The 115,343-nt window shown below is 61.7% G+C and carries 95 protein-coding genes, 4 tRNA genes and 1 pseudogene (1 of these 100 only partly in view); 70 read left to right on the forward strand and 30 right to left on the reverse strand.

The window, feature by feature from the left end; translation table 11 throughout:
- From ACPJXG_RS00200 to tatC, 30 genes are all read left to right on the forward strand, one after another.
- A protein-coding gene (locus ACPJXG_RS00200; RefSeq protein WP_425253054.1) for a DEAD/DEAH box helicase crosses the window boundary here: on the forward strand, positions 1-2,081 show its 3' portion. 1,024 nt of this gene lie to the left of the window's left edge; only the last 2,081 of its 3,105 coding nucleotides appear in the window; the start codon falls outside the window, past its left edge; its stop codon occupies positions 2,079-2,081.
- A gap of 49 nt (positions 2,082-2,130) precedes the next feature.
- The gene (locus ACPJXG_RS00205; protein ID WP_425253055.1) at positions 2,131-3,258 is read left to right on the forward strand and encodes a PAS domain-containing sensor histidine kinase; all 1,128 of its coding nucleotides are present in this window, start codon (positions 2,131-2,133) and stop codon (positions 3,256-3,258) included.
- Between the two features lie 139 nt (positions 3,259-3,397).
- Entirely contained in the window at positions 3,398-4,078 is a 681-nt protein-coding gene (locus tag ACPJXG_RS00210; RefSeq protein ID WP_034753797.1) for a response regulator transcription factor, read from the forward strand.
- A 154-nt stretch (positions 4,079-4,232) separates the two neighbouring features.
- Positions 4,233-4,940, forward strand: coding sequence for a transposase (locus tag ACPJXG_RS00215; RefSeq protein ID WP_425253056.1), 708 nt, complete (start codon positions 4,233-4,235; stop codon positions 4,938-4,940).
- A gap of 194 nt (positions 4,941-5,134) precedes the next feature.
- Entirely contained in the window at positions 5,135-9,835 is a 4,701-nt protein-coding gene (locus ACPJXG_RS00220; RefSeq protein ID WP_425253057.1) for a glutamate synthase-related protein, read from the forward strand.
- Positions 9,836-9,904: 69 nt separating this feature from the next.
- Entirely contained in the window at positions 9,905-11,368 is a 1,464-nt protein-coding gene (locus ACPJXG_RS00225; protein ID WP_070257787.1) for a glutamate synthase subunit beta, read from the forward strand.
- 261 nt (positions 11,369-11,629) lie between these two features.
- Positions 11,630-12,439, forward strand: a complete 810-nt coding sequence (locus tag ACPJXG_RS00230) for an ABC transporter ATP-binding protein (protein ID WP_034781028.1) — start codon at positions 11,630-11,632, stop codon at positions 12,437-12,439.
- Complete coding sequence (mlaE, locus tag ACPJXG_RS00235; protein ID WP_035823119.1) at positions 12,436-13,218, forward strand: lipid asymmetry maintenance ABC transporter permease subunit MlaE; 783 nt, start codon at positions 12,436-12,438, stop codon at positions 13,216-13,218. The genes ACPJXG_RS00230 and mlaE overlap by 4 nt, the downstream gene beginning before the upstream one ends.
- A gap of 80 nt (positions 13,219-13,298) precedes the next feature.
- On the forward strand, positions 13,299-13,769 hold the full coding sequence (gene mlaD / locus ACPJXG_RS00240; RefSeq protein ID WP_034753810.1) for an outer membrane lipid asymmetry maintenance protein MlaD: 471 nt from the start codon (positions 13,299-13,301) through the stop codon (positions 13,767-13,769).
- The gene (locus ACPJXG_RS00245) at positions 13,766-14,647 is read left to right on the forward strand and encodes an MlaA family lipoprotein (RefSeq protein ID WP_425253058.1); all 882 of its coding nucleotides are present in this window, start codon (positions 13,766-13,768) and stop codon (positions 14,645-14,647) included. The genes mlaD and ACPJXG_RS00245 overlap by 4 nt, the downstream gene beginning before the upstream one ends.
- A 72-nt stretch (positions 14,648-14,719) precedes the next feature.
- Positions 14,720-15,355, forward strand: coding sequence for an MlaC/ttg2D family ABC transporter substrate-binding protein (locus ACPJXG_RS00250; protein ID WP_100874913.1), 636 nt, complete (start codon positions 14,720-14,722; stop codon positions 15,353-15,355).
- Between the two features lie 52 nt (positions 15,356-15,407).
- Positions 15,408-15,755, forward strand: coding sequence for an STAS domain-containing protein (locus ACPJXG_RS00255; protein WP_034753819.1), 348 nt, complete (start codon positions 15,408-15,410; stop codon positions 15,753-15,755).
- A 211-nt stretch (positions 15,756-15,966) separates the two neighbouring features.
- Positions 15,967-16,884, forward strand: coding sequence for an ABC transporter ATP-binding protein (locus ACPJXG_RS00260; RefSeq protein ID WP_071074992.1), 918 nt, complete (start codon positions 15,967-15,969; stop codon positions 16,882-16,884).
- On the forward strand, positions 16,881-17,642 hold the full coding sequence (locus ACPJXG_RS00265) for an ABC transporter permease (RefSeq protein ID WP_034753822.1): 762 nt from the start codon (positions 16,881-16,883) through the stop codon (positions 17,640-17,642). Before ACPJXG_RS00260 ends, ACPJXG_RS00265 begins: the two co-directional genes overlap by 4 nt.
- 70 nt (positions 17,643-17,712) lie before the next feature.
- Entirely contained in the window at positions 17,713-17,949 is a 237-nt protein-coding gene (locus ACPJXG_RS00270; protein ID WP_034753824.1) for a BolA family protein, read from the forward strand.
- Between the two features lie 4 nt (positions 17,950-17,953).
- Positions 17,954-19,204 carry a UDP-N-acetylglucosamine 1-carboxyvinyltransferase gene (gene murA, locus ACPJXG_RS00275; RefSeq protein ID WP_425253059.1) on the forward strand — a complete coding sequence of 417 codons (1,251 nt, stop codon included), beginning with the start codon at positions 17,954-17,956 and terminating at the stop codon, positions 19,202-19,204.
- 12 nt (positions 19,205-19,216) lie between these two features.
- Positions 19,217-19,897 (forward strand): ATP phosphoribosyltransferase, encoded by a 681-nt coding sequence (hisG, locus tag ACPJXG_RS00280; protein ID WP_425253060.1) that lies wholly within the window; start codon positions 19,217-19,219, stop codon positions 19,895-19,897.
- A gap of 26 nt (positions 19,898-19,923) precedes the next feature.
- The gene (hisD, locus tag ACPJXG_RS00285) at positions 19,924-21,249 is read left to right on the forward strand and encodes a histidinol dehydrogenase (protein WP_425253061.1); all 1,326 of its coding nucleotides are present in this window, start codon (positions 19,924-19,926) and stop codon (positions 21,247-21,249) included.
- Complete coding sequence (locus tag ACPJXG_RS00290; RefSeq protein WP_035823102.1) at positions 21,246-22,187, forward strand: DNA-methyltransferase; 942 nt, start codon at positions 21,246-21,248, stop codon at positions 22,185-22,187. Before hisD ends, ACPJXG_RS00290 begins: the two co-directional genes overlap by 4 nt.
- Positions 22,188-22,209: 22 nt before the next feature.
- Positions 22,210-23,304 (forward strand): histidinol-phosphate transaminase, encoded by a 1,095-nt coding sequence (gene hisC, locus ACPJXG_RS00295; RefSeq protein ID WP_425253062.1) that lies wholly within the window; start codon positions 22,210-22,212, stop codon positions 23,302-23,304.
- Positions 23,305-23,323: 19 nt separating this feature from the next.
- On the forward strand, positions 23,324-23,914 hold the full coding sequence (gene hisB / locus ACPJXG_RS00300; protein WP_010402123.1) for an imidazoleglycerol-phosphate dehydratase HisB: 591 nt from the start codon (positions 23,324-23,326) through the stop codon (positions 23,912-23,914).
- A gap of 38 nt (positions 23,915-23,952) precedes the next feature.
- Complete coding sequence (hisH, locus tag ACPJXG_RS00305) at positions 23,953-24,591, forward strand: imidazole glycerol phosphate synthase subunit HisH (RefSeq protein WP_080753288.1); 639 nt, start codon at positions 23,953-23,955, stop codon at positions 24,589-24,591.
- A gap of 55 nt (positions 24,592-24,646) precedes the next feature.
- Entirely contained in the window at positions 24,647-25,420 is a 774-nt protein-coding gene (hisA, locus tag ACPJXG_RS00310) for a 1-(5-phosphoribosyl)-5-[(5-phosphoribosylamino)methylideneamino]imidazole-4-carboxamide isomerase (protein WP_035823099.1), read from the forward strand.
- 60 nt (positions 25,421-25,480) lie between these two features.
- The gene (gene hisF / locus ACPJXG_RS00315) at positions 25,481-26,242 is read left to right on the forward strand and encodes an imidazole glycerol phosphate synthase subunit HisF (RefSeq protein ID WP_099403735.1); all 762 of its coding nucleotides are present in this window, start codon (positions 25,481-25,483) and stop codon (positions 26,240-26,242) included.
- A 34-nt stretch (positions 26,243-26,276) separates the two neighbouring features.
- Positions 26,277-26,714: a phosphoribosyl-AMP cyclohydrolase gene (gene hisI, locus ACPJXG_RS00320; RefSeq protein WP_034753847.1), complete on the forward strand. Its 438-nt coding sequence runs from the start codon at positions 26,277-26,279 to the stop codon at positions 26,712-26,714.
- The gene (locus ACPJXG_RS00325; protein ID WP_034753849.1) at positions 26,711-27,082 is read left to right on the forward strand and encodes a phosphoribosyl-ATP diphosphatase; all 372 of its coding nucleotides are present in this window, start codon (positions 26,711-26,713) and stop codon (positions 27,080-27,082) included. Before hisI ends, ACPJXG_RS00325 begins: the two co-directional genes overlap by 4 nt.
- 15 nt (positions 27,083-27,097) lie before the next feature.
- Entirely contained in the window at positions 27,098-27,469 is a 372-nt protein-coding gene (locus ACPJXG_RS00330) for a histidine triad nucleotide-binding protein (RefSeq protein WP_035823096.1), read from the forward strand.
- Positions 27,470-27,549: 80 nt separating this feature from the next.
- The gene (tatA, locus tag ACPJXG_RS00335; protein WP_099403736.1) at positions 27,550-27,786 is read left to right on the forward strand and encodes a Sec-independent protein translocase subunit TatA; all 237 of its coding nucleotides are present in this window, start codon (positions 27,550-27,552) and stop codon (positions 27,784-27,786) included.
- Positions 27,787-27,834: 48 nt separating this feature from the next.
- A complete protein-coding gene (gene tatB, locus ACPJXG_RS00340) occupies positions 27,835-28,368 on the forward strand; it encodes a Sec-independent protein translocase protein TatB (protein ID WP_099403737.1) in 534 nt (177 codons plus the stop codon).
- Entirely contained in the window at positions 28,365-29,120 is a 756-nt protein-coding gene (gene tatC, locus ACPJXG_RS00345) for a twin-arginine translocase subunit TatC (RefSeq protein ID WP_035823092.1), read from the forward strand. Before tatB ends, tatC begins: the two co-directional genes overlap by 4 nt.
- Positions 29,121-29,204: 84 nt before the next feature.
- Here tatC and ACPJXG_RS00350 read toward each other — a convergent pair whose 3' ends face one another.
- The 5 genes from ACPJXG_RS00350 to ACPJXG_RS00370 form a co-directional block, all read right to left on the reverse strand.
- Positions 29,205-29,585 carry a hypothetical protein gene (locus ACPJXG_RS00350; protein ID WP_070257795.1) on the reverse strand — a complete coding sequence of 127 codons (381 nt, stop codon included), beginning with the start codon at positions 29,583-29,585 and terminating at the stop codon, positions 29,205-29,207.
- A gap of 172 nt (positions 29,586-29,757) precedes the next feature.
- Positions 29,758-31,617, reverse strand: coding sequence for a DUF885 domain-containing protein (locus ACPJXG_RS00355; protein ID WP_035828437.1), 1,860 nt, complete (start codon positions 31,615-31,617; stop codon positions 29,758-29,760).
- Positions 31,618-31,787: 170 nt separating this feature from the next.
- Entirely contained in the window at positions 31,788-32,276 is a 489-nt protein-coding gene (locus ACPJXG_RS00360; protein ID WP_425253063.1) for a hypothetical protein, read from the reverse strand.
- Between the two features lie 55 nt (positions 32,277-32,331).
- Positions 32,332-36,513, reverse strand: a complete 4,182-nt coding sequence (locus tag ACPJXG_RS00365) for an SNF2-related protein (RefSeq protein ID WP_425253064.1) — start codon at positions 36,511-36,513, stop codon at positions 32,332-32,334.
- Positions 36,510-38,453: a prolyl oligopeptidase family serine peptidase gene (locus ACPJXG_RS00370; protein WP_425253065.1), complete on the reverse strand. Its 1,944-nt coding sequence runs from the start codon at positions 38,451-38,453 to the stop codon at positions 36,510-36,512. Before ACPJXG_RS00370 ends, ACPJXG_RS00365 begins: the two co-directional genes overlap by 4 nt.
- 200 nt (positions 38,454-38,653) lie before the next feature.
- On the opposite strand from ACPJXG_RS00370, the gene hemE reads away from it, so the two are divergent.
- Together hemE and ACPJXG_RS00380 are read left to right on the forward strand one after the other, a co-directional pair.
- Positions 38,654-39,739 carry a uroporphyrinogen decarboxylase gene (gene hemE, locus ACPJXG_RS00375; RefSeq protein WP_035823084.1) on the forward strand — a complete coding sequence of 362 codons (1,086 nt, stop codon included), beginning with the start codon at positions 38,654-38,656 and terminating at the stop codon, positions 39,737-39,739.
- Between the two features lie 841 nt (positions 39,740-40,580).
- Positions 40,581-42,632, forward strand: a complete 2,052-nt coding sequence (locus ACPJXG_RS00380; RefSeq protein ID WP_035823080.1) for a primosomal protein N' — start codon at positions 40,581-40,583, stop codon at positions 42,630-42,632.
- Here the strand turns inward: ACPJXG_RS00380 and ACPJXG_RS00385 are convergent, their stop codons facing one another.
- Entirely contained in the window at positions 42,633-43,523 is an 891-nt protein-coding gene (locus ACPJXG_RS00385; RefSeq protein ID WP_425253066.1) for an ArgP/LysG family DNA-binding transcriptional regulator, read from the reverse strand. It lies immediately after the preceding gene.
- A 129-nt stretch (positions 43,524-43,652) separates the two neighbouring features.
- Between ACPJXG_RS00385 and ACPJXG_RS00390 the strand changes: the two genes are divergently transcribed.
- Together ACPJXG_RS00390 and ACPJXG_RS00395 are read left to right on the forward strand one after the other, a co-directional pair.
- Positions 43,653-45,101: a dihydrolipoyl dehydrogenase gene (locus ACPJXG_RS00390; RefSeq protein WP_425253067.1), complete on the forward strand. Its 1,449-nt coding sequence runs from the start codon at positions 43,653-43,655 to the stop codon at positions 45,099-45,101.
- Between the two features lie 166 nt (positions 45,102-45,267).
- Positions 45,268-46,389 carry an HD-GYP domain-containing protein gene (locus ACPJXG_RS00395; protein WP_425253068.1) on the forward strand — a complete coding sequence of 374 codons (1,122 nt, stop codon included), beginning with the start codon at positions 45,268-45,270 and terminating at the stop codon, positions 46,387-46,389.
- 1 nt (position 46,390) lies between these two features.
- Here the strand turns inward: ACPJXG_RS00395 and ACPJXG_RS00400 are convergent, their stop codons facing one another.
- Complete coding sequence (locus tag ACPJXG_RS00400; protein WP_425253069.1) at positions 46,391-46,876, reverse strand: SRPBCC family protein; 486 nt, start codon at positions 46,874-46,876, stop codon at positions 46,391-46,393.
- Positions 46,877-47,085: 209 nt separating this feature from the next.
- Between ACPJXG_RS00400 and ACPJXG_RS00405 the strand changes: the two genes are divergently transcribed.
- The gene (locus ACPJXG_RS00405) at positions 47,086-49,146 is read left to right on the forward strand and encodes a UvrD-helicase domain-containing protein (RefSeq protein WP_051959209.1); all 2,061 of its coding nucleotides are present in this window, start codon (positions 47,086-47,088) and stop codon (positions 49,144-49,146) included.
- Positions 49,147-49,153: 7 nt separating this feature from the next.
- On the opposite strand, the gene ACPJXG_RS00410 is transcribed toward ACPJXG_RS00405, so the two are convergent.
- A complete protein-coding gene (locus ACPJXG_RS00410) occupies positions 49,154-49,510 on the reverse strand; it encodes an addiction module antidote protein (RefSeq protein WP_425253070.1) in 357 nt (118 codons plus the stop codon).
- Positions 49,507-49,884: a type II toxin-antitoxin system RelE/ParE family toxin gene (locus ACPJXG_RS00415; protein WP_425253071.1), complete on the reverse strand. Its 378-nt coding sequence runs from the start codon at positions 49,882-49,884 to the stop codon at positions 49,507-49,509. Before ACPJXG_RS00415 ends, ACPJXG_RS00410 begins: the two co-directional genes overlap by 4 nt.
- A gap of 160 nt (positions 49,885-50,044) precedes the next feature.
- Between ACPJXG_RS00415 and ACPJXG_RS00420 the strand changes: the two genes are divergently transcribed.
- The 22 genes and pseudogenes from ACPJXG_RS00420 to ahpF all read left to right on the forward strand — a co-directional run bounded on the left by ACPJXG_RS00420 (position 50,045) and on the right by ahpF (position 75,568).
- Positions 50,045-50,263: a SlyX family protein gene (locus tag ACPJXG_RS00420; protein WP_034753936.1), complete on the forward strand. Its 219-nt coding sequence runs from the start codon at positions 50,045-50,047 to the stop codon at positions 50,261-50,263.
- Between the two features lie 154 nt (positions 50,264-50,417).
- Positions 50,418-52,553 carry a M3 family metallopeptidase gene (locus ACPJXG_RS00425; protein ID WP_425253072.1) on the forward strand — a complete coding sequence of 712 codons (2,136 nt, stop codon included), beginning with the start codon at positions 50,418-50,420 and terminating at the stop codon, positions 52,551-52,553.
- 226 nt (positions 52,554-52,779) lie between these two features.
- Positions 52,780-54,933, forward strand: coding sequence for a M3 family metallopeptidase (locus ACPJXG_RS00430; RefSeq protein WP_425253073.1), 2,154 nt, complete (start codon positions 52,780-52,782; stop codon positions 54,931-54,933).
- A 113-nt stretch (positions 54,934-55,046) separates the two neighbouring features.
- Entirely contained in the window at positions 55,047-55,259 is a 213-nt protein-coding gene (locus ACPJXG_RS00435; RefSeq protein WP_034753881.1) for a VF530 family DNA-binding protein, read from the forward strand.
- Between the two features lie 11 nt (positions 55,260-55,270).
- Positions 55,271-55,549, forward strand: coding sequence for a DUF4404 family protein (locus tag ACPJXG_RS00440; protein ID WP_035823070.1), 279 nt, complete (start codon positions 55,271-55,273; stop codon positions 55,547-55,549).
- A gap of 237 nt (positions 55,550-55,786) precedes the next feature.
- Positions 55,787-58,048: a YgiQ family radical SAM protein gene (locus ACPJXG_RS00445; protein WP_035828431.1), complete on the forward strand. Its 2,262-nt coding sequence runs from the start codon at positions 55,787-55,789 to the stop codon at positions 58,046-58,048.
- A 281-nt stretch (positions 58,049-58,329) separates the two neighbouring features.
- Positions 58,330-58,437 (forward strand): annotated as a pseudogene (locus tag ACPJXG_RS00450) (zinc-ribbon domain-containing protein); the annotation flags it as partial.
- 351 nt (positions 58,438-58,788) lie between these two features.
- Positions 58,789-59,349: a hypothetical protein gene (locus tag ACPJXG_RS00455; protein WP_255206203.1), complete on the forward strand. Its 561-nt coding sequence runs from the start codon at positions 58,789-58,791 to the stop codon at positions 59,347-59,349.
- A 47-nt stretch (positions 59,350-59,396) separates the two neighbouring features.
- Positions 59,397-60,122: a hypothetical protein gene (locus tag ACPJXG_RS00460; protein WP_152598803.1), complete on the forward strand. Its 726-nt coding sequence runs from the start codon at positions 59,397-59,399 to the stop codon at positions 60,120-60,122.
- A gap of 65 nt (positions 60,123-60,187) precedes the next feature.
- Positions 60,188-61,312, forward strand: coding sequence for a hypothetical protein (locus ACPJXG_RS00465; protein ID WP_425253074.1), 1,125 nt, complete (start codon positions 60,188-60,190; stop codon positions 61,310-61,312).
- A gap of 8 nt (positions 61,313-61,320) precedes the next feature.
- Positions 61,321-62,421, forward strand: coding sequence for a zinc ribbon domain-containing protein (locus ACPJXG_RS00470; RefSeq protein WP_425253075.1), 1,101 nt, complete (start codon positions 61,321-61,323; stop codon positions 62,419-62,421).
- Between the two features lie 159 nt (positions 62,422-62,580).
- Positions 62,581-63,462, forward strand: coding sequence for an EamA family transporter (locus tag ACPJXG_RS00475; RefSeq protein WP_425253076.1), 882 nt, complete (start codon positions 62,581-62,583; stop codon positions 63,460-63,462).
- Between the two features lie 207 nt (positions 63,463-63,669).
- Complete coding sequence (locus tag ACPJXG_RS00480) at positions 63,670-64,629, forward strand: sugar ABC transporter substrate-binding protein (protein ID WP_100874882.1); 960 nt, start codon at positions 63,670-63,672, stop codon at positions 64,627-64,629.
- Between the two features lie 79 nt (positions 64,630-64,708).
- A complete protein-coding gene (locus ACPJXG_RS00485; protein ID WP_176388833.1) occupies positions 64,709-66,262 on the forward strand; it encodes a sugar ABC transporter ATP-binding protein in 1,554 nt (517 codons plus the stop codon).
- An 18-nt stretch (positions 66,263-66,280) separates the two neighbouring features.
- Positions 66,281-67,252: an ABC transporter permease gene (locus tag ACPJXG_RS00490; RefSeq protein ID WP_035823046.1), complete on the forward strand. Its 972-nt coding sequence runs from the start codon at positions 66,281-66,283 to the stop codon at positions 67,250-67,252.
- A gap of 9 nt (positions 67,253-67,261) precedes the next feature.
- Positions 67,262-68,317, forward strand: coding sequence for a LacI family DNA-binding transcriptional regulator (locus ACPJXG_RS00495; RefSeq protein WP_035823044.1), 1,056 nt, complete (start codon positions 67,262-67,264; stop codon positions 68,315-68,317).
- Positions 68,314-69,222 carry a ribokinase gene (rbsK, locus tag ACPJXG_RS00500; protein WP_425253077.1) on the forward strand — a complete coding sequence of 303 codons (909 nt, stop codon included), beginning with the start codon at positions 68,314-68,316 and terminating at the stop codon, positions 69,220-69,222. Before ACPJXG_RS00495 ends, rbsK begins: the two co-directional genes overlap by 4 nt.
- A 4-nt stretch (positions 69,223-69,226) precedes the next feature.
- Complete coding sequence (gene rbsD, locus ACPJXG_RS00505) at positions 69,227-69,619, forward strand: D-ribose pyranase (RefSeq protein ID WP_402719743.1); 393 nt, start codon at positions 69,227-69,229, stop codon at positions 69,617-69,619.
- Between the two features lie 134 nt (positions 69,620-69,753).
- Positions 69,754-72,555: an EAL domain-containing protein gene (locus tag ACPJXG_RS00510; protein WP_425253078.1), complete on the forward strand. Its 2,802-nt coding sequence runs from the start codon at positions 69,754-69,756 to the stop codon at positions 72,553-72,555.
- Positions 72,556-72,724: 169 nt separating this feature from the next.
- Positions 72,725-73,123 (forward strand): DUF3597 domain-containing protein, encoded by a 399-nt coding sequence (locus ACPJXG_RS00515; protein ID WP_035823037.1) that lies wholly within the window; start codon positions 72,725-72,727, stop codon positions 73,121-73,123.
- A gap of 187 nt (positions 73,124-73,310) precedes the next feature.
- A complete protein-coding gene (gene ahpC / locus ACPJXG_RS00520; protein ID WP_034753905.1) occupies positions 73,311-73,874 on the forward strand; it encodes an alkyl hydroperoxide reductase subunit C in 564 nt (187 codons plus the stop codon).
- Positions 73,875-73,972: 98 nt separating this feature from the next.
- Entirely contained in the window at positions 73,973-75,568 is a 1,596-nt protein-coding gene (gene ahpF, locus ACPJXG_RS00525; protein WP_035823034.1) for an alkyl hydroperoxide reductase subunit F, read from the forward strand.
- A 69-nt stretch (positions 75,569-75,637) separates the two neighbouring features.
- Here the strand turns inward: ahpF and ACPJXG_RS00530 are convergent, their stop codons facing one another.
- The 9 genes from ACPJXG_RS00530 to ACPJXG_RS00570 all read right to left on the reverse strand — a co-directional run bounded on the left by ACPJXG_RS00530 (position 75,638) and on the right by ACPJXG_RS00570 (position 80,830).
- Positions 75,638-75,976, reverse strand: a complete 339-nt coding sequence (locus ACPJXG_RS00530; protein WP_425253079.1) for a CzcE family metal-binding protein — start codon at positions 75,974-75,976, stop codon at positions 75,638-75,640.
- Between the two features lie 135 nt (positions 75,977-76,111).
- Positions 76,112-76,738 carry an ABC transporter ATP-binding protein gene (locus ACPJXG_RS00535; RefSeq protein ID WP_425253080.1) on the reverse strand — a complete coding sequence of 209 codons (627 nt, stop codon included), beginning with the start codon at positions 76,736-76,738 and terminating at the stop codon, positions 76,112-76,114.
- The gene (locus ACPJXG_RS00540) at positions 76,729-77,592 is read right to left on the reverse strand and encodes a hypothetical protein (protein ID WP_425253081.1); all 864 of its coding nucleotides are present in this window, start codon (positions 77,590-77,592) and stop codon (positions 76,729-76,731) included. The genes ACPJXG_RS00535 and ACPJXG_RS00540 overlap by 10 nt, the downstream gene beginning before the upstream one ends.
- A complete protein-coding gene (locus ACPJXG_RS00545) occupies positions 77,478-77,834 on the reverse strand; it encodes a hypothetical protein (RefSeq protein ID WP_425253082.1) in 357 nt (118 codons plus the stop codon). Before ACPJXG_RS00545 ends, ACPJXG_RS00540 begins: the two co-directional genes overlap by 115 nt.
- 101 nt (positions 77,835-77,935) lie before the next feature.
- Positions 77,936-78,012, reverse strand: a tRNA-Asp gene (locus tag ACPJXG_RS00550).
- A gap of 57 nt (positions 78,013-78,069) precedes the next feature.
- Positions 78,070-78,145: transfer RNA gene (locus ACPJXG_RS00555), tRNA-Val, on the reverse strand.
- 216 nt (positions 78,146-78,361) lie between these two features.
- Positions 78,362-78,438, reverse strand: a tRNA-Asp gene (locus ACPJXG_RS00560).
- A 54-nt stretch (positions 78,439-78,492) separates the two neighbouring features.
- Positions 78,493-78,568: transfer RNA gene (locus ACPJXG_RS00565), tRNA-Val, on the reverse strand.
- A 99-nt stretch (positions 78,569-78,667) separates the two neighbouring features.
- Positions 78,668-80,830: a S9 family peptidase gene (locus tag ACPJXG_RS00570; RefSeq protein ID WP_425253083.1), complete on the reverse strand. Its 2,163-nt coding sequence runs from the start codon at positions 80,828-80,830 to the stop codon at positions 78,668-78,670.
- 185 nt (positions 80,831-81,015) lie between these two features.
- Between ACPJXG_RS00570 and dinB the strand changes: the two genes are divergently transcribed.
- Positions 81,016-82,170: a DNA polymerase IV gene (gene dinB, locus ACPJXG_RS00575; protein WP_425253084.1), complete on the forward strand. Its 1,155-nt coding sequence runs from the start codon at positions 81,016-81,018 to the stop codon at positions 82,168-82,170.
- 117 nt (positions 82,171-82,287) lie between these two features.
- Positions 82,288-83,184: a recombination-associated protein RdgC gene (locus ACPJXG_RS00580; RefSeq protein ID WP_035823026.1), complete on the forward strand. Its 897-nt coding sequence runs from the start codon at positions 82,288-82,290 to the stop codon at positions 83,182-83,184.
- A gap of 141 nt (positions 83,185-83,325) precedes the next feature.
- Here ACPJXG_RS00580 and ACPJXG_RS00585 read toward each other — a convergent pair whose 3' ends face one another.
- Positions 83,326-85,971 (reverse strand): TonB-dependent receptor, encoded by a 2,646-nt coding sequence (locus tag ACPJXG_RS00585; RefSeq protein WP_425253085.1) that lies wholly within the window; start codon positions 85,969-85,971, stop codon positions 83,326-83,328.
- Between the two features lie 608 nt (positions 85,972-86,579).
- A complete protein-coding gene (locus ACPJXG_RS00590) occupies positions 86,580-87,065 on the reverse strand; it encodes an asparaginase domain-containing protein (protein WP_034781194.1) in 486 nt (161 codons plus the stop codon).
- A gap of 161 nt (positions 87,066-87,226) precedes the next feature.
- On the opposite strand from ACPJXG_RS00590, the gene ACPJXG_RS00595 reads away from it, so the two are divergent.
- On the forward strand, positions 87,227-88,000 hold the full coding sequence (locus tag ACPJXG_RS00595) for a hypothetical protein (protein ID WP_035823019.1): 774 nt from the start codon (positions 87,227-87,229) through the stop codon (positions 87,998-88,000).
- On the opposite strand, the gene ACPJXG_RS00600 is transcribed toward ACPJXG_RS00595, so the two are convergent.
- Positions 87,988-89,001 (reverse strand): D-2-hydroxyacid dehydrogenase family protein, encoded by a 1,014-nt coding sequence (locus ACPJXG_RS00600; protein WP_425253086.1) that lies wholly within the window; start codon positions 88,999-89,001, stop codon positions 87,988-87,990. The genes ACPJXG_RS00595 and ACPJXG_RS00600 overlap by 13 nt on opposite strands.
- Before the next feature lie 328 nt (positions 89,002-89,329).
- Here ACPJXG_RS00600 and ACPJXG_RS00605 point away from each other — a divergent pair, with 328 nt between their 5' ends.
- Positions 89,330-91,201, forward strand: a complete 1,872-nt coding sequence (locus ACPJXG_RS00605; protein ID WP_035823014.1) for a phosphoenolpyruvate carboxykinase (GTP) — start codon at positions 89,330-89,332, stop codon at positions 91,199-91,201.
- 194 nt (positions 91,202-91,395) lie between these two features.
- On the opposite strand, the gene uvrA is transcribed toward ACPJXG_RS00605, so the two are convergent.
- Positions 91,396-94,245: an excinuclease ABC subunit UvrA gene (gene uvrA / locus ACPJXG_RS00610; protein ID WP_402719732.1), complete on the reverse strand. Its 2,850-nt coding sequence runs from the start codon at positions 94,243-94,245 to the stop codon at positions 91,396-91,398.
- A gap of 381 nt (positions 94,246-94,626) precedes the next feature.
- On the opposite strand from uvrA, the gene ssb reads away from it, so the two are divergent.
- From ssb to ACPJXG_RS00645, 7 genes are all read left to right on the forward strand, one after another.
- The gene (ssb, locus tag ACPJXG_RS00615) at positions 94,627-95,136 is read left to right on the forward strand and encodes a single-stranded DNA-binding protein (protein ID WP_034781209.1); all 510 of its coding nucleotides are present in this window, start codon (positions 94,627-94,629) and stop codon (positions 95,134-95,136) included.
- Positions 95,137-96,159: 1,023 nt separating this feature from the next.
- Positions 96,160-96,585, forward strand: a complete 426-nt coding sequence (locus tag ACPJXG_RS00620) for a hypothetical protein (RefSeq protein WP_425253087.1) — start codon at positions 96,160-96,162, stop codon at positions 96,583-96,585.
- Between the two features lie 354 nt (positions 96,586-96,939).
- Entirely contained in the window at positions 96,940-97,164 is a 225-nt protein-coding gene (locus ACPJXG_RS00625) for a hypothetical protein (RefSeq protein ID WP_035823006.1), read from the forward strand.
- A 177-nt stretch (positions 97,165-97,341) separates the two neighbouring features.
- Positions 97,342-98,421 (forward strand): hypothetical protein, encoded by a 1,080-nt coding sequence (locus tag ACPJXG_RS00630; protein WP_425253088.1) that lies wholly within the window; start codon positions 97,342-97,344, stop codon positions 98,419-98,421.
- 108 nt (positions 98,422-98,529) lie between these two features.
- Complete coding sequence (locus tag ACPJXG_RS00635) at positions 98,530-99,615, forward strand: DUF455 family protein (protein WP_425253089.1); 1,086 nt, start codon at positions 98,530-98,532, stop codon at positions 99,613-99,615.
- Positions 99,612-100,370 carry a nucleotidyltransferase family protein gene (locus tag ACPJXG_RS00640; RefSeq protein WP_278317295.1) on the forward strand — a complete coding sequence of 253 codons (759 nt, stop codon included), beginning with the start codon at positions 99,612-99,614 and terminating at the stop codon, positions 100,368-100,370. Before ACPJXG_RS00635 ends, ACPJXG_RS00640 begins: the two co-directional genes overlap by 4 nt.
- On the forward strand, positions 100,345-101,613 hold the full coding sequence (locus ACPJXG_RS00645; protein ID WP_425253090.1) for an MFS transporter: 1,269 nt from the start codon (positions 100,345-100,347) through the stop codon (positions 101,611-101,613). The genes ACPJXG_RS00640 and ACPJXG_RS00645 overlap by 26 nt, the downstream gene beginning before the upstream one ends.
- Positions 101,614-101,619: 6 nt before the next feature.
- Here ACPJXG_RS00645 and ACPJXG_RS00650 read toward each other — a convergent pair whose 3' ends face one another.
- From ACPJXG_RS00650 to ACPJXG_RS00660, 3 genes are all read right to left on the reverse strand, one after another.
- Positions 101,620-102,048, reverse strand: coding sequence for a hypothetical protein (locus tag ACPJXG_RS00650; RefSeq protein ID WP_425253091.1), 429 nt, complete (start codon positions 102,046-102,048; stop codon positions 101,620-101,622).
- Positions 102,049-102,182: 134 nt separating this feature from the next.
- Entirely contained in the window at positions 102,183-105,764 is a 3,582-nt protein-coding gene (locus ACPJXG_RS00655) for an ABC transporter permease/M1 family aminopeptidase (RefSeq protein ID WP_425253092.1), read from the reverse strand.
- A gap of 10 nt (positions 105,765-105,774) precedes the next feature.
- Positions 105,775-106,692, reverse strand: a complete 918-nt coding sequence (locus tag ACPJXG_RS00660; RefSeq protein ID WP_176389422.1) for an ABC transporter ATP-binding protein — start codon at positions 106,690-106,692, stop codon at positions 105,775-105,777.
- 258 nt (positions 106,693-106,950) lie between these two features.
- On the opposite strand from ACPJXG_RS00660, the gene ACPJXG_RS00665 reads away from it, so the two are divergent.
- The gene (locus ACPJXG_RS00665; RefSeq protein WP_425253093.1) at positions 106,951-107,460 is read left to right on the forward strand and encodes a GNAT family N-acetyltransferase; all 510 of its coding nucleotides are present in this window, start codon (positions 106,951-106,953) and stop codon (positions 107,458-107,460) included.
- A gap of 6 nt (positions 107,461-107,466) precedes the next feature.
- Here the strand turns inward: ACPJXG_RS00665 and ACPJXG_RS00670 are convergent, their stop codons facing one another.
- Positions 107,467-108,315 carry a MipA/OmpV family protein gene (locus tag ACPJXG_RS00670; protein ID WP_051959192.1) on the reverse strand — a complete coding sequence of 283 codons (849 nt, stop codon included), beginning with the start codon at positions 108,313-108,315 and terminating at the stop codon, positions 107,467-107,469.
- 225 nt (positions 108,316-108,540) lie between these two features.
- Between ACPJXG_RS00670 and ACPJXG_RS00675 the strand changes: the two genes are divergently transcribed.
- Positions 108,541-109,278: a metallophosphoesterase family protein gene (locus tag ACPJXG_RS00675; RefSeq protein ID WP_425253094.1), complete on the forward strand. Its 738-nt coding sequence runs from the start codon at positions 108,541-108,543 to the stop codon at positions 109,276-109,278.
- On the opposite strand, the gene ACPJXG_RS00680 is transcribed toward ACPJXG_RS00675, so the two are convergent.
- From ACPJXG_RS00680 to ACPJXG_RS00695, 4 genes are all read right to left on the reverse strand, one after another.
- The gene (locus ACPJXG_RS00680) at positions 109,279-110,622 is read right to left on the reverse strand and encodes a sigma-54-dependent transcriptional regulator (protein ID WP_035822995.1); all 1,344 of its coding nucleotides are present in this window, start codon (positions 110,620-110,622) and stop codon (positions 109,279-109,281) included.
- Positions 110,615-112,522, reverse strand: a complete 1,908-nt coding sequence (locus ACPJXG_RS00685; protein WP_035822993.1) for a sensor histidine kinase — start codon at positions 112,520-112,522, stop codon at positions 110,615-110,617. The genes ACPJXG_RS00680 and ACPJXG_RS00685 overlap by 8 nt, the downstream gene beginning before the upstream one ends.
- A gap of 120 nt (positions 112,523-112,642) precedes the next feature.
- On the reverse strand, positions 112,643-113,635 hold the full coding sequence (locus ACPJXG_RS00690; protein ID WP_051959190.1) for a porin: 993 nt from the start codon (positions 113,633-113,635) through the stop codon (positions 112,643-112,645).
- 108 nt (positions 113,636-113,743) lie between these two features.
- Positions 113,744-115,057 carry a dicarboxylate/amino acid:cation symporter gene (locus tag ACPJXG_RS00695; protein ID WP_035822991.1) on the reverse strand — a complete coding sequence of 438 codons (1,314 nt, stop codon included), beginning with the start codon at positions 115,055-115,057 and terminating at the stop codon, positions 113,744-113,746.
- Positions 115,058-115,343 lie beyond the last annotated feature (286 nt).

Raw genomic sequence — 115,343 nt, forward strand, 5'->3', positions numbered from 1 at the left:
TCCAGAGAAACACGGTCGACGAAGCGCGCGCGCTGGCCACCCTGGCCGAGCTGCAGTTCAAGAAGCCGGGTTCGGCTCCCTTGAGCGGCTTGAAGGGCGCCTTGCAACTGCCGTCCCAGGCGGAATGGCTGCGTTTTGCCGAATCCGGCATCGACGCCTTGCGAAAGCAGGGCTGGATCGTGGAAAAAACGGCCAAGTACCGCTACGACGTGAGCGACGTGGGCGACTGGTACGCGGACATCGACGACCAGGATCCGGACAGCGGCAACGCCTGGTTCGAGCTGGAACTGGGCATCGTCGTCAATCACGAAAGAGTGCCGCTGCTGCCCGTGCTGGTGCAGCTGATCCGCAACGCGCCCAACGATTTCAACCCGAAAGTCATCGACGCGCATGCCGATGATGACCAGATGCTGGCAACCTTGCCGGATGGCACGCGCGTGGCGCTGCCGTGGGGCAGAGTGCGCCCCATCCTGAACACGCTGGGTGAACTGTATTTCAGCGACAAGATCAAACATGCGGTGCGCATGTCGACCCTGGACGCGGCGCGCCTGGAAGAGCTGGCGCGCGGCCTGGAGATGCAGTGGACGGGCGGCGAGCAGTTGCGCGCCATGGGCCGCAAGCTGAGCCAGTTCGGTTCCGTGCAAAAAGTGGCGGCCCCAGCCGGCCTGCAGGCCACCTTGCGCGATTACCAGGCCGATGGCCTGGCGTGGATGCAATTCCTGCGCGACCATGACCTGGCGGGCATCCTGGCCGATGACATGGGCTTAGGTAAAACCGTGCAAACGCTGGCGCATATCCTGGTGGAAAAGGAAGCGGGCCGTTTGACGCATCCGGCGCTGGTGATCGCACCGACGAGCCTGATGGGTAACTGGCAGGACGAGGCGGCCAAGTTCGCACCTTCCCTGAAAGTGCTGCTGCTGCAAGGCAAGGACCGCGCCCAGCAATTCGACCAGATCGACCAATGCGACCTGGTGCTGACGACGTACGCCCTGTTGCCGCGCGACGAAGAAACCTTGCGCGAGCACGATTTCCACCTGGTCATCCTCGACGAATCGCATTACATCAAGAATACGCGCAGCAAGGCGGCGCAAAGCGCGGGCCTGCTGCGCGCGCGCCACCGCCTGTGTTTGTCCGGCACGCCGCTGGAAAACCACCTGGGCGAGCTGTGGTCGCAATTCCACTTCCTGCTGCCGGGCTTGCTCGGCGACGAGAAGACCTTCAATACGCAATTCCGCCATCCGATCGAGCGCCAGGATGACCCGCTGCGCCGCATGCTGCTGAACCGCCGCATCAAGCCCTTCCTGCTGCGCCGCACGAAGGACAATGTGGCCAAAGAGCTCCCGCCGAAAACGGAAATGGTGCGCAAGGTGGAATTGACGGGGCCGCAGCGCGACCTGTATGAAACCGTGCGTCTTGCGATGGATCAGAAAGTGCGCGAAGAAATCGACAAGAAGGGCGTGGCGCGCAGCCAGATCGTCATCCTCGAAGCGCTGCTGAAATTGCGCCAGGTCTGTTGCGATCCCCGCCTGGTGAAATCCTTGCCGGCGAAGAAGCAGTCGGCCGGTTCGGCCAAGCTGCTCGACCTGATGCAGATGGTGGAAGACTTGCTCGACGAAGGGCGCAAGATTCTTGTCTTCTCGCAATTTACCAGCATGCTGGAATTGATCGAGGAAGAACTCGAGTCGCGCGACATTCCCTACGCCTTGCTGACGGGCGAGACCAAGGACCGGGGCGCGCAAGTGGCGGCTTTCCAGCAGGGTGCCGTGCCGATTTTCCTGATCAGCCTGAAAGCGGGCGGCGTGGGCTTGAACCTGACGGCGGCCGACACGGTCATCCACTACGACCCGTGGTGGAATCCGGCGGCGGAAAACCAGGCCACGGACCGTGCTTGGCGCATCGGCCAGGACAAGCCCGTGTTCGTCTACAAGCTGATCGCGAAAGGCACCCTGGAAGAAAAAATCCAGCTGCTGCAGCAAAAGAAATCGGAACTGGCGCAATCGATCCTGGCCGAAGGCGAGTCGCAGAAGATGGCCCTCACGCAGGAAGACTTGCAGCAGATTTTCGCCCCGCTGGAAGATTAACGCCGCCGCACGCTTATACTTGGCGATTCTTTCCTGCCAGGTATAACGCATGCTGCCCTTCCTCCTTCTGCTGCTTGCCGGCGTCATCCTCATGGCGCTGCGTTTCGTCCAGTTGCGCCGCGCCCTGCTGCGCGCGCGGGCGGGCGAAGCGCAGTTCCGCCTGCTGGCCGAACATGGGCGCGACGCGGCCTTCCTGCTCGACGCCACTACCCTCGAATTGCTCTACATCAGCCCCGCCGCGCAGCGCCTGACGGGCCATGACCTGGCCGTCTTGCAGAGCCACGCGGCGCGCCTGGCGCAAGACGTGCCGGCCCGCCTGCAGCGCTGGCGTGATGGCGATACCAGCCGCTTGACCTTGCTCCGCGAAGTGGAATTGCCGCACGCCGACGGCCGCTTGCTGGCGCTGGAAATCAGCTCGACCATCGTGCCTGCGGCGGTCGGGCGGGGCGTGACCTTGGCGGGCACGGTGCGCGACGTCAGCGCCATCGAGGCGCAGGAAGCGGAACGGGAAAAGGAGCAGAAGCGCTTCGCCTCGATGCTGTCGCATGAATTTCGCACGCCGCTGGCCACCATCGACGGCGCCATCCAGCGCCTCGTCTCGACTTCCACGCAAGCGGACGAGGCCACGCGCAAGCGCTATGTGAAAATCCAGACGGCCGTCGACCGTTTGTTGTCCATGATCGACGACTACCTGTCACCTGAACGCATGGCGGCCATCGGCCGCGAGCGGGCCGCCGACGGCATCGCGCCGCTGGCCTTGCTGCAGCAGGCGGCCGCCACCGTGCCGGCCAGCCACACGGTGCAGCTGGAACTCGACGAAGACTTGCCGGCCAGGCTGCGCTGCGACGTGCCCGGCATGGCCCTGTGCCTGAAAATTCTGCTCGACAACGCCGTCAAGTTCAGCCCGCCGGGCAGCGCCATCGCCTTGTCGGCCAGGCTGGTGCCCGAGGGCGGCGTGGCGCTGTGCGTGCGCGATGCGGGGCCCGGCTTGCGGGAAGAAGAACTGGCGCAGCTGTTCGACAAAAGTTTCCGTGGAATCGATGCCACGTATCCCGGTGCGGGCCTGGGCCTGTACATGGCGCGCGCCGTGGTGGAGGTGCATGGCGGGAGTTTGCAGGGGCATAATCTGCCCGAAGGAGGGGCGCTTTTCCGGATTTGGCTGCCGCTTCCTGTCTAGACAAGGAAAAGCCTTGCTTCCGCTGAAGGCAACCGTGATAATTCCTTGACGTAAACCTATTGTGCCGTCCATGATGGTGTAGAAGTGCATGGCATGATTTTGCCCTCGGTGTGCTCACTAACGGAAGAATGGCGTTGCAATGACGAAAATACTGATCGTCGAAGACAATCTCGACTACGCCGAAGACATGGCGGAGTTCCTCGTAGAGCTCGAACACGAAGTCCATATCACCAGCTCTGCTGGCGGCATGTGGACGGCGTTGAGTCATGGCAATGTCGGCGTGGTCGTACTGGACCTGGGCTTGCCTGATGAAGACGGTTTCAACGTCATCCCCCGCATGCGCCAGCTGTATCCGCAAATCGGCGTGCTGGTGCTGACGGGGCGTGTCGCTTTCGACAGCCGCATCCTGGGCTTGCGTCTGGGCGCCGACCACTATCTGACCAAGCCGATCAAATTCCCCGAACTGGCTGCCCACATCGAGGCGCTCGACCGCCGCGTCGGTCCGCAAGATCCCGTACCCGAGCCGGGCAAGTGGACCTTGAAAGTAAGCGCTCGCCAACTTGAGCTGATGGGCGCCGTGATCGCCCTGACGGAGAAGGAATTCAACTTCCTGCACCTGCTCACCATCAACACCCGCCCCGTGCCGCGCGACGTCATCGTGGCCGGCATGGGCGGCGAAGATCCCGATGCGGGCCGCCGAGTCGACATGCTCGTGTACCGCTTGCGCAAGAAAGCCAAGACGGGCCTGGGCCAGGACTTGCCGCTGCGCAGCGCGTATGGCGAGGGCTACAGCCTGTCGGCCAGTTTCAACCTGTCCTGATAGTCCCTATTGCGCCGTCCGCAAGTGGTCGGCGCGATAAAAGGGACAGAGTCAACCGCTTTTTCCAGCATTTTAAATAAAACAGGGTCAGAGTCGTGTTACTCGCGCATACTGTGTAGAATCAAGGCCTTAGCCTATTTTACTGACGCTTGCCATGGCCCGTTTGCCCCGCCTCATCATTCCAGCACTGCCCCATTACGTGATCCAGCGCGGCAGCAACCGCCAGAGCGTGTTCCAGGACGCCGCCGACTACGCGCAGTTTTTATCCTGGCTGAAAACGGGCGCGAAAATGTTCAAGGTGGCCATCCACGCCTATGTTTTATTGCCTGATCAGCTACATTTACTGGCCACGCCCAGCGATGCGACGGGCCTGGGCCAGCTGATGCAGTGGCTGGGGCGCTATTACGTGCCGTATTTCAACCAGAAATACGGCCGGGAAGGGGCATTGTGGCAGGGACGCTACAAAACGTCCGTCATCGATCCCGACAATTTCTTCCTCACTTGCTGCCGCTACCTGGAATGCGTGCCCGTGCAAACGGGCCTGGCGGCTCAGGCGCTCGACCATGCTTGGTCCAGCTATGCCCACCATGCGGGCGTGCGACCCGATCCCGTCATCACCGACCACGCGCTGTACTGGGCGCTGGGCAACACGCCGTTCGACCGCGAGGCGGCGTACCTGCGCCTGTTCGAGCAAGGCCTGGGCAGCAGCCAGGTGAAGGTCGTGGAGCAGGCTGTGCTGAAGGGCTGGCCGCTCGGTTCCGACGCTTTCAAGCAGGCGCTGGAGCAGAAAATGCAGCGGCAAGTGCTGCCTGCCAAGCGCGGCCGTCCCCGAAAAATCGTGGCGGCAGCGGACGCTGCTTGAAAATCATTCGCATTGAAAACAAAAAATGGTTCCTTTCTTATCTTTTATTGAAATCGCTGTGACTATGTCCCTATTAAATTTTTAGAGCGACGGAATCGAATTTAATTCGACTCCGACCCTAATTGTTCTGGTTGAGTTTTTTGTTGCGTTGCACTACTCTAGTTTTTCGATAGTCATATGCAGCGGAGAAGCCCATGAAAGCGCAAGGCCTGTACGACCCAGCCAATGAACACGATGCCTGCGGCGTCGGTTTCGTCGCCCATATCAAGGGCAACAAGACCCATTCGATCGTCGAACAGGGTTTGCTGATACTGAAAAACCTCGATCACCGGGGCGCCGTGGGCGCCGATGCGCTGATGGGCGATGGCGCCGGCATCCTGATCCAGATTCCTGACCAGTACTACCGCGAAGAAATGGCCAAGCAGGGCGTGGAATTGCCGCCGCCTGGCGAATACGGCGTGGGCATGGTCTTCCTGCCGAAGGAACACGCATCGCGCATCGCTTGCGAACAGGAAATCGAACGCGCCGTGCGCATCGAAGGACAAGTCGTGCTGGGCTGGCGCAACGTGCCCATCGATACGGACATGCCGATGTCGCCCACCGTGCGCGCCAAAGAGCCCGTCATCCGCCAGATCTTCATCGGCCGCGGTCCGGACATCATGGTCACCGACGCGCTCGAGCGCAAACTGTATGTGATCCGCAAATCGTCGGGCCACGCCATCCAGGCCTTGAAACTGCTGCACGGCAAGGAATTCTTCGTGCCGTCGATGTCGGCGCGCACCATCGTCTACAAAGGCTTGCTGCTGGCCGACCAGGTCGGCGTGTACTACAAGGACTTGCAGGATGCGCGCTGCATCTCGGCCCTGGCCCTCGTGCACCAGCGTTTCTCGACGAATACTTTCCCGGAGTGGCCGCTGGCCCACCCGTACCGTTTGATCGCGCACAATGGCGAGATCAACACCGTCAAAGGCAACTTCAACTGGATGCGCGCGCGCGAAGGCGTGATGAAGTCGGCCGTGCTGGGCGACGACCTGCAAAAACTGTTCCCATTGATTTATGAAGGTCAGTCCGACACGGCGTGCTTCGACAATGCGCTCGAGCTGCTGTTGATGGCCGGTTATCCGATCGCCCAGGCGATGATGATGATGATTCCGGAAGCGTGGGAAAATCACACGACGATGGACGACAACCGCCGCGCCTTCTATGAATACCACGCGGCCATGATGGAACCGTGGGATGGCCCCGCCGCCATGGCGTTTACGGATGGTCGCCACATCGGCGGCACCCTGGACCGCAACGGCTTGCGTCCCGCGCGCTACATCGTCACGGACGACGACCTGGTGGTGATGGCGTCGGAATCGGGCGTGCTGCCGATCCCCGAGTCGAAAATCATCCAGAAATGGCGCTTGCAGCCTGGCAAGATGTTCCTGATCGACCTGGAAGCGGGCCGCATCATCGACGACCAGGAACTGAAAAACACCTACGCCAACGCCAAGCCGTATAAAGCGTGGATCAACTCGGTGCGCATCAAGCTCGACGAGATCAAGCTGGCCGAAGGACAAGCCAAGCTGGACCGCGCCCAGGGCGAAAAAGAGCAGCCATCGTTGCTGGACCGCCAGCAGGCGTTCGGCTACACGCAGGAAGACTTGAAATTCCTCATGGCGCCAATGGCCGTGGCCGGCGAAGAAGCGACAGGTTCGATGGGCAATGACTCGCCGCTGGCCGTCATGTCGAACAAATTGAAGCCGCTGTATAACTACTTCAAGCAACTGTTCGCGCAAGTGACGAACCCGCCGATCGACCCGATCCGCGAAGCGATGGTGATGTCGCTCGTGTCCTTCATCGGCCCGAAACCGAACTTGCTCGATACCAACAACGTCAATCCGCCGATGCGCCTGGAAGTGGCGCAGCCCGTGCTGGGCTTTGATGACATGGCCCGTTTGCGCAACATCAGCGCCCACACGGGCGGCAAGTTCAAGTCCTACGAACTGGACATCTGCTACCCGCTGGCCTGGGGCAAGGAAGGCGTGGAAGCCTGCCTGGCCTCGCTGTGCGCGGAAGCCGTCGATGCCGTGAAATCCGGCCACAACATCCTGATCGTCTCGGACCGCGCCATTTGCGCGGATCAGGTGGCGATCCCTGCGCTGCTGGCCACCTCGACCGTGCACCAGCACCTGGTGAGCAAGGGCTTGCGCGCCTCCACCGGCCTCGTCGTGGAAACGGGCTCGGCCCGCGAAACCCACCACTTCGCCTTGCTCGCTGGCTACGGCGCGGAAGCCGTCCACCCGTACCTGGCCATGGAAACCCTGGCCGAGATGGCGCACGGCTTGCCGGGCGATTTGTCGGCCGAGAAAGCCATTTATAACTACACCAAGGCGGTGGGTAAAGGCTTGATGAAGGTCATGTCGAAGATGGGCATTTCGACCTACATGTCGTACTGCGGCGCGCAAATCTTCGAAGCCATCGGCCTGAACAAGTCGCTGGTCGACAAATACTTCAAGGGCACGGCCTCGAACGTGGAAGGCATCGGCGTGTTTGAAGTGGCGGAAGAAGCGCTGCGCCTGCACGCGCTGGCTTTCGGCAACGATCCTGTATTGGCCGACAAGCTCGACGCGGGTGGCGAATACGCGTTCCGCGTGCGCGGCGAAGACCACATGTGGACGCCGGACGCGATTGCCAAGCTGCAGCATTCCACGCGCAGCAACAATTTCTCCAGCTATAAAGAGTACGCGCAAATCATCAACGACCAGAGCCGTCGCCACCTGACCCTGCGCGGCCTGTTCGAGTTCAAGCTCGACCCGACCAAGGCCATCCCGCTCGATGAAGTGGAACCGGCCAAGGAAATCGTCAAGCGCTTCGCCACGGGCGCCATGTCGCTCGGCTCGATCAGCACGGAAGCGCACGCGACCCTGGCCGTGGCCATGAACCGTATCGGCGGCAAGTCGAATACGGGCGAGGGCGGCGAAGATCCGAACCGCTACACGCAGGAATTGAAGGGCATCCCGATCCGCCAGGGCGACACCATGGCGTCCGTCGTGGGCGCCGAGCAGATCGTCGTCGACATTCCGTTGCAGGAAGGCGATTCCATGCGTTCGCGCATCAAGCAGGTGGCGTCGGGACGTTTCGGCGTCACGGCCGCCTACCTGAACTCGGCCGACCAGATCCAGATCAAGATGGCGCAGGGCGCGAAACCGGGTGAAGGCGGCCAGTTGCCGGGCCATAAGGTGTCCGAATACATCGCCAGCCTGCGCTTCTCCGTGCCGGGCGTGGGCCTGATTTCGCCGCCGCCGCATCACGATATCTATTCCATCGAAGACCTGGCGCAGCTGATCCATGACTTGAAGAACGCCAATCCGCGCGCCTCGATTTCCGTGAAGCTGGTATCGGAAGTGGGCATCGGCACGGTCGCTGCCGGCGTCACCAAGGCGAAAGCCGACCATGTCGTCGTTGCCGGCCATGACGGCGGCACGGGCGCCTCGCCATTGTCGTCAGTGAAGCATGCGGGCACGCCGTGGGAGCTGGGTCTGGCCGAAACGCAACAAACCCTGGTGCTCAACGGCTTGCGCAGCCGTATCCGCGTGCAGGCCGATGGCCAGATGAAGACGGGCCGCGACGTGGTCATCGCCGCCTTGCTGGGCGCCGACGAAATCGGTTTCGCCACGGCGCCGCTGGTGGTCGAAGGCTGCATCATGATGCGCAAATGCCATTTGAATACGTGTCCAGTGGGTGTGGCCACGCAAGATCCGGTGCTGCGCGCCAAGTTCTCGGGCAAACCCGAGTATGTCGTCAATTACTTCTTCTTCGTTGCCGAAGAAGCCCGTCAATTGATGGCGCAGCTGGGCATCCGCACGTATGACGAATTGATCGGCCGCGTCGACTTGCTCGACAAATCGAAGGCGATTTCGCACTGGAAGGCGCAGGGCCTGGACTTCTCGGCCATCTTCTACAAGCCGGAAACGCCAGATGGCCAAGCCTGCCGCCACGTGGAATTCCAGGATCATGCGCTGGAAAAGGCGCTCGATCACAAGCTGATCGCGCAAGCGCGCGCGGCGCTGGAAAAGGGCGAGCGCGTTTCCTTCATCTCGCCGGTGCGCAACCTGAACCGCACGGTGGGCACCATGCTGTCCGGCGAGGTGGCGAAGAAATACGGTCACGCCGGCTTGCCGGATGACACCATCCACATCCAGCTGCAAGGCACGGCGGGCCAGTCGGCCTGCGCCTTCCTGGCGCACGGCATCACCATCGACCTGGTGGGTGAAGGCAACGATTACGTCGGTAAAGGCCTGTCGGGCGGGCGCATCATCGTGCGGCCCAATACCGAGTTCCGCGGCTGGGCGGTGGACAACATCATCATCGGCAATACGGTGCTGTACGGCGCCATCGCCGGCGAAGCCTTCTTCAATGGCGTGGCCGGTGAACGCTTTGCCGTGCGCAACTCGGGCGCCACCACGGTGGTCGAGGGCCTGGGCGACCATGGCTGCGAATACATGACGGGCGGCACGGTGGTGGTGCTGGGCAACACGGGACGCAACTTCGCGGCCGGCATGTCGGGCGGCATCGCCTATGTGTATGACCCTGCCGGCGACTTTGCCAGCAAGTGCAACACGGCCATGGTCAGCCTGGACAAGGTCGTGTCCGCAGCGGAACAGCATCTCGACCGCGATGCTTGGCATACGCAGCACCGCGAAGGCGTGCCGGAAGCGGACGAGGTCATCCTCAAGCGCCTGATCGAGCGTCACTTCAAGCACACGGGCAGCACCCGCGCCCGCGTCCTGCTGGACGACTGGGCCGCGGCGCGCGGCAAGTTCGTGAAAGTCTTCCCGAACGAATACAAGCGCGCGCTGATTGAAATGGCAGCTGACGCCGCCATGGAAGTGCAAGCCGTCGCCGCCTGAGCCAGCCGAGATGAATGTGAAGGGAGCGGCCGCGCCGCTCCCGCCAGCTAAAAATACAAAGGAACTATCGTGGGTAAAATTACCGGCTTCATGGAATTCAAGCGCCAGGACGAACACTATCTGGAGCCTGCCGCGCGCCTGAAGAACTACAAGGAATTCGTGCTGCACCTGTCGGACGCGCAAGCAACCGTGCAGGGCGCGCGCTGCATGGATTGCGGCATTCCCTTCTGTACCACGGGTTGCCCCGTGAATAACATCATTCCTGACTGGAATGACCTGGTGTACCGCGGCGCTTACCGCGAAGCGCTCGACATCTTGCATTCCACCAATAACTTCCCGGAATTTACGGGCCGCATCTGCCCGGCGCCGTGCGAATCGGCCTGCACCCTGGGCATCCACGAAGATCCGGTCGGCATCAAGTCGATCGAACATAAAATCATCGACATGGGCTGGGAACACGGCTGGGTCACGCCGCAGCCGGCGGGATTTAGCACCGGCAAGAAAGTGGCCATCGTCGGTTCCGGTCCTGCCGGCCTGGCCGCGGCGCAGCAGCTGGCGCGCGCCGGCCACGCCGTCACCGTGTTTGAAAAGAGCGACCGGGTCGGTGGCTTGTTGCGTTACGGCATCCCCGACTTCAAGATGGAAAAGTCGCACATCGACCTGCGCGTGAAACAGATGGAAGCCGAAGGCGTCGTGTTCCGCACCAGCGTGCTGGTCGGCAAGGACTTCCCTGCCCACGTGAACAACTGGGCCAAGGAAACCATTTTCCCCGAAGACCTGGAAAAGGAATTCGACGCCGTCATCATGGCCGGCGGCGCCGAGCAGCCGCGCGACCTGCCCGTGCCGGGCCGCGAACTGAAAGGCGTGCATTTCGCCATGGATTTCCTGCCGCTGCAAAACAAGGTCAACGCGGGCGACAAGCTCAAGGACCAGATCAAGGCCACGGGCAAGCATGTGGTGGTGATCGGCGGCGGCGACACGGGTTCCGACTGCGTCGGTACCTCGAACCGCCATGGCGCCGCCTCGGTGGCCCAGTTCGAACTGATGCCGCAGCCGCCGGAACAGGAAAACAAGCCGCTGGTGTGGCCGTACTGGCCGACCAAGCTGCGCACCTCGTCCTCGCACGAGGAAGGCTGCGAGCGCGACTGGGCCGTGGCCACCAAGCGTTTCGAAGGCAAGGGCGGCAAGGTGGAAAAGCTGATCGCCTGCAGAGTCGAGTGGAAAGACGGCAAGATGAGCGAAGTGCCGAACTCGGAATTCGAGATGAAGGCGGACCTGGTCTTCCTGGCCATGGGTTTTGTTTCACCAGTGCAACAAGTGCTGGAAGCGTTCGGCGTCGATACGGATGCGCGCGGCAATGTCAAGGCGACAACGGATGGCGCCGGTTGCTACCAGACCTCGGTGGCCAAAGTGTTTGCGGCAGGCGACATGCGCCGTGGCCAGTCGCTGGTGGTCTGGGCCATCCGCGAAGGGCGCCAGTGCGCGCGCGCCGTCGATGAGTTCCTGATGGGCGCATCCTTGCTGCCACGTTAAAAAAAACGAGCAATTGTCCGTTTTTTGCCAGGGCCACGGCGCGGATCGCGACGTGGCCTTTGTTATTTTTACTTGCCAAGTCAACAGCTGTGAATGTCATCGGACAGGGACGCGATGTGGCGGCCGAATTTCCACTACAATATCTGACTTTCGATTCATTAGTGTTGTATTCTTCCCCTTTGCGGGCCTGTCCCAAGGGGTGTCTCAGCAGAGGTTGGCGTTTCTGCACTACAATACGCCATTAAAATAGTGAGCTTCGTCGTGCCAAATCTTGTTGAGATCCGTGATTTACACTTTGCCTATGGAGAACGTTCGATTTTATCGGGCCTTCAAATGGATTTCCCACGTGGAAAAGTTGTGGCCGTCATGGGTGGCTCCGGCAGTGGCAAGACGACCGTACTGCGCCTGATCGGCGGGCAACTGCGCCCCAGTTCCGGTTCCGTGAATGTCGACGGCCAGATCGTGCATACCTTGGGAACCGACGAGCTATACCAGCTGCGCCGCAAGATGGGCATGCTGTTCCAGCACGGCGCCCTGTTTACGGACTTGACGGCGTTCGAGAACGTGGCGTTTCCCCTGCGCGAACACACGGATCTGAATGAAGAGCTGATCCGCACCCTGGTGCTGATGAAGCTGCACGCCGTGGGACTGCGCAATGCGGCGCAATTGAAGCCGGCCGAGATCTCGGGCGGCATGGGCCGCCGCGTCGCGCTGGCACGCGCCATCGCGCTCGACCCCGAACTGATCATGTATGACGAGCCGTTCGCCGGCCTGGACCCGATTTCCATGGGCGTGACGGCCAATTTGATCCGCAATTTGAACGATGCGCTGGGCTCCACGTCTATCCTGGTATCGCACGATGTGAAGGAGTGTTTCGCCATCGCTGATTACGTCTATTTTCTGTCATCGGGCAAGATCGTGGCGCACGGCACGCCGGCCGAGATGGCCGTGTCGACGCATCCCTACGTCAAGCAGTTCGTCAATGCCGAGGCCGATGGCCCCGTTCCGTTCCACTATCCGGGCAAGTCGCTGGCCGACGACCTGGGTCTGCAGACGGGGGGCGGCCGATGATCGCGCGTTTCCTGGCGGCGATCGGAGCGTGGTTGCGTCGTTCGGTACAAGACCTCGGCTTTGCCGTGCGCTCGTTTTTTATCATCATCGCCTCGTCGGGCGGCCTGTGGCGCCGTCCGCGCCTGGTGATTGAGCAACTGTTTTTTATCGGTAACCGCTCGCTGGTGATTACCGCCGTTTCCGGCCTGTTCGTCGGCATGGTGCTGGGTTTGCAAGGCTATTACACCTTGACCACGTACGGCGCCGAGCAGTCGCTGGGCTTGCTGGTGGCGCTGTCCCTGACGCGCGAACTGGGCCCCGTCGTGACGGCGCTGCTGTTCGCCGGCCGCGCCGGCACCTCGCTGACGGCGGAAATCGGCCTGATGAAGGCGGGCGAGCAGTTGTCGGCCATGGAAATGATGGCCGTCAATCCGATCCAGCGCGTGCTGGCGCCCCGTTTCTGGGCTGGCGTGATCGCCATGCCGATCCTGGGCGCCATCTTCACGGCCGTCGGCATCGTTGGCAGCTACCTGGTCGGCGTGGTGCTGATCGGCGTCGATGAAGGCTCGTTCTGGTCGCAGATGCAAGGCGGCGTGGATGTCTGGAAAGAAGTGGGCAATGGCACCATCAAGAGCCTGGTGTTTGGCATCGCGGTGACCTTCATCGCGCTGTTCCAGGGGTATCAGGCACAGCCGACGCCGGAAGACGTCTCCGGCGCCACCACGCGCACGGTGGTCATTTCGTCGTTGATGGTGTGGTGGCTCGATTTCATGATGACGGCTTTGATGTTTAGCAAGTAATTGCCGATAGGCGACAAAATTATCGGCCTGGGCAGTGTTCTGCGCAGGTGGCGGCAAGTAAAAATTATTTAGGATTGTTTATGCAACGTAAATCTTTGGATGTCTGGGTCGGCTTGTTCGTCTTGCTCGGTGTGGCGGCATTGATGTTTCTGGCGCTCAAGGCCGGCAATATGAGCTCGCTGTCTTTCAGCAAGACGTATACCATTAGTGCCAAGTTCGACAATATTGGCGGCCTCAAGCCGCAGGCGCCCGTCAAGGGTGCTGGCGTGGTGGTGGGCCGGGTCTCGGAAATCGTCTTTGACGACAAGACTTACCAGGCGCTGGTGAAACTCGACATCGAAGATGGCTACAAATTTCCGAAAGACAGCTCGGCCAAGATTTTGACGGCCGGTTTGCTGGGTGAGCAATATATCGGCCTGGAAGCAGGCGGCGATTTGGCAAACCTGGCAGAGGGCGACAAGATCGCCCGTACTCAATCGGCCACAGTGCTGGAAGACCTGATCAATCAGTTCATCTACAGCAAGGCAGCGGAAGGAAAGGACAGCAAATGAGCGAGTCGACCAAACAATCCCAAGGCAGCCTGGCGCGTATCGGCCTGGCCCTGGCCATCGCCGCCAGCGTGAGCGCTTGCGCCACCGGCACCAATCCGCGCGACCCGCTGGAAGGGTACAACCGCGCCATGTTCAAGTTCAACGACACCGTCGACCAGGTGGCCCTGAAACCGGTCGCCACAGCCTACAAGAAGGTGACGCCTTCGTTCGTGCAAACGGGTGTGGGCAACTTCTTCGGCAATTTGTCCGATGTGTGGAGCGCCATGAACAACTTGCTGCAAGGCAAGGGCGAAGCGGGCTTGCAAGACGTCGTGCGCGTCAGCATGAACTCGACTTTCGGCATCTTCGGCCTGATCGACATCGCCTCGCAGGCGGGCATTCCGAAGCATAACGAAGACTTTGGCCAGACCCTGGGCTGGTATGGTGTGCAGTCTGGTCCGTACGTGATGCTGCCGCTGCTGGGCCCATCGACCGTGCGCGACACGGCGGCCCTGCCGCTCGATATCGCGGGCGACCCATGGCGCTACAAGGATCCGGTCAATGTGCGCAATATCGGCACGGTGACGCGCGTGGTCGACAAGCGTGCCGCGCTGCTCGACGCGACCAATTTGATGGAAGCGGCCGCGCTGGACCGTTATGAATTCATCCGCGACGGCTTCCTGCAGGCGCGCGAAAGCAAGGTGTTCGATGGCGATACGGACCGCCGCGACCGCAAAGTGCCAAAAAACGACAGCAGCGACTACGAGCCCGAGTACGAGCCAAAACCGCAGCCTGCCAATGACGCGCCTGCAGCCACGGCCGCCGCGGCGGTGGCGCCAGCGGACCTCGTAACATCTGGTAGCAATACCGTGGCCGCCGAGGCCAGGCTCCAGGAGTAAACTCCGGTACAGAAACACCACGGCTGCGATCAACGCCAGCCGGTGCATAGCAACACCATGAAAGGTAGAACCATGAAATTGATGAAACAATTGCTGGCGATGGCGACCATCGCCTTTGCCACCGCCGCCCAGGCTGCCCCCGCGACGGAAGCGCCGGACGTATTGGTCAAACGCATCAGCCAGGACGTGATCGACACGGCCAAGGCCGACAAGGCGATCCAGGCGGGCGATATCAAGCGCGTCACCGAATTGGTGGAAAGCAAGATCTTGCCGTACGTGGATTTCCAGCGCATGACGGCCCTGGCCGCCGGCCGCTTCTGGCGCGATGCCACGCCGGACCAGCAAAAGCAGCTGTCCGCTGAATTTCGCACCTTGCTGATCTACACGTATTCGGGCGCCCTGTCGCAGATCAAGAACGAAACCGTGGAATTCAAGCCGATGCGCGCCGACCCGAGCGACACGGAAGTGGAAGTGCGCTCGCAGGTCAACGTGGCGCGCGGCGAACCCGTGCCCCTGAACTACCGCGTGGCGAAAACCCCGTCCGGCTGGAAGATCTATGACATCAACGTGCTGGGCGCGTGGCTGGTGGAAACGTATAAAAGCAGCTTTGCCAGCGAGATCAGCAAGGGCGGCATCGATGGCCTGATCAAGACCTTGCAGGCAAAAAACAAGGCCCTGGCCAGCCGTCCGACCGTCAAAGCCAAATAATCGGCTATCATATAGCTCCTGAACCAGCTCCAGACCAGCGCAGCCCGACGCCATGCCCGACTCTCTCGACACCTTGCAATCCCTGACTTCCCTGACCGTGCACAATGCCACCTCGGCATTGGAGCAGGGTCTGGACGCCATCCGCTCGGGTCAGACCAAGTTCGACTTGCGCAACGTCAAGGCCGTCGATTCGGCCGCCGTGTCCGTCATGCTGACGTGGCAGCGCGCCGCGCAGGATGCGGGCGCCGTGCTGGAGCTGAAAAACCTGCCGAACAACCTGAAGAACCTCACCAAGCTGTATGGCGTCTGCTCGCTCGTGTCGAGCACGTTGACAGCCGACGACTGCGCCAGCGCCGGCGGCCACGCCGAACGCAGCCCGTCCGACCTGCATCATCATTGATCCTGTCCCACTCCCCGCATCAGCAGTAGCTTTCAAGCCGGCAGGCCAGCAGCGCCGCCGGATTGATCTCCAAGTGTTCCACGAATTTTCCAACTATAATTGACTGTTGCGCCGCCCTCGTCTGAAGGGGGCGCCCTGCACCGGCCAGCCGGCCTGGATGTCTCCGGCAACTGGCGCATCACAACAGACGCATTACACTTGAAACAAGCACATGACCGCAATTCAAATCACGAATGTAGAAAAGAGCTATAAATCGCTCAAGGCGCTGGGTGGCGTGTCGCTGGCCATCGAGGAAGGTGAATTTTTCGGCCTGCTCGGCCCGAATGGCGCCGGCAAGACCACCCTCATATCCATCATCGCCGGCCTGATACGGCCCGACGCGGGCACCGTCAAGATCCATGGCCACGACGTCGTCAAGGACTTCCGCAACGCGCGCCGCAACCTGGGCGTGGTGCCGCAGGAACTGGTGTTCGACCCGTTTTTCACCGTGCGCGAAACCCTGCGCCTGCAATCCGGCTACTTTGGCCTGCCGAACAACGACAAGTGGATCGACGAGGTCATGGAAAACCTCGACCTCACCGGCAAGGCCGACACGAATATGCGCGCGCTGTCCGGCGGCATGAAGCGCCGCGTGCTCGTGGCGCAGGCGCTGGTGCACAAGCCGCCCGTCATCGTGCTCGATGAACCGACTGCCGGCGTCGACGTGGAATTGCGCCAGACCCTGTGGAAGTTCATCTCGCGCCTGAACCGCGAAGGCGGCCACACGGTCGTGCTGACCACCCACTACCTGGAAGAGGCGCAAGCCATGTGCCAGCGCGTGGCCATGCTGAAAACCGGCAAGGTGGTGGCGCTCGATACCATGTCGGCCCTGATCCGCCGCATCGCCGGCTCGCAACTGCAGGTACACCTGAAACACGGCAGCCTGCCGGCCGACCTGCAGCACCTGGTGCTGCACCCGGAAGAACAGCAGGCGCCGAACAAGTTCAGCCTGCGCGTCAACGAATACAGCGAAGTCGAGAAAATCCTCGCCCGCCTGCGTGAAGCGGGCGTCGAGATCGACGAAATGCAATTGCAACAAGCCGACCTGGAAGATATCTTCTTGCAGATCATGGATAAAGGTACCGTATGATTTCGACAGGATTTCGCACCCTCGTCTACAAAGAAACGCTGCGCTTCTGGAAAGTGGCGACGCAAACCGTGGCCGCGCCCGTGCTCACGTCGATGCTGTACCTGCTGGTGTTCGGCCACGTGCTCGACGGCCGCGTGGAGCCGAGCCCCGGCGTCAGCTACACGGCCTTTCTGATTCCCGGCCTGGTGATGATGAGCGTGCTGCAAAACGCGTTTGCCAATTCCTCGTCCTCGCTGATCCAGTCGAAGATCACGGGCAACCTGGTATTCGTGCTGCTCACGCCCCTGTCGCACTGGGAAATCTTCTCGGCGTATGTACTCGCTTCCGTCGCGCGCGGCCTGGCCGTGGGCTTTGGCGTGTTTGCCATCACCTGCTGGTTCGCCGACCTGTCGTTTGTCGCGCCGCTGTGGATCGTCGTCTTCGCCTTCCTGGGTGCCGCCATGCTGGGCACCATGGGCCTGATCGCCGGCATCTGGGCCGAGAAATTCGACCAGCTGGCCGCCTTCCAGAATTTCCTGATCATGCCGGCCACCTTTTTGTCGGGCGTGTTCTATTCGATCCATTCGCTGCCCGCCTTCTGGCAGACGGTATCGCATCTGAACCCCTTCTTTTACATGATCGACGGCTTCCGCTACGGCTTCTTCGGCGTGTCCGACGTCAGCCCGTGGCTCAGTTTGTCCATCGTCGCCGGCTTCCTCGTGATCCTGGCGCTGGCATCGATCCGCCTGCTGAAGAGCGGCTATCGTTTGCGTCATTAATTACCTTATTAATTGCGCCGTTGATTGCGGCACATCACATCACTACATTATTCAATATCAAGGACTTATCGTGACCACCACTCCAGAACTGATCCACGGCTATCTGTCGGCCGGCCTCGAATGCACGCACCTCGAAGTGGAGGGCGATGGCCAGCACTTCCAGGCCGTGATCGTCTCGCCCGCGTTTGCCGGCAAGCGTTTGATCCAGCGTCACCAGATCGTCTACGCGGCGCTGGGCGACCGCATGCGCGAGGAAATCCACGCGCTGTCGATGAAAACCCTGACACCTGAAGAATTCCAAGGATAAGCACATGGACAAGCTCCTCATCAACGGCGGCAACCGCCTGAACGGCGACATCGCCATCTCCGGCGCGAAAAACGCCGCCCTGCCCATCCTGTGCGCCGGCCTGCTGACGGCGGGCGACCTGAACCTGACCAACGTGCCGCACCTGCACGACGTGGCCACCATGTTGAAACTGCTGGGCCAGACGGGCCTGAAAGTGCAGCAGGACGGCGACCGCGTGCTCCTCAACGGCAGCGCCATCGATACCCTGGAAGCGCCGTATGAGCTGGTGAAAACCATGCGTGCCTCGATCCTCGTGCTCGGCCCCCTGCTGGCGCGCTTTGGCGAAGCCAAGGTGTCCTTGCCGGGCGGCTGCGCCATCGGTTCGCGTCCCGTCGACCAGCACATCAAGGGCCTGGAAGCGCTGGGCGCCGAGATCCGCATCGAAGCGGGCTACATCTACGCCAAGTGCGCCAAGCTGAAAGGCGCGCGCATCGTCACCGACATGATCACCGTCACCGGCACCGAGAATCTGCTGATGGCCGCGACCCTGGCCGAAGGCGAGACCATCCTGGAAAACGCCGCCTGCGAACCGGAAGTAACCGACCTGGCGCACCTGCTGGTGGCCATGGGCGCGAAGATCGACGGCATCGGTACCAGCCGCCTGGTGATCCAGGGCGTCGACGCGCTGCACGGCGCTTCGCACGCGGTGATCGCCGACCGTATCGAAACGGGGACCTTCCTGTGCGCCGTGGCGGCCACCGGCGGCGACATCACCCTGCGCAACGTGCGCACCGATATCCTCGACGCGGCGCTCGACAAGCTGCGCGCCATGGGCCTGACGATGACCTTCGGCGCCGACTGGATCCGCGCCGAGATGTCGGCCCGTCCGAACCCCGTCAGCTTCCGTACGACGGAATACCCAGGCTTCCCGACCGACATGCAGGCGCAGTTCATGGCCGTCAACACGATTGCGAATGGCGCCAGCCGCGTCACCGAGACGATTTTCGAGAACCGCTTCATGCACGTGCAGGAAATGAACCGCCTGGGCGCCGACATCACCATCGAGGGCAACACGGCCATCATCGCCGGCGTCAAGCAGCTGCGCGGCGCGCCCGTGATGGCGACCGACCTGCGCGCTTCGGCGTCGCTGGTGATCGCGGCCCTGGCCGCCGATGGCGAAACCCTGATCGACCGCATCTATCACCTCGACCGCGGCTACGACCGCATGGAAGTGAAATTGTCGGCCGTGGGCGCCAACATCGTACGCATCAAATAACAAGGAACGAGCATGAACGGATCGAATAACGGTGAAAGCTCCCAGCTGATTCTGGCGCTGTCGAAAGGCCGCATTTTTGAGGACACCATGCCGCTGCTGGAAGCGGCCGGCATCAAGGTGCTGGAAAACCCGGAGACCTCGCGCAAGCTGATTTTGGCCACCAACGATCCGAACGTGCGCGTCATCATCGTGCGCGCCAGCGACGTGCCGACCTACGTGCAGTACGGCGCGGCCGACTTCGGCGTGGCGGGCAAGGATGTCTTGCTCGAACACGGCGGCGAAGGCCTGTACCAGCCGATCGACCTGAATATCGCTTCCTGCCGCATGTCGGTGGCGGTGCAGGCCGGTTTTGACTACGAAAAGGCCGTGCATCAGGGCGCGCGTCTGCGCGTGGCCACCAAGTTCGTGCACACGGCGCGCGAGCATTTCGCCGCCAAGGGCGTGCACGTCGACCTGATCAAGCTGTATGGCTCGATGGAGCTGGCGCCTTTGGTCGGCTTGTCCGACGCCATCGTCGACCTGGTCAGCACGGGCAGCACCTTGCGTGCGAACAACCTCGTCGAGGTCGAGCACATCATGGAAATTTCGTCGCGCCTGGTGGTCAACCAGGCGGCGTTAAAACTCAAGCGCGAGCGCTTGCAGCCGATCATCGAGGCGTTTGAACGCGCCTCGCAAACCGCCTCGCAAGCCTAGACTTATTCAGTAGCAGAAAGCCGATTATGCCGATACAGATACGCAAGCTCGATTCAAGCCAGGATGGTTTCCAACAATCGCTCGACACCTTGCTGGCGTTCGAGGCGGGCACCGATGCGGCGATTGAAACGTCGGTCGCAAAAATCCTGGCCGATGTGAAAACGCGCGGCGACGCCGCCGTGCTGGAATACACCAACCGTTTCGACCGCATCCCGCATGGCGGCGCGGCGGAAATGGCGGCCTTCGATATTTCGCAAGCCGAATTGCAGGCGGCCCTGAACGGCTTGCCGTCGGCCCAGCGCGAGGCGCTGCAGATCGCCGCGCAGCGCATCCGCGCCTTCCACGAACGCCAGCGCGAGGAATTGCGCGGCTTTAGCTACACCGAGCCCGATGGCACGGTGCTGGGCCAGAAAATCACGCCGCTGGACCGGGTCGGCATCTACGTCCCGGGCGGCAAGGCAGCGTATCCGTCGTCCGTGCTGATGAACGCCATTCCCGCGCACGTGGCGGGCGTGGGCGAAATCATCATGGTGGTGCCGACGCCGGACGGCGTGAAAAACCAGATGGTGCTGGCCGCCGCCGCGATCGCCGGCGTGACGCGCGTGATCACCATCGGCGGCGCGCAAGCCGTCGGCGCGCTGGCCTACGGCACGCAGACGATCGCCGCCGTGGATAAAATCGTCGGTCCCGGCAATGCCTATGTGGCCGCCGCCAAGCGCCGCGTGTTCGGCATCGTCGGCATCGACATGATCGCCGGGCCGTCGGAAATTCTCGTGCTGTGCGACGGCACCACGGACCCTGACTGGGTGGCGATGGACCTGTTTTCGCAGGCCGAGCACGACGAGCTGGCGCAGGCGATTCTGCTGTGCCCTGACGCCGATTACATCGCGCAAGTCGAAGAGAGCATCGCCAAACTGCTGCCGACGATGCCGCGCCAGGCCACCATCAGCACCTCGCTGGCCGACCGCGGCGCCCTGATCAAGGTGCGCAGCATGGCAGAGGCGTGCGAGATCGCCAACAGCATCGCCGCGGAACACCTGGAAATCTCGGCGGAACATCCGCAGCAGTGGGCCGAGCAGATCCGCCACGCGGGCGCCATGTTCCTGGGCCGCTTCTCGTCCGAGTCGCTGGGCGACTATTGCTGCGGTCCCAATCACGTGCTGCCGACCTCGCGCACGGCGCGTTTCTCGTCGCCGCTGGGCGTGTACGATTTCCAGAAGCGCTCGTCCATCATTCACGTCAGTGAAGCGGGCGCGCAAACCCTGGGCCGTGTCGCCGCCACGCTGGCGTATGGCGAAGGCTTGCAGGCGCACGCGCGCAGCGCCGAACTGCGCCTGAAGCCGCAGCCATGACGAAGCTGGCGGAGCAGCCGGACTGGGTCAACCGGGTCTATTGCGAAGATGCGCTGGCGGGGCTGGCGCGCATTCCCGATGGCTCGGTGGACTTGATCCTGACGGATCCGCCGTACAACCTGGGCAAGGATTACGGCAATGCCTCGGACCAGCAGTCCGTGGCCGACTACCTGCGCTGGACGGAAGAGTGGATCGATGCGGCGCTGCCCAAGCTGAAGGCCAACGGCAGCCTGTATATCTTCCTCACCTGGCGCTATTCGCCGGAGATCTTCGTCATGCTGAAGCAGCGCATGGCGATGATGAATGAAATCATCTGGGACCGCCGCGTGCCGTCCATGGGCGGCAGCGTGCGCAGCTTTTCTTCGGTGCACGACACCATCGGCTTCTTCGTCAAGCGCAAGGATTACTACTTCGACCTTGACGCGGTGCGCATCGCCTACGACGCGGCCACCAAGAAAGCCCGTTCGCGCTCGATCTTCATCGGCGCCAAATGGCTGGAAGTGGGCTACAACCCGAAAGACTTGTGGAGCGTGTCGCGCCTGCACAAGGAACACCCGGAACGGGCCGACCACCCGACGCAAAAGCCGCTCGAAATCATCGAGCGCATGGTCAAGGCTTCGTGCCCGCCCGGCGGCGTGGTGCTCGACCTGTTCATGGGCAGCGGCACCACGGCGCTGGCGGCCAAGCGCTGCGGGCGCGATTTCGTCGGCTTTGAACTGAATCCCGACTACTGCGCCATCATCGAGCAGCGCCTGGCGGCATTGACGCAGGAGCTGGCCGAACCGGCCACATTGGCCGCGCCCAAGCCCGCCAGGGCGGCGGCGAAAAAACCGGCGGCTGCCAAAAAGCCGGCCGCCGTGAAAAAGCCGCCCGCCGTGAAAAAAACGCCGGCCCGCAAGGCGCGCAGCGCTAGCGTGCCGGAAGACGTCGTCATTTAATTTCATCAGGAGTGTTTGCAGCATGTCTTTCCTCGATCAGTTAATCAGCAACACCGTGCGCGCCGATGTGCGGGCCGTCAAAAGCTACCAGGTCGCCGATGCCAGCGGTTACATCAAACTCGATGCGATGGAAAACCCGTATCCGCTGCCGCAGCATCTGCGCGAGGAGCTGGGCGCGCGCCTGGCCGGCGTGGCGCTGAACCGCTATCCGCCGTCGTACGCCAGCCTGCAGGCAGCCATCTGCGCCAAGTTGGGCGTGCCCGCCGGCTTTGACGTAATGCTGGGCAACGGCTCCGATGAACTCATTTCCATCCTGGCCATGGCGTGCGCCCACCAGGAGCCGGGCAAGCGCGCCGTGCTGCTGGCGCCCGTGCCTGCCTTCGTCATGTATGCGCGCTCGGCGCAGTTTGCCGGCATGGATTTCGTCGGCGTGCCTTTGCAGGCCGACTTCAGCCTGGACATGCCGGCCATGCTGGCGGCGATTGAACAGCATCGCCCGGCGCTGGTGTTCCTCGCGTATCCAAACAACCCGACGGGCAACCTGTTTGCCACTGCCGACATCGAGCGCATCCTCGCCGCGCTTGGCGACACGGGCATCGCCGTCGTCGACGAAGCGTACGAGCCGTTCGCGCAGCACAGTTTCATGGGCCGCTTGCCTGAATTTGAAAACTTGGTGGTGATGCGCACCGTGTCGAAACTGGGCCTGGCCGGCATCCGCCTCGGCTACATGTCGGCCGCGCCGGCCCTGCTGGCGCAATTCGAGAAAGTGCGTCCGCCGTACAATGTCAACGTGCTGACGCAGGCGGCGGCCGAATTCGCGCTCGATCACATCGACGTGTTGAATGCCCAGGCGGACCTGCTCAACAGCGCGCGCGACGATCTGGCGCTGCGCCTGGCGGAACTGCCCGGTGTGACGGTATTCCCCTCGAAGGCAAATTTTCTTCTGATTCGTGTGGCGGATTCCGACGATGTTTGCGCAAAACTGCTTGCCCGCAGGGTTTTAATTAAAAATATGAGTAAAATGCATGCTGCGTTGGCCAATTGCCTGCGCATCAGCGTCAGCACCCCGGAAGAAAATTCCCTTTTTTACGATGCCTTCAAGGCATCCCTCGTTTAGCCTACCGCCAGAGCCTCCCATGAACCGCACCGCAGAAATCACGCGCAACACCAATGAGACGCAAGTTCGCGTCGCCCTCAACCTGGACGGCACGGGCCAGCAAAAGCTCAATACCGGCGTGCCCTTCCTGGACCATATGCTGGACCAGATCGCCCGCCACGGCTTGATCGACCTCGATATCGAAGCGACGGGCGACGTGCATATCGACAACCACCATACGGTGGAAGACGTGGGCATCACCTTGGGCATGGCCGTGGCCAAGGCCATCGGCGACAAGAAGGGCATCCGCCGCTACGGCCACGCGTATGTGCCGCTGGACGAGGCGCTGTCGCGCGTGGTGCTCGATTTCTCGGGTCGCCCGGGCATCGAATACCACATCCCGTTTACGCGCGCCATGATCGCCGGCTTCGACGTCGACCTGACCCTGGAATTTTTCCGCGGCTTCGTCAACCATGCGGGCGTGACCTTGCATATCGACAACCTGCGCGGCACGAATGCCCACCATCAATGCGAAACCGTGTTCAAGGCCTTTGGCCGCGCGCTGCGCATGGCTGCCGAGCTCGACGAGCGCGCGGCCGGCATCATTCCATCGACCAAGGGCAGCCTGTAAGCGCCGCTCTCGCTATATTGTAGATTCCGGGATCAAACATGAATAAAATTGTGGTGGTGGATTACGGCATGGGCAATTTGCGCTCGGTGGCGCAGGCCTTGCGCGCCGTGGCGCCGGAAGCCGACGTGCGCATTTCCGGCACTGTGGAAGACATCGACAGCGCCGACCGCATCGTCTTGCCGGGCCAGGGCGCCATGCCCGACTGCATGCGCAGCCTGCGCGAATCGGGCGTGCTTGAAGCGCTGCTGCGCGCCGCCGACAGCAAGCCCGTGCTGGGCGTGTGCATCGGCGAGCAAATGCTGTTCGACGGCAGCGAAGAAGGCAATGCGGCCGGTCTGGGCTTGCTGCCAGGCAAAGTCGTGCGTTTCCAGCTCGACGGCCAGGTGCAGGAAGACGGCTCGCGCTTCAAGGTGCCGCAAATGGGCTGGAACCAAGTGCGGCAAACGGCGTCCCATGTCATGTGGGATGGCATCGCCGACAACGCGTATTTTTACTTTGTGCACAGTTATTTTGCTCAACCTCAAGAGGCGGCGCACACGGTGGGCGAGACTGTCTATGGCGCGCCGTTCGCCTGCGCCGTCGCCCGTGATAATATTTTCGCGACACAGTTTCACCCTGAAAAAAGCGCTGCCGCTGGCTTGCAGCTGTACAAGAACTTCGTTCACTGGCAACCTTAACGTTAGCTCTCCGGCTTTTTGTCCGCCTTTCACTCACTTTTAAATCACACTGACCATGCTGCTCATTCCCGCCATCGACCTCAAAGACGGTCACTGCGTACGCCTGAAACAAGGCGATATGGAACTTGCCACCGTATTTTCCGAAGACCCGGCCGACATGGCCCGCCATTGGCTGATGCAAGGCGCGCGCCGGCTGCACCTGGTCGACCTGAACGGCGCCTTTGCCGGCAAGCCGAAGAATGAAGGCGCCGTCAAGGCCATCCTGAAAGCCGTGCAGGATTTCGCCGTGGAAAACGACATCGAGGAAATCCCCGTGCAGCTGGGCGGCGGCATCCGCGACCTCGACACCATCGAGCGCTACCTCGACGCCGGCATTACCTACATCATCATCGGCACGGCGGCCGTGAAAAGCCCCGGCTTCCTGCACGATGCCTGCAGCGCCTTCCCCGGCCACATCATCGTCGGCCTCGATGCCAAGGATGGTAAAGTGGCAACGGATGGCTGGAGCAAGATGTCGGGCCACGAAGTGATCGACCTGGCGAAAAAATTCGAAGCCTACGGCGTCGAATCGATCATTTACACGGACATCGGCCGCGACGGCATGATGGGCGGCATCAATATCGACGCCACCGTCAAGCTGGCGCAAGCCGTCAAGATCCCCGTCATCGCCTCGGGCGGCCTGCACAATATCGGCGACGTGGAAGCGCTGTGCGCGGTCCAGGCCGAAGGCATCGAAGGCGTGATCTGCGGCCGTTCCATCTATGAAGGCACGATCGACCTGGCGCAGGCGCAAGAACGCGCCGACGCACTGACCGACGCCGCCGTTTAAGCCAGCCCGGCCGGGAGCGTGCCTGCGCACGCCCGGCCTGGCGACAATCTGGATACCATCATGCTTGCAAAACGTATCATCCCCTGCCTCGACGTGACCAATGGCCGCGTCGTCAAAGGCGTCAATTTCACGGAATTGCGCGATGCCGGCGACCCGGTGGAAATCGCCCGCCGCTATGACGAGCAGGGCGCCGACGAAATCACTTTCCTCGACATTACCGCGTCCAGCGACAACCGCGGCCTGATCTTCGACATCATCGAAGCCGTGGCGTCGCAAGTGTTCATTCCGCTGACCGTGGGTGGCGGCGTGCGCGTGGTGGAAGACGTGCGCCGGCTGCTCAACGCGGGCGCCGACAAGGTCAGCATCAACACCTCGGCCGTGACGAATCCCCAACTGGTGTTTGAGGCGTCGCAAAAGCACGGCTCGCAATGCATCGTCGTCGCCATCGACGCCAAACAAGTGTCGCCCGGCAAGTGGGAAGTGTTTACCCATGGCGGACGCACGGCCACGGGCCTGGACGCGTTCGCATGGGCGCGTAAAATGGAAAGCCTGGGCGCCGGCGAGATCTTGCTCACCAGCATGGACCGCGACGGCACCAAGGTCGGCTTCGACCTGGGCCTGACGCGCGGCGTGTCCGACGCCGTCAGCATTCCCGTGATCGCCTCGGGCGGCGTGGGCGGCTTGCAAGACCTGGTCGACGGCATCAAGGTGGGCCGCGCGGACGCCGTGCTGGCCGCCAGCATCTTCCACTATGGCCAGCACACGGTGCAGGAAGCCAAGCGGTTCATGGCGCAGCAGGGCATTCCCATGCGCCTGGCGTAAATAGCAGCAGTCAATATCAGCAGGATAGAAGAACATGCAAAACGGAACCATCGTAGCAAGCAATGCCAAGTGGCTGAAAAAGGTCAAATGGGACGAGCACGGCCTCGTGCCCGTGATCGCGCAGGAAGCGGGCAGCAATGACGTGCTGATGTTTGCCTGGATGAACCGCGACGCGCTGGCGCGCACGGTGGAGCTGGGCGAAGCCGTGTACTGGAGCCGTTCGCGCAAGAAACTGTGGCACAAGGGCGAAGAATCGGGCCACACGCAAAAGGTGCTGGAAATCCGCCTCGATTGCGACGAAGACGTGGTCTTGCTGAAAATCGAGCAGGCGGGCGGCATCGCCTGCCATACGGGCCGCCACTCGTGCTTCTTCCAGAAATTTGAAGGCGATGAAAAAACGGGCGAATGGCAAGTCACCGACCCCGTCCTGAAAGATCCTGAGACGATTTACGCGGAAAGCAAGAGCAAATGAGTGAAACCCTGAAGCGCCTGGCCGCCGTGATCGAATCGCGCAAGCTGGCCAACGGTGGCGACCCCGCCACCTCGTATGTCGCGCGCCTGTTTGCCAAGGGCGACGATGCGATTTTGAAAAAAATCGGCGAAGAGGCGACGGAAACCGTGATGGCCGCCAAGGATGCGCGCCGCGACAACGACCCGTCGAAGGTCCTGTACGAATGCGCCGACCTGTGGTTTCACAGCTTGGTGATGCTGGCGCAGTTCGACCTGACGCCGCAGCAGGTGCTCGACGAGCTGGCGCGCCGCGAAGGCTTGTCCGGCCTGGAAGAAAAGGCGGCACGCAAGGATGAATTGCGCGACGCCGGCGAAACAGACAAACACTGACCTACTGGAGCGTGCGTGGATAACTGTATTTTCTGCAAGATTGCTGCAAAACAAATTCCTGCGTCCATCGTGTATGAGGACGAGGACTTGCTGGCCTTCAAGGATATCAACCCGGCCGCCCCCGTGCACCTGCTGCTGATCCCGAAACGCCACGTGGCCAGCCTGTCCGACTGCGACGACAGCCATACGGACATGCTGGGCAAGCTGCTGCGCCTGGCGCCGAAACTCGCTGCCGAGTTTGGCTGCGCCGTCACGTATGACGCCGATGGCACGCCTGCCGGCGGCTTCAAGACCATGCTCAACAGCGGCCCGAACGGCGGGCAAGAGGTGTATCACTTGCACATGCATGTGTACGGCGGTCCCCGTCCCTGGCGCGGTCAACACTGATTTCGCTGCGCGCCGGGTTCACGTGTATACTACCGGCATTGGTTGACGCTATTCGGGCACCGTCCCGCAAGGAGAATGTGATGGGTTCATTGAGTATTTGGCACTGGGTAATCGTTCTGGTCATCGTCATGCTGGTCTTCGGCACCAAGAAACTGGGCAATATCGGCGGTGATATCGGCAAGGCCGTCAAAGGCTTCAAGGATGGCGTCAAGGGCGAAGATGACGCCCCGGCAGCTAATCCCCCTCCTGCTGCGCCATCGCAAGTGGCCGACAAAAGCACCATCGACGTCGAGACGAAAGAGAAAAGCAAGTTCTGATAGCGTGGCGGGGCGCTTGCCTCGTCCGGTAACAGCCCTTGTCCGCTTATGATCGATCTCGGTCTCTCTAAAATCGCCATCATCGGCGTGGTTGCGTTGATAGTCATCGGCCCTGAAAAGTTGCCGAAAGTGGCGCGCATGGCCGGTACTCTGTATGGCCGCGCGCAACGCTACCTGAACCAGGTGAAATCCGAAGTCTCGCGCGAAATTGAAATGGAAGAGCTGAAAAACCTGCAGAAGGAAGTGCAGGATGCGGCCCATTCCGTCAAGCAAAGCGTGGAGAAATCCATGCATGGCGTGGAAAACTCGATCTCCGGCAACCTGGCCGAGGTGGAAAACGCCTGGCGCGGCGATTCGAGCTCGTATGATGTGCATCACGATGCCCATGAAGCCATGCTGCGCGCCACCAATGAAGACCTGGCCCGCAAGGCGCGCGAATTCCGCCGCAAGAAGCTGGTGCGCAATTCCGCCATCCCTGGCTGGTACAAGCAGCGCCACGGCGGCAAGCTGCACGTGCAGTCGGCGGCCGCCCGCGTGGCGCGCTTCCGTCCGCGCGCCAGTTCCTCCTCCTTTTACTCATGAGTAGCAAATCCCCGGTGGAAGAAACTTTTATCTCGCATCTGGTCGAGCTGCGCAACCGCCTGGTCAAGGCCTCGATCGGTATCGCCGTCGTCTGCGCCGTGCTGTTTTACTGGCCCGGCCCTTCGCATATCTATGATTTTATTGCCGCGCCGATGATCGCCTCGCTGCCGGCCGGCTCGAAAATGATCGCCACCGGCGTTATCTCGCCCTTCCTGGTGCCGATGAAAGTGACCCTGGTGATCGCCTTCATCGTCGCCTTGCCCTGGGTGCTGTACCAGATGTGGGCGTTTATCGCCCCCGGCCTGTACACGCATGAAAAACGCCTGATCGCGCCGCTGGTCATCTCGTCTTCCCTGTTGTTCATGGCCGGCGTGGCCTTCTGCTATTTCTTTGTGTTTGGCCGCGTCTTCCACTTCATCAGCGACTTTTCGCCCTCGTCGATCGCGGTAACGCCCGATATTGAAAACTACCTCGATTTCGTCATGTCGATGTGCCTGGCCTTTGGCGCCACCTTCGAAGTGCCCGTGGTGGTGGTGATCCTCGTGCGCATGGGACTGGTTTCCATCGCGAAACTCAAGGAAGTGCGTCCCTACATCATCGTGGGCGCCTTCGTGATTGCCGCCATCGTCACGCCGCCGGACGTGGTCAGCCAGTTCTCGCTGGCCATCCCGATGTGCCTGCTGTTCGAGCTGGGCTTGCTGGTGGCGCCCATCTTCGTCAAGGCAACCCAGGCACCGGAAGAAGCGTCCTAGACGATTTGCAATACGCGCAAGCAAAAGCCGCTGGCCTCTTTCGTGAGCAGCGGCTTTTTCTTTGGGCAGTCACTTGGTGAGTGCTTACTGCAGCATCAGTTTGCTGAGGATGCCCAGGTTCAGCAGGATCAGGGTGCTCATCATCCAATAGACGTGCTTCATGTCCGCGCCATGGCGCAAGTCCAGACGTTCCAGGCGGGCGTCGAATTTTTGCTCCAGTGCATCTATTCTGGTATCGAATTTCAGTTCCAGTGCATCCACTCTGGTATCGACCTTTTGCGCCACCAGCTTGATTTCCCCCAGCAGATTGCGCTCCAGGGCCGCCAGTTCGCCATGCACGACCACGGCCGAACCCAGTACTTCGCCCAAGGCCGTGGCATGGGCTTCCGCCTGCTGCGTGGGTACGCCGGCCGAGGCGAGGCGTTTGGCGTAATCGAGGGTGTCGAACTGGATGGGCATATGCATGGACGCTCCTGATATCCAGCCTAGCAGGAAAATCGGCAATTGCCAGTGAGGAGTACGGTGGCGCTTGCCTTCCCGTCAGCTTAATGGAGCGGCATGCCGGTGGTTTGCGGCAGCGCAAACGCATGCAAAAAGGGCGCCGCGGCGCCCTTTGCAAGGTATGAAGGCGTACCGCTTAATTCATCAGTTCCTTGATGACTTTCACGGGCGCGCTGCCGTAGCTGAGGAATTGCTCGTGGAAATCCTTCAGCACGAACTTGTTGCCCAGCGCCTGCTTGCGCTGTTCGCGCAAGTCCATGATTTCGCTGTAGCCGCTGAAATAGCTGGTCAGTTGCACCGAGCTCAGCTGCACACGGCGCCATTTTTCCTTGGCTTCACGCTGGGTCTGGAAGGCCTGGCGCGTCAGCAGGTCGAGCGCTTGCGCTTCCGTCATGCCCAGCACGTGCACGCTGTAGTCGAGGATGGTGTTGGTGACGCTGCGCAAGTTCCACTTCGAGTACATCAGCCACATTTCCGGCGCGTTGTTGCCATAGCCCGATTCGAGCATCATGCGCTCGCCATACACGGCCCAGCCTTCGATCATGGCGCCATTGCCGAAGATGGACTTGACCAAGGACGGCGACTTGTTGGCGTACACGAGCTGCGTGTAGTGGCCGGGAATGGCTTCGTGAATGTTCAGGATCTGCAAGATCCAGTGGTTGTATTCGCGCAAGCTGCTTTCCGCCTGTTCCGGCGTTTCGCCATCGAGCGGCGTCACGTTGTAATAAGTGCGGTCCTGCGGGCGATACGGGCCGGGCGCCTCGATGCTGGCGCCGGCCACGCCGCGCTGGTAGGCCGGAGTTTCACGCACGACCAGGGGCTTTTTCGGGTCCATCGTCAGCAGGTTGTGGCTGGTGACCCATGCCTGCAGTTCGGGAATCTGGCGGCGGATTTCCGGCACGAAATCGGCGGCCGCCACGTGGTTGCTGGACAGCTTGTCGATCACCATGCCGATCTTCGCCGTGCGGTCCGCTGGCTTGGCCGTGGCGCCCATGGTTTTCACCCACAGCTCGTCGGACAGGCTATCCATGTGCTCGAGCAGCTTTTCGCGCGCGGCCAGGGCTTTCTGGTACATCTGCTCGGCGCTCACGCTGGCCTGGATATCGTAGGTAAATTTCTGTTCGTACAGCTCTTTGCCGATGCGGAAGGAGCGCGCGTTGCCGTTCTGCGCCAGTGCCGCATCTTGTTCCGTCAGCCAGGCCGCGTAGCCTTGCACGGCCGTGCGGGCCGCGGCGATGCGCGCGTTGTACAGCTGTTTTTCCGTTGGCGTCAGGATGGAGCCCTGCGCCGTCTTGTTCAGGTCGTCAAGCACGCTGAGCACGCCGGCGCTTTGGGCGATGGCCAGCTGTGTGTGTTCGCGCGTGGGGTTGACGATGCTGGCGCGCGCGGCCGCATAGTATTGCGGCACGGTGGCGATGCGCTTGAGCAAGGTGCGCAGGCGCTGCGGCTGGGCCGCGTATTCCGTGTTCAGGATGAAGTCGATGGAACCGGCCACGTTGTACTGGGCGGGATTCCATTCGAATTCGCGGAAGGTGGTCAGGTACCAGCGGTCCGATTGCAGTTTATTCGTCAGCAAGGCCAGGTCGGTACGTTGCTTGTCCGACATTTTGCCGGCATTCAGCTTGCCGAACTTGCCCAGCCATTCTTCGATGAAGGCCAGTTGCTTCTGGCGGCTGGCCGCGTCGGGAATGCTCAGGTTGGCGGCGCCATCGTACTTGCCGACGGAAATCGCGCTTTCCGGATCCAGGCGCCACAGGGCCGTGAGGAACTGGCCGCTCAGGTTATTCATGGAACGGTCGCTGCTGTTCTCGCTGGCGACGGCCGCGACCGTGGCTGCCGTGGCCGCCGTGACGACGGCCGCTTTCTTGCCGACGGTTTTCTTCTTGCTGCTGCTGGTGCTGGCCTTGCCGTTTTTCTGCGGCTTCTTGGCGGCGCTGGCCGGTGTCAGGGTAAACGCCATCATCAATGCGGCGAGCGCAACTTTATTTTTTATCAGCATAGTTTATCTCTTGAATATTTTGTCGTTTGTCCTCATCAGAAAATAATAAACTGATAATATAAGTAACAAACAACTATTGAAAGGTTGGCCTTGCTTGCCTGGGGCGGCCCAAAGATTAGCATTAATTTCCGCCGCTGCGCAGTTTTTTGCGCCGGGAGCGCGCGGCGCTAGACGACGATGGCGCTGCCGTGCAGCAGTTCCTGGTGGCGCGCATTGATGGCCGCCACGGCATCCTTGCCGCGCGCCATGCCGGTGGCGTGGATTTCCGTTTCCTGCGTGTAGCTCTGGCTGACGCGCACCGTGTAGGACTGGAACAGCCAGCTCCAGAAGTTCGTTTCATAGACGGCTTCATCCATGTCGCGCCATTTCACGCCCGTGAGTTTCTTTTTCCACGGCAAGATACCGGAGGCCAGCCACACGCCCGCCTCATCGAGGTACAGCTGGTAGCTGCGTATCGTCAGCAGGCGGTAGCCGACGATCAGGGCCGAGCCGATCAGCACGACGAAGGCGGCGCGCGCGTTGTACTTGAAGGCCAGCGGCAGGGCGGCAAAAAACAGCAGCACGGCGATCAGGAAGGTGCTGACGTAGGCGGTCCAGGATTTGCCGCACAAAAAAGTGGCGCGCTGGCCGGCGCTGGTGGCGATATAGTCGGTCATGGGGCAGGAAAGAAAAACGGAAAAACGATCATCGCATGGAACGCGGCGGCGCCGTTCATTTTTTCAAGCCCTCTTGCAGCATGCCCAGCATGTCATGGGCCGACATGCGCGCGGCCGCGTCGCTGCCTTCCAATAAGCTGTCGGCCAGGTCGCGCTTGTGCTGATGCAATTCGACGATGCCTTCCTCGATCGTGTGTTTCGCCACCAGCCGGTAAATGGTGACGGGGCGCAATTGCCCCATGCGGTGGGCGCGGTCCGAGGCCTGGTCTTCCACGGCCGGGTTCCACCACGGGTCCATGTGGATCACGTAATCGGCCGCCGTCAGATTGATGCCCATGCCGCCCGCCTTCAGGCTGATGAGGAAGACATCGCCCTCTCCCGCCTGGAAAGCATCGACGCGGCGCTTGCGCTCCTGCATGGGCGTACTGCCGTCGAGATACTGGTAACTGACGCCATGCTGCTCCAGGTGCTGGCGGATGAGGGTCAAGTGGTCGACGAACTGGCTGAAGACAAGCACCTTGTGGCGGTTTTCCAGCAAACCTGACAGCAGTTGCGCGAACGCGGCCAGCTTGCTGCTGGCCAGGCCCAGCTCGGGCGCCACGAGCTGCGGATTGCAGCAGGCGCGGCGCAGCTTCATGATCTCGGCCAGGATCTGGATGGCTTTCTTGGAGGCCGGCCCTTCCACCATGGCCAGCTTTTCCAGCGCTTCGCGGCGCAAGGATTCGTACAGCGCCGTTTCCTGCGGCGACAATTCCACTTCCAGCACGATTTCCGTGCGCGACGGCAGCTCCGACAGCACTTGCGTCTTGGTCCGGCGCAGGATGAAGGGCGCGATCAGGCGGCGCAAGCGCAAGCGCGCGCCGGCCGCCGCCCGCTTGTCCTGATCTTTCTCAATCGGTCCGGCAAAGCGCAAATTAAACTGGTCGAGGGTGCCCAGCAAGCCCGGGTTAATAAAACGGAACAGATTCCACAATTCGCCCAGGTGGTTTTCCAGCGGCGTGCCACTGGCCACCATGCGGAAATCGCCTTGCAAGGCCATCACGGCTTGCGAGCGCTTGGTGGCGCCATTCTTGATGGCTTGCGCTTCGTCAAGCACGATCGTATGCCAGCGCACGCCGGCAAACAGGGTGGCTTCCTGCTGTAGCAAGCCGTAGCTGGCCACCACCACGTCGAACGGTTGCAAGGTATCGAGCATGTCGGCGCGGTCGCCGCTGCCGAACAGCTTGATGTTCAAGGTGGGCGCAAAACGCTGCGCTTCGCTGATCCAGTTCATGCAGACGGACGTGGGGGCGACCACCAGGGTCGGGCCGTTCGGCGCGCGCGCCAGGATCAGCGCCAGCGCCTGCAAAGTCTTGCCGAGACCCATGTCGTCGGCCAGGCAGGCGCCCACGCCCCAGTGCGCCAGGCGCGCCAGCCATTCGTAGCCGGCCAGTTGGTAGTCGCGCAAGTCCGCCTGCAAGGTGCTAGGCAGTTGCGGTTGATAGTCGTCGAGGGCGCGCAGGCGCAGCAAGTGTTCGCGCCACAATTTGTCGGCCTTCACGCCGCCCGCATCGTTGGCCAGCTCTTCCAGCGCGAAGGCGGCCAGCGGGTGGATGTGCACGCCATCGGCATGTGTCTCGCCATACGCGGCCAGCTCGGACAGGCGGCGGTGCAATTCGTCGCTGAGCGCGAGGAACTGGTTGTCGCCCAGCGCCACGAAGCGGCTTTTATTGTTCTGCATCAAGTCGAGCAGGGCGCGCAAATCCATCACCTTGTCTTCGTCGATCTGCACTTCGCCGCTGGCGGCAAACCAGTCTTTTTCGCTCTTGATGTTCAAGCGCATCTGGCCGCTGTCGATGCGTTTCGACACGCGCATGGTTTCGCCTTCGGGCCACGCCAATACCATGCCGGCGGGATCGAGCGCCTGCAGCTCGACCAGCAGTTGCAGGCCCAGCGCAGGCTGGCCCAGCAGCCATTCGCCATGCTCTTCTTGCGCCTCTTCCAGCACCAGGCAGCGCCCGATGAGCTGGCGCTGCGCCTCGCGTTCCGCGTTCAGGTCGCGCCGCGCCTGCACGGCCCGGCCCGCCACATCGGCAAACACGCTTTCGGCGCCGCTGCCCGGCGCGTAATAGGCGCCGTTGTCGAGCAGCGGGCGTACTAAAATCTGCATTTTCAGGCCTTGCTGGTAGGGCAGCAAATGCACGTGCAGGCGGTGGTCGGCCGTGATTGCTTCCGCGGCGCCGGCGCCGCCGCCGATATCGGATTGCACCGTGACCATGGACGAGATGGCGCCGATCGCCTGCATCACCTGTTTTTCCGCATGCAGGGGCACGGACAGGCCCAGGCCCACGATGGCGCCGATGCGCCGGTGCTCGTCGAGGATGTGCACCACGCGCAAGCGCGTCGGCGTCTCGCGCTGCACCACGACATTGCTGCCGTTGTCGGGCAATGGCGGCTGCATGCCCAGCCACAGCTGTCCCTCGTGCGACTTGATCAGGAGCTCGGGCGCGCCGGCGATCAGTTCCACTCTCGTGTCGGGGTGATCGAGCCAGAAGACGAGCGGGTGGCCCACCAGCAAGATGGCGGCCTTGTCCAGCTCGATTTCATAGCGCGGTGCTGACGAATAGTATTGTTTGAAAGGCGCGATGCTGCCCGCCGCGCGCGCGTCTTGCGGCGTGAGGAAATCGATGTCGCCCGCTTCTTCGGCCAGGCGTTTGAGGCCCATGGCGCGGCCCTTGCTCCAGCCGCCCCGTGCATCGCGTTTCTGCTCGCGCACTTCCACGGCCGTGAGGCCAAAGCGCGGGTCGAACGCCACCAGCCACACGAGGCGCGAGACGCCGCCCAGCGCTTCGGCGGGCGCGTTCTGCTGCAGGTTGATCAGCGCGCTCAGCTGGCGCTGCCACGCTTCCTGGCGCTCGAACCACGGCGCCATGTCCGTCAAGCCATGTTGCGCCCGCTTGGCTGTGGCATAGCGCTCTTGCTGCGGCTCGCCCATCAAGCCCAGCAAGCCGGCCGCCTGCGCCGCGATCAGGTCGTAGCCGGCCGCGTCCGCCTGCTGTACCAGCGCTCGCAGCTGATCCTTGCGTTCGCTCAATTGGGGCAGAGCCAGCCAGTAGTACAGCAAGCCCTGGAACAGCTGCGCCTGCAGCCCGGTTTCCCAGCTGCGCGTGGGAATGCTTTCCGCCAGCTGCACGCCGGCGCGCACCAGGCGCAAGGTATTGAGTTGCTGGTAGACGATGCTGTCGTGGTTCGGCTGCGCGTGCAGGGCGATATCGAGATAGGTTTCCGCGGTTTTCAGCAGTTTGGCGTCGTTGCCGCGCAGCAGGGCCAGCACGTACAAATGGCCGCCGATGCCCGTAAAGCACAGCTTGCGCTTGCCTGCTTCCTTGCGCAGCCCTTTCAGGGCCGTCTCGAAGCCTGCCACGGCCTGCGCATGTTCGCCGCGCAACAGGGCAATGCTGCTGTCGACAAACAGCGCTTGCGGCCCCTGCTGGCCCGCCAGGTAACGGGCGGCCGCGTCGAGTTCGCCGCATAGCAGGGCGTCTTCGGCCAGGGCCAGCGGCAGGGCGGCGCCGATATGGTCGCCTGCGGCCGCCTGGCGCGCATGGTGGGCGCGCGCGTACGTGCGGATGGCGTGCGCCGTGCCTGGTTCACGCGGGGCGTTGCCCAGCAGCACGGCGAGGATGTCATCCTGCAGTTGCGGCATGACGAAAGACAACATTTCCGGCTCGAATGGCCGGCCGAAAATCTCGATCAGCGGATGCAGCTGCTGCGCTTCATAGCACGCCATGCAGGCGGCGAGAATGGCGGCCACGTGGCGCACCTCGTCATTGCGCAACAGGGCGATGCGCAGGCGCGCCACGCCTTGCCGGTAGCTGCGCAATTCCACATAGCCATCCCAGTTGCGGCGCACGGGGTTGATCAGTTCGATAGCCTGGCACAGGTCGCGAAACACCAGATGCTCGATGGCGGCGCGCATGGCGGGCCAGCGCAGCCTCGCTTCGCAGGCAAAACCGCGTCCCACCACCTCGCTGGCCAGCGCCAGGCGCGCCAGTCGCTGCAGCATGCCCGTGACGACAGCCAGGGTAAATGGCGTGCCGTCCGGTTCGACGACATTGGCGCGCTGCAAGTGTTCATACACGGCATGCTTGCCCACCGGTTCGCCCGTGATGGCCAGCAGGGCCAGGATCATCTGCTCATGCTGTTCCAGGGCGGCGAATTCGTCCAGCAGATGTTGTTCTACATGTTGCTCGTTCATGCGGGCAAATTGGCGATATGCACGGGCGGCTCGCCGGCCGCCACGGGCAGGCCGAACACGCGCTGGTAAAAATACAGTTCCGCGTCCAGCGTGCGCACGATGTTTTCCGCCTTGCGGAAGCCGTGGCCCTCGCCTTCGAGCGGGACATACGCGACGGGCACGCCGCGCACCTGCAGGGCGTCGACCATCAGCTGCGATTGCTGCGGCGGCACGACCTTGTCATCGAGGCCCTGGAAGAAGATCATCGGGCGCGACAGTTTATCCGTGTGGTGGATGGGCGAGCGCTCAAGGTACAGGGCCTCGGCTTGCGGCTGCGAAGCGATCAGGTAATCGGTGTAGCGTGATTCGAACTTGTGCGAATCGTTGTCCAGGCCCTTCAGGTCGGAGACGCCATAGTAACTGGCGCCCGCTTTGAAGACGTCGTGGAACGTCAATGCGCACAGGGTCGTCAGGCCGCCCGCGCTGCCGCCGCGGATGATCAGGCGTTCCGGGTCGGCCAGGCCGTTGGCGGCCAGGTAGCGCGCGCCGGCGATGCAGTCTTCCACGTCGACGATGCCCCATTGCCCGCGCAGCGCGTCGCGGTATTCGCGGCCGAAGCCGCTGCTGCCGCCATAGTTGACGTCAAGCACGCCGATGCCGCGGCTGGTCCAGTACTGCGTCGCCAGTTTCAAGGTATTGCTGGCCATGCTGGTGGGTCCGCCGTGGCTGATGACGATGACGGGCGGCAAGGTGCCTGCCGGCGCCTGCACGTCGGTGTTGTGCGGCGCATAGAAGAAGGCGTGCGCCGTGCGGCCATTGCTGCTGGCAAAACTCAGGCTGCGCGGTACGGACAGATAAGCGAGCGCAGGCAGCGCCGTGATCGACTGGGCCAGCACTTCCAGCTCATGGTTAGACAAATCGATGCGCGCCAGTTCCAGCGCGATGGTCGGGCTGCCGCCCAAGAGCACGACGAAGCCGGGGCCCACGCGCAATTCGCGGATTTCCTGGTAGGGATGCGGAATCGGTTCGAGCTTGGCCGCCGCCACGTTCAATTGCGCCAGGTAGCTGACGCCGGCCTGGATATACGTGCAGACGATCTCGTCGTCGGAAAGGAAGCCGTACATGCTGCCGCCAAAGGTCCAGTGCGGCGTGGCAAATTCCGCTTCCATCGGGCACAGGGCTTCGATGTCGGCGCCATGCAGGCGGTACAGATTCCACCAGCCGCTGCTGTCGGAGACGAAATGCAGCAAGCCGTTCGGCGACCATTCCGGCTGGCAAATCGACTCGCGCGCGCCGCCGGCGATCAGGCGTGGCGAACCGAGGCTGCCGTCCGCGTGCACGTCGGCCAGCCACAGTTCCGTGCCTTGCCACGGCAGGCGCGGGTGATCCCAGCTGATCCAGGCCAGCTGGCTGCCGTCCGGCGACAGGCGCGGCGCCGCATAGAAATCGTGGCCGCGCGCCAGCACCGTTTCGCGCCCGTCGAAGCCGACGGCGGCCAGGCAGTTTTCCGGCTGCGCATGGCCTGCTTCCGGATGCTGCTCGCGCACGGCGATCAGGCGGGAACGGGCCGCGTCAACAACGAAATCCGCATGGCGCGTGTTGCCGCCCGTGGTGAACGCTTCGGGCATGGCGTCGCCGGCCACGCGGTACAGGCAGTTGTCGGCGAAATGCGAGAAATACACGCTATCGCCGGCCACGGCATATGCGCCGCCGCCGTATTCATGCACGCGGGTGCGCACATTGAAGGGCGCCGGCGTCAGTTCATCGACACGCGCGCCGCGCTGGCGCAGCAAGGTGTTGCGGCCCGCTTCGCTGGCGCGTCCGGCCAGCCAGAACACATCGGCGCCATCCGCACCGCCCAGGGCCAGCTGCGTCAGCGGCGAGGCGCCGGCGGCGACGATGGCCGCGCTGATCGGCGATGGCCAGATGCCATAAGGGGTGCTGGATGCGGTCGAGGTCATGCGGGCTCCGTGTAGTGAGGGGATCAAGGGCCGCCAGGCAGGGTCAGGGCGCGCGGCGGCGTGCATCATCATAATGGAAGGGCTGGCACAACGAAAGTCATCGGTGTGCGTGGCAAATGCTGCAAAGCGGCACCGGAATCAATGATTTGGCGGCGATTGGATGCGATAATACCGCTTCTTCAAGCTATTGATTGCCTTCCATGCCACAATTTGCTCCGCTCCAGAATGATACTTTCCTGCGCGCCCTGCTGCGCCAGCCGACCGAGCACACGCCTGTCTGGCTGATGCGCCAGGCGGGCCGCTACCTGCCCGAATACCGCGCCACGCGCGAGCGGGCCGGCTCCTTCCTGGGCCTGGCAAAGAATCCCGATTACGCGACCGAAGTGACCTTGCAGCCGCTGGAGCGTTTCCCGCTCGACGCGGCGATTTTGTTTTCCGACATCCTGACGGTGCCGGACGCCATGGGCCTGGGCCTGTATTTCGCCGATGGCGAAGGGCCGAAGTTCGAGCGTCCGCTGCGCACGGAGCAGGACGTGAAGGCATTGCAGGTGCCGGACCTGGAGTCGCTCGACTATGTTTTCAAGGCCGTCACGCAAATCCGCACGGAACTCAATGGCCGCGTGCCGCTGATCGGTTTTTCCGGCAGCCCGTGGACCCTGGCGTGCTACATGGTGGAAGGCGGCGGCTCGAAAGAGTTCCATACCATCAAGAAGATGCTGTACAACCGTCCGGACCTGATGCACCACATCCTGGCGATTAACGCCACCTCCGTGGCGCAGTACCTGAATGCGCAAATCGATGCCGGCGCGCAAGCCGTGATGATTTTCGATTCCTGGGGTGGTGCGCTGGCCGATGGCGCCTACCAGGAATTCTCGCTGGCCTACATGCAGCAAGTGGTGGCGCAATTGAAACGCGACAAGGATGGCGTCAAGATTCCCGCCATCGTGTTTACCAAGGGCGGCGGCCAGTGGATCGAGCAGATCGCCGACATCGGCGCCGATGCCGTGGGCCTGGACTGGACCGTCAACCTGACGCGCGCGCGCCAACTGGTCGGCCATAAAGTGGGCTTGCAGGGCAACCTCGACCCGGCCATCCTGTTCGCCAGCCCGGATCAGATCCGCGCCGAAGTGGCGAAAGTGCTCAACGCCTTTGGCGCGCCATCGGCTGGCACGGGCCATGTATTCAACCTGGGCCATGGCATTTCCCAGTTCACGCCGCCCGAATCCGTGGAAGCCATGGTGGAAGCCGTGCACAGCATGAGCCGCGCCATGCGCAGCGGCCAGTAAGTATCCGTTTTCCCCTGGCGCAGGGGCGGAAAAGGCAGGCTTTCCAGCGGAAGCCTGCCTTTTTCTTTGCTGCGCCCTAGCAAGAAATACCGACTTATGCACAATTTTTTTTGCTGCGGAAATAAGAGGCAGCGTCAAAGCCATGCCCGGGGGCGCTCTGCAAGTGCTTGATTATTAAGACTTAAAAAATGCATTGTCCGGCGGACTTTGTTGCTATTGATAAGGTTATTCTTTCGTTCGCCTGCCTTATTCCTTCATTGTCCACAAAGTTATCAACAGATTCTGTGGATAAAATTGAAAAGTATTTTGTTAACCGATACTTAGCGTCGATGTTCAGGTTTCACCTGAAGTGCATGTTGCAGTGCATGATAATTGAACAATGTTTCGCCGCCCGGCAGCAAAAAACGAACGCTTGCCCGGCAATTGTCAACTTTGCCGCATGCCGCCGCTGTTTTTCCCGCTCGGGCGCCGAAAAACGCCGCTGATTTCTGTATAAATACATTACAAATGGTTCAGTTATGCACAGCGGCGGAAATGCCCCCCGGATTTCCAGCCTCCCGGGCATCAATTTTTAAGCCATTGATTTTAAATGCTTAATTTTTCTTGCGTGCCGCTCTTGACGGCGATCGAAATTTTCTATCCACATTTTTCTGAAAGTTAATTTTGCTTTGTCCACAAAGTTATCCACAGAATTTTCTTCAGGCACGATGACACGCTGTCGCGCCTGCCGTTAGGCGTTTGATGGGTGAAACAAGTATCATGGCCCGCTGGCTTGATGCCGGACATCCCGCGCGCCATCGATCCTGCGGCGCGCTTTTTTACTCAGATAGGCCCACCTTCCATGTCGCAGTGCATTTTGACGTCGTGCATCCTGAAAATCGCGCTCGACACGCCCTTGAACGCCCTGTTCGATTACCGCTGGAACGCGGCGGTGGATGCGGACGTCGCCGCGCCGTTGCCGCAAGTGGGCCAGCTGGCGCTGGTGCCGTTCGGCCGGCGCGAAGTGATGGGGCTGATCGTCGGCATCTCAAGCAGCACCGACGTGCCCGCCGCGAAACTGAAGGATGTGCTGGCCGTGCGCAGCCAGCTGGCGCCCCTGTCGGAACAGTGGCTGGCGCTGGCCGCCTTTGCCGCCGATTACTACCAGCGCCCGCTGGGCGAGGTGGCGCTGCCGGGTTTGCCGAAGAATTTGCGCGTGCTGACCACCGTGGCGCTCGACCGCGCCATCAAGAAGCTGGGCAAGCTGGCCGACGCGCACGACGGCACGCCGCTGAACATGCCGGCCCTGAATGCCGCCCAGCAAGAAGCGGCGGACGCCATCGGCGGCGCACAGGGTTTCAAGCCGACCCTGCTGTACGGCGTGACGGGCAGCGGCAAGACGGAAGTGTATCTGCAGGCTTGCGCTCAGGTGCTGGCGCGCGAGGATGATGCGCAAATCCTGATTCTGGTGCCGGAAATCAACCTGACGCCCCAGCTGGAAGGCAATATCCGCGCGCGCTTTCCCGGCGTCATGCTGGCGACCTTGCACAGCAGCCTGTCCGAAGGCGAGCGCATGCTGCACTGGCTGGCCGCCCACCAGGGCCAGGCGCGCATCGTGCTCGGCACGCGGCTGGCCATCCTGGCGTCGTTGCCGAAACTCAAACTGATCGTCATCGACGAGGAGCACGACCCATCCTACAAGCAGCAGGAAGGCTTGCGTTATTCCGCGCGCGACCTGGCCGTGTGGCGCGCCTGGCAATTGCAAATTCCCATCGTGCTCGGTTCGGCCACGCCCTCGCTGGAAAGTTGGCACCACGCGCAGACGGGGCGCTACCGCAAGCTGGAATTGCGCGAGCGGGCGGTGAAAAATGCCGTCTTGCCACGCGTCAAGATCCTCGACATGGAGCGCGACAAGCCGAAAGACGGCCTGACATCGCACTTGGTGGCGGCATTAAAACTGCGCATGGAGCGCGGGGAGCAGTCGTTGCTGTTTCTGAACCGGCGCGGTTATTCCCCCGTCATCTGTTGCGAATCGTGCGGCTGGATCAGCAATTGCACGCGTTGCACCTCGTTCATGGTGCTGCACAAGCCCGAACACCGCTTGCGCTGCCACCATTGCAGCCTGGAATTGCGCATTCCCCGCCATTGTCCCACCTGCGGCAACGTCGACCTGCAGCCGCTGGGACGCGGCACGCAGAGGGTGGAAGAGGGCTTGCAGCAATTGTTTCCCGAGGCGCGCATCTTGCGCATCGATGCCGATTCCACGCGCAAGAAGGGCAGCGCGCAGGAAGCGTTCGACACCGTGCACCGGGGCGAAGTGGATATTCTGATCGGCACGCAGATGGTGGCCAAGGGCCACGATTTCAAAAAGCTGACCCTGGTCGGCATTTTGAATCCGGATACGGCCCTGTTTTCCCAAGACTACCGGGCCAGCGAACGCCTGTTCGCGCAGCTGATGCAGGTGGCGGGCCGCGCCGGGCGGGCCGCGCAGACGGAAGGGGGCAGCGTCAGCGAAGTGCTGATCCAGACGCGCTATGCGCGCCATCCGCTGTACGACGCCGTCGTCAACCACGATTACGACCACTTCGCCACCACCTTGCTGGAAGAGCGAGCGCAGGCGGCGCTGCCGCCCTACCTGTTCCAGGCCCTGCTGCGCGCCGAGGCGCCCGAGCTGGCGACCGCTATCGAGTTCCTGCAGGCGGCGAAAGAGTGCATGGAACACCCGCAAGTGACCATCAATGACCCGATTCCCATGAGCATGACGCGCGTCTACAACGTGGACCGCGCCCAGTTGCTGCTGGAATCGCCCTCGCGGCCGGCCCTGCAGGCGTTTTTAAAAGAATGGCTGGCGGAATTGCGCGCCATGAAGTCGCGCGTGAAATGGTCGCTGGAAGTGGACCCGCTGGATATTTGACTAGTTCAGGTAGTCGCGCGCCGACTTGACGATCTGTTCGGACAGCAGCTTGGTAAACGGCGTGTCCAGGGTCCACGCATGCCAGCTCAGCGGCACATCCAGGGTGTTGCCCGGCATCAGATCCACGAGACGGTCTGTTGCCAGCGCCTGCGCGGCCAGGCGCTGCGGCATCAGGCCGTAGGCCAGGCCATCCTGTACGCAGCCGCGGCGCGCCGCTTCCACCGGTAAAGTATGGTGCGGAAACGGTTCGCGCAGGCTTAATTGTTCAGCAAGGAAACGCGCCAGCAAGCCGTGCTGGCCCACGACGGCCGGTGCCAGTTGCACCGCTTCGGCAATAAAACCATCGCCGAACCAGTGGCCGGCAAACATGGGTGTAGCCACGCACACATAGCGCAAGGTGCCCAGCGGCGTGACGCTGGTGGCGGCCGCCGCGTCGATCGCTGTGCCGGACTCGGCTGCCACGCAGCCAAACACGGAGCCGTCGCGCACCATTTGCAAGGCGCTGTCGCTGTCGGCCAGGCGCACGTCGAGCTGGCAACGCGGCGGCGCCAGCAGCGCGGACAAGGTGTCGGGAAACCACGTGGCCAGGCTGTCGGCATCGATGGCGATGGCGATTTCCGGCATGCTGACGCTGTTGCCCAGGTCGATGTCGAGCGATGCTTCCATCAGCTTGACGTTGCGGTGGTGCACGATCAGGCGCTGGCCCAGGCCCGTCGGCACGGCTGGCTGGCCACGGATGATCAGCAGGCGCCCGCTGGCGTCTTCCAGCGCCTTGATGCGCTGCGAGACGGCCGACTGGGTGATGCCCAGCGCCAAGGCAGCCTTGTCGAAACTGCCATGGCTGGCCACGGCGTCCAGCACGGCCAGCGCGCGATAATCGAGTGATCCCATTAGCTCAGCTTATAAATTTTGAAAATGATTAGTTATACTAATGCATATATTGCTGCAAAGTAAAACCTTATTTTCGGCAAACGGGTAGTATCGAACGCTGTGAGCAACCTCGGTGGGATGGATAGCACGATGAAAACACTACAAGTGGATGTGGCCGTGATCGGCAGCGGCACGGCCGGCATGACGGCGCACAAGGCGGCGCGCATGCAGGGCAAGCGCGTGCTGATGATCGAAAGCGGACCGTACGGCACGACCTGCGCCAGGGTGGGCTGCATGCCCAGCAAACTCTTGATCGCGGCGGCCGAGGCGGCCCATGCCGTGGCTGCGGCGCCCGGTTTCGGCGTGCACCCGGGGCCCGTGCGCATCGATGGCCGGCAAGTGATGGCCAGGGTGCGCAGCGAGCGCGACCGCTTTGTCGGCTTCGTGCTCGACGGCGTCAACGCCATCCCCGACGACGAAAAACTGCGCGGCCATGCGCGTTTTATTTCCCCCGGCACATTGCAGGTGGATGAACACACGCTGGTGGAAGCGGCCAGCGTGGTGATCGCCACCGGTTCCACGCCCATTGTGCCGCCCGAGTGGCAAGCGGCCGGTGAGCGTGTCATCACCAGCGACGCCGTGTTCGAATGGACGGATTTGCCCAGCTCGGTGGCCGTGGTCGGCAGCGGCGTCATCGGCCTGGAACTGGGCCAGGCGCTGGCGCGGCTGGGCGTGCGCGTGACCCTGTTTGCGCGCGGTAATAAAGTCGCGCAGCTGACGGACCCGCTGGTGCTGCGCGAGGCGGATGCCGTGCTGGCGCGCGAACTCGATATCCGTTTCATGACCAAGGTCGCGCGCATGGCAAAAACGCCTGACGGCAATGGCATCCTGCTGACCAGCAGCGATGGCGCCGGCGTGGAAAAAACCGAGCAGTTCGAGTATGTGCTGGCCGCCATCGGCCGCGCGCCAAACGTGGACAAGATCGGCCTGGAAACGGCGCAAATCGAGCTCGACCGCCACGGCATTCCCCTGCATGACCCGCATACCATGCAGTGCGGCAAAAGCGCCATCTTCATCGCCGGCGATGCCGACAACGAACTGCCGCTGCTGCCCGAGGCGGCCGACGAGGGCCGCATCGCCGGGGAGAACGCGGCGCGCTTTCCTGACGTCAAACCTGGCTTGCGCCGCACGCCGTTGACGATTGCCTTCACGGAACCGCAGATCGCCACCGTGGGCGCCACGTACCAGCAATTATGCGTGAGCCACGCGGGCCGTTTCGCCGTCGGCGCCGTGTCGTTCGGCAACCAGGGCCGCAGCCGTGTGATGCTGCAAAACCAGGGCTTGCTGCGCGTGTATGCGGAATTCGGCAGCAAGCGTTTTCTCGGCGCCGAGCTGATCGGCCCAAGGGCGGAACACCTGGGCCATTTGCTGGCCTGGGCATGCCAGGCGCAGCTGACGGTACCGGCCATGCTTGACATGCCGTTTTACCACCCCGTCATCGAGGAAGGCGTGCGCACGGCCTTGCGCGAACTGGCGCTGCATCTGGAAAAAGACCCGGAACACGCGCCCGGCTGCGCCGACTGCACACCGGGACCTTGAAGGCAACTTTATGATTTACATAATTTTGTAGACAAGCTCACATGATTGCGCGATCATCGCTGCCACATTGAAATATTGATTAAAAGCAAAAAACATTTCAATTGGTATATGCCGCCCATGCCGTAATGGTAAAAAGGGTAGCGGCTGGCGATGACACGGAGACGATGTGAAAATTCGGCGCATTTATGCGGGAGAACTCGCCCTGGGCGTGGCCCTGCCCTGGGACGTGCATGGCGAAACGGGCAGCTTGCTGGCCAGGCTGGGCCATGTCATCAGCAGCGAGAACCAGATCGCATTGCTGCTGGCGCGCGGCGTCATCGCCGATACCAGCGCGGACGTGCCGCGCACGGCCACGGAAGCGCCATCGGCCCTGCGCATGCTGAACCTTGTCACGGCCGGCCTGGCCCTCGTCTTGCCGGCCATTGCCGCCGGGCAGGCGGGCAGCCATGCATCCCTCGCGCCACTGGCGCAACTGTTGGAAGAGGCCGTTGCACTGGACGCCGACGTGGCGCTGGCCTGCATCCTGCACAACCAGGGCGCGGGCGACTTTGCCGTACGCCACAGCGTCGACACGGCCGTCATCACGGCCCTGCTGGCGCGTGCTCTGAAACTCGATGATGATGTTGTGCGCAGCGTGGTGCTGGCGGCGCTGAGCATGAATGTGGGCATGCTGGAACGCCACGCGGATTTCCAGCACAAGGCGGGGCCGCTGGACGCGCAGGAACGGGCCTATTTGCGCGCCCATCCGCAAGCCGGTGTCGACCTGCTGCGCGCGGCGGGCGTGACGGACGCCGTCTGGCTGCAGGCCGTGCTGCAGCACCATGAAAATATCGATGGCAGCGGCTATCCGCTGGGCACGCAAGGCGAGGCGATCGGCATCGGCGCCCGCCTGATCATGCTGGCCGACCGCTATTGTGCGCGCGTCTCGAAGCGCAGCTACCGCCAGCCCTTGCTGCCCAACGTGGCCCTGCGCGAAATGCTGATGGCCGACAAGGCTACCCTCGATGCGCCGCTGGCGTCGCTGCTGGTGCGCGAGCTGGGCATCTATCCGGTCGGCACCTTCGTCAAACTGCTGAATGGGGAAATCGGCGTCGTCACACGCAAGGGCTTGAACGCCACCACGCCGCACGTGCAGTCGCTGGTCGGCCCCCGCGGCGCGCGCCTGGACGTGCCGCTGCGGCGCGACACGCGCGTGGACTTGCATGCCATCCGCGAAGTGCTCAGCGCGGAGCAGGCGGGACTGCAGTTTCGCCCCGATCAGCTGTGGGGCCGCAGCGCCAGAGTTTGATTTAGTTCAGCAGACCCGCATCCAGCCGTCCTTCGAGCGCCAGTTCGCGCATGACGCGCACGGTGTCGATATCGGATTCCTTGTAGGCGGAGCGGCGGAAGTCGTCATACAGGGCGTTGGCCTCGTCGGTGGCCGCGTCGTGGCCGTCGTCGTACTGGAAGCGCACCCACAGGCTCGCTTCATCGGGCATCTCGATGGTCATGATCAATGACGAGGCGCTGATGTCCTGTTGCGCCGGCACTTCGTAGCGCACCTGCAGTTGCGGTATCAGCACTACCCTGTCGTTGATGACCAGTTCGCCATAGCGCAGGCTGCGCGCGAAACCGGCATCGCTGCGCTCGCTGATATGGCATTCATCGAGGTGCGGCACGAACAGCTTGGGCGACTCGGCACGCAAGACGAGGCCGCGCCAGACTTGCTCCAGGGTCAAGGTGTCGATCAGCGGGTTCAAGGGATCGTTGATTTCAATCAGGTGTTCAAATTTCATGGGACTGCCATTCGGTAAGTGGGCGCGCACGGGCGATATAGGCGGAATGGTACTCCAGGCGTGGCATCGCCGCACGCATTGCATGGGCCAAGATGGCGGCATATGGCGATATATCAATGCCATTGCCTGTTTTTCAGGCATGGTCCGCCATGCAAATAGCCCACGCGACGCTGTTACAATGGGCTGCTGTTCCCTGCGGAAATACCCTGATGTCCAAAGCACCACAGTTCGGTCTGAATGCGCCCCAAAGCGAAGCGGTTACCTACCTCGACGGCCCTTGTCTGGTGCTGGCGGGCGCCGGTTCGGGCAAGACGCGCGTGATCACGCAAAAGATCGCCCATTTGATCGAAGACCGGGGCTACGACCCGCGCACCATCGCCGCGCTGACCTTCACCAACAAGGCGGCGCTGGAAATGCAGGAACGCATCGCCAAGTTATTGAAACAGCCGCGCCAGGCCAAGCAGCTGACGGTCTCGACCTTCCACTCGCTGGGCGTGAAAATCCTGCGCCAGGAAGCCAATGGCGTGGGCTTGAAGGACCGCTTTTCCATCATGGACAGCGACGACTGTTTTTCCCTCGTGCAAGATCTCGCCATTACCACCGATAAACAGGTCATACGCGGCATCCAGAACGCCATGTCCCTGTGGAAAAATGGCCTGATCGACCCGGATATGGCCCTGGCGCAAGCCAAGGATGAAGATGAGGCCAACGCGGCGCGCATCTACCGCAGCTATGTGGCCACCCTGTCCGCCTACCAGGCCGTCGATTTCGACGATTTAATACGCCTGCCCGTGGAACTGTTCCGCAACAACGGCCCCGTGCGCGACAAGTGGCAGCGCCGCCTGCGCTATCTGCTCGTCGATGAATACCAGGATACGAACACCTGCCAGTACGAACTGGTGAAATTGATGGTGACGGGCATCGGCAAGAAGCCGATGTTTACGGCCGTGGGCGACGACGACCAGGCAATCTATGCGTGGCGCGGCGCCACCGTGGAAAACCTGAAGACCCTGGAAACGGATTTCCCCGATCTGCGCGTGATCAAACTCGAGCAGAATTACCGCTCCACCATGCGCGTGCTCAACGCGGCCAATGCCGTCATCGGCAACAACCCGAAATTGTTTGAAAAGTCGCTGTGGTCCGAACACGGCCTGGGCGAACCGATCAAGGTGCTGGGCATGCAGACGGACGAGCAGGAGGCGGAGCAGGTCGCCATCATGATTTCGGCCGACCATTTTGAACGCAAGAACAAATTTTCCGATTACGCGATTCTGTACCGGGGTAATCACCAGGCGCGCATCATCGAGCAGTGTTTGCGCAAGGAACGCATCCCGTACACGATTTCGGGCGGCCAGAGTTTCTTCGACAAGGCCGAGATCAAAGACATCATCAGCTATCTGCGCCTGCTGGCGAATGAAGACGACGACCCGGCCTTCATCCGCGCCGTGACGACGCCGCGCCGTGGCGTGGGGCAGTCGACCCTGGAGGTGCTGGGCGCGTTTTCGGGGCAGTGGCAGTGCTCGCTGTTCCAGGCTGTGTTCAAGGGTGGCATCGAGGCCAAGCTGACGGACCGCCAGCTGGGGCCGCTGCGCGACTTCTGCAACTTCATCAACGACCTCGAATCGCGCGCCAGCCGTCCCGGCGCGGCCGGCAGCGGCGACAACGCGGCCGAAGTGCTGGACGACATGATGAAGGAAATCCACTACGAATCGTATCTGTACGATGCTTTTGAGGAACGCCAAGCGCAAAGCAAGTGGCAGAACGTGCTGGAATTCGTCAACTGGCTCAAGGAACGGGGCCGGGGCGGCAAGGACCGCGACGGCGAAGAAAAGAACGTGCTGGAATTGACGCAGATGGTGGCCCTGATGACCATGCTCGAGGGCAAGGACGAGGAGCAGGACGCCGTGCGCATGTCGACCCTGCACGCGTCGAAAGGCCTGGAGTTTCCGCACGTATTTCTGGTCGGCGTGGAAGAGGGGATCTTGCCGCACAAGGGCGACCCCGACGCGCCGGCCGAAACCATCGCCGCGCGCATCCAGGAAGAGCGGCGGCTGATGTACGTGGGTATTACGCGGGCCCAGCGCACCTTGCACATCACCTGGTGCAAGAAGCGCAAGCGGGCGGGCGAGCAAGTCCATTGCGACCCGTCGCGCTTCATCAAGGAAATGGAACTCGACGTGGGCGACGCCGTGCCGACGGAGGCGGAAGTGATTTCGCCGAAAGAACGTCTGGCGCGCATGAAAGCCTTGCTGGCCGCGCCGAAGGCTTAAGCGGCGTTCACGCTTCCACGGCGCCGCCGGGCGTGGTTTTCGGCACGATGGCCAGCTGCATGCCCAGCGCATCGAGCATCTTCAAAATGGTTTCGAAGCGCGGTTTGCTGCCTTCGCGCAAGGCTTTATAGGCGCCTTCACGCGTGATGTCGGCCCGGGCCGCCACCTTGCCCATGCCGTAGGCGCGCACCACGTCGTTCATGGCGGATTGGAACAGTTCGGCGTTGCCGGTGGCAACGATTTCGCTCATGTAGGCGGCCACGGCGGCCTTGCTGGTCAGGTGTTGCGTCGGGTCGAATTTGCTCAGCCCTAATGCTTCCAGGTCGTCGAGGTCGAAGGTGTCATGGTCGATATGTTGGTTCATTTTTTTCGTGCTCCTGTGGATGCCGCCGCCGCTTTCTTCAGGGTCGCCTGCCGGGCTTTCAAGTCCTTGAGTATCGCTTGCGCCTGCTTGATGTCGCGTCGCTGGCTTGATTTGTCGCCACCCAACAGCAGCAAGATCAGGGTGCCCAGATTCGTTTCGTGAAAATACACGCGCCAGCCCGGTCCTGTCTGTAAAAAACGCAGCTCGCACACGCCTTCGCCCACTGGCCGCCAGTCGCCCTTTTTACCGTGCTGCAAATGCTTGATGCGCGCATCGATGGCCGCCGCCGCCACGTCGTGCAAGGTGTCTTCCCAGCGGCGGTATTCAGCCGTCTTGCGCGTATCGATCAAGTCAGGCAAGGTGGATAGGTCCATTGTAATCGTTTGTTCTCATTCGTCAAGCGGTTTGATTCAGCCATATGGAGAGAATAGGCAGAAATCGGCACCGCTTCGGCAAGAATGCCGCTTGTTTGTCCTGGCTCACGCCGCTGCGGCGGTAAAATGCCGCTTTCAGTCAGGAGTCACCGTGAGCACCATGGACAATGCAGAACAGATGGAAGTACGTTTCGTCGATATCGAAATCAAGCTGGCGCAGCAGGAAGACCTGGTCGAGTCGCTGAACCAGATGGTGTACCAGCAGGGCAAGCGCATCGACCAGCTCGAGGCGATGCTGCACAAGCTGGGCGAACACGTGCGCGACGGGGCGCAGCAGGCGAATGGCGGACTGGTCAACGAGCGTCCGCCGCATTATTGAATCGGCATCGTGACGCGGGGCGCATGAAAACCGTTCATCACTGGCTGGCGCGCTACCATCGGTAGTTGCTGGTGACGCAAGTGTGTCAGGCTGTTATTATTTCAGGCTGGCCCGCGACACAATCGCGGCTCTCTTGCGTTCCTTGAAAGTAGACATGACCCGTCCAACAATGCTCGTCATCGCCGCCAGCCTGATGCTGGCGCCAGCCGCCGCCGTTTTTGCCGCCACCGCGGCCGCAGCGCTGCCTGCTTCGAACCCGTTTGCGCAGGCCAGCAGCCTGCCTTTTAACTATCCACCGTTCGATAAGGTGCAGGACGCTGACTACGCGCCCGCCTTTACGGCAGGCATGGCCGCCAACTTGGCGGAAATCAATGCGATTGCGAACAACAAGAAACCAGCGACCTTCGACAACACCATCGTGGCCATGGAACGCTCGGGCCAGCTGCTGAGCCGCGTGCGCACCGTGTTTTCCGTGATGTCCGGCTCGAATACGAATGACACGATCCAGGGCCTGGAACGCGAACTGGCGCCGAAAATGGCGGCCCACAGCGACGCGATCATGCTCAACGACAAACTCTTCAAGCGCATCGACAGCCTGTATGCCAAGCGTGACAAGCTGGGCCTGGATGCCGAATCGAAACGCTTGCTGGAACGCTATCACACGGATTTTGTACGCGCCGGCGCCAAGCTGTCGGCGGCCGACAAGGAAAAGCTGCGCGCCTACAACGGCCAGCTGGCCGCCCTGTCGACCAAGTTCGCGCAAAATGTACTGAAGGAATTGAACGCCTCGGCCGTCGTTGTCGACACGCGCGAAGAACTGGACGGCCTGTCGCCGGCCGCCATTGAAGTGGCCGCCGGCCTGGCCAAGAAGCGCGGCCTGGACGGTAAATACGTGATCGCCCTCGTCAACACGACGGGCCAGGCGCCGCTGTCGCTGCTGACCAACCGCGCCGTGCGCGAACGCATCATGGCCGCTTCGCAAGCGCGCGGCAGCCGTGGCGGCGAGTTCGACAATACCCAGGAAGTGCTGGAACTGGCAAAACTGCGCGCCGAACGCGCCGCGCTGATGGGCTACCCGAACTACGCGGCCTATTCGCTGGAAGACCAGACGGCGCACGACACGACCGCCGTGAACGCCCTGCTGGGCGAATTGGCGAAGCCGGCCGTCGTCAACGCCCGGCGTGAAGCGGACGATATCCAGAAGGTCATCGATGCGGGCAAGGGCGGCTTCAAGTTGGGCGCCGCCGACTGGGCCTTCTATAGCGACAAGGTGCGTGCCGAACGTTATAACTTCGACGAGACGCAACTCAAACCATACTTTGAAATGCACAGCGTATTGACCAAGGGCGTGTTCTTTGCCGCCGGCAAGTTGTACGGTCTCACTTTCAAGCAGCGCACCGACTTGCCCGTCTACACGTCCGACATGCTGGTGTACGACGTTTTCAATGAAGACGGCACCCAACTGGCCATCTTTACGCTTGACCCTTACGCGCGCAGCAACAAGCGCGGCGGCGCCTGGGCGAATGCCTACGTGGGCCAGTCGACCTTGCTGAACCGCAAGCCGGTGATTGCGAATAACCTCAACATTCCAAAGCCGGAAGCAGGCCAGCCGACCCTGATGACGTTTGACGAAGTCAACACCATGTTCCACGAATTCGGCCATGCGCTGCACGGCATGTTTTCGAACGTGAAATATCCACGCTTCGCCGGCACCAGCGTGCCGCGCGACTTCGTCGAATACCCGTCGCAAGTCAATGAAATGTGGGCGCTGTGGCCGGAAGTGCTGCAAAACTACGCCAAGCACTATCAAACGGGCGCAGCCATCCCGGCCGAACTGCTGGCGAAAGTGACGGCGGCCGACAATTTCAACCAGGGCTATAAAACCACGGAATACCTGGCGTCGGCTCTACTGGACCAGCGCTGGCACCAGCTGACCCCGGCGCAGATCCCGACCGACGTGCTGGCGTTTGAAAAAGCCGCCTTGACGGATGCCGGCGTCGATTTCGCCCCGGCGCCGCCGCGCTACCGCACCACGTATTTCTCGCATGCGTTCGCGGGCGGCTACTCGGCCGGCTACTACGCGTATCTGTGGTCGGAAAAGCTCGATGCCGACACGGTCGAGTGGTTCAAGGAAAACGGCGGCCTGACGCGCAAGAACGGCGACTGGTTCCGCACTAAACTGCTGTCGCGCGGCGGCAGCGCCGATGCGCTCGACATCTACCGCAACTTCCGTGGCCGCGATGCGAAGATCGAGCCGTTGCTGCAACGCCGTGGCCTGAACGGCAAGTAATTCCTTCCCTGCACTGGCCTGGCCGGTGCTGAACATCAATGGCCGGCCCGCAATGGCCGGCCATTTTTATTTGGCGATTCCGCTTGAAAACCGTGGTAAACCGCGCAGTTGGCGTGATGCACCACAGGATCGCCCATGTTGGATGACGCCTGTGTGACAGACTGCTATGATCTGCCACTGGCCCGCGACGCGATCGCGGTTCTTCCCGCGCTTCCTGAAAGATGTCATGATCCGTCCACAACTGCTCGTCATCGCCGCCAGCGTCATGCTGGCCCACGCCGCCCCATCCGCCATGGCTGCCGCCACTGCAAAATCGGCGCCCGCCGCTGCCGTCAGCGCCCAGAACCCCCTGCTCAAAGTGAGCCCGCTGCCATTCCAGATGCCGCAGTTCGGCCTGATCAAGGATGAACACTATGCGCCCGCGTTTGCCGAAGGCATGAAACGCCAGTTGGCCGAAGTCAACGCGATTGCCAGCAACCGCCAGGCGCCCACGTTCGAGAACACCATCGTGGCCCTCGAGCGCACGGGACAGCTGCTGCACCGCGTGAATAGCATCTTCAGCAACATGACGTCGACCAACACGAACAGTGTGCTGGAAGCGGTGGAAGTGGACGTGTCGCCGAAACTGGCCGCGCATGGCGACGCGATCACCCTGAATCCGAAATTGTTTACCCGCATCGACACCCTGTACGCCAAGCGCGACAAGCTGGGCCTCGATGCCGAATCCTTGCGCTTGCTGGAACGCTATCACACGGATTTCGTGCGCGCCGGCGCCAAGCTGTCCGATGCGGACAAGGAAAAATTGAAAGCCTACAACGCCGAGCAGGCGGGCCTGGAAACGGCCTTCGCGCAAAACGTGCTGAAGGAAACGAATGCCAAGAGCATCGTCGTCGACACGCGTCTTGAGCTGGCCGGCATGACGGACAGCGATATCGATACGGCTGCTGCTGCCGCCAAGGAGCGGGGCTTGACGGGCAAGTTCCTCATTGCTCTGGTGAACACCAGCGGCCAGCCGCCACTGGCGGTATTGACGGATCGCAAGACGCGCCAGCGCCTGATGGATGCGTCGCTGAACCGCGGCAGCCAGGGCGGCGAGTTCGACAACCGCGCCATCGTGCTGAAACTGGCCAAACTGCGCGCCGAACGGGCCACCCTGCTCGGTTACGCCAACTACGCCGCGTACTCGCTGGAAGACCAGACGGCCAAGACCACGACGGCCGTCAACACCTTGCTGTCGGAACTGGCGAAACCGGCCGTCGCCAACGCGCGCCGCGAAGCGGCCGACCTGCAGCAAGTGGTCGATGCGGAAAAGGGCGGTTTCCAGGTCGCGGCCGCCGACTGGGCCATCTACACGGACAAGCTGCGCAAGCAGCGTTTCAATTTCGATGAAAACGAACTGAAACCGTACCTGGAACTCAACAGCGTGCTGAACAATGGCGTGTTCTTTGCCGCCAACAAGTTGTATGGCATCAGTTTCAAGCAACGTACTGATCTACCGGTGTACAACCCGGACGTGCGCGTCTACGACGTGACGGACGCCAACGGCAAGCCGCTGGCCTTGTTCATCGCCGACTTCTATGCGCGCGGCAACAAGCATGGCGGCGCGTGGATGAATGAATACGTGTCGCAATCGTCTTTGATGGGCACGCATCCGGTGGTGGCCAACCAATTGAACATTCCGAAGCCGCCCGCCGGCCAGCCGACCTTGCTGACGTTCGATGAAGTGACGACCATGTTCCACGAATTCGGCCATGCGCTGCACGGCATGTTCTCGAACGTGAAATATCCGCGCTTTGCCGGCACCAGCGTGCCGAGCGACTTCGTCGAGTATCCATCGCAAGTCAATGAAATGTGGGCCGTCTGGCCGGAAGTGCTGCAAAACTACGCCAAGCACTACCAGAGCGGCGCGGCCATGCCGCAGGAATTGCTCGACAAGGTGACGGCGGCGAAGAAATTCAACCAGGGGTTCATGACGACGGAATACCTGTCGGCGGCCCTGCTGGACCAGCACTGGCACCAGTTGGCGCCGAGCCAGATCCCGACGGACGTGCTGGCCTTTGAAGCGGCCTCGTTGAAAGACGCGGGCGTCGATTACGCGCCCGTGCCGCCGCGCTACCGCACCAGTTATTTCTCGCACAGCTTCTCGGGCGGCTATTCGGCGGCGTACTACGCTTACCTGTGGTCGGAAAAGCTGGACGCGGAATCGGTCAACTGGTTCAAGGAAAACGGCGGCCTGACGCGCAAGAATGGCGACTGGTTCCGTAATAAACTGCTGTCGCGCGGCGGCAGCGTCGATGCGCTGCAACTGTTCCGCGACTTCCGCGGCCGCGATGCCACCGTGGAACCATTGCTGGAACGCCGCGGCTTGAACGCCAAGTAAGACGTTCTCATCAGAAGCTTGCGTTGCGTTGACCTGGCGCACGCAAGCTTTCTGTGTCGGCGGCGTAGAATTGAGTAAGATGTAAACAAGAAGGCAGTCGAAAGAAAGAGTTTATGAGTCAGCAAGATTTGAATGGCATTACCCTGGAAGGTATCGTGACGCGCCTGCAAGCCCATTACGGCTGGGATGGCCTGGCCAAGCACATCGATATCAATTGCTTCATCAGCGATCCCAGCATCAAGTCGAGCCTGAAGTTTTTGCGCAAGACCCCGTGGGCCAGAAGCAAGGTGGAACAATTGTTCCTGGACACGCAATTTACCGACTGACAGGAAAAAACATGGATAGCAAACTCAAGGAATCGTTGCAACAGCTGCAATCGACCATCGCATCTGGCGATCCTGTGGATGAAGAAACGCATGGTTTGCTGCAAAAGCTCAATGGCGATATTCAGCAACTGCTGGAAAAGCGCGCCGCGCAGGAACAGGAAGAAGAGTCGATCACCTATGGCCTGGCCGAGCGCAGCCAGGAATTGTCGGCCAAGTTTGCCGTCAAGCATCCGAAACTGGAGCCGGCGTTGCGAGAACTGGGTGAGATCCTGGCGAATATGGGAATCTGATGTAACCCGGGGAAAAGCTGGGGTCAGACCGCGGAAGGGTCTGACCCCAAGGGCCTTTTTTCCTCAAGTGATTGAAAAATAAACGTTTTTTGTACTGAAATCCAACAGTAAAAAGCAGGCCGTCAGGTTGGAAATGGCCAATTCCGGTACAATCCGTACCCTATGAGCTCCCCTACCAATTTATTTGCGACCGTTCCCAAGCGGTCTGCCCGCGCTGCCGTGGCGCCTTTCCTGCCGATGTCGCGTGCCGAGATGGACGCGCTGGGCTGGGACCAGTGCGACGTCATCCTCGTCACGGGCGACGCCTACATCGACCATCCGAGTTTCGGCATGGCCCTCGTTGGCCGCCTGCTTGAAGCGCAGGGTTACCGAGTCGGCATCATCAGTCAGCCGGACTGGCTGTCGGCCGACGCCTTCCGCATCCTCGGCAAGCCGCGCCTGTACTACGGCATTACCGCCGGCAACATGGATTCCATGGTCAACCAGTACACGGCCGACCGCAAGATCCGCTCCGACGACGCTTACACGGCGAACGCGGAACCGAATAAACGCCCGGACCGCGCCGTCACCGTGTACGCCCAGCGCGCGCGCGAAGCGTATCCCGACGTGCCCATCGTCATCGGCAGCATCGAAGCGTCCCTGCGCCGCATCGCCCATTACGATTACTGGTCGGACAAGGTCCGCCGTTCCGTCTTGCCCGATTCCAAGGCCGATTTGCTGATCTTCGGCAATGCCGAGCGGGCGCTGGTCGACCTGACGCATCGCCTGGCCGCCGGCGAACACATCAAGGATATCCGCGACTTGCGCGGCACGGCCTTCATGGTGCCGTCCGGCTGGTTGCCTGGCGACGACTGGGGCGTGCACAACTCCACCCGCGTCGACGTGCCCGGCAAGGTCGATCCGCACTACAGCCCGTACGAGATGGTGCAGGAAGACAAGACCGCCTGCGCCACGGAAAATGCGTCGAAATCGGCCGAAGTCATCAAGCCGATCCGCATCATGAGCCGCGAAGAGCGTCTGGCCATGGCCAAGGAAAAGCACGACAAGACGGTGGTGCGCCTGCCCGCGTATGACGTCGTCAAGGATGACCCCGTCATGTATGCGCACGCCTCGCGCGTGTTCCACCTGGAATCGAATCCCGGCAATGCGCGCGCTATGGTGCAGGCGCACGGCGAGCGCGACGTGTGGCTCAACCCGCCGCCGCTGCCGCTGGCCATGGACGAGATGGATGGCGTGTACGACATGAATTACGCGCGCGCCCCGCATCCAAGTTATGGCAAGGCGCATATCCCCGCCTGGGAAATGATCCGCTTTTCCGTCAACATCATGCGCGGCTGCTTCGGCGGCTGCACCTTCTGCTCGATCACGGAACACGAAGGCCGCATCATCCAGAGCCGCTCGGAACCGTCGATCCTGCGCGAAATCGAGCATATCCGCGATAAAACCAAAGGTTTTACGGGCACCATTTCCGATATGGGTGGCCCGACGGCGAATATGTACCGCCTCGCCTGCAAGGAAAAAGAGATCGAAGTGTCGTGCCGCCGCCTGTCGTGCGTGTACCCGTCCATCTGCGTGAACCTGGGCACGGACCACAGCAAGCTCATCTCGTTGTACCGCAAGGCGCGCGCCATTCCCGGCATCAAGAAAGTGCTGATCAGCTCAGGTCTGCGCTACGACCTGGCCGTGCGTTCGCCCGAATACGTCAAGGAACTGGTGACGCACCACGTCGGTGGCCTCTTGAAAATTGCGCCCGAGCACACGGAAGAGGGGACTTTGTCGAAGATGATGAAGCCCGGCATCGGCGCGTATGACGAGTTCAAGGAAATGTTCGACCGTTTCTCCCTGGAAGCGGGCAAGAAGCAGTATCTGATCCCGTATTTCATCGCCGCCCATCCGGGCACGACGGACGTGGACATGCTGAACCTGGCCCTGTGGCTGAAGAAAAACAATTTCAAGCTGGACCAGGTGCAAACTTTCATGCCCACGCCGATGGCCATGGCGACGACCATGTATCACACGCGCAAGAATCCCTTGCGCAAGGTCACGGCGGATTCGGAAGTGGTGGAAACGGCCCGCAGCGGCAAGATCCGCCGCACGCATAAAGCCTTCCTGCGCTATCAGGATCCGGCCAACTGGCCGATCCTGCGCGAAGCGCTGGTCAACATGGGCCGTGGCGACTTGATCGGCAATGGCGACAAGCATTTGATTCCGGCCTGGACCTCGTCCGAATCGGGCGGCCTGGCCGCAGGCGAACGCAGCCGCCAGACGCATGGCGCCGGCACGCCGGACAAGTTCAAGGTCACGCCGGGCAAGAACCGCATCGCCCTGGGCGGCACGGCCGCCGCGCCGAAGGCGACAGCCGTCGAATCGAAAGTGCGTCCATCGATCCTGTCGACCATCAAAACGAAGGCCAAGCCGGCCGCCGTGCCGATGGGCCGTGGCGGCAAGCCGCCAGCCAAGGGCGGCCATGCCGCGCCGGCACGGGGCGGACGCAAGTAAGCCAGCGTCACTGTCCCCGGCATCGACTGAGAACCCGGCAACGCCTACAGCGTTGCCGGGTTTTTTGCCATCTGCGCACCAACATGGGGCGCAGCACGCCATGCGGGCAGGATTTTTACCAATATTTAAAAATTGAATAGAGCAAAAGGCAATTTTCCCTTGTGGCAACTTGGTATTTGAAAATATACTCGTTGAACATTTAGCCGTACGCCAACAATACTGCCATTCTGGCAATCGCCAGCGTACGCGGCTCCCAGCGTTTAGATGAAAAGAGATGCCAATTGAAATGCCTTTCCTGCCAGGCCGAGAATAAGCCGGGCGCCAAATTCTGTTCTTCCTGCGGCACGACGTTTGCCGTTGCCACGACCGTTGCCGCCCCGGTGCCGGGAAAATCCTGTGGCCAGTGCGGCCATGACTGCAAGCCGGACGCCCGGTTCTGCCCCAAGTGCGCGTTCAGCTTTGCCGTGGCGCCGGTGGCCGCAGCGGTGCCGCCGCCGCTGCCAGAGCCGGTCATCGCGCCGGAGATTGCGCCCGTCATTGAATCCGTGTCCGTGCCTGAGCCTGCCCCGGCACCGGTGGCGGAACCGGTCGCGCCACCTGCGCCACCGCCCGTGCTTGAAAAGCGCCGTGCCGATCCGGTCCCTGTGCCCACCCCTGCACGGGAACCAGAAGCCGCTCCCGCAGCAGTGACAGACAGCGTTCCCGACACGCCGGCTGACAGCCCACCGGCTGGCAAGCGCATGAAACTGATCGCCGCGGCCGTCGCAGCGGTAGTGCTGCTGGGCGGTGCGGGCGCTTACTATTTCTTGTCAGGCAAGCCGCCTGTCACCGTGCCTGAACCGGAGGCAACCTTGCCGGTGCAGGAAGACCCTGCGCCGGCCGCCGAGCAGCCGCTGGCCATCGATGACGCTGCGCTCGATGGCGGCTCGGCGGGCGACCTTGCCGCGACACCTGCTGCCGAGCCGGAGCCTGAGCCAGCGGCAGCGGCAGCGGCAGCGCCTGCTCCGGCACCCGAGCCGGCTCCAGCAGCGGCCCCAGCCCCTGTCGTGGAAAAACCGGCCAAGCCCGTCAAGGTGACCCCGCCACCGGCGCCTGTCAAACAGACGACGGGCCTGGAAAGCGTGATCACGGACAGCCTGTCGGAAGCGAGCCACTGCATGAGCCAGCGCAAATACGACTGTGCCATTGCCAATGCGAATGCCGTGTTGCGCATGGACAAGGGCAACCGCCCTGCGCAGGACATCAAGCGCAAGGCGAAGGAAGCGCAAGACAAGGCGCTGTCGCAAATTCAGATCGAGTAAGCCGCAGCTTTCCGCCCATTCCTATTTTGATTCTTTCGGAGAATAACGTGAAAAACTTGAAACAAATGGCCAAGCCCCTGGTGGCGATGCTGGTCGTGTCGTCGATGCTGGCCGGCTGCGCCGCGCCGGGCGGCCCTGGCGCCACAGGCAATACCACCACCGCAGGCACGGAAGCGGCCAGTGGCGAATGCAATACGGCCATGCTGGCCGGCATCGGCGCCGTCGTCGGCGGCTTGCTGGGTGGCGGCAACAATACCGTGCGCGGCGCGGCCCTGGGCGCCAGCCTGGGTGCGCTCGCCTGCGTGGCCCTGAATTATCAAAGCCAGCAAGTCAAGACGGCGCAGCAGGTGCAGACGGACTACAAGGTGGCCAACAAGGGCAAGCTGCCCGAGCAGTCGACCCTGGTGAAATACGAGACGGGCTTTACGCCGTCCTCCGTGCGTCCGGGCCAGAAGGCGCAGACCAATTCGTACATCGAAGTGGCGGCCGGCACGCGCGATCCGAACCCGCTGGTGGAAGAGGAATTGAGCCTGTACAAGCCAAATGGCGACCTGATCAAAACCGTGCGCAAGGTGGTCAGCAGCAATAACGGCAGCGGCGCCTACAAGGGCGGCTTCTCGATTCCCATGCCTGAAGGCGTGCCGCAGGGCATTTACCCGGTACGCACGGCGCTGTACCTGAATAGCAAGCGCGTCGGCGGCCAGGACGTCAAGCTGCAGATCGTCCAGCGCCAGGCGCCCGCGAACGAGCTGCAACTGGCGCTCGCCTACTGACACAGCATGACCATGGGACGGCCAGGCAGGCCGTCCCCTCCCGATTCACCCCTTCCAGGCCAGACATGACCATTTCCACACAAACACATCAACCTCTTCCCTTTTCCTCCGCCGTGGGCTCGCTGATCGAAGCGACCGACGCCATCAGGAACTTTCGCGCGATTGCGCTGCTGGCCCTGACCTTCATCAGCGCCGTGCTCGTCGGTGGCGTGCTGACGATGCTTGCCGGCGGCATGAGCAGTCCGCTGCTGGTCTTTGTCGGTGGCCTGATGGCTTTCCTCGTGATGTTTTACGGCTCCAACGCCGTCGGCATCATGCTGATGCGCGATGCGCAAGGCCAGCCTGGCATGAGCCTGGTTGATGCCATGCTCGTTTCGCTGTACACGAGCCACCGCCTGATCGCGGTCGTCATCCTTGAATTTTTGATCGTGCTGGCGGCCATGATCACCATCGCCATCATCTTGTTTGTCTGCAAGATTCCCGTGCTCGGCCCCGTGCTGTACACGGTCGTCTTCCCCTTGTCGGCCATCGTGCTGGGCGTGCTGGTATTTGCGCTGTTCTACGTGATGCTGCCGCTGGCCGGCCCTGCCGCCTGGTCGGGCGCCACCATATTCCAGATCATTGCCCGCCTGAACCTGATCGTGCGCACCAAGCTGGTGTCCGTGATTCTGCTGGAAGTGCTGCTGTTCCTGATCACGACGTTTGTGGCGCTGCTGATCTTTGGCGTGGTCGGTACCGGCGTATCGCTGACCAGCGGCATGTCCGCAGGCATCCTGGGCGTGGGCGGCCAGATGAATATGTACACCCTGGCTTCGGGTCTGAATGGCGGTTCCGGCTACATCATCGCAGCGGGCCTGGGCGGCGGCTTGCTGCTGGCGGCCGCGGCCGTGGTACCGGGCCTGATCTTCACCAAGGGCGTGTGCATCATTTACCTGAACGCCACGCGCAATGTCGATTTCAGCGCCTCGGAAGCGAGCCTGAACGACGGCCTGGCCACGGTCAAGAAAAAAGCCGAGGAAGCGCGTGACCGTGCGCGCGCCCTGGCCGAGCAAGCTGCGGCACCGGCCACGCCAGCCGCTCCCGCTGCTTCGGCCGCTGCGCCGGCCGACAGCCTGCAATGCCCGAGCTGCAAGGCCCCGGTCGCGTCCGATGACGTGTTCTGCGGCGCATGCGCGCATAAACTCAAGTAAGGCACACCATGGCTCACTTCTGCACCAAATGCGGCACCGCCCATGCCCCCGGCGCGCGCTTCTGCGATGAATGCGGCAAGGCTGTCAACGCCGCACCGGCGCCCGCGTCCGCTCCTGTACCGGCATCCGCACCAGCCGTGACGCCGGCGCTGTCCGGCGTGAAACGGCGCCACGTGGTGATCGCCGGCGGCGTGCTGGCGGTCGTCGTCGTGGCTGGCGGCGCCCTGGCGTGGCTGCTGAAGCCAGAGGCGGCCTCGGCCAGCAGTTTCAGCCGCGCCATCGATGCCCACCTGGCCGCTGACGAGGCGGTGCGCGACAAGCTGCTGTGCCTCACCAACTTGCCGTACCAGAAGGAAGAGATCCGCGTGGCGTCGTACGACAGTTCCACTCGGCAATGGCTGGATATCCTCGTGCGTAGCGGGCTGTACAACGCTCCCGTCGAACAAGGCAGCGGAGGCTGGGTTGCGCAATCGCAATTTGTCTACGCGCTGGCCGCGCCGGGCAAGGCGGCCTTGCGCGGCGACAAGCTGTGCGTGGCCAAGGGCGTGAAAGTGGCCAAGGTCAGTGGCTACGATCAGGTGCGCGACCTGGGCGCACAGCAAGTGGCGATGGCCAAGGCCACCCTGACGCTGACCGATGAGGCGGCGTGGTTCGCCAAGTCTGCGGACCGCGCATTGATCCTGCAGCGCTTGCCGGACGGCGATCTGCAAGTGCGATTGCCGATGGCGCTGGTCGACAAGCAATGGCAAGTCATCGACGAAACGCAGATGAGCCAGGCGGCCATGACCGGTGTGATAGGCAAAGCGCCAGCCGCGCAGGGTGCGGGCATGCTGGACAAGCTGAAAAGCGTGTTCAGCTTTGGCGGCCACCCGGCGGTGGGGAAATGGCAGGCGGCGATGGGCAACGTCCTGGAATTTACAAGTGACAGCGTGATCAATAACGGCACCTCGACCAAGGCCACCTTCACCACCAAGGGCAATACCGTGACGATCGCCCCGGAAGGCGCGGGCGAAGCGGCCATGGATATTATCGTCAGCGACGATGGCAGCACGGCGCAGATCAGCATGGGCGGCGTGCGGGTAACGACCCTGCGGCGCGTGCGCGATTAAATCTGTCAGGCGGCGCAGCTTGCCGCCTGATCTGCTCCCCGAGCCCGGCCATGCCGGGCTTTTTTACGTCCGCAGGCAGCGGCGCGCACGCCCATTTGTCTTGACATCAAGATAGTTCGCGTCCACACTGAGTTTTTATCTTAGTGTCGAGATAGTTGTATGGCTTCTTCTTCCGTCCGCCCCGCCTGGGGCGATATTCTGCTCACGGCGCTGGCGCCCCTGATCTGGGGTTCCACGTATATCGTCACGTCCGAACTGCTGCCGCCCGACCGGCCCTTCACGGCGGCCCTGATCCGCGTCTTGCCGGCCGGCTTGCTGTTGCTGCTGGTCATGCGGCGCCTGCCCGCGCGGCGCGACTGGATGCGCGTGCTGATCCTGTCCGCGCTGAATATCGGCGTATTCCAGGCGCTGCTGTTCGTGGCCGCCTACCGCTTGCCGGGCGGCCTGGCGGCCGTGGTGGGCGCCATCCAGCCGCTGCTGGTGATGGGCTTGGCCTGGGGCGTGGAAGGGCGCCGTCCGGCCCGCCTGGCCTTGGGGGCCAGCGTGCTGGGCGTGGCTGGCATGGGTGTTTTGTTGCTGTCGCCGCGCACCGTGTGGGAACCGGTCGGCATCGCCGCCGCGCTGGGTGGCACGGCCTGCATGGCGGCCGGCACCTATCTGACGCGGCGCTGGAAGCCGGACTTGCCCGTGCTGGCGCTGACGGGCTGGCAATTGTTGCTCGGCGGCCTGATGCTGGCGCCCGTCGCCTGGCTGGCCGACGCGCCCTTGCTGGCGCTATCCCTGCCGCAAGTGCTGGCCTACGCCTACCTGTGCCTGGCCGGCGCCCTGCTGGCGTACGCCTTGTGGTTCCGTGGCATCGCCAGGCTGTCGCCCGTGGCCGTCTCCTCGCTGGGACTGCTCAGTCCCCTGATGGCCGTCGTGCTGGGCTGGGCCTTGCTGGGCCAGGCCATGACGGGCTGGTCGATGCTGGGCTTGCTGCTGGTGCTGGCCAGCGTGCTGGCGGTGCAGTGGGCCAGCGCCCGTCCCGCAGCAAATTCCTGAATCCACGCATTTTCCCTCGCCAGGCTGATCGCATCAGCCTGGATGTTTCCCTCTGGGCGCCGCCTTTTTGCTGCACCGCACATACAGTTTTGCTTGCACTGTAATAGGGCATTGAGGCACTATTCGCTTCGCGCAAACGTTTGCGCGCAACGAATTTCCTAAAAAGCATGCAGTACACGTGCTTGACCAACAACTCTGGAGACGCTCATGACATCCCGTATTCGCCTGAAAATGATTGCCGCCGCTGTCCTCGTGTGTGCCTTGCCCGCCGTGCCGGCGATGGCGCAGACACCTGCCAAACCGAAGGTCGCATTGGTGATGAAGTCGCTCGCCAATGAATTTTTCCTGACCATGGAAAATGGTGCCAAGGCGCATCAGAAGGCCAATGCCGCCAAGTACGACTTGCTGTCGAACGGCATCAAGGATGAAACGGATACGTCGAGCCAGATCAAGCTGGTCGAGCAAATGATCGTCTCGCGCGTCAACGCGCTGGTGATCGCCCCGGCTGACTCGAAAGCGCTGGTGCCGGTGCTGAAGAAAGCCATCGACGCGGGCATCATCGTCGTCAATATCGACAACAAGCTCGACGAAGGCGCGTTGAAAGAGAAGGGTATTTCCGTACCGTTCGTCGGCCCGGACAACCGCAAGGGCGCCAAGGTCGTCGGCGACTTCCTGGCCAAGCAGATCAAGAAGGGCGACCCGGTCGGCATCATCGAAGGCGTGTCGACGACCTACAACGCGCAGCAGCGCACCCTGGGCTTCCAGGACGCCATGAACGCGGCCGGCGCCAAGGTCGTCAGCGTGCAGTCGGGCCAGTGGGAAATCGCCCCCGCCAATACGGTCGCGGCCGCCATGCTGAACGCCAATCCGAACATCAAGGCTTTGCTGTGCGGTAACGACAACATGGCCATCGGCGCCATTTCCGCCATCAAGGCGGCCGGCAAGACGGGCAAAGTGCTCGTCGTCGGCTACGACAACATCAACGCCATCAAGCCGATGCTGGCCGATGGCCGCGTGCTGGCTACCGCCGACCAGTTTGGTTCGCAGCAAGCCGTGTTCGGCATCGAGACGGTGCTGAAAGCGCTGGCGCAGAAGAAGAAACAGGCCGAGCTCGGTGGCGTCATCGAAACCAAGGTCGAACTGGTCGCCAAGGGCGCCAAGTCCTGATCGTTTGATCCCGCCGGGGCCAGCGCCATCGCAACCTTGCTGGCGCCGGCCCCGCCGTCTTTTCCCGCGGAGTTTTATCATGCCCATCGACATCCCCCCGGCGCCATCAGCCGCCACCCCTCTATTGACCCTGGATAACATCGGCAAGTCCTATGTCGGCCCCGTGCTGGGCGGCGTGGGCCTGCGCTTCGCCCCTGGCCAGGTGCTGGCGCTGACGGGCGAGAACGGCGCGGGCAAGAGTACCTTGTCGAAGATCATCTGCGGCCTGGAGCAAGCCACCACGGGCACGATGCTGCTCGACGGCAAGCCCTACCAGCCCGCCTCGCGCGGCGCCGCCGAGGCGCTGGGCATCCGCATGGTGATGCAGGAACTCAATTTGATTCCCACCCTGTCGATCGCGGAAAACCTGTACCTGAAAAACCTGCCGCAGCGCTTCGGCTTCATCGACCGTACGCGCCTCGAACGCGACGCGCGCGAACAGATGGAAAAAGTGGGCTTGGGTGGCCTCGATCCGTGGACCCTCGTGGGCGAACTGGGCATCGGCCACCAGCAAATGATCGAGATCGCGCGCAATTTGATCGGCGCCTGCCGCCTGCTGGTGTTAGATGAGCCGACGGCCATGCTGACGCACCGCGAAGTGGAATTGCTGTTCCTGCAAATCGAGCGTCTGAAGGCCGAAGGCGTGTGCATTATCTATATTTCCCATCGCCTGGAAGAACTCAAGCGCGTGGCCGACCGCATCGCCGTGCTGCGCGATGGCCAGCTCGTCTGCGACGACGATATCGCGGGCCATTCCGCCGCCGACCTGGTCAGCCTGATGGTGGGCCGCTCGGCCGACGATGCGGTGGACTTGAGCGGGCGCACCATCGGCGCGCCGCTGCTGCGCGTGCGGGGACTGGCGCGCGGCAAGGTCGTCAACCCGACCTCGTTCGACTTGCGCGCCGGCGAAATCCTCGGCATCGCCGGCCTGATCGGCTCTGGCCGCACGGAATTGCTGCGCCTGATCTTCGGCGCCGACCGCGCCGACGCCGGTGACGTGTTCCTTGGCGACAGTGAAACGCCGGCCGCTCTGACCTCGCCGCAGGCAGCGGTGAAAGCCGGCATCGCCATGATCACGGAAGACCGCAAGGGACAAGGCTTGTTGTTGCGCCAGTCCATCGCCGTCAACACCACCCTGGCTGCGCTCGACACGGTCAGTGGCGCGGGCTGGCTCAACGACGCGTCCGAAGCGTCGGTGGCCGACGATTATATTCAGCGCCTGGGCATCCGTTCGCGCAACAGCGCGCAAACGGTGGCTGAATTGTCCGGCGGTAACCAGCAAAAGGTGGTGATCGCCCGCTGGCTGTACCGCGACTGCCCCGTGATGTTGTTCGACGAGCCCACGCGCGGCATCGATATCGGCGCCAAGTTTGATATTTATCAGGTGCTGGCCGAACAGGCGCGCCAGGGCAAGGGCCTCGTCATTGTTTCCAGCGACTTGCGCGAGCTGATGCTGATCTGCGACCGCATCGCCGTCATGAGCGCCGGCAGCATCGTCGACACCTTCGAGCGCGGCGCCTGGAGCCAGGACGCGCTGCTGTCGGCCGCCTTCTCCGGCTATTTGACCCCCACTTCCACTCCAGCTGCGGCCTGATCCGCCGGAAAGATTCCCATGACCACTACCTCTTCCCCATCGTATCTGCAGCGCAGCCTGGCCGACCTGAAAAACTATGCGGGCCTGATCGGCGCCCTGGTCGCCATGTGCGTGCTGTTCTCGTTTGCCAGCGAAAACTTTTTCACTCTTGCCACCCTCAGCACCCTGTCGAACAACATCCCGACCCTGGTCGTGATGGCCGTCGGCATGACGTTCGTGCTGATCATCGGCGGCATCGACTTGTCCGTCGGTTCCGTGATGGCGCTGGCCGCTTCCGTACTGTCGCTGGCCGTCGTGCACTGGGGCTGGCCCGTGTGGAGCGCGGCCCTGCTGGGCATGTTCGTCGCCGCCCTGTGCGGCGCCACCACGGGCCTCATTTCCGTCGGCTGGCGCATTCCCTCGTTCATCGTCTCCCTGGGCGTGCTGGAAATGGCGCGCGGCATGGCGTATCAAGTGACGAACTCGCGCACGGAATACATCGGCAGCGCCGTTGACGGCATCAGCTCGCCGATCGCCTTCGGTCTGTCGCCCGCCTTCATCGCCTCGATCGCCATCGTCGTCATCGGCCACCTGGTGCTTACGCGCACGGTGCTGGGACGCCACTGGATCGGCATCGGCACGAATGAAGAAGCCGTGCGTTTGTCCGGCATCAATACAAAACCATCGAAAGTGCTGGTGTTTGCCTTGATGGGTTTTCTCGCCGGCGTGGGCGCGCTGTTCCAAGTCTCGCGCCTGGAAGCGGCCGACCCGAACGGCGGCGTGGGCATGGAATTGCAAGTGATCGCCGCCGTCGTGATCGGCGGCACGAGCCTGATGGGCGGACGCGGTTCCGTCATCAGCACGTTTATTGGCGTATTGATCATTTCCGTGCTGGAAGCGGGCCTGGCGCAAGTGGGCGTGTCCGAACCCGTGAAACGCATCGTCACGGGCCTGGTGATCGTCGCGGCCGTCGTGCTCGATACCTACCGCCGCCGCGGTGAACGTTCATAATACTGGCCCATGGCAACCATCAAACAAGTGGCGCAGGCGGCGGGGGTGTCGTTTACCACCGTGTCGCACGTCCTCAACAATACCCGCCCCGTCAGCGACGAGGCGCGCCGCGCCGTGCTGGCGGCGGCGGAGGCACTGCATTACGTGCCCAGCGCGCTGGCGCGCTCCCTGCGCAGCCGCAGCACGGGCACCATCGGCCTGATCATTCCGAATAATACGAACCCGTATTTTTCGGAAGTGGCGCGCGGCATCGAAGACAGTTGCTACGCGGCCGGTTACAGCGTCATTTTGTGCAATTCCGATGACGACCCCGTCAAGCAGCGCGACTATTTAAATGTGCTCTTGACCAAGCGCTGCGACGGCCTGATTTTGTCCGCGCTGGCCGACAGCGATGGCGAATTGCTGCGCAAGATGAAGGTACCGGCCGTACTGCTCGACCGCGCGCCCAGCGACCTGTCCATCGATGCCGTGGCCGTCGACAACCGCGCCGGCGGTGCGCTGGCCGCGCGCCATCTGCTGGGGCTGGGACGCCGGCGCCTCGCCTGCATCGCCGGCCCGCGCGAAGTGAGCATTTCCAATGACCGCATCGCTGGCGTGCGCAGCGCCATGGCGGACGCAGGCGTAGTCCTGGCCGATACGCTGTGCCGCCATAGCGATTTCACGAGCGCGGGCGGCTATGCTGCCGCGCTGGACTTGCTGGCGCTGCCGCCAGGCCAGCGCCCGGACGCCTTGTTCTGCTGCAATGACTTGATGGCCTTTGGCGCCTTGCGCGCCGCCGCCGAGCGCGGCATCGCCGTGCCCGGTGAACTGGCCGTTGTCGGCTTCGACGATATCGACCTGGCCAGCTTCGTACATCCGGCCTTGACCAGCGTGGCGCAAAATACGCGCGAGCTGGGCCACATCACGGCCGCCTGCCTGCTGGCGCGCATCGCCGACCCCGCCTTGCCGCGCCAGCAGCGCAGCATCGCACCCGAGCTGCACGTGCGCGGCTCCAGTGTCGCCGCAGTGCCTGCTTCTGTACCTACTTCTTTACCTGCAACTGAACTGATGGGAATGACATCATGATCGTGGTTATCGGCAGCATCAATATGGACCTGGTCTTGCGCGTGCCGCGCATGCCCCTCCCCGGCGAAACCCTGACGGGCGGCGCTTTCCGTACGATTCCTGGCGGCAAGGGCGCCAACCAGGCCGTGGCTTGCGCACGGCTGAGCGGCAAAGTGGCGGGCGCTCAGCAAGTGGCCATGGTCGGCTGCGTGGGCGACGATGCGTTTGGCGCGACCTTGCGCGCGGCGCTGGTGGGCGACGGCATCATCGACAGCCACATCACCACCTTGCCGGGCGTGGCCTCGGGCATCGCCTCGATCCTCGTCGACGACAATGGCCAGAACAGCATCGTCATCGCCGGCGGCGCCAACGATCTGCTCAGCCCCGCGCACATTGACGCGGCAAAAGAGCTGATCGAACAGGCCGACATCGTCGTGCTGCAGCTGGAAACGCCGATGGCCACCGTCGTGCACGCGATCAAACTGGCCCGTTCCCTGGGCAAGACCGTGGTGCTCAATCCCGCTCCGGCGGCCAGCCTGCCGGCAGGCGTGCTGGAACTGGTCGACTACCTGATTCCGAATGAAATCGAAGCGGCCATGCTGGCCGGCGTCAACCCGGAAGGCGCGGACGCCAAGGCGCTGGCCGCCGCGCTGCAAAAGCTGGGCAGCGACAACGTCATCATCACCTTGGGTTCCAAGGGCGTGCACGCGGCCCTGTATGGCGGCGATTTCACGTTCCCGGCCGAAGTGGTGCAAGCCGTCGACACGACGGCCGCCGGCGACACCTTCATTGGCGGCTTTGTGGCGGGTCTGGCATCCGGCATGGATGAGGCGGAAGCGATTGGCCAAGGCCAGCGCGCGGCCGCCTGGAGCGTTACCAAGCCCGGCGCGCAAACCTCGATTCCCCACTTGCACGAGCTGTTCTGAACCCATGAAAAAATCACCGCTGCTTAATATCGCACTGTCGCAACTGATCGCGTCGCTGGGCCATGGCGACATGCTCGTCATCGGCGACGCGGGCTTGCCGTCGCAACCGGGCGTGCCCCTGATCGACCTGGCCCTGACGCGCGGCATTCCCGGCTTCATCGATACCGTGAATACCGTGCTGAGCGAAATGCAGGTGGAATACCATTTGCTCGCCAGCGAATTGCCGCAGCATAATCCGGCCATGGCGGCGCAGGTGGCGGCCCTGGCCTTGCCCGATGCGCGCCAGGTGCCGCACGAGGAGTTCAAGCAATTGAGCAAGGGCGCGCGCGCCATCGTGCGCACGGGCGAGTGCAGTCCGTACGCCAACATCATTCTGGTGGCCGGCGTCGTGTTCTAGCGCAAACAATGGCGACATTGTTTGCCAAAAACATCAACGCTATTGTCCTCACTGAAATAGTTATCCATTGGCAAAAGGGGCGGCTACAATAGCCTTACCCCTGCCAGCTTGGCAGCTTCCTGTGGTGTTGCGCCATGCCGATGAAAGCCCCCGACGCTTTCCGCTGCTGTTTCTTCCTGCTGCTGTGCCTGGTCACGCCTGCGCGGGCGCTCGAACCCGTCTCCCTGCACCTCAATTTCACGCACCAGTTCCAGTTCGCCGGCTATTACGCGGCCATCGAGCAAGGCTATTACCGCGAGGCGGGGCTGGAGGTCAAACTGGTCGAAGGCGGTGGCGGACAACTCGCCGAGGCGGCCGTGCTGGCGGGCCGGGCCGAGTACGGCGTGGGCAACAGCACCTTGTTGCTCAGCCGCCTGGCGGGCAAGCCCGTGGTGGTGCTGGCCGTCGTGTTCCAGCATTCGCCCAGCGTGCTGCTGATGCGCCAGCAGGGCGGCGCGCCCGACGTCCGCAAACTGGTGGGAGCGCCCGTGATGATCGGTGCGGCCAGCGACGTGGCCCTTGCCTCCGATGAAGTGTCGCTGTACCTGGCGAAAATGGGCGTCGCGCCGCAGCAGATGCGCCACTTGCCGCCCAGCTACCGGATCGAGGATTTTATCAATGGCAAGGTCGATGCGATTGCCGCGTACTCCACCAACGAACCGGACTACCTGGACCGGGCGGGCTTTCCCTACTACCAATTCACGCCGCGCACGGCCGGCATCGATTTCTACGGCGACAACCTGTTTACCAGCGAGCAGGAACTGCGCCGCCATCCCGAGCGTGTCAAAGCGTTCCGCGCGGCCAGCCTGCGCGGCTGGCAATACGCGATGGCGCACCGCGAGGAAATGGCGCGCGTGATCCTTGCCAAGTACAGCCAGCGTCACGACCGCGCGCATCTGCTGTACGAGGCGCAGCAGATGGAATTGCTGCTGCAGCCCGTGCTGGTGGAGCTTGGCTACATGAATCCCCAGCGCTGGCAGCACATCGCCGACACATACGCGGCCATGGGGGTGCTGCCGCGCCGTGCCACGGACAGCCGCGCCTACAAAGGCTTCCTGTACCGTCCCGTGCCGGGCGCCGACCTGGGCTGGCTGTATCTGTCGCTGGGCCTGGCGGGCAGCCTGCTGGCCGTGTCGGCTGCCTTTCACTTCAACAACCTGGCACGCGAGCGCCGCCGTACCGAGGAAACCATCCGCCAGGGGGAATTGCGCTTTCGCACCATGTTCGAGGAAGCGCCCATGGGCATCGCCCTGATCGATACCGTGAGCGGACAGTTTCTCGACATCAATCCACGCTACCTGGCCATCAGCGGGCGCAGCCTGGAACACATGAAACAAACGAGCTGGATGGAGATCAGCCATCCCGATGATGTGGCTGGCGAACTGGAGCAGGTGGCGCAGTTGCTGGCGCGCAGCTTGCACGGCTTTCGCCACGCCAAGCGCATCGTGCGGCCCGATGGCGGCGTGGTGTGGGTCGACGCGTCGGTGACGGCCATCGCCACGGCGCGCCATGGCGAACCGCACCACCTGTGCATGCTGGAAGACGTGACGGACAAGCGGCAAACGGAAGCGCTGATCTGGCAGCAAGCCAATTTCGATACCCTGACACAATTGCCGAACCGGCGCATGTTCCACGAACGCTTGCGCCAGGCCTTGGCCCAGGGCCGGCGCGATGCGAGCCGCGTGGCCATCCTGTTCATCGACCTCGACCATTTCAAGGAAGTCAACGATACGCTCGGCCACCACCAGGGCGATATCCTGCTGATCGAGGCGGCGCGGCGCATCCGCGTGGGCGTGCGCGAGACGGACACGGTGGCGCGCCTGGGCGGCGATGAATTCACGGTGATCCTGTCCGACCTTGATGATCTGCAGCAAGTCGACCGCATCGCGCGGCAGATACTCGACGGCTTGCTGGCGCCGTTCCTGCTGGGGCAGGAGCAGGCGTTCGTCTCGGCCTCGATCGGCATCACCCTGTATCCGGACGACGCGGGCAATATCGAGGACTTGCTCAAGCAGGCGGACCAGGCCATGTATGTGTCGAAAGGGGCGGGGCGCAACCGCTACAGCTACTTTACGCCCGCCATGCAGGTGGCGGCCGTCAACCGCATGCGCCTGGGGGCGGACTTGCGCACGGCCTTGCGCGAGCAGCAGATGCAGCTGTATTACCAGCCCATCGTCGAGCTGCACAGCGGTAAACTTGCCAAGGCGGAAGCCCTGCTGCGCTGGCAGCATCCGCAGCGGGGCGTGGTATGCCCGCCGGATTTCCTGGCGCTGGCCGAAAGCAGCGGCCTGATCGTGGAGATCGGCGACTGGGTGCTGCACACGGCGGCTGCGCAACTGCTGCGCTGGCGCGCGCAAGGCCAGGCCATCGGCTTGCCGGGGCTGCAACTGTGCCTGAACCAGTCGCCGCTGGAATTGCAGCGCGAAGTGGAGGCGCCCGGCACCTGGCTGCGCCAGCTGATGGCGCTCGATGTGCCGGCCTCGGCCATTGTGCTGGACATGCGCGAAGATGTACTTTTACCTAACGGCAATAGCATGGCGCCACGCCTGCAGCACCTGCGCGAAGCGGGTCTGCAGATCGCCTTGGACGATTTTGGCAGCGGCCATGCCTCGCTGACGCAGCTGCAGCAGTGCGGCATCGATTACCTGAAGCTCGATGGCATGCTGGTACGCAAGCTGGCGGACGGCAGTAGCGAGCTGGTGCTGTGCGAAGCCATCGTCACCATGGCGCATAAACTGGGTTTGCAAGTCATCGCCGAGGGGGTGGAGACGCAAGCACAGCGCGCGCTGCTGCTGGAAATCGGCTGCGATTTTGCGCAAGGCGAGCTGTTTGCGCCGCCGCTGTCCATCGAAGCGTTCGATGCGCTGCTGCACGCGCAGCGGCCCTTGCACCCTTGAAACAGGCATCGCCCGCCACCAGATTTCATCCAGGCCTGCGGGACGGGGCTCCCGGCTTGAACGGGCTTATACTCGACGGGCTGGCGCCTGCGCCCGGCTTTGCTGTCACCGGTAGCTAACGGGGTGCGCAGGCAATATTTCTTCCATTCACTCAACTCGAGGTGACCTCATGGGCATTTTCAGCAATATCTACAATAAAATCTTCCACCATTCATCCGACGCCGCACCAGCCGCCACGCCGGCCGCCGCCACGACCGCAGCTGCCGCAGCACCGGCGGCCGCACCTGCCGCGCCAGCGGCTGCCGCGCCCGTGGTGGACGTGGAAGTGGTGCTGGTCGACCTGGCCAGCAAGAACGCGGAAAAACTCAATTGGCGCACGTCCATCGTTGACCTGATGAAACTGCTTCAACTCGACAGCAGCCTGGCGTCGCGCAAGGAACTGGCGCAAGAGCTGCATTTCACGGGTGACACCAACGATTCGGCCAGCATGAATATCTGGTTGCATCGCCAGGTGATGATCAAGCTGGCGGAAAACGGCGGCAAAGTACCGGACGAACTGAAGAACTAAACACCTGGCGGCGGCAGGGGTATCCACTGTCACCGCTATCCAATCGCGTGGGAACTGCCTATCATGGAGTTCCCATGATGTCGTGATAGCTAAAACCAATTGAAACTATTGTGACAATCAATTTTGCATATGGGTTAAAACCCCTTACACTAGAGTCTTACTGATTCACCACACGAGAGGAAATGAAATGTCGCTGATCAATACCCAAGTTAAACCATTCAAGGCAACCGCATACCACAATGGCAAATTCGTCGACCTGACGGAAGCGTCGCTGAAAGGCAAGTGGTCGGTATTCGTGTTCTACCCAGCCGACTTCACCTTCGTTTGCCCAACCGAACTGGAAGATCTGGCCGATCACCACGCTGAATTCCAGAAGCTGGGCGTCGATGTCTACGGCATCTCGACCGATTCGCACTTCGCGCACAAAGCATGGCACGATACCTCGGACGCGATCAAGAAAGTGCAATACGCACTGATCGGCGACCCGACCGGTACCCTGTCGCGCAATTTCGAAGTCATGATCGAAGAAGAAGGCATGGCACTGCGCGGTACCTTCGTCATCAATCCGGACGGCTTCATCAAAGTGCTGGAAGTGCATGACAACGGCATCGGCCGTGACGCATCGGAACTGTTGCGCAAAGTGAAGGCAGCTCAATACGTTGCCGCTCACCCAGGCGAAGTGTGCCCAGCCAAATGGACGGAAGGCGCAGCAACCCTGACCCCATCGCTGGACCTGGTCGGCAAGATCTAAGTCTCGATGCACGACGTAGCAAACAAGTAGTTACCGCGATGCCGGACCGGGCGTCCGGCCCGGCATTCGCCTAAATATTTGTAAAGGAAGAAAAAATCATGTTAGATGCAACCCTCAAAACCCAACTGAAATCCTACCTGGAAAAAGTGGTGTATCCGCTTGAGCTGGTCGCTTCTCTCGATGACAGCGCAAAAGCCCGCGAGATGAAGGAATTGCTCCAGGAAATAGTCCTGTTGAGCGACAAGATCACGCTGGTCGAGCGCCTTGACGCTGGCGTACGCGCCCCGTCGTTCAGCATCAACCGTGCAGGCTCCGACATTGGCGTGCGTTTCGCCGGTGTGCCGCTGGGCCACGAATTTACCTCGCTGGTGCTGGCGCTGCTGCAAGTGGGCGGCCACACCATCAAGTTCGACGAGGCCGTGATCGAGCAGATCCGCAACCTCGACGGCGATTACGAATTTGAAACGTTTATTTCGCTCTCCTGCCATAACTGCCCGGAAGTGGTGCAGGCCCTGAACGCCATGGCCGTGATCAATCCGCGCATCAAGGTCACCACCATCGATGGCGGCGTGTTCCCGAAAGAAGTGGAAGAACGCCAGATCATGGCCGTGCCGATGATGTTCCTCAATGGCCAGCACTTTGGCCAGGGACGCACGAATGTCGAGGAAATCCTCGCCAAGCTCGACACCAATGCCGGCGCACGCCAGGCCGAAGCGTTGAACAAGAAAGACGTGTTTGACGTGCTGATCGTCGGCGGCGGCCCAGCCGGCGCGGCAGCGGCCATCTACGCGGCCCGCAAAGGCATCAAGACGGGCGTGCTGGCCGAGCGTTTCGGCGGCCAGGTACTCGACACCCTCGCCATCGAAAACTTTATTTCGGTCAAGGAAACCGATGGTCCGAAGTTCGCCATGGCGCTGGAACAGCACGTCAAGGAATACGAAGTCGACATCATGAACACCCAGCGCGCCGCGAAATTGACGCCGGGCAAGTTGGTGCAGATCGAAACGGCAAATGGCGCCATCTTGAAAGCCAAGACCGTCATCCTGGCCACCGGCGCCCGCTGGCGCGAAATCAACGTGCCGGGCGAGAAGGAATACCGCAACCACGGTGTTGCCTACTGCCCGCATTGCGATGGTCCTTTGTTCAAGGGCAAGCGCGTGGCCGTGATCGGCGGCGGCAACTCGGGCGTGGAAGCGGCGATCGACCTGGCCGGCCTCGTGAAACACGTGACCCTGATCGAATTCGGTGCGGAATTGCGCGCCGATGCGGTGCTGCAACGCAAGCTGCACAGCTTGCCTAACGTGACCGTGATCACGTCGGCGCAAACGACCGAAATCCACGGCGACGGCAAGATCGTCAATGGCCTCTCCTACACGGACCGCGTCAGCGGCGAATCGAAAAAGGTCGAGCTGGAAGGCGTCTTCGTGCAAATCGGCCTGGTGCCGAACACGGAGTGGCTCAAAGGTACTGTAGCGTTGTCGCGCCACGGTGAAATCGAAGTGGATGCCCGCGGCCAGACCTCGATCCCCGGCGTGTTTGCGGCCGGCGACGTCACCACGGTGCCGTACAAGCAGATCATCATCGCCACCGGTGAAGGCGCCAAGGCAGCGCTGTCCGCCTTTGACCACCTGATCCGCTCGGATGACGAGGAAGTGGTTGAAGAGTCCGCAGCGAAAGAAGCATTGACGGCGTAAATCTTTACGCTGAAAAAAAACCGGAACGGCCGCGAGGTGGTTCCGGTTTTTTTTATGTGTAGAAGAAACTTAGCTGCCCGCGTACAGGGGATTGGCGGCCACATACACCCGGATGCCATCGGCTGCCATGTCCTTCGGCGCGATGTCGCTCAGGGCGAAGACGGTCTTGTTGTTGAAAGTTTGCACGTGCCACGTAAAACGCTGGCCGGCGCGCGCGATGGTGACGGTTTCGCCGCGCGTGACGTTGATGTGGCGCGTGTCGGGCTGCAGCTCGATGCCGCGCTGGGCGGCCGTGTGCGGGGCGCTGCTGCCATAGTCGGCGGCCGTGCCCGTGGGGCCGGCAGCGATGGCCGAGGTGGCAAAGGCGGCGCACAGGATGGCCAGGGCGCGGCGGTGGGTGTTCAACATGCTGATCTCCAAGAATAGACTGGACGCGGTGAATAACCGCGCCGTTTTATGGTGGTGGCTGCACCGGGATCGCCGGTTTTTGCAACACGGCATCGTAAGCTGTCCTTGGTCGATCTGCAAAGCTGTATTTCCTGTCTATATTTCCACCGTCGCCGCCAGCGGCACGTCCGGCGCCAGGTGGCTGGTCAGCACGATGCACTGGCGCGCCAGGCGGGACGGGTCGGACAGGCACTGGCGCAAGTACGCCATGGCGGATGCATCGAGGCCGTTGAACGGTTCATCGATCAGCAGCAGGCGCACGGGCAAGGCCAGTGCCAGCGCCAGTTGCAGCTTTTTGTGCTGGCCCAGGGACAGGGCGTTAATGCTTTGTTGCAAGGTGGACGTCAGGGCAAACGCGCTCAACTCGTCGTTCAGCAGGGACTGGTCGCAGCTCGGATACAGGGCCAGGTGCAGGTCCAGAAACTCGTGCACTTGCAGCCAGGGCAGGGCGGGCAGGTCGCCGCCGCAATAGAAGGCTTGCGCGCGGTAGGCCAGCGGCATGCAGCCACTGTCGATAGCGTCCAGGCGGATGGTGCCGCGCGCGGGCAGCAGGGCGCCGCCCGCCAGCTTCAGCAAGGTCGTCTTGCCGGCCCCGTTCGCGCCGCGCAGCCAGCTGATGCCGGGACCGCATTGCAGATTGAATCCCTGGAAGACGCTGTGTGTGGGGAAGTGAAAATCGAGGTGCTCGATGTGCAGCACGGGAGAGGTGGCATTCAATTCCATAATTCGCTTCCGATGGCGCTCAAGGCAAGGATGGAGAAAACGACGAGGGCGACGCGTCCGCGTGCCGTGAGGCGGGGCAGGCCGACGATGGCCAGCAGAGCGGCGCAGGCCGTGATGGCGTAGACGCTGGTCACGCGCTGCTGCAAGGTTGCCGGATCGATGACGTACAGCAAGACGCCGGCGCCCAGCAGCACGGTCAACGCCGGCAGCAGGCTGGCCGCGCAGGCCAGGCGGATGAGGTTGCCGCTGGCCAGGGGCCAGGCGTTGAGCACGGGACGCAGCACGGCGATCTGCTCGCGCACGGCCTTGTCGCCGCGGTCCGTCACGATGACCAGGCTGGCGCTGGCCAGCAAACCGAGCAGCGGCGCGGGCACGAGCGGTGCGCGCAGCAGCCAGGCCAGCATGCTGGCGCCAGCCGTGGCCAGCAGCACGCTTTGCTGCAGGCCGGTCACATTTTCATTGCGCCAGAATGGCAGCCAGAACAGCTGGCGCCACAGGAAAACGCTGCGCCAGCGGTGGCGTTGCGGCACGTATGCCGTCATCGTTGACGGGCGCGCCGCTTGGGCGGGCCGCGGCGCGCGCAGGCGCTGCGCCACGATCAGCGTCGTCAACAGCCAGGTCAGCAGCCAGACGGCGATGGTGGCGGCAATACCGGGCGCGGCGACCGGACGCAACCAGGGTGGCGACTGCGCCAGCCAGATGCTGGCCGAGACGGCATAGGCTGCGCCCAGCGGCAGCATCAGCAGGCCGGCCACGGCGATGTCGGCCTGCCAGCGCAGGCGCGGCGGCGCAAGGGCAGCTGGCGCAGCCAGGCGGCGGTACTGGCTGGCAACAATCGCTTGCGCAGCAGCCAAGCGGGCATGCACGTCAGCAGCACTTGCGCACCCAGCAGGCCCAGGGCGGCGGGCCAGGGTAAGGTCATGGCGAGGAAACCGGGCAGGGCGATGACGCTGAGCAGACCCAGCAGGACGGGAGCGGCCAGGCAAAAGAAGATCTCCATGGAACTCGTCAGGCTGGCGGCAAATTGCAGCAAAGCATGATGGGCCAGGCGCAAGCGCAGGGCAAGATAGGGGGAAAAGCTGCGGGGCAGGCGCATCAGGCAGGAGTGGAGTCAGGGTAGCGCTGATTCTAGAGCATTTGCGGCCCCACAATGGGAAAAGCCCTTCGGTTCTGGGAACCAAAGGGCTTTTCTTTTATTGGCGGAGCGGACGGGACTCGAACCCGCGACCCCCGACGTGACAGGCCGGTATTCTAACCAACTGAACTACCACTCCAAGCTCGTATGATCTGTATTGCTGATCCATGAAGCACTGGATAATTTTCTGTATTGGTGGTGGGTGCTGAGAGGCTCGAACTCCCGACCTACGCCTTGTAAGGGCGCCGCTCTACCAACTGAGCTAAGCACCCGCATACCCAGAAAACTATCCCGACGTTTGTCACCACGTCTGGAAGAGGCACTATTATAGGGGGCGCTTTCCCCGTTGTGCAACTATTCTTATGGGATAAAAGCATTTTTTTGCTGAAAAATGCAAAAATGTTCAGGCGAGGGGGTGCTGACGTGTTTTTGGCTGCTGAAATGGGAAAAGCCCTTCGGTTCAGAGAACCAAAGGGCTTTTCTTTTATTGGCGGAGCGGACGGGACTCGAACCCGCGACCCCCGACGTGACAGGCCGGTATTCTAACCAACTGAACTACCACTCCAAGCTCGTATGATCTGTGTTGCTGATCCATGAAGCACTGGACAGTTTTCTGATTTGGTGGGTGCTGAGAGGCTCGAACTCCCGACCTACGCCTTGTAAGGGCGCCGCTCTACCAACTGAGCTAAGCACCCGTTGCTTGTCTCAGAAAACCATCCCGACGTTTGTCACCACGTCTGGAAGAGGCGCTATTATAGGACGGCTAAAATCCTTCTGCAAGCGCTTTTTTCACATTATTCCGTGATATTCCACTGCGACAGCATCCACGCCATATTGAATGCGTTCTCTGCAATGGCGTTATAGCGGCCCGACGCACCGCCGTGGCCGGCACCCATATTCGTTTTCAGCAGCAGGGGATTGCCGTCCGTTTTATATGCGCGCAGCTTGGCCACGTATTTTGCCGGTTCCCAGTACATGACCTGGCTGTCGTTCAGGCCCGTCGTCACCAGCATGGCGGGATAATTCTTGCGCGCAATGTTGTCGTACGGCGAGTAGCTGAGCATGTAGTCGTAGGCCGCCTTCTGGTTCGGGTCGCCCCATTCCAGGTATTCTCCCGTGGTCAAGGGCAGGCTGGCGTCCATCATGGTGTTCATCACGTCGACGAACGGCACGGCCGCGTGCACGGCGTGGAACAGCTCGGGGCGCATGTTGACGACGGCGCCCATCAGCAAGCCGCCCGCGCTGCCACCCTGGATGATCAGGCGGTTCGGGCTGGTCCATTTTTCGCGCACCAGATAGTCGGCGCTGTCGATGAAGTCATTGAAGGTGTTTTTCTTCTTCATCAGCATGCCGTCTTCATGCCACGCTTCGCCCATGTCCGTGCCGCCGCGGATATGCGCCTGCGCATAGATGACGCCCCGCTCCAGCAGGCTGATGCGGCTGATGGAAAAACTGGCTTCCGTCGAGATGCCATACGAGCCATACGAGTACAGCAGCAGCGGCGCGGAACCGTCGAGTTTCACGCCTTTCTTGTAGACAATCCACAGCGGCACTTGCACGCCATCGCGCGCCTTGACCCACAGGCGCTGCGTCGTGTAGCGGCTGCCGTCAAAGCCGCCGACGATTTCCTGCTGCTTGAGCACCGTGCGCTTGCCATCTTGCATGCTGACGTCGATGACGGTGGGCGGCGTGACGGGAGACTGGTAAGACATGCGAAATTGTGTGGCGGAAAACTCCGGCGTGCCGGCCGCCGTGGCCAGGTAGACGGGGTCGTCGAACTGCACCGTTTTCCAATTCTTTTGCGCAAAATCAAGGATGCGGGCGCGGTTCAGGGCGCGCGCCTTTTCCATCACCACCAGGTAGCCCTGGAAGACGTCGATGGACTGGATCACGGCATCCTTGTTGTGCGGCACGACGCTCTTCCAGTTCTTCGGCTGCGGCGCGGACAAGGGCGCGCTGACGACACGGAAATTCTTCGCCTCCTTGTTGGTCAGAATATACAACTGGCCGTCGCGGTGCTCGATGCCGTAGCGGTGGCCTTTTTCGCGTTTCAGCACGCTCTGGAAACTGCCTTGCGGCGTGCTCGTTGGCAGCAGCAGCACTTCGCTGGTATCCGTGCTGCCCGAGGTGAGCACGAAGAATTGCTTGTCGCGCGTGCGGCCCACGTTGATGGCGAACTGTTCCACCGGCTCGTGGTAGACCTGTTGCGGCGCACCGCCCAGGGCCAGGCGGAACAATCGATCCGAGCGCTTGGTGGTGGCGTCTTCCTGCGCCAGCATCAGGGTGGCGTTGTCGGCCGCCCACGCCAGCGATGTCACGCGCGGCATGCTGTCGCCCAGCAATTTGCCCGTTTTCAGATCCTTGACATGCAGCTCGTACTGGCGGAAACCCGTCGTGTCGGTGGTGTAGGCCAGCAACTGTTCGTTCGGGCTGACGCTGAAGGCGCGCACGGCAAAGAATTTGTGGCCTTCGGCCAATTGATTCTGGTCCAGCAAGATTTCTTCAGCCGCCTGCGCATCGTAGGCGCCGCTGGCGCCGACAGGGCGGCGGCAGTGGATCGGGTATTGCTTGCCCGCTTCCACGCGCGTGTAATAGTAGAAATTGCCCTGGCGCGCGGGCACGGACAGGTCCACTTCCTGCATGCGGCCCTTGATTTCCGCATATACCTTGTCGGCCAGCGGCTGGATCGGGGCGGTCACGGCCGCCGTGTAGGCGTTTTCCGCATTCAGGTAGTCGATGACGGCAGGATCGGTTTTCTTTTGCAGCCAGCGGTAGTCATCCGTGACGACCGTGCCGTGGCGCGTTTCCTGCCAGGCCGTTTTGGCGGCGACCGGTGCGCTGGCGGCTATGGTGGTGGTGTCGGCCAGCGCGGATGGCGCCAGGGTGGACAGGAGCAGGGCCGGCACGATGGATGAGCAGACGGCCAGTTGGCGCAAGACGTGAGGTACTGTGGACAAGGCAACTCCCTAGGTTTCGTTGTTGTGCAGCGATTCTATTCTTGCTAAATAGAAAAGCCAATCATGATTTCAATCAATACCGTCCCGGCGCTTGCATCCACTGGCATTTGCAGCGATACTGTATATAATTACAGTATCCGACAGCATCCCGCCGCGAGGTGTCCTTGACCGCATCTGCCCCTACATTGCCTGAATCCCGCCGCTGGATAGCCCACCTGGACATGGACGCCTTTTTCGCCTCCGTGGAATTGTTGAAATATCCGGAATTGCGCGGCGAAGCCGTCGTCATCGGCGGCGGGCGCTTGCAGCAGCCGGTGCTGCAGGAAGATGGCATGCGGCAGTTTGCGCGCATGCGCGACTACGTGGGGCGCGGCGTCGTCACCACCTCGACCTACGCGGCGCGCGCGTTTGGCGTGTTTTCCGCCATGGGCATTATGAAGGCGGCCAAACTGGCGCCCGACAGCATCCTGCTGCCGGCCGATTTCGAGGCTTACCGCGACTATTCGGCCCGTTTCAAGCAGGCCGTGGCCCAGTTGTGCCCCATCATCCAGAACGTGGGCATCGATGAAATCTATGTCGACCTGACCGAATACGGCGAGCAGGCGCCGGCCATGGCGGCGCGCCTGAAGGCGGCCGTGTCCGAGGCGACGGGCCTGTCGTGCTCGATCGGCCTGGCGCCGAACAAATTGCTGGCGAAAATCTGTTCCGACCTGGAAAAGCCGGACGGGCTCACCATTTTGTCGCCCGAAGATATCGCCACGCGTGTGTGGCCCTTGCCGGCGAAAAAGATCAACGGCATCGGCCCGAAGGCGACGGCCAAGCTGGAAGCCTTGGGCATTGTCACCATCGGCGAGCTGGCGCAGGCCGACATGGCCATGCTGCGCACGCAGTTTGGCGACCTGTACACGGGCTGGCTGCGCCAGGCGGCGCTGGGCATCGACGAGCGGCCCGTACAGACGAGCCGGGAAACCAAGTCCGTCAGCCGCGAAACGACGTTCGAGCGCGACTTGCAGGTGGTGCGCGACCGCGCCACCCTGTCGGAAAAGCTGGAAAGCCTGTGCACGCGCGTGGCCGGCGACCTGGACAAACAATCGCTGGCGGGGCGCACGGTGGGCATCAAGCTGCGCTTCGAGGACTTCAGCACCGTCACGCGCGACATCACCTTGCCCAGCGCCACGGCAGACGCCGCCGCCATCCTGCGTGCCAGCCGCGACTGCTTGCGGCGCGTGCCATTTGAAAAGAAAATCCGCCTGCTGGGCGTGCGCATCTCGACCTTGTCTGATCCTGCCATCGTGATGCGGCAGGCGCCAGCCCAGGCGGAGCTGTTTCCCGCCCCGTAGCGGCGTTTCCCCTGATCACAAGCACCGCGCCAGGCTGCGCTTTTGACGGCATGACCGCGTCGAAAGTGTAGAATGGCGTTCCCCTGGCACTACTGAAACAAACGGAAGACAAAAACTATGTGGTTCAAGAATCTTCAGATTTACCGCCTGCCCGCACCATGGGCCTATACGCCAGAACAACTGGAAGAGGCCTTGTCCTCGAACAAATTTACGCCGGCGACCAGCATGGATCTGATGCGCCAGGGCTGGGATACGCCACGCCCGAACGGCGGTCTGGTCCACGTGGTCAACAAGCAGATGCTGATCCTGCTGGGCACGGAAAAGAAACTCTTGCCAGCGACCGTCATCAACCAGGTGGCCAAGGCCCGCGCTGCCGAGATGGAAGAAGCGCAAGGCTTTGCGCCTGGTAAAAAGGCCATGAAGGAATTGAAGGAACGCGTGGCCGACGAGCTGCTGCCGCGCGCCTTCAGCATCCGCAGCAACGTCTGGACGTGGATCGACCCCGTCAATGGCTGGCTGGTGGTCGATGCCGCCAGCCCGGCAAAAGCCGATGAAGTCATCAAGCTGCTGTTGAAAGCCGTCGACAAACTGCCGCTGGAAAGCCTGCGCGTGCAGCGCTCGCCCGTGGCGGTGATGACGGAATGGCTGCAAGCGGACGATGCGCCGGCCGGCTTCACGGTCGACATGGACACGGAATTGCGCGCCACGGGCGAAAGCAAGGCCACCGTGCGCTACGTGCGCCACACCCTGGAAGCGGACGACGTGCGCCGCCACATCGCGGCCGGCAAGCAGTGCACGCGCCTGGCCATGACGTGGAACGACAAGATATCGTTCGTGCTGACGGAGTCCCTGGCTATCAAGAGCGTCAAGCCGCTGGACGTGATCAAGGAAACGGAATCGAGCACGAAGAACGACGAAGAGCGTTTCGACGGCGACGTGATGCTGATGACGGGCGAGCTCGCCAAGCTGATGGCCGACGTGGTCGAAGCCCTCGGTGGCGAAGCGACTGCATAAGCGCAGTCATGCCGGTACGAAAAAGGAGCTGCGGCTCCTTTTTTTTCGTCCCTTTGCCTGGCACGGCGATCTTTGGACGAAAAAAAGGGCCTTGCGTTTGCAAGGCCCTTGGTCGGCTCAGTCTAGGTTGACGAGGTCAACTTAGAACTTGTACTGGGCCGTGAAGTAGAGCGAACGCATCATTGGATCGGCGTAGCGTGGATCGTAGCCAACCTGGTGACCACGCGAGCTGCGCAGCGACAGCGGCGGTTCGCGGTCAAACAGGTTTTTGATACCTGCGCGCAAGGTCACTGCTTTGCTGTACGCATAGCGGCCCTGGAAGTCAACCGTCGTGTACGAAGGCACGTGCAGACGGATATTTTCCTTCGTGCTGGTGGCCAGGTTTACCACTTCGGCCGAAGCGTCGGTATAGCCATTACGGTAGCTCACGACGACAGTGTTGGTCAGCTTGCCCGATTCCAGGCTCATGTTGAGCTTCATCAGGTTACGGAACGTCACGGCATCGGAAATGCCGTAGAAGTTCATGTTGTTGGTCCACTGATCCTTGGTGCCTGGTACGGTGTAGTCGGCCTTGAGCATATGGGTGCCGCTCAGGTTAGCCGTGAAGTTACCGAAATCAAACTTCTTACGTGCCGTCATATCCCAGTCGATACCGCGATTGTGTGTCTGGCCGATGTTCATCGACAGCGACTTGAACGCAAAGTACGGCTTGCCGGTCGTCGGTTCGATATAGGTGCCGAACAGGTCGCGGTACATGCCTGGGTTGTTGAACGCCTGCGCTTCGCTCACGGCTGAAACCGCGTCGGTGATTTTTACGTCCCACAGATCGGCGCCGAACGAGAATGCCGAGCTAGGCTCGATACGGAAACCGACGGTGAACTGTTTCGATTTTTCCGGCTTCAGGTTTTCGTTACCGCCAGCCATTTTATTGTACTGGGTGTTAGGCGCACGGCACAGTGCATCGCCTGGGAATGGGCAATTCCAGTTAGCACCGGTAAAGCCGTTGTTGACCAGAGGCTGACCAATGCTCAGCATGTCCGGGGCCTTGAAGCCCGTGCCGTAGGAGCCGCGCAGCAGCACTTGCTGTATTGGCTGCCAGCGTGCCGTGACCTTGTAGGTATTGGCATTGGCGTCTTTGCCGATGGTTTTGTTGATGACGCCATTGTCGATCGCCGATACGGAGTCATAGCGGCCAGCCAGGCTGACTTCCACCGTTTTGGTGATCGGTGCCAGCAATTCGGCGAAGACACCGTAGGTTGAACGGCTCAGGTCGTAACGTGGCGAGGTGTTGAAGCCGTAGATGGTGCTGGTGTTTGCACCTGCGTCTGGCGTCTGGCCGTAGTTGTACTCGCGGTAGTCGGCGCCGATGCCGATGTTGGCTTTGCCGCCTGGCAAGGTGAACAGTTCACGGGAGCCGTGCGCATCGATGCCGCGCATGGTGGTCGATGCCGTACGGATCGAGCCGTTGAATTGCGAATTGTTGATCAACGTTTGCATTTCCGACGATGGAGTGCCGGCCGGCAGGAACGGGTCGAACGCCGGATTTTTCAGCAGGGCCTTCATATCGGCCGTTTTCGCATAGCCACCGACGTAGCGTTCGTTGATGGCATTTTGCGACCAGGTCAGGCCCGCATCAATGTTCCACGCGCCAATTTCGCCTTCGACGCCGATGACGAAGTGCTTGGTCTCGGTGATGGTGTTGGAGTCGCGGGTACCCCAGTCGCTCATGCGATAGTTGGCTGACACGGAGGTGATGTCCTTGACTTGCTCTGGTGTCAGGTAAGGCAGGACATACTTGTTGTACTGCGCACCGTTAAGCGCAATGGGGATTGCCACCGGATTGGCCGAGATGCGCGCGGTCAGGTCATAACGCGAGTAGGCGACTTCGGCAAACGCATTCAGCGAATCGTTGAGTTTGTAGGTGGCGCGGGTAAACAGGCTGTCGCGCTTCGATTCAGGCACGATTTCAACCGTCGAACCGCCATCGTAGCCGCAAGCCAGCTTATTGGCTGCCAGTGGGGCATTGGTCGCGGCGCCACAATTATTATTCTTCGCCAGGTATGGATTGAAGAGGTAATCGTCTTTGCCTTTGACGGACACGGTGGCGTTGGCCGGTGCCGTGCCTATGGCGGTCTTGTCGAAGACATATTGTTTGCCGTTATGGCTCACTGGAATACGCGACGAACGGGCGAACGTGCGGTCGGTAGCGCGCAAGTTCGATTGCTCGTCATGGCGGTACGATACCAGCACGTTGAAACGGTCTTCGTCGATATCGCCGAAGCCGTAGGTCACGTTGGTGTTCCAGGCGTTGCCGCCCTTGTCTTCCGGACCGCCGTAGGTGGCTTCCAGGGAGCCGCCTTGCTGGTTCTTCTTCAGAATGAAGTTAATCACGCCGGCGATGGCGTCCGAGCCGTACAGGGCCGAAGCGCCGTCGGTCAGCACTTCGACGCGTTCAACGGCGCTCATCGGAATGGCGTTCAGGTTGACGGAAGTGCCCGAGCCTTGTGGCGCGATGCGGCGGCCGTTCAGCAGGACCAGGGTGTAGTCTTCGCCGATATCGTGGATCGACGCGCTGGTGCGGCCGCCCGAATTGGTGCCAGCTGCGGCGGCACCGACGGTAAAGCCTTGCATGGCGGGCAAGGCCTGGAGCAGGTCGGCGACCGTGGTGGCGCCTGTCTTGGCGATTGCTTCTTGCGTCAGGCGCTGCACAGGCAAGGCGCCTTCGACAGCGATACGCTTGATGCTCGAACCGGTAATTTCAACTTTTTGAATTGCTTCGTCCGCCATGGATTGGCCAGAGAACAAGACGCTACCTGCCAGAACGGTCAGGGCCAGGCGTACGCTGCGTACGCCAATTTTTTCTTTAAATGCCATTGTAACAATTACTCCGTAGTAGTTTTAATAACGACAAGCAGTACACGAGCACGTATAAGCCATCGGATAGATGACCAGCGGTGCTCGTGTACGGTAGGCGGAACCACGTCGGTAGGAGGTGGAAGACTACTTAGCGCAATATTGTTATAAATGCACTTTTGACTTGTCGAGGCGAACATTATGTCGTCTCAGCAAGAAAAAATGCATATCAACCGTGTCGGATTTGGCAATAAATTACGGATACAGAAGAATATTTAAGTTAATTGTCAAATCGCAGTTTTATATTTAATAATATCGGTGTTTTTAAAAATGATGAATGGCGTTTTTTTACAACATAAAATTATTGTATTGGCAATTCGATGTTTTGCCTGCAATAATTCGACGAAATCTGTCGCATTGCAGAATTTTTGAAAGGCAAAAAAACGTAAAAAAAACCCGTTGAAAACGGGCTGGTCGAATTGTGACAACGTGCCAGTCAGACCGTGTGCCAGTCTGCCTGCCGCGTCCTGTCCGGCATCGGCTTACAAAGGCTGGAATACGCCGGCGGCGCGGTTCTTTTGCACATTGTCCCAGGCGAAGATCTGGCCATTCATGGCCACGTACACGCCGGCTGGCAAGGTTTGCGCCACGCCGCAGGCAAAGCCGAGGTTGAACAGGGCGTCGGAGTTGTCGATTTCGTAGGGAATCATGGCGCCCGTCAATATCACCGTTTGCTGCAGGTTCGCCGCGCCCAGCACTTGCGCTGTTTCGCGCATGGTGTCGGTGCCGTGGATGATGACGATGGCTTTCTCTTGCGCTGCGCGGCACGAGGCCAGCACGCGCTGACGGTCCGCATCTTGCATGTCGAGTGAATCGAGCAGGGGCAATTGCTCCAGCGCCACGGGCGCCGTCATGCGCGCGCGGGCAATCGCTGCCGGCAAATGACTGTCGGAAAAGCCCAGGGTACCGTTCAATTCGTTGTAGTGTTTGTCGAAAGTGCCGCCAGTGGCGAGTATGCGCAAAGTCATGATGTGGTCACGATGTCAGTGGAGAATGACGCGCATGATAGCGTGGATTGTGTGCCTTGCGTGAATGGCGGACCGCGGCGGGCCGTTGCGGATCGCATCTGGAAAATTTGGCCATCTGTGAGTACACTGGTTTCTTTGTTTGCCTGCCACCCCGACTCCGTATGAAAGCGCTCGCTCCCGGCACCGTCATTTTTCACCGCCACCGCGGTTACGGGGTGATCACGTCCGTCAATTTGCTGACGGGCTGGATCGCCGCCCGTTTCGGCAGCGAAGCGCGCACCCTGGACCTGAACCTGTCGACCGACGACGTGCAGTTTGCCGATGGCGAAGCGATCCTGTTTAGGCGCGCGCCACCGGACCGCATGCCGCACGCGCGCCTGATGGCCATGGTGCGCGAGCTGCACCAGGCCGGCTATCAAAAACTGTATCTGTATTCGTGGCCTAAACCGTCGGGCCTGCACTGGCGCTGGCATTTGTTTACGGGGCCGCGCGACTGGATGCAGCGGCCCTGGCGCGAAGGCTGGTACGGTTCGGGCGCCGATTACAACGTCAACCCCGTGATGGGCTGGGGCGATACGCCCGGCGCCACCACTGGCGAGCTGATCGACGCCCTGGCCCGTTTCGACCCGCAAGGCCTGGCGCAGGCGCTGGGACGCGACGACGACCATAGCGCGTGGTTTGGCCGTGTCTGCGACGCCTTATTACCCAATTACATGTACAGCCTGGACATGCAGCGCACGCCAGGCGAACCCTTGCCCGACATGCCGCCCGTGCCGGTCGTGGCCGTGCGCGCCGGCGTGGCGCCGTACCGTGGGCCGGACATCGCCTGGCCGCCCGGCTGGGCCGGCCTGTGGCGCGGCCGGCACGTGCTGCCCGCGCCCGCCATCCGCATCACGGGCGAGCCGGACTTGCTGAAGGGCTTTCAGCGTTCCTGAGGGGCTTGCCGCGCATGCTGCAATGCTTCGGGATTGAGCAGGCGCGAGCATTGACCCTGCGTAAAATCAACGATGTTTTGCAAGGCGTAGCGGAAATACAGCTCATAGCTGTCACGCTCGACGTAGCCCAGGTGGGGCGTGGCCAGCACGTTCGGCAGCAGCAGCAATGGCGAGCCTGGCGGCAACGGCTCGTCCGTAAACACGTCCAGCGCGGCGGCGCCCGGGCGCCCCTGCGGCAAGGCCGCTTCCAGCGTGCCATCAGCGACCAGCTCGGCGCGGCTCGTGTTGACGAACAGGGAAGTGGGCTTCATGCGCGCCAGGTCCTCGCTTGTTACCAGCCCGCGCGTGGCGTCGGACAGGCGCAGGTGCAAGGTCAATACGTCTGCCTGTTCAAAGAAGGCCTCGCGCGATGTTGCCGCCGTATCGCCGGCCGCCACGGCCGCCGCGCGGCTCGCTTCGCTGCCCCACACGAGGATGGTCATGCCGAAAGCGCGGCCATAGCCGGCGATCAATTGACCGATCTTGCCGTAGCCCCAAATCGCCAGAGTGCGCCCCTTCAATACCGTGCCAAGCGTGTTGCGCGTTGGCTCCAGCGACGACGTCTGCCACAGCCCTTCCTGTAAATGTTGCGCGTAGGGCACGATCTTGCGCTGCGCCGCCATGATCAGCGCCCACGTCAGTTCGGCCGGCGCCGTGGGTGAACCGATACCTTCCGCGATGGCGATGCCCAGCTCGGTGGCGGCCGGCACGTCGATGTGTCCACTGACCTTGCCCGTTTGTGAAATCAGTTTCAGGTTCGGTAACTTCGACAGCAAGGCCCGGTTGAAACTGCTGCGTTCGCGGATCAGCACCAGGGCGTCGAACGGCGCCAGGCGGATCGCCAGCTGGCCCAGGCCCCGCGCCGTATTGCTGAACACTTTGACCTCGTGGCCATCGAGCAACTGGAAGCAGTCGAGGCCGCGCACGGCATCCTGGTAATCATCAAGTATGGCAATTTTCATGGTGGATGGCCGATTTTAGTGAGGATTTGGTAGGGAAATAACAGGATACGGAAAATGCTGAATAGCCTACTACATTAGTCAAGCTATTCTCCTACATTTTTGCGAGAATAGCTGTTACGCGGGTGTACAATCGCCGGCACTTTTGAAGCTTCCTGATGATAGTTATAGCGCAAACTGTTCCTGCAGCCTGGGTGCATGATCCAGGTACACGACACCAGAGCCCTGCCCGCGTGGACACACCGCCCGCAGTGAGCCGCAGCCACTTCTCAACGATGCTGCCTGTCTTGCCGGAACGACCAGAATTTCTTTTATTGGTATTGGAGGTAATATGAATCAGCCCGTCATGGGTGGCGTCGCCGCACTCAACGTCCCAGCTTATATTAAACAACAGAAACTGATCAACTGGGTGGCCGACATTGCCGCGCTGACCAAGCCAGAGCGTATTTACTGGTGCGATGGCTCGCAAGAAGAGTATGAGCGCCTGTGCGCTGAAATGGTTGCCAGCGGCACCATGAAAAAACTGAATGCCGAAAAGCGCCCGAATTCCTACCTGGCCTGCTCCGATCCGAGCGACGTGGCCCGCGTCGAAGACCGCACGTATATCTGCTCGGCAACGAAAGAAGCGGCCGGCCCGACGAACAACTGGACCGAGCCTGGCGAAATGCGCCACACCTTGAACGGCCTGTTCGACGGCTGCATGCGCGGGCGCACCATGTACGTCGTGCCATTCTCGATGGGCCCGCTGGGCTCGCCGATCGCGCACATCGGCGTGGAACTGTCCGATTCGCCGTATGTCGCCGTCAACATGAAGATCATGACCCGCATGGGCCGTGCCGTGTACGACGTGCTGGGCACGGATGGCGAGTTCGTGCCGTGCGTGCACAGCGTGGGTGCACCGCTGGCCGCTGGCCAGGCCGACGTGAAATGGCCATGCAACAGCACCAAGTACATCGTGCATTTCCCGGAAACGCGTGAAATCTGGTCCTTCGGTTCGGGCTACGGCGGCAACGCCTTGCTGGGCAAGAAATGCTTCGCCCTGCGCATCGCCTCGAACATGGGCTACCAGGAAGCGCAAGCATCGGACAACAATCCGGGCTGGCTGGCCGAACACATGCTGATCCTCGGCGTGGAATCGCCGGAAGGCAAGAAGCATTACGTGGCGGCGGCGTTCCCGTCGGCTTGCGGCAAGACCAACTTCGCCATGCTGATCCCGCCGGCAAGTTTTAACGGCTGGAAAGTGACCACCATCGGCGACGATATCGCCTGGATCAAGCCGGGCGCCGATGGCCGTTTGTACGCCATCAACCCGGAAGCCGGTTATTTTGGCGTGGCGCCGGGCACCAACGAAAAAACCAATTACAACTGCATGGCCTCGATGCGCGACAACACGATCTTCACCAACGTGGCGCTGACGGACGACGGCGACGTGTGGTGGGAAGGTTTGACGAAAGAAGCGCCTAGCCATTTGATCGACTGGCAGGGCAAGGACTGGACGCCAGCGTCCGGCACCAAGGCCGCGCATCCGAACGCGCGCTTCACGGTGGCGGCTACGCAAAACCCCGTGATCGACGCCGCCTGGGACGATCCGGCCGGCGTGCCGATCTCGGCCTTCATCTTCGGCGGCCGCCGCTCCACCACCGTGCCGCTGGTCACCGAAGCGCGCAACTGGGTCGAAGGCGTCTACATGGCCGCCACTATGGGTTCCGAAACGACGGCCGCGGCCGTGGGCCAGATGGGCGTCGTGCGCCGCGATCCATTTGCCATGTTGCCGTTTATCGGCTATAACATGAGTGATTACTTCCAGCACTGGCTGGACATGGGCGTCAAGGTGGGCAAGGTCAACCCGGCCGCCCTGCCGAAGATCTACTGCGTCAACTGGTTCCGTACGGACGAGGCTGGCAAATTCGTCTGGCCTGGCTTCGGCGACAATATGCGCGTGCTCAAGTGGATGCTCGAGCGTATCGAAGGCAAGGCGGGCGGCGTGGAAAACCTGTTCGGCACGACGCCGCAGTATGGCGACCTGAACTGGGATGGCTTGCCATTCACGCAGCAACAGTTCGACACCATCACGTCGATCGACAAGGCCGCGTGGGTGGAAGAGTTGAAATTGCATACGGAGTTGTTTGAAAAACTCGCGTATCATCTGCCGCAGGAATTGGCAGATCACAAGGCTGCGCTGGAAAAGCGGCTGAGTGCATAACTAAGTTAGCGTAAAGCGGCATCTGACCAGCGCAGTAGCTTGTCAGGTGTTGAGAGTTGTAGTGGGGGAGAAACACGCTGGCAAAGACTGGCGTGCGATAAATGACACGCCGGCAATGACTGGGGTGCTATCAAAAAGAGAAACGGCGCGGATTGCATGAGCAATCCGCGCCGTTTTTTATTGTGCTGCCACCCTTATTGCTTGAGCAGCGGTCCCAGGTACTTGCCCGTCACGCTGGCCGGGTTCAGCGCCACATCTTCCGGCGTACCCGAGGCGATGATCTGCCCGCCGCCGGCTCCCCCTTCAGGGCCCAGGTCGACGATCCAGTCGGCCGTCTTGATGACGTCGAGGTTGTGCTCGATGATGACGAGGGTATTGCCCTGGTCGCGCAGACGGTGGATGACTTTTAATAATAAATCGATGTCGTGGAAGTGCAAGCCCGTCGTCGGTTCGTCGAGGATGTACAAGGTGCGGCCCGTGTCGCGCTTGGACAGTTCCAGCGACAGTTTCACGCGCTGCGCCTCGCCGCCCGAGAGGGTGGTGGCGCTCTGGCCCAGCTTGATGTAGCCGAGGCCCACGTCGAGCAGGGTTTGCAGCTTGCGCGCGATCAGTGGCACGGGCTTGAAGAATTCATGCGCTTCTTCCACCGTCATGCCCAGCACTTCCGTGATGTTCTTGCCCTTGTATTGCACTTCCAGTGTTTCGCGGTTGTAGCGTTTGCCGTGGCACACGTCGCACGGCACGTAGACGTCGGGCAAGAAGTGCATCTCGACCTTGATCACGCCATCGCCCTGGCACGCTTCGCAGCGTCCGCCCTTCACGTTGAACGAGAAGCGGCCCGCGCTGTAACCGCGTTCCTTGGCCGTCGGTACGGTGGAGAACAAATCGCGGATCGGCGTAAACAAGCCCGTATAGGTGGCCGGGTTCGAGCGCGGCGTGCGGCCGATCGGCGCCTGATCGACGGAAATGACTTTGTCGAAATGCTCCAGGCCACTGATCGAGTCGTGCGGCGCCGGCTCCGTCTGCGAACCATACAAATGGCGCGACAGGGCAGGATATAACGTATCGTTGACGAGCGACGACTTGCCCGAGCCGGATACGCCCGTCACACACGTCATCAAGCCCACCGGCAAGCTCAGCGACACTTTTTTCAGGTTGTTGCCCGTCGCGCCAGTAATGACCAGCTGCTTTTCCGGATTGCTGGCGTGGCGCTTGGCCGGCACGGCGATTTTCAGCTTGCCGTTCAGGTACTGCGCCGTCAGCGATTTCTTGTTCTTCAAGATCTCGGGCAGGGTGCCTTCGGCGATGATTTCGCCGCCGTGCACGCCCGCGCCGATACCCATGTCGACGATGTAGTCGGCTGTGCGGATGGCGTCTTCGTCATGCTCGACCACCAGCACGCTGTTGCCGATGTCGCGCAAGTGTTTCAAGGTTTCGATCAGGCGGTCATTATCGCGCTGATGCAAACCGATCGACGGTTCATCGAGCACATACATGACGCCCGTCAAACCGGAGCCGATCTGTGATGCCAGGCGGATGCGCTGTGCTTCGCCGCCGGAAAGCGTGTCGGCGCTGCGGTCCAGCGACAGGTAGTCGAGGCCCACATTGTTGAGGAATTTCAGGCGCGAAATGATTTCCTTGACGACCCGGTCCGCGATTTCTTTCTTGGCGCCCGTCAGTTTCAGCTTTTCAAAGAATTCCAAGGTCTCGCGCAGCGGTTTTGCCGCCACTTCATAGATGGCCCGTTGTTGCTTGCCCGTGCCGACCTTGACGAAGCGCGCTTCCACGCGCAGGCGCGCACCGTCGCAAGAAGGACAGCATTTCTCATTGATGAACTTGGCCAGCTCTTCCTTGACGGCCATCGAGTCCGTCTCGCGGTAGCGGCGCTGCAGATTGTTGACCACGCCTTCGAACGTGTGTTCCTTGATGACTGTGCGGCCCCGTTCGTTCACATAGCTGAACGGAATTACTTGCTTGCCGGAACCGTATAGCACGGCTTGCTGAGAATTGAGGTCCAGCTGCTCGAACGGCATGTCCAGGTCGAACTCGTAAAAGGCGGCCAGGTTCGACAGCATCTGGAAGTAAAACTGGTTGCGGCGGTCCCAGCCCTTGACGGCGCCGGAAGCGAGCGACAGGTTCGGGAACGCGACGATGCGTTTCGGGTCAAAGAATTCAATGTGTCCCAGGCCGTCGCATTCGGGGCAGGCGCCCATGGGGTTGTTGAACGAGAACAGACGCGGTTCCAGTTCCTGCAGGGAATAGCCACACACATTGCAGGCGAATTTATTCGAATACACGTGCTCCTGGGCCGTATCCATCTCGTAGGCAATGGCGCGGCCGTCTGCCAAGCGCAGGGCCGTCTCGAAACTTTCCGCCAGGCGTTGCTTGATCTCCTGGTTCACCTTGACCCGGTCGATGACGACGTCGATCGTGTGTTTTTCCGTTTTCTTTAATTTCGGGAGGTCATCGACTTCATAGATCTTGGCCGCATGCGTGCCGCTCTGCACGCGAAAGCGCACGAAGCCCTGCGCCTGCATCTGCTCGAACAGATCCACGTGTTCGCCCTTGCGGTTGGCGACGACGGGCGCCAGGATCATCAGCTTGGTGTCTTCCGGCATGGCCAGCACGGCGTCGACCATTTGCGACACGGACTGGGCCGCCAGCGCGTTTTCCGGATGGTCGGGGCAGTACGGCGTGCCCACGCGTGCATACAGCAGGCGCAGATAATCGTGGATTTCCGTCACGGTGCCGACCGTGGAGCGCGGATTGTGCGACGTTGCCTTCTGTTCGATGGAGATGGCAGGAGATAAGCCTTCGATCAGGTCGACGTCGGGCTTTTCCATCAATTGCAGGAACTGGCGCGCATACGCCGACAGCGATTCGACGTAGCGGCGCTGGCCTTCCGCGTACAGGGTGTCGAAGGCCAGCGAGGACTTGCCGGAGCCGGACAAGCCGGTAATCACGATCAGCTTATTGCGCGGCAAATCGAGATTGATATTCTTGAGGTTATGCGTGCGAGCGCCGCGAATGCGGATCTGTTCCATGTGATTGCCTTGCTTTCAGTGAGTGGTGCGGCCGGCGCATTGTGCCTGGGTGCGGATGAGGAGCCACAACGGGTCAACCTGTAACTATAGCCGGGTTTTGCTCTGCATGCCTGAGGCAGTCACGGGCGGATTGCGCCGCCAGGCGAACGTGCCCCGACAAAGTTTGATACAGATGCGTGCAGACGTTTAAACACTGTATATAATACCAGTATTCAAGTTTCTTGTTTTCACCTGCCGTGAAAAAAACGTGCTGCCGCACGGGAGAGGGCGTCCGCCAGAAAGCGGGTGCTTTGCGCCGCGTGGTCGCTTATAATCCTCGTTTAGTACACTAAACTAACGCGCGGGACACCGGCTCCCGCTGCAGTTCATCAGGAGTTATTCATGGCATCAGTCAACAAAGTCATCATCGTCGGCAATCTGGGCCGTGACCCGGAAATCCGCTACATGCCTAGCGGCGACGCGATCGCCAACATCGCCGTGGCCACTTCGTACAAATCGAAGGACCGCAACACGGGCGAACAAAAAGAATTGACAGAGTGGCACCGTATCTCGTTCTTCGGCCGCCTGGCGGAAATCGTCGGCCAATACCTGAAAAAAGGTTCGTCCGTCTACGTCGAAGGCCGTCTGCAAACCCGTAAATATACGGACAAGGACGGCGTCGAGAAGTACGCAACCGACATCATCGCGGAACAGATGCAAATGCTGGGCGGCCGTTCCGGCATGGGCGGCGACGCCGGCGGTGGCGATGACAGCTACGGCGGTGGCGGCGGCTACGAAGCCCCGGCTCCGCGCCAGGCGCCAGCCCCGCGTCCAGCCCCGGCGCCGGCGCCACGCCCGGCACCGAAGCCAGCACCGAACTTCTCGGACATGGACGACGATATCCCGTTCTAATTCGTACTAAATCGCAGTTTTGTTCATGCAGGCCCGTTTCTCTTAGTGAGAGCGGGCTTTTTCTTTACCCACACAATATTTTGTGGCTTGCTACCTATTTAACTGAACTACTAGTTGAAAGACTTTGTGGGTTTGATGCCCCATGTTTGTGCCTTATGCAACATGGGTTGCTTTTGGGGCCGCTTGATGGAGGATTCGTCAAGCTAACGACCTGCAGTCCAAGTTGTGCAGGCGCTTGGGGATGATGAAGTCACCGATATGGGACATTGAAAAACGACAATTGATACGCGGCGAAGCTATGCTAGAATTAAAACGGGATGAGGGGTGGTTCCCTTCCGCAGCAAGTTCCGTAATTGCGGGCTTAGAGAGAATAGACTGTACAACTTAGTCCCTCAAAATTTTACAGCTGATTGAGGCTGGCGACTATTCGGTCGCGAATCGCGCACTGGCACCGCTGTCCCGGAGCGCTCTTTGGCAACTCGCCAAGGGGTGTTCATGCTCTTCATATTTTATTATCCCTATCCCCCACCTTCTCAGGTATTACCCCTAGCGCCCGCGCGCATCGGCATAGCGCAATTACGCCTCGAGAATTTCAAGACGTTCTACTCGTTCAGTCTCCCGGCCCCCTTCGGCCCTCTCTTCGTTTTTACCACGCTTCAACGCAGGTTTCTATACCTTGATAGATACCGAAGGGAGGGGCGAGCGGCCAACACGATTCACTTCGTCTACGCCAGCCGGAGCTAAGCCGATTGGCGTCGGCAGTCCCGTATCGAGTCGTAGACCTTGAAGAAATGAAGGAAGACGCAGGAAAGTCCAACGTCATCCACATCGGGCGCATGGGTTTACGCAGGAAGAGCGATGACAAACCGCGCCGGCCGGTGGATGTTCAAACGCAAGCGTCACGTTTTCCTTACATTGCTACCTCCGGCCGATAGTCAGTTGAATAATCAAGTTCTGAAAACTGTATCCGCACATTATGTGGACCGCAGCGGCCGGTAGCCGCGATATCAAGGATTTCGTCACATGCTGAAATGGGAATACATCAACCAAAATCGTGCAGCTTGTTTCTGTGAGTATGCGACTGGTTTTATCAATGGCCGGGAGGTGTTGGTCGTCAAGCAGACCGCACATTCGAAGACCGCTATCATGAACATGATGGAAGAAATTACCTCTGGTTTGCTTGCTGGGCCGCTGCGTGCCACTGACGCCACGCAATTGCGCGTGTTCACATTCTGCCCATCGGAGAAACCCTCTGAGCCTCAGTGGCAGGAAGTGTCGTTCGGAACCATCGTCCGGCGCCCGACCGAGCAGGGACTTGTGCAAGCAATAATAAATTCGCTGTTCCCGCTTAAGCAGCCCTACGTGGTCTCGGGAGCACAATGGGACAGGGTCTCATCTGCCATACAAGTTCAATTGGAAAACATTGATCCTGACAGACTGGCTCGTTAGGTTGGCTTCGTTCATTGACACAATTTTTTATGCCAATACTTGTTAGTAGGCATAACCGTTCTGATCGGATTACCCCGATCACTAAGCAAAGCCCTGCACATCCTTGATGTGCGGGGCTTTTTTTTTGCGGCGGACAGGATGGGTTGCCACGCCAGCAGGCGGGCGCGTCCTGTGCACAATATTTTCCAGGGGTAACAAAAAACCGTGGCTGCCGCTTTACTGTCCAGTCGTGACAAAACGAGAGAATGTCGTAGATGAAAGCTTATAAAATAATCTACGCCACCGTTTGCCGGTGGCCGGAAGCGTGCTTTTTTTGCGGTTCCGAGCGCAGGTCCATCACTCAAGGAGAAACTTATGATTAGTAACACCCAAGTGGTTCATGGTACCGGGTCTTTCAACACCTCTGGCTATTCCCTGAAACGCGCCAGCCGCGACATCGCTGCTGCCAGCAATGTCGCCGTGGCCGCACTGGATATTGCCGCGCTGGAAAACAGCCGCATGCACGGCGCCGCGCCGAAATGCTCGCGCAATAACCTCGAGTGCATCGTCGGCCCGAGCACCGTGCTGTCGTCGATGTAATCACTGACTGTGCCCAAGGTGGTGCTAGCCCCTAGCCCACCTTGGGCTTTCTCCGAGGGAGGCTCAATGAATCGAGAATTAATTGTAGTAACGACCCATGGAACATCCAGTTTTGACATCGGCGAGGATGAGCGCGTGCTCGATGCCCTGGCGCGCAATCATGTGCCCTGGACGGCGGTGGCCACCTACCTGCGCGATCCCTCCGGCGCCTATAGCCTTTTTCCTTGCTTGAGTGAAACTGGCAGCGCGATCCCGCCGGACCGGCAAGTCTATGCATTTTTTCAAAGAAATATTGATCCTTTCCTGCATACCAACAACACCTTGCAGGTGTCGCCGCCGGCCAACAATGAAGAAGCCGTGGCTGAATATATCTACGCCAACGGCGCGGCAAAGGGCGGCCCGAATATCCTGAAACGCCTCTCGTCGAACGAGTGCAAGCTGGCCGTGCGCGATGCCGTGGCACAAACGCTGCGCGACACCCTGTCGCCTGGTGACAAGCTGGTGGTCGGCGTGAGTGGCGGCGGCGACAGCAATGCCTTGCTGTATGCCTTGTCGCAATTTGACGAATTCCCGATTGACATCCATCCGGTCATCATCGAAGGACCGGGCGAGTGGAATTCCGGCGTGCCGCGCGCGCGCGAGCTGGCGCAGGCCTACAATCTGCCGCTGACCGTGGTCTCGGAAGAAGAATCGAAAGCGATACTCGGCGCCAGCGCTGGCGGCCTGGGCATCACCGACCGGTTTGCCCGGGAATTTCCCGACGATGACTTCGAATTCCTCGGCACCCTGATCATCCGGCGCGTACTGACGAGCGTGGCCAAATCGCTGGACGCGAAATTTATCGCCACCGGCCTCAACTTCGAAGACTTGCTGGGCGAGATGTTCGCCATCATGGCCACCGAACGGCGGTTATTGCCCCTGCCGGCCCGCCCGATCGGCGATGTCACCCTCGTCTATCCGCTGTGGATGACGCCCAAGAAAATTATCGACGGCTGCTTCCCCAAGTATTCGTTTTCGAATTACGCAGACCGTTATCCGGGCTATGCGGAGGGACGCAACGCGTACTATTCGATGGCGTACTGGATGGCGTCGGCGTTTCCTGGCCTGCCCGAAAAAATGTTGCGCTGGGCGGCAAAGGAAGGCTCCGCCGGGGAGACGGTATTCCCTGTGGATGAGGTGCTGGGCTATGAGACGCTCGAGCCCGTGAACTGGGCGCTGCGGGAACGCTTCCTCAGGATGTTGCGTACCACCGCCTAGGCTGCCGGACAACCGCTGGCGCGCCTTGCCCTGGGCAAGCTTCGCATCGCCGCGCGCCACGGTTGTTCGGCCGTTATTGATACTCGATTATCTACCGTTGGGAATGCTATGTCCGTCATCACAGAACACACGGCACACCTGGCCGCCGCCGCACACGCCCTCACGGCCATCCGGAACGCCTCGGCGCACGCGCTGATCACGGAGCGCGAGGTGGCTGGCAAGATCGCCTGGTCCATGACCTTGCATGCGGCGCAGCAGGCACTGTCGGCGGTACAGGATTGCTGCCATAGCTTTGCTCTGGGTGCGGTACCCGCCAATCCGCATGGCGCGGACGCGGGCGTGCACATCGACGCGCATTTCGCCACCCTCCGGCACAGCATGCAGGCGCTCGCCTCGCTTGGCTTGTGGGCCAAGAGCGAACTGGCGGCGCAGAAAGTCCTGTGGCTCCTGCCTGCCATGCACAGCGGCTGCCAGCGCCTCGAAGGCCAGGTGCTGCCGGCGCAGTGGGATTGTCCGGAGTTGCCCGGGCGCCCCGAGCAGCTGGAAATCGTCGACTACGTGCGCTATGAGCTGGACCGCGATTATCCGCGCAGGAAATTGCACCAGCAAATTTTTAATGTGGAAGTGTGCGCCGGCGAAGTGTGCGCCATGCTGGTGCTGCGATTCCCGGAGTTGCCGGGCGACGTGGCCGAATCGCTGACCTTGCAGTGCGTGGAAGAATTCCGGCACGCGCAGCTGCTGCTGGGCGCATTGGCGAACGAAGGGGGCGGCATCGGCGAAACGCCGGTGTCCCTGGGCATCTGGAAAAGCTGCCGCGCGGCGCAGAATGCGGCCGATTGCATCGGCCTCGAGCAAGTCATCGGCGAAGGCTTTTCGCTGGGCGCCGACCTGTACTACGCAGAGCTGTACCGTGCCATCGGCCGCGCTGATATTTCCCTGTTGCATGAATGCATTTATATCGACGAGGTCAACCACGTGAAGAATGGCCTGGCCAGTTTTCACACGCTGCTGGGAGCGCAGGCCGTGCAGCGCCTGCGCACGCTGGAAGAATCGTCCAAGGTGAGCGTGGTCGGCGGGCGTTTTTTCAATGCCGCCGCGCGCCAGTATGTCGGTTTCAGCGCGACGGAAATCGAACGCCAGCGGGACCGTTCGCAAGCGGTGGAGTTACCTGACCTGCAGGGGATGATGGAATGAATTTCGACGCAGCCCGCCAGTTGGTGGAGCAACACATCCTGCCCGCCTATCCGCATGCCGTAGCGGCGATCATCGGCGGCTCCATCGCGCGCGGCCAGGGAACGGCCACCTCGGATATCGATCTGCTCGTGTTGTTCGAGAACGTGCCGCATGCCTGGCGCGAGACGCTCAAGCTGGGCCAGCAGACGGTGGAATTGTATGGCCATGACCTGCGCTCCTTCGATTACTTTTGCCGCAAGATGGATCGTCCCGGCGGCCGCATACCGATGGCGATGATGGTGATCGAAGGCAGGAATCTCTTGCCGCAGACGAACACATCCGCCGCCCTGTATCGGCTGGCGCAAGCCATGTACGACGAAGGCCCGCCGGCGCTGACGGGCGATGCCCTGGCCAGCCGGCGCTATGAAATCACGACCTTGCTGGAAGACCTGGTCGACAGCACGGTTGCCGAGGAAACACTGGCGATCGCCACCAAGCTGTATGACGTGCTGGCCAATTTCGTGCTGCGGGCCGGGGGCGCGTGGAGCGGCGTCGGCAAGCATCTGGCGCGCCGGCTCAGGGCCTACAGCCCGGTGATCGCGGACGACCTGCATGCCGCCATGCGCGCGCTCCTGCTCGACCCGCCGGCCGGCAAGCAGGCGTTTGGCGACCTGGTCGCGCGCGCCCTGCAGCCGTATGGCGGCCCCTTGCTCGACGGGTTTGCCCTGCATGCGCCGGCGGAATGGAAGAGTGACACGCCAGCGCTTGCCGCCTGAGGCGGCTGGCACTGGGTTGATGCGCACGGTGCAGGGGCGGCCGGTACAGCTATTCGGTTTTCCGCTGGTCTTCATGACCGTCCTGATCGACGTCCTGTGCGCGGGACTGGTGGCCCCCGTCTTGCCGCGTCTGCTGCTGCAATTGAGGGACAGTCCCGCCCAGCCCGTGTTATGGCTCGGTTACCTGGGGATGCTGTTTTCGCTGTCGCAAATGTTTGCCTTGCCACTGCTGGGGGCGCTGTCGGACCGCTTTGGCCGGCGCCCGCTGCTGCTGCTGTCGAACCTGGGCGTGGCCGTATATTTTTTCTGCCTGGCCGATACGGAAACGCTGGCCCAATTGGTGCTGGGGCGTATCTTGTGCGGCATCACCGCCTCCAGCTTTGGCATCGCCTATGCATTTATTGCCGACTGTTCCGAGGGCGCCGCGCGCACCCGCGCGTTTGCCTCGATGGGCGCGGCCTACAGCATGGGACTGGTGGCGGGGCCGGCCCTGGGCGGTTGGCTGGGCAATATCGATGTGCGCCTGCCCTTCTATCTTGCCGGCTGGCTGTCGCTCGGCAATCTCGTGTACGGCGTGCTGGTCTTGCCTGAATCTTTGCCTCTGGACAAGCGCGTTCCCGTCAGCTGGCGCATGAGCAATCCATTCGGCGCCTTGTGCGAGCTGGCCAGGCGTCCCGAACTGCGTTTTCTGACCCTGGCGTATTTGCTGGTGGCCAGCGCGCACTGGTCGATTGCCGTGGCGTTCGTGTTTTACACGCAGCAGCGCTATGGCTGGGACTCCACCCAGGTCGGCTTGATGCTTGCCGTGCTGGCAGGCTGGGGCGGCGTGGCGCAGCTGAAATGCGCCCCGTTTCTGATGGCGCGATACGGCCCGCGGCGTACGGCCATGCTGGCCTATGCCGGCTGCTGTGCCGGCTTCTTGTGTCTTGCCCTGTCGCGCCAGTCGGCGGGGGCGTATCTGGCCATTTTTTTGCTCGGCGTGGGAGAAATGGCCAACCCGGCGCTGCAGGGTCTGCTGACCAGTGCCGTGTCGGCGCGGCAGCAGGGCTGGCTGCAGGGCGCCGTCAAGAGCGCCGGCAGCCTGGCGGGACTGGCGACACCGGCCCTGTTCGCCATGCTGGTCGCCGTCGATCCTGCCAGCCACGACAGCGGTGCTGCCTTTGTCCTGGCTGCCATCCTCTTGCTGGCCGCCTGCCTGGCGCTCGCCGCCAGCAAATACGCGGCTGGCAGCAAGCCGGCGTGACGTGGATCAATGCGTCGCGGCTTCTTTGATGCTCATTTCCAGGCTGTAATTCGCCACCGTATTCCTGCGCGCCGCATTGCGCATCAAATACACCTGCACCGTGTACTCGCCATCGGCCGGCAGTGCCGCCTGGTAAGTGTTGCCGCTGGTCGAGCCGATGAACAGGGCTTCATCCTGGCCTTGCTGGCGGATGTTGAAGTAGTTCGATGGCTGATTGGTTTTTAGCTTGATGCTGAGAGTCTTTCCCGCCTTGCCTGACACCGTGTATTCGGCCGTGGCATAGCCCTTGATCTTGCCCTTTACCGTATGCGTGGCCTGGTTCGCCGTCAATGTCACGTTTTCCTTGTGGATGGGATCGGCGCTCCAGGCGGGCGTGGCAAAGACGAGTGCCGCCGGCAGCAGGCTGGCGCGGATGGGCAGTGGACGATGTGGCATGCGGTTTTCCCCGTGAAGTGGACACCAGCGCGGTTGCTGGCGATGCTTGCCATCTTACGCCAGGCACAAAAACCGGCCGCGCACTGGTCAAAGGTGCGGCCGGTTTGTGTTGCATCAATTGCGTTGACGCAAGCCTAATTGAAACTGACTTCCTTGCGGTTATCGCGCGCCACCCGGTCGATCATCTTGTTGTACGGATCGACACCCACCTCAAACGGTTTTTCCTTCACCGTGATGGTGATCACGGGGTCGCTGCCCGACAGCATGCGCTTGTCCGTGAACAGGACCTTTTCATCCTTCTCCTTGCCGCCCGGCGCGCGCGCGAAGATGGCGATCTCTACCGGTTCGTCGTAGGCGCGCGGGCTTTCCTTGCCCTTGCCGTCCGACTCCAGCTTGGCCAGGTGCAGCTGCATCGTGACGTCCCACTGGCCATCCTTGCGCTGCACGGCTTTCGCTTGCGTCACGCGGTTATCGTAGAAGACGATCTTCTCGAACAGGTCGGTGATCAGGGCCTGCTTGTCCTGCGGCGTTTCGGCGCGGATGTAGGCCAGCAATTCCGACGACGTGGTGAACGGCGCCTGCTGGTAACCCTTGTCCTGCAGATAGCGTTTCAAGGCACGGTTCAGCGCTTGCTCGCCGATTTCATCGCGCAGGCGGTAGAACACCAGGCTGCCCTTGTTGTAGTGAATGTATTGCTGTCCCTCCACGCGCGCCAGCGGCAATTCCTCGATGGCTTCGCCGCCGCGTCCGCTCAGGTAGCGGTCCAGTTCATAGCGCAGGAAGCGGCGCATCTTGTCGCGGCCGTATTCCTTTTCCATCACCATCAGGGCCGAGTATTGCGCCAGGGACTCCATCAGCATGGTGGCGCCCTGCACATTGGCGCCGATCACCTGATGGCCCCACCACTGGTGCGCCATTTCATGCGCCGTGACGTAGAACACATAGTCGATGTCCTCCTTGTCGCGCAGGTCGGCGATGAAGCCGATGCCTTCCGAATACGGGATCGTATTGGCGAACGACTGCGCAAAGCTCTGGTAGCCCGGGAATTCCAGAATACGCACCTGCTTGTGCTGGTAGGGCGTGAACTCGGTGCTGAAATAGTCGAGCGACTTTTGCACGGACGTGATCATGCGGTCCGTGTTGTAGCCGTGTTTCTTGTCGAAATAGACCTCGATCGGCACGCCGTGCCAGTCGCCCTTCTTCACGTCCCAGCGTGCCGACAGGTAGGCGAAGAATGGCAGCATCGGCTGGTCCATCTTGTAGCGGTAATAGCGGCGGCCATCCTTTTCCCAGCTGCCTTGCAGGTAGCCGGGCGCCAGGGCGATCTGCTCGCCGCTGGTGGACACCGTCGTGTCGAAATGGATCCAGTCGGCATCGCCACCCAGCACCGTGTCGCCATACGCTGACTTGTCTTCCAGCTTGGCCATGCGCTGCGGCTCGCCCAGGCCCCGCTTGCGGCGCTCGTTGCGGTCCGTCAACTCCATTTCCTTGGCATAGCCGAAGTGCGGAAAATACGCCTGGTTGTTGAAGAAGCTGCCGTTCAGGTTGACCTGGTCCGGCGTGCCGCTGTTGGTAAAGCCCTCATGCGTGACGGCCACCGTGAAGTCGAGCGGCAGGGTGGCGCCGGGCGCCAGCGGCTGCGCCAGCTTGAGGATGCTGAAGCCGAGTTCCTTGTCGTTCAGCGTCACCTTGTGCTCAGGCAAGTTCAACCAGTGCGTTTCCAGGTCTGGGTTGCGCTGGATGCGCAAGGTGTCGAGCGCTTGCTGCGTCTTGTTTTGCAGCACGTAGTGACCCTTGATCAACACTTTGCGCTGTTCCGGATAGATATCCACGCTGGCCTGGATGTCGGTGATCTTCGGCTGCGGCAAGTCCTTGTACTGTTTGTACAATTTCTCGTAGCGGGCCTGCTTGTCCATGCTGACGTCGGACGTTTCGTACTGGTTCAGCACATTCGTGTTGTAGAAGATCCAGCCGCCCGTGCCGGCCCAGCACAGCAGCACCACGGCCAGCGCGGCGCCGGCGCGGCCGTGCAGACGCTGGCGCGCCAGACGCACGCGCGCGCGCCAGTCGGCGGACAGGCCGCGCACCCAGAAGGCCCGCGCCAGCATGACCAGCGCCACGGTAAACAGGCTCCAGTACAGCGCAAACCAGGCCCAGCCGGTCAGAAAGTGGCCATAGCCATTCATGTCCGAATACTTGATGGCCGGCGTGGCGGCGAAGTTGTACAGGTTGTGCTCGAAGTGCAGCATGCCCAGCACGGCTTGCGCCACCATCAGCAGGATCACCAGCAGGTAGCCGATGAACTTGTTATTCGACAGCACTTGCAGGGTGAGGGCGCACAAGCCCATCAGCACGAAGAAGAGGGCGCCCAGCAGGGTGCCTTTCAGGTACAGGCCCAGTTCCACGGGCGCGCCGCCCTTGACCAGCTGGAAACCGATGGCGGTGATGATGCCCGCCAGCAGGTAGCCGGCGATGACGCCGATCAGCGCCGTGCACTTGGCCAGCAGGGGTACCCAGTTGGGCACGGGCATGGCGTCGCTGACGTCGGCGATCCTGACGTGCCGTTCCTTGAAGATCAGTTCACCCGCGTAAAAGGTGACGATGATGATCAGCATGAAGCTGAAGCTGTTGCTGATATTTTGCAGCATCAAATGCGTCATCGGATACACGGCCGTGCCGTACATGTTCTTGCCGACATTCGCGCCGGCGATCAGGTTGATCACGGCGAACAGCAGCATGACGAGGAAGGGCACGCTCTTGAAGACGCCGGCCGCGTCGAAGCGCAGGATTTGCCACCACTGGCGCCAGGCTGTCGCCGCGGTGAAGCGGGGCAGCGTGCGCGGCAGGTGCAGCGGCGCCGAGATGGCGGGGGCGGCCGTCTGCACCTTGTGCTTGCCGAACAAACGTTTGCCCGTGCCCGTGCGCTGCGGCTTGAACAGCGCCACCGTGGCGAGGAACAGCACGGCCGTGATGCCGATCCACAGCAGGCGGTTGGCCAGCAGGAAGCCGGACAGGGGCGGCAGGCTGGCATTCGATTCGGCGGACGTGAAGTAGCGCGTCATGCGGCCAAAGGCGCGCAAGCCGAACGGGTCGAGCAGGACGGCAATCCATTCATTGTTGATGTCGCGCGTAAAGACGCCGGCCATGGCCCACAGCACGAAAAAGCCCAGCACGCCCACGTAGACGAGCATCATCGAGCGCGTGGTGGCGGCCAGCAGCATCAGCAGGGCGCCGATGAAGAGCAGGTTCGGAATGACGATGACGGCAAAGCTCCACGCATACGTGTGCAGCGAAAACGCGCCCACGCGCTGTGCATCGACCCAGGGCATGAGGGGGCCGAGCATGGTGGCCAGGGCGATGGCGGCAAAGATCACCAGGCAGGCGACAAAGCCGGCGGCGAAACGGCCGAACAGGTAGTCCCACTTGCGCATGGGTGTGGCGAACAGCATGTCGGCCATGCCCACTTCGCTATCGCGCAGCACGGCGCCGGCGATGAAGACGGTGACGAGGAACATCGACAGCAGGCTGAAGATGCCCAGCATCTGCGCCACCACGGTGGGTGCATTGCGGTTGATGTTGCCGATGGCACCGCCGATCTGGATCGAATCGCTGCTGCTGGCGCCAAAGGCCAGCAAGGCCATGATGGCGGCAAATACCCACAGCAGCGGCTGTTTCAGCTGATAGCCGAGGTCAAACTTGAAAAATTCCTTCCACATGACGCGCTCCTCAGGCCAGAACGGCGGCTGGGGCTGCGGCTGGCGCGGCGGCGCCGTCGCGGGCAGCGTTGCGCACGTGCAGGAAGTACACGTCTTCCAGGTCCGGGGCGATCTGCGCGAAGCCGCTGTCGGGCTGGCTGTCGGCATACACATTGATTTGCGGCTTGCCGCCCACCAGGCGTGTCGACAGCACATTCAGGCTTTGCTGGTATTGCGCCAGCTCCTCCGTCGTGACGCTGCGGCGCCACACCTTGCCCAGCAGCGTATCGATGGCCGCCTGCGGCTCGCCCTGCACCAGTACTTGACCCTTGACGATCATGGCCATGCGCGGGCACAGGTCCGTCACGTCGTCGACGATGTGGGTCGACAGGATGACCACCACCTGCTCGCCGATCTTCGCCAGCAGATTCAGGAAACGGTTGCGCTCGTCCGGGTCCAGGCCCGCCGTCGGTTCATCGACGATCACCAGGCGCGGCGCACCCAGCAGCGCCTGGGCGATGCCGAAGCGCTGGCGCATGCCGCCCGAATACGTGCCCAGGTTGCGCTTGCGCGCTTCCCACAGATTGGTTTGCTGCAACAACGCTTCCACGGCTTCCTTGCGCGGACCCTTCTCCGTCAAGCCTTTAAGCACGGCAAAGTGGTTGAGCAGGGTTTCCGCGCTGACTTTCGGATACACGCCGAAATCCTGCGGCAGATAGCCGAGCTGGCGGCGCAGGCCGGCCTTGTCCGTGAGTACATCGACGCCATCGAAATGGATGCTGCCGCTATCGGGATCTTGCAATGTCGCAATGGTACGCATTAGCGAGGACTTGCCTGCGCCATTTGGCCCCAGCAGGCCGAACATTCCGTTGGGAATCTCCAGGCTGACATTGTTGATGGCCTTGACGCCATTGGCATACGTTTTGTTCAGCTGTTTGATCGATAGCATGTGCAGCACTCTCCAGAGCTTGGGTATGAAAGCCGGCAGATGCATGTCTGCCGGTCTGTGGAAGGGGATCGCCCTTGTTTTGCAGCCGCGATGGCGGATGTTACTTAAAAACAATAATATATAGCCAATTGGGAGAAAATTAATTTTTTTGCGACCAAGTGAGGAAAGGCAGGCATGAAATGCAGGAGGGCGGGGATGAGTGACGCAGTGCTCCACTCGCCCGCTTCAGTGACGCCATGGTGCGGAAAGGATGGGGATATGCCTGCAATGCCAGTAAACATGACTTTGCGCGCCATTGCCCCGGGCGAAGAGGCGGCATTGGCGCAGCTGTTTCAACTGTACTGTTATGACAATTCCGCCTGGAGCGCAGAAAGCGTGCTGGCCGATGGCCGCTACGACGTGTGCGATGCGGGGCTGGCGTCGTATCTGCATGCCACCGGCCACACGGCCAGCTGGATCGAGGTCGATGGCGAGCTGGCCGGTTTTTTCCTGACGGAGCCTGGCATGGCGGGTGGGTTGCCGGTGCAGGAATTCAGCGACTTTTTCATCCTGAAGAAATACCGGCGCAGGGGCGTGGCGCTGGAAGTGCTGCGGCGTGTGCTGCTCGGTAGCGCGCAGACGTGGCTGGTGGCGACGTTTCGCGACGATGCCGCAGCCTGCGCGTTCTGGCGGCAGGCGTTTGCGCGCCTGCCGTTTGCCCGTGTCGAGGCGTACGACGATCCGGCCTTGCCGCAGTTCCAGCTGACCTTGCTGAAACCGGCGGCCTGAGCGCTTTTAGAAGCGCACTTTCACATACGCTGACGGTCCCGTCAGGCGCACGTTCAAGTCCGCATCGCGTTCGCTGTCGCGGTGCAGCTTGATTTTCGAGATGCCGTAATCGGCCACGAAGCCGATGTTCTTGAACGGAAACCATTCCACGCCGATATTGCCGCCGTAGATGTGGCCGTTGATGCGCCCGCCATTTTTCTTGATGCCCGATGCTTCCGCATACATGCGCAAGTCCGGTGTGAAGGCATGGCGCCAGCCCACTTCCAGCAGCGGCGCGAACGCGTGCTCGCCGATGGAATCGCGCGCCGTGGCCGTCTCGCCATTGACGATGCCGGTGGCCGTGCCGTTCAGGTTTGCATTGTAATAGGCCGCACCCAGGCCGATGCCGAAAGTGTCGTTGCCGCTGCCCAGCCACCACCGGTACGACATCTTGGCCAGGTCCAGTTTCAGATCGGCATCTGCGCTGGCCGTGCCCGTCACGGGCTGGCCATTGATGGTGGTCTGGCCGCTGAGCGTGGGGGTATAGGATTTGTCATAGCGGTAGTAGTCGAACGCCAGGCCATGGCGGTCGCCGATCAGCAATTCGGCCTTGATGCGCGGAATGGTCGTATGTTTGGGATTCGATTCGGGCGCATCGATGCGGCCAAACTGCGTGTCGGCGCCGATATTGATGCGCGGATCGGCGGAAAACGCCCCCACCGACAGACTGACACGGTCCAGTGCCGGCGATGGCTCGGCCCGCGCCGTGGCGGCCGCCGTGGCAATACCCAGCACACCCAGCATCATGGCGCCGCGCAAGGCGAGGTGGTGCGGGCGTGGTGGGGACAGGCGGGTGGACACGGACATGGCAGACATGGGCAACTCCTCAAAATAAAGTGAAAACTGTCGCAACGCTTGGGCGACCAACGCTGGGCAACAGTGCGATGAGGAAATGGTAGCAACTGTTACATTTCAATCACGTAGCCGCACGGCGCAAATTACCGTCGGATTTGTCCTACCGCGTGTAACGGCTGGTACATGCCGACATTGCCTGCGATGGGGAACGCGGGCAAAATGGTGCGCAAGAGGAGGAGACACCGCATGAGAATCGCCGCCATATCCGATATCCACGGCAACCTGGACGCGCTGAACGCCGTGCTGGCCGACATCGCCCCGCGTGGCGTGGACGTGACCGTCAACCTCGGCGATATCGTCTCGGGCCATCTGCAACCGCGCGCCACGGCGGCGCGCCTGATGGGGCTCGGCCTGCCCACCATCCGCGGCAACCACGAGCGCCAGCTGCTGGGCGACCCGGCCCGCATGGGCGTCTCGGACGCCTATGCGCGCGCGCAACTGTTGCCGGAGCAACTAGCCTGGATCGCGGCGCTGCCCGCCACCTTGCGCCTGCGGCATGACGTGCTGCTCGTGCATGGCACGCCCAGCAGCGACCTCGTGTATTTTCTCGACAGCGTCACGCCGCAAGGCAGCCGTGCCGCCACTCCGCAAGAGGTGGCCGAACGGGCCGGTTCGGCCGACGCGGCCTTGATCCTGTGCGGCCACACGCACATGCCGCGCCAGGTGCGTCTGGCCGATGGGCGGCTGATCGTCAATCCGGGCAGCGTGGGCTTGCAAGCCTACGACGACGACCATGGTTATCCGCACGTGATGGAAAACGGCACGCCGCATGCGCGCTATGCCATCGCCGAACAGGGAAGCGATGGCGCCTGGACGGCGCAGCTGCACGCCGTGGAATATGACTGGGAAAAAGCGGCCCGGCTGGCGCTGGCGAACGGGCGGCCCGACTGGGTCACGCCTTTGCGCACGGGCCGGGTTGGTTGATTAGCGGAACTCTTCGGCCACCAGGTTGTACTTCTGCATCTTGTGATACAAGGTCTGTTTCGGCAAACCGAGCACCGCGCTCACTTCGCTGACGTTGCCGGAATATGCGCGCAGTTCCTGCTCGATCAGCGCGCGTTCGAAGCCGTTGACCTGTTCCGCCAGCGACAGGGGGCTGGCCAGTCCGGCCGCCAGCAGGCTCGAGGCGCCGCCGGCGATGCCCAGCACGAAGCGGTCGGCGATGTTGCGCAATTCGCGCACATTGCCGGGCCAGGAATGGGCCATCAGGTTGCGCATCTGCGCGCTGGAGACCACGGGCGCGGCGCGGTTGTAGCGGGCGGCCGCGGCCAGCACGAAGTGCTCGAACAGGATGGGAATGTCTTCGCGCCGTTCGCGCAAGGGCGGCAAATGCAGCACGATCAAATTCAAACGGTAGTACAGGTCGCTGCGGAATTTCTGCTGCTGCGACAAGTCTTCCAGGTCCAGCTTGGCCGCCGCGATGACGCGCACATCGACGGGCGTGGGCACGTTCGAGCCGAGGCGTTCGATATAGCGTTCCTGTAGCACGCGCAGCAATTTGACTTGCAGGGACAGGGGCAGCGATTCGATTTCGTCGAGGAAAAAAGTGCCTTGATCCGCGTGCTCGATCTTGCCCACCTGCCGCTTGGCCGCGCCTGTAAACGCGCCCGGTTCGTGGCCGAAGACTTCGCTTTCAAAAATGCTTTCGGGAATCGCGCCGCAGTTGACGGCGACGAAGTTGTGCTTGCGGCGGTGGCTGAAGTCGTGCAGGCAGCGCGCCACCATTTCCTTGCCCGTGCCCGTGTCGCCGTAGATCAGCACGTCGGCCGGTTCGTCGGCAACGTCGAGGATCAAGCGCCGTATGTCGCGCATCGCCACGGAATTTCCCAATAGGCGCGATTCGATGCCGCCGCCGTCTTCCAGCTGGCGGCGCAGGCTGTGCACTTCCAGGGTCAGACGGCGCGTTTCCAGCGCGCGCAGGATGACGTCGACCAGTTGCTCGGAAGAATACGGCTTTTCGATGAAATCATAGGCGCCCGTGCGCATGGCGTGCACGGCCATCGTGATGTCGCCGTGGCCCGTGACGAGGATCACGGGCAGGTTGGCATCGAGCGTCTTGACCGCTTGCAGCAATTCCAGGCCGCTCATGCCGGGCAGACGCACGTCGCTGACGACGATGCCGGGAAAATCGGGCGTCAGCAGTTTATAGGCCAGCTCGGCCGAGTGAAACGCCAGCACGTCCAGGCCGGCCAGCTGCAGTGCCTGCTCGCTGCCTTCGCGTACGGTGGGGTCGTCCTCGACCAGCAAGACCTTCAAGCCGTCAAACATGTTTTTCCTCCTGCGTTGCAATCTGTAGTTCGATGGTGAAGATGGCGCCGCCGCCAGGGGCGTTCTCGGCGCGCAGCACGCCGCCGAACTGGCGCGTGATCTGTTCGGAAATGGCCAGTCCCAGGCCCAGGCCCAGACCCTGCGGCTTGGTCGTGAAGAACGGTTCGAACAGGTGTTCATACACCTCCGTCGACAGGCCCGGCCCCGTGTCGGCCACGTGGATCAGCACGTGCTCGGGCGTGCATTCGACGGCCACACGCAGGCTGCGCACGTCGCTGCCGTTCATGGCGTCGAGCGCGTTCGCGTACAGGTTCACCAGCACCTGCTCGAGGCGGTTGCTTTCGCACATGGCGAAGATGTCTTCGGGCGGCAGTTGCAAAGTAAAACGCACACTTTCCACCTGCAGCCGGCGCTCGACGAGGAACAGCGCATTGCTGATCGCCGTGGGGATCGAGACGGAGGTCAGGCTGGTCGTCGATTTGCGCGCAAAAATCTTCAATTGACCCGTAATGGTCCCCATCCTGGCCGCAATTTGCGAGATCTTCGCCAGGTTGCGCCGCGCGTCGTCGAGCCGGCCCCGTTCCAGCAGGATGACGGCATTGTCGGACATGGTGCGCAGCGCCGTCAGCGGCTGGTTCAGCTCATGCGTGATGCTGGCCGACATTTGCCCCAGCACGGCCATTTTGCCGGCTTGAAACAGTTCATTTTGCGTGATGTGGAGTTTCTGCTCGGCCTTGCTGCGCACCTCGATTTCCTGGCTCAGGCTTTGCGTCATGGCATTGAGTTCCGAGGTGCGCTCCTCGACCATGGCTTCCAGGTTGTCGTAGGCGTGTTGCAAGTCTTCGCGGGCGCGCAATTTTTGCGCCACGGCCGCGCGGCGCTGGCGCAGGTAAAAGAACAGCAGCATGAAAAAGCCCAGCAGCACGCAAGAGAAGGCGGCCGCCGCGCGCGCGCTGGCCTTGGCTTGCGCCAGGTCGGACAAATAAATGAAAGTCCAGCCTTGCGGCGATTTCAGCTTGATCTGCGTCATGACGCTGGAACTGATCTTCGGTGGCGCGTCGGCATGTTCCTGCTCGCGCACGCTGATTACGCGGGCGCCATTGCCCAGTTGGCGGTCGGAAACGAAGGGGATGGCGGCCAGCTGCTTCGAATAGTACTGGCGCGTGCGGTTGAGTTCCTCGACGATCGCCGGCGACAGCGGCGCCAGGGTCTTGTATTTCCAGTCCGCCATGGAGCTGAGAAAAATCACGCCGTGCTCGTCGGCCAGCATGACTTTGTCGGCGCCCTGCACCCAGCGTTTTTCCAGGGTTTCCAGATTCACCTTCACCGTTGCCAGGCCCAGCATGTGGCCATTTTGGTAGATGCCGTGGGCAAAGAAGTAACCGGGTTCCAGCCGCGTCGTGCCCACGCCATAGAAGCGGCCCGGCGTGCCGCGCAGCGCGTCCTGGGCGTAGGGGCGGAACGAGATATTGTCGCCAATAAAGCTGTCGGGCTGCTGCCAGTTGCTGGCGGCCCGCGTGTTGCCGTCGAGGTTGCTGATGAAAATGGTCGAGGATTTCGCCTGGGCATTCATCTGCTCGAGGTAATGGTTGACCGTATCGACCAGCACCGGGTCTTCCGGGTGCTGCAGCAAACGGATCACGTCGCGGTTCAGCTCCAGGGTCTTGGGCAGGAAGTCGTATTTTTCCAGCGCATTTTCCAGGCTGCTGACATACACCTCGAGGCGTTGCGCGCCGCTGGCCTGCAGCTTGCCGATGGCGATGCGTTCAGTCCAGAAATACACGAGCCAGACGGTGGCCAGGCAGGCGGCCAGCACGACGCCCCAGGCCAGCGTTTCGCGGCCCGACCGTTGCGACAGGCGCTGGCGCCAGGAAAGGGAGGGTTTACTACTGCTATTCATAAAATCAGCTGCCAACTTGCAAGAACCCACAGTATCGCATTTAAATATTGCGTAAAAAGAAAAAGCCGCCGGATATGCATCCGGCGGCTCACGCTTTATGTCCCGGACAGTTCAAAGTCCTTAGAACGTATGGCGCATGCCCAAGTTGAAACCGCTGTTACCGGTGCCATCGTCGGTGGCATTGCCAACCTTGTAGGTAGCGCCGTTCTTGTTGCTGATGTGGCCGTAACCTGTGTACAGGTCGCTGCGCTTGGACAGCGCATAGAAGGCGCCGATGGCCCACTGCTGGGCGTCACGGTTGGCATTGCTCTTGTCGTTGTGGCGGATGTACGACGCGACCAGCTTGGTGGCGCCGAACGGGGCGCTGAAGCCGACGAGGATGTCATTGCTCTTGCTGTCGTCGAGGGCGCGGTTGTCGGCGTAGCCGAAGTTACCTTGCAGCACGCCAAAGTCGTAGCGCGTGGCCAGCAGGGTGTTGCGCGTTTGCTGGGTCGCCAGCGCATTTTCCTGGCGGTGGTGCGTCAGGGTCACGTTCAGCGGACCGTCGATGTAATGCACGGCGCCGCCCATGCTGCGGTTTTTCGCATTGTCGCCGGCCACTTCGCCAAAGCCATACGCCAGGTCGGCCGACAGCTTGCTCCAGGTCGGCGTGCTGTATTGCACCATGTTGTCGATGCGGTAATTCGTCGCCATAATGTTCGACGCCGTGCCGGCCAGGCCGATGACAAACGGATCGGCCACGTCGCGCAGGGCCAGGTAGTACGGCGTATATTGGCGGCCCAGCGTGACGGCGCCGGCGCTGCCGGTCAGGCCCACGTACGCCTGGCGGCCGAACAGCCGGCCGCCCTGGCCCGAGGTGCCGGTATCGATATTGAAACCGCTTTCCAGCACGAAAATGGCGGCCAGGCCAGCACCGAGGTCTTCCTTGCCTTTGAAGCCGATGCGCGAGCCCGAGGCGACGCCGGAGGCGACGCGGTTCAGGCGGTCTCCAGCCGCATCCTTGTCGAACACCAGGCCGGCGTCAGCCACGCCATACATGGTCACGCTCGATTGGGCCATGGCGCCGGTGGAGGCTGCGCCGAGGGTCAGCAGGGTAAACAGGACTTTTTTCATGAAAATCTCTCTAATAAGTTGGAATGACTACTGATCGCACTACCTGACTGCTTGTTACTCAACATCGACAACAAATAAATGGCCCGCTTGTGGCGGGCCATGGCGCTATCAGGCTTTGCTAGCGTGATCCGCTTCGCCCCAATGGCTTTCCGTGTTCTGGCTGGCCGCGTTGGCCGCCGCGGCTTCTTCCTCGGTGGCCAGGCCACCTTCCCACTTGGCGACGACGGCCGTGGCGACGGCATTGCCGACCGCGTTGGTGGCCGAACGGCCCATGTCGAGGAATTGGTCGACGCCCATCAGCAGCAGCAAGCCGGCTTCCGGAATATTGAACTGGTTCAGGGTAGCGGCAATCACCACCAGCGAGGCGCGCGGCACGCCGGCCATGCCTTTCGAGGTCAGCATCAGCAGCAGCAGCATGGTGATCTGCGTGCCGATCGACAGGTCGATGCCGTAGGCCTGCGCGATGAACAGCACGGCGAAGGTGCAGTACATCATCGAACCATCGAGGTTGAAGGAGTAGCCCATCGGCAACACGAAGCTGGAAATCTTGCGGTCCACGCCGAACTGGTCGAGCGCCGTCAGCAGTTTTGGATACGCCGCTTCCGAGCTGGCCGTCGAGAATGCCAGCAGGAACGGTTCGCGGATCAGGCCGACGAGTTTGAAGATGCGCGGGCCGATGACGACGAAGCCGGCGCCGATCAGCAGGGCCCACAGGCACAGCAGGCCGACGTAGAAGCCGCCCATGAACTTGGCAAACGTGACCAGCACGCCCAGGCCGTGGGTGGTGATGACGGAAGCCATCGCGGCGAACACGGCCAGCGGGGCCAGGTTCATGATGGTGCCGGTGATGCGCAGCATGACTTGTGCCAGCTGGTCGACGACGGCCGTCAGGGTCTTGCCCGATTCGCCCAGGCCGGCCAGTGCGCCGCCGAAGAAGATCGAGAACACCAGCACTTGCAGGATTTCATTGTTGGCCATGGCCTCGATCGGCGACTTCGGCACCAGGTGCGTGAAGAAATCTTTCAAGGTGAAGGCGGCCGTTTTCAGATTCGTCGACGCGTGGACGTCCGGCAATGGCAAGCCCAGATTGGTGCCCAGTTGCATCAGATTCGACAGCACCATGCCCAGCGCCAGCGAAACGAGCGAGGCGACGACGAACCAGCACATGGCTTTCAGGCCGATGCGGCCAGCCGTCTTGCCGTCGCCCATGTGGGCGATGCCGACCGTCAGGGTGGAGAACACCAGCAGCGCAATGATCATCTTGATCAGGCGCAGGAAGACGTCGGTGACGATGGAAATATTGCCAGCGATTTGAGCGCTGAGCTTGGCATCAGGGAAGGCGGTGTTGCATCCATAGCCCACGGCAATGCCGAGGATCATGGCAATCAGGATGTACAGGGTTAATGGCCGTTTCTTTTTCATTTTGACTCCTCCGGTGAAACGCCGCTGTGAGCGGATTATTGATAGCGAGCAACTCAAGCTTGGAGTCAATATTTCTCAAAAACAAGCCCTTGCGTGCCAGCGATTATTTGCAGCAAAACCTGTACATAGCAAAGGATATGCCTGAAATTGGAATTTGCTACATAACTTCTTAAGTTGTTGATTTAAGGTCGATTTTTTGTTGCTAGGATGTTGCAACTTTGCACGCTTGCGCGAAATATTGGACGCGCAAGCGCATCGCTGTATGACTTTTCATACGCTAGTCGCG

Origin of the sequence: Janthinobacterium sp. NFX145 (genome assembly GCF_049810325.1) — a bacterium.
Taxonomy (GTDB): domain Bacteria; phylum Pseudomonadota; class Gammaproteobacteria; order Burkholderiales; family Burkholderiaceae_D; genus Janthinobacterium; species Janthinobacterium rivuli.

Excerpts from the sequence above, each read along its gene's own strand:
- ACPJXG_RS00205 (WP_425253055.1), top strand. The coding sequence starts at position 2,131 with ATGCTGCCCTTCCTCCTTCTGCTGCTTGCCGGCGTCATCCTCATGGCG.
- ACPJXG_RS00210 (WP_034753797.1), top strand. The coding sequence starts at position 3,398 with ATGACGAAAATACTGATCGTCGAAGACAATCTCGACTACGCCGAAGAC.
- ACPJXG_RS00215 (WP_425253056.1), top strand. The coding sequence starts at position 4,233 with ATGGCCCGTTTGCCCCGCCTCATCATTCCAGCACTGCCCCATTACGTG.
- ACPJXG_RS00220 (WP_425253057.1), top strand. The coding sequence starts at position 5,135 with ATGAAAGCGCAAGGCCTGTACGACCCAGCCAATGAACACGATGCCTGC.
- mlaE (WP_035823119.1), top strand. The coding sequence starts at position 12,436 with ATGATCGCGCGTTTCCTGGCGGCGATCGGAGCGTGGTTGCGTCGTTCG.
- mlaD (WP_034753810.1), top strand. The coding sequence starts at position 13,299 with ATGCAACGTAAATCTTTGGATGTCTGGGTCGGCTTGTTCGTCTTGCTC.
- ACPJXG_RS00245 (WP_425253058.1), top strand. The coding sequence starts at position 13,766 with ATGAGCGAGTCGACCAAACAATCCCAAGGCAGCCTGGCGCGTATCGGC.
- ACPJXG_RS00250 (WP_100874913.1), top strand. The coding sequence starts at position 14,720 with ATGAAATTGATGAAACAATTGCTGGCGATGGCGACCATCGCCTTTGCC.
- ACPJXG_RS00255 (WP_034753819.1), top strand. The coding sequence starts at position 15,408 with ATGCCCGACTCTCTCGACACCTTGCAATCCCTGACTTCCCTGACCGTG.
- ACPJXG_RS00260 (WP_071074992.1), top strand. The coding sequence starts at position 15,967 with ATGACCGCAATTCAAATCACGAATGTAGAAAAGAGCTATAAATCGCTC.
- ACPJXG_RS00265 (WP_034753822.1), top strand. The coding sequence starts at position 16,881 with ATGATTTCGACAGGATTTCGCACCCTCGTCTACAAAGAAACGCTGCGC.
- murA (WP_425253059.1), top strand. The coding sequence starts at position 17,954 with ATGGACAAGCTCCTCATCAACGGCGGCAACCGCCTGAACGGCGACATC.
- hisG (WP_425253060.1), top strand. The coding sequence starts at position 19,217 with ATGAACGGATCGAATAACGGTGAAAGCTCCCAGCTGATTCTGGCGCTG.
- hisD (WP_425253061.1), top strand. The coding sequence starts at position 19,924 with ATGCCGATACAGATACGCAAGCTCGATTCAAGCCAGGATGGTTTCCAA.
- ACPJXG_RS00290 (WP_035823102.1), top strand. The coding sequence starts at position 21,246 with ATGACGAAGCTGGCGGAGCAGCCGGACTGGGTCAACCGGGTCTATTGC.
- hisC (WP_425253062.1), top strand. The coding sequence starts at position 22,210 with ATGTCTTTCCTCGATCAGTTAATCAGCAACACCGTGCGCGCCGATGTG.
- hisB (WP_010402123.1), top strand. The coding sequence starts at position 23,324 with ATGAACCGCACCGCAGAAATCACGCGCAACACCAATGAGACGCAAGTT.
- hisH (WP_080753288.1), top strand. The coding sequence starts at position 23,953 with ATGAATAAAATTGTGGTGGTGGATTACGGCATGGGCAATTTGCGCTCG.
- hisA (WP_035823099.1), top strand. The coding sequence starts at position 24,647 with ATGCTGCTCATTCCCGCCATCGACCTCAAAGACGGTCACTGCGTACGC.
- hisF (WP_099403735.1), top strand. The coding sequence starts at position 25,481 with ATGCTTGCAAAACGTATCATCCCCTGCCTCGACGTGACCAATGGCCGC.
- hisI (WP_034753847.1), top strand. The coding sequence starts at position 26,277 with ATGCAAAACGGAACCATCGTAGCAAGCAATGCCAAGTGGCTGAAAAAG.
- ACPJXG_RS00325 (WP_034753849.1), top strand. The coding sequence starts at position 26,711 with ATGAGTGAAACCCTGAAGCGCCTGGCCGCCGTGATCGAATCGCGCAAG.
- tatA (WP_099403736.1), top strand. The coding sequence starts at position 27,550 with ATGGGTTCATTGAGTATTTGGCACTGGGTAATCGTTCTGGTCATCGTC.
- tatB (WP_099403737.1), top strand. The coding sequence starts at position 27,835 with ATGATCGATCTCGGTCTCTCTAAAATCGCCATCATCGGCGTGGTTGCG.
- tatC (WP_035823092.1), top strand. The coding sequence starts at position 28,365 with ATGAGTAGCAAATCCCCGGTGGAAGAAACTTTTATCTCGCATCTGGTC.
- ACPJXG_RS00350 (WP_070257795.1), bottom strand. The coding sequence starts at position 29,585 with ATGCATATGCCCATCCAGTTCGACACCCTCGATTACGCCAAACGCCTC.
- ACPJXG_RS00360 (WP_425253063.1), bottom strand. The coding sequence starts at position 32,276 with ATGACCGACTATATCGCCACCAGCGCCGGCCAGCGCGCCACTTTTTTG.
- ACPJXG_RS00365 (WP_425253064.1), bottom strand. The coding sequence starts at position 36,513 with ATGAACGAGCAACATGTAGAACAACATCTGCTGGACGAATTCGCCGCC.
- ACPJXG_RS00370 (WP_425253065.1), bottom strand. The coding sequence starts at position 38,453 with ATGACCTCGACCGCATCCAGCACCCCTTATGGCATCTGGCCATCGCCG.
- hemE (WP_035823084.1), top strand. The coding sequence starts at position 38,654 with ATGCCACAATTTGCTCCGCTCCAGAATGATACTTTCCTGCGCGCCCTG.
- ACPJXG_RS00380 (WP_035823080.1), top strand. The coding sequence starts at position 40,581 with ATGTCGCAGTGCATTTTGACGTCGTGCATCCTGAAAATCGCGCTCGAC.
- ACPJXG_RS00385 (WP_425253066.1), bottom strand. The coding sequence starts at position 43,523 with ATGGGATCACTCGATTATCGCGCGCTGGCCGTGCTGGACGCCGTGGCC.
- ACPJXG_RS00390 (WP_425253067.1), top strand. The coding sequence starts at position 43,653 with ATGAAAACACTACAAGTGGATGTGGCCGTGATCGGCAGCGGCACGGCC.
- ACPJXG_RS00400 (WP_425253069.1), bottom strand. The coding sequence starts at position 46,876 with ATGAAATTTGAACACCTGATTGAAATCAACGATCCCTTGAACCCGCTG.
- ACPJXG_RS00405 (WP_051959209.1), top strand. The coding sequence starts at position 47,086 with ATGTCCAAAGCACCACAGTTCGGTCTGAATGCGCCCCAAAGCGAAGCG.
- ACPJXG_RS00410 (WP_425253070.1), bottom strand. The coding sequence starts at position 49,510 with ATGAACCAACATATCGACCATGACACCTTCGACCTCGACGACCTGGAA.
- ACPJXG_RS00415 (WP_425253071.1), bottom strand. The coding sequence starts at position 49,884 with ATGGACCTATCCACCTTGCCTGACTTGATCGATACGCGCAAGACGGCT.
- ACPJXG_RS00420 (WP_034753936.1), top strand. The coding sequence starts at position 50,045 with ATGGACAATGCAGAACAGATGGAAGTACGTTTCGTCGATATCGAAATC.
- ACPJXG_RS00425 (WP_425253072.1), top strand. The coding sequence starts at position 50,418 with ATGACCCGTCCAACAATGCTCGTCATCGCCGCCAGCCTGATGCTGGCG.
- ACPJXG_RS00430 (WP_425253073.1), top strand. The coding sequence starts at position 52,780 with ATGATCCGTCCACAACTGCTCGTCATCGCCGCCAGCGTCATGCTGGCC.
- ACPJXG_RS00435 (WP_034753881.1), top strand. The coding sequence starts at position 55,047 with ATGAGTCAGCAAGATTTGAATGGCATTACCCTGGAAGGTATCGTGACG.
- ACPJXG_RS00440 (WP_035823070.1), top strand. The coding sequence starts at position 55,271 with ATGGATAGCAAACTCAAGGAATCGTTGCAACAGCTGCAATCGACCATC.
- ACPJXG_RS00445 (WP_035828431.1), top strand. The coding sequence starts at position 55,787 with ATGTCGCGTGCCGAGATGGACGCGCTGGGCTGGGACCAGTGCGACGTC.
- ACPJXG_RS00455 (WP_255206203.1), top strand. The coding sequence starts at position 58,789 with ATGAAACTGATCGCCGCGGCCGTCGCAGCGGTAGTGCTGCTGGGCGGT.
- ACPJXG_RS00465 (WP_425253074.1), top strand. The coding sequence starts at position 60,188 with ATGACCATTTCCACACAAACACATCAACCTCTTCCCTTTTCCTCCGCC.
- ACPJXG_RS00470 (WP_425253075.1), top strand. The coding sequence starts at position 61,321 with ATGGCTCACTTCTGCACCAAATGCGGCACCGCCCATGCCCCCGGCGCG.
- ACPJXG_RS00475 (WP_425253076.1), top strand. The coding sequence starts at position 62,581 with ATGGCTTCTTCTTCCGTCCGCCCCGCCTGGGGCGATATTCTGCTCACG.
- ACPJXG_RS00480 (WP_100874882.1), top strand. The coding sequence starts at position 63,670 with ATGACATCCCGTATTCGCCTGAAAATGATTGCCGCCGCTGTCCTCGTG.
- ACPJXG_RS00485 (WP_176388833.1), top strand. The coding sequence starts at position 64,709 with ATGCCCATCGACATCCCCCCGGCGCCATCAGCCGCCACCCCTCTATTG.
- ACPJXG_RS00490 (WP_035823046.1), top strand. The coding sequence starts at position 66,281 with ATGACCACTACCTCTTCCCCATCGTATCTGCAGCGCAGCCTGGCCGAC.
- ACPJXG_RS00495 (WP_035823044.1), top strand. The coding sequence starts at position 67,262 with ATGGCAACCATCAAACAAGTGGCGCAGGCGGCGGGGGTGTCGTTTACC.
- rbsK (WP_425253077.1), top strand. The coding sequence starts at position 68,314 with ATGATCGTGGTTATCGGCAGCATCAATATGGACCTGGTCTTGCGCGTG.
- rbsD (WP_402719743.1), top strand. The coding sequence starts at position 69,227 with ATGAAAAAATCACCGCTGCTTAATATCGCACTGTCGCAACTGATCGCG.
- ACPJXG_RS00510 (WP_425253078.1), top strand. The coding sequence starts at position 69,754 with ATGCCGATGAAAGCCCCCGACGCTTTCCGCTGCTGTTTCTTCCTGCTG.
- ACPJXG_RS00515 (WP_035823037.1), top strand. The coding sequence starts at position 72,725 with ATGGGCATTTTCAGCAATATCTACAATAAAATCTTCCACCATTCATCC.
- ahpC (WP_034753905.1), top strand. The coding sequence starts at position 73,311 with ATGTCGCTGATCAATACCCAAGTTAAACCATTCAAGGCAACCGCATAC.
- ahpF (WP_035823034.1), top strand. The coding sequence starts at position 73,973 with ATGTTAGATGCAACCCTCAAAACCCAACTGAAATCCTACCTGGAAAAA.
- ACPJXG_RS00530 (WP_425253079.1), bottom strand. The coding sequence starts at position 75,976 with ATGTTGAACACCCACCGCCGCGCCCTGGCCATCCTGTGCGCCGCCTTT.
- ACPJXG_RS00535 (WP_425253080.1), bottom strand. The coding sequence starts at position 76,738 with ATGGAATTGAATGCCACCTCTCCCGTGCTGCACATCGAGCACCTCGAT.
- ACPJXG_RS00545 (WP_425253082.1), bottom strand. The coding sequence starts at position 77,834 with ATGCGCCTGCCCCGCAGCTTTTCCCCCTATCTTGCCCTGCGCTTGCGC.
- ACPJXG_RS00580 (WP_035823026.1), top strand. The coding sequence starts at position 82,288 with ATGTGGTTCAAGAATCTTCAGATTTACCGCCTGCCCGCACCATGGGCC.
- ACPJXG_RS00585 (WP_425253085.1), bottom strand. The coding sequence starts at position 85,971 with ATGGCGGACGAAGCAATTCAAAAAGTTGAAATTACCGGTTCGAGCATC.
- ACPJXG_RS00590 (WP_034781194.1), bottom strand. The coding sequence starts at position 87,065 with ATGACTTTGCGCATACTCGCCACTGGCGGCACTTTCGACAAACACTAC.
- ACPJXG_RS00595 (WP_035823019.1), top strand. The coding sequence starts at position 87,227 with ATGAAAGCGCTCGCTCCCGGCACCGTCATTTTTCACCGCCACCGCGGT.
- ACPJXG_RS00600 (WP_425253086.1), bottom strand. The coding sequence starts at position 89,001 with ATGAAAATTGCCATACTTGATGATTACCAGGATGCCGTGCGCGGCCTC.
- ACPJXG_RS00605 (WP_035823014.1), top strand. The coding sequence starts at position 89,330 with ATGAATCAGCCCGTCATGGGTGGCGTCGCCGCACTCAACGTCCCAGCT.
- uvrA (WP_402719732.1), bottom strand. The coding sequence starts at position 94,245 with ATGGAACAGATCCGCATTCGCGGCGCTCGCACGCATAACCTCAAGAAT.
- ssb (WP_034781209.1), top strand. The coding sequence starts at position 94,627 with ATGGCATCAGTCAACAAAGTCATCATCGTCGGCAATCTGGGCCGTGAC.
- ACPJXG_RS00620 (WP_425253087.1), top strand. The coding sequence starts at position 96,160 with ATGCTGAAATGGGAATACATCAACCAAAATCGTGCAGCTTGTTTCTGT.
- ACPJXG_RS00625 (WP_035823006.1), top strand. The coding sequence starts at position 96,940 with ATGATTAGTAACACCCAAGTGGTTCATGGTACCGGGTCTTTCAACACC.
- ACPJXG_RS00635 (WP_425253089.1), top strand. The coding sequence starts at position 98,530 with ATGTCCGTCATCACAGAACACACGGCACACCTGGCCGCCGCCGCACAC.
- ACPJXG_RS00640 (WP_278317295.1), top strand. The coding sequence starts at position 99,612 with ATGAATTTCGACGCAGCCCGCCAGTTGGTGGAGCAACACATCCTGCCC.
- ACPJXG_RS00650 (WP_425253091.1), bottom strand. The coding sequence starts at position 102,048 with ATGCCACATCGTCCACTGCCCATCCGCGCCAGCCTGCTGCCGGCGGCA.
- ACPJXG_RS00655 (WP_425253092.1), bottom strand. The coding sequence starts at position 105,764 with ATGTGGAAGGAATTTTTCAAGTTTGACCTCGGCTATCAGCTGAAACAG.
- ACPJXG_RS00660 (WP_176389422.1), bottom strand. The coding sequence starts at position 106,692 with ATGCTATCGATCAAACAGCTGAACAAAACGTATGCCAATGGCGTCAAG.
- ACPJXG_RS00665 (WP_425253093.1), top strand. The coding sequence starts at position 106,951 with ATGCCTGCAATGCCAGTAAACATGACTTTGCGCGCCATTGCCCCGGGC.
- ACPJXG_RS00670 (WP_051959192.1), bottom strand. The coding sequence starts at position 108,315 with ATGTCTGCCATGTCCGTGTCCACCCGCCTGTCCCCACCACGCCCGCAC.
- ACPJXG_RS00675 (WP_425253094.1), top strand. The coding sequence starts at position 108,541 with ATGAGAATCGCCGCCATATCCGATATCCACGGCAACCTGGACGCGCTG.
- ACPJXG_RS00680 (WP_035822995.1), bottom strand. The coding sequence starts at position 110,622 with ATGTTTGACGGCTTGAAGGTCTTGCTGGTCGAGGACGACCCCACCGTA.
- ACPJXG_RS00685 (WP_035822993.1), bottom strand. The coding sequence starts at position 112,522 with ATGAATAGCAGTAGTAAACCCTCCCTTTCCTGGCGCCAGCGCCTGTCG.
- ACPJXG_RS00690 (WP_051959190.1), bottom strand. The coding sequence starts at position 113,635 with ATGAAAAAAGTCCTGTTTACCCTGCTGACCCTCGGCGCAGCCTCCACC.
- ACPJXG_RS00695 (WP_035822991.1), bottom strand. The coding sequence starts at position 115,057 with ATGAAAAAGAAACGGCCATTAACCCTGTACATCCTGATTGCCATGATC.